This is a genomic window from Pseudomonas sp. IC_126 (assembly GCF_004331835.1).
In the GTDB taxonomy this organism is placed as follows: domain Bacteria; phylum Pseudomonadota; class Gammaproteobacteria; order Pseudomonadales; family Pseudomonadaceae; genus Stutzerimonas.
The window spans coordinates 742,751-858,093 of record NZ_SJSS01000001.1 but is presented as its reverse complement, the minus strand read 5'-3'; the positions used below and the strand labels follow the sequence as shown (position 1 = coordinate 858,093).

95 protein-coding genes and 1 pseudogene (2 of these 96 running past the window's edge) are annotated in these 115,343 nt (G+C 60.1%); 53 read left to right on the top strand and 43 right to left on the bottom strand.

What is annotated here, in order from left to right; all coding sequences use genetic code 11:
- The 5 genes in view from E0D86_RS03940 to fabI are tightly spaced (at most 2 nt apart) and all read left to right on the top strand, a layout consistent with a single transcriptional unit that may run on beyond the window.
- Positions 1 to 814 carry the 3' end of an extracellular solute-binding protein gene (locus tag E0D86_RS03940; protein ID WP_131648647.1) on the top strand. Its footprint begins 1,055 nt before the window's first position, so the window shows 814 of its 1,869 coding nt (coding positions 1,056-1,869); its start codon lies beyond the left edge, outside the window; the stop codon is at positions 812 to 814.
- 2 nt (positions 815 to 816) lie between these two features.
- Positions 817 to 1,890, top strand: a complete 1,074-nt coding sequence (locus E0D86_RS03935) for a microcin C ABC transporter permease YejB (protein WP_131648646.1) — start codon at positions 817 to 819, stop codon at positions 1,888 to 1,890.
- 1 nt (position 1,891) lies between these two features.
- Positions 1,892 to 2,911 (top strand): ABC transporter permease, encoded by a 1,020-nt coding sequence (locus tag E0D86_RS03930; protein WP_131648645.1) that lies wholly within the window; start codon positions 1,892 to 1,894, stop codon positions 2,909 to 2,911.
- Between the two features lies 1 nt (position 2,912).
- Complete coding sequence (locus E0D86_RS03925) at positions 2,913 to 4,559, top strand: ABC transporter ATP-binding protein (protein ID WP_131648644.1); 1,647 nt, start codon at positions 2,913 to 2,915, stop codon at positions 4,557 to 4,559.
- Entirely contained in the window at positions 4,540 to 5,334 is a 795-nt protein-coding gene (gene fabI / locus E0D86_RS03920; RefSeq protein ID WP_131648643.1) for an enoyl-ACP reductase FabI, read from the top strand. The genes E0D86_RS03925 and fabI overlap by 20 nt, the downstream gene beginning before the upstream one ends.
- Before the next feature lie 63 nt (positions 5,335 to 5,397).
- Here the strand turns inward: fabI and E0D86_RS03915 are convergent, their stop codons facing one another.
- The 6 genes from E0D86_RS03915 to tig all read right to left on the bottom strand — a co-directional run bounded on the left by E0D86_RS03915 (position 5,398) and on the right by tig (position 13,806).
- The gene (locus E0D86_RS03915) at positions 5,398 to 7,254 is read right to left on the bottom strand and encodes a SurA N-terminal domain-containing protein (protein ID WP_131648642.1); all 1,857 of its coding nucleotides are present in this window, start codon (positions 7,252 to 7,254) and stop codon (positions 5,398 to 5,400) included.
- A 207-nt stretch (positions 7,255 to 7,461) separates the two neighbouring features.
- The gene (gene hupB / locus E0D86_RS03910; protein ID WP_003282502.1) at positions 7,462 to 7,734 is read right to left on the bottom strand and encodes a nucleoid-associated protein HU-beta; all 273 of its coding nucleotides are present in this window, start codon (positions 7,732 to 7,734) and stop codon (positions 7,462 to 7,464) included.
- A gap of 134 nt (positions 7,735 to 7,868) precedes the next feature.
- Positions 7,869 to 10,265: an endopeptidase La gene (lon, locus tag E0D86_RS03905; protein WP_131648973.1), complete on the bottom strand. Its 2,397-nt coding sequence runs from the start codon at positions 10,263 to 10,265 to the stop codon at positions 7,869 to 7,871.
- Between the two features lie 127 nt (positions 10,266 to 10,392).
- Positions 10,393 to 11,673 (bottom strand): ATP-dependent Clp protease ATP-binding subunit ClpX, encoded by a 1,281-nt coding sequence (gene clpX, locus E0D86_RS03900; RefSeq protein ID WP_131648641.1) that lies wholly within the window; start codon positions 11,671 to 11,673, stop codon positions 10,393 to 10,395.
- Between the two features lie 98 nt (positions 11,674 to 11,771).
- Positions 11,772 to 12,410 (bottom strand): ATP-dependent Clp endopeptidase proteolytic subunit ClpP, encoded by a 639-nt coding sequence (gene clpP, locus E0D86_RS03895; protein ID WP_131648640.1) that lies wholly within the window; start codon positions 12,408 to 12,410, stop codon positions 11,772 to 11,774.
- An 85-nt stretch (positions 12,411 to 12,495) separates the two neighbouring features.
- The gene (gene tig, locus E0D86_RS03890; protein ID WP_131648639.1) at positions 12,496 to 13,806 is read right to left on the bottom strand and encodes a trigger factor; all 1,311 of its coding nucleotides are present in this window, start codon (positions 13,804 to 13,806) and stop codon (positions 12,496 to 12,498) included.
- 421 nt (positions 13,807 to 14,227) lie between these two features.
- Here tig and E0D86_RS03885 point away from each other — a divergent pair, with 421 nt between their 5' ends.
- The 11 genes from E0D86_RS03885 (at position 14,228) to E0D86_RS03835 (ending at position 26,580) form a co-directional block, all read left to right on the top strand.
- On the top strand, positions 14,228 to 14,626 hold the full coding sequence (locus E0D86_RS03885; RefSeq protein WP_131648638.1) for a DoxX family protein: 399 nt from the start codon (positions 14,228 to 14,230) through the stop codon (positions 14,624 to 14,626).
- Between the two features lie 43 nt (positions 14,627 to 14,669).
- Positions 14,670 to 15,071: a hypothetical protein gene (locus E0D86_RS03880; RefSeq protein WP_131648637.1), complete on the top strand. Its 402-nt coding sequence runs from the start codon at positions 14,670 to 14,672 to the stop codon at positions 15,069 to 15,071.
- A 287-nt stretch (positions 15,072 to 15,358) separates the two neighbouring features.
- On the top strand, positions 15,359 to 16,354 hold the full coding sequence (locus E0D86_RS03875) for a DctP family TRAP transporter solute-binding subunit (RefSeq protein WP_131648636.1): 996 nt from the start codon (positions 15,359 to 15,361) through the stop codon (positions 16,352 to 16,354).
- Between the two features lie 46 nt (positions 16,355 to 16,400).
- Positions 16,401 to 16,877 (top strand): TRAP transporter small permease, encoded by a 477-nt coding sequence (locus E0D86_RS03870; protein ID WP_131648635.1) that lies wholly within the window; start codon positions 16,401 to 16,403, stop codon positions 16,875 to 16,877.
- On the top strand, positions 16,867 to 18,162 hold the full coding sequence (locus tag E0D86_RS03865; RefSeq protein WP_131648634.1) for a TRAP transporter large permease: 1,296 nt from the start codon (positions 16,867 to 16,869) through the stop codon (positions 18,160 to 18,162). The genes E0D86_RS03870 and E0D86_RS03865 overlap by 11 nt, the downstream gene beginning before the upstream one ends.
- Positions 18,163 to 18,588: 426 nt before the next feature.
- Positions 18,589 to 20,100 (top strand): CoA-acylating methylmalonate-semialdehyde dehydrogenase, encoded by a 1,512-nt coding sequence (locus tag E0D86_RS03860; protein ID WP_131648633.1) that lies wholly within the window; start codon positions 18,589 to 18,591, stop codon positions 20,098 to 20,100.
- 80 nt (positions 20,101 to 20,180) lie between these two features.
- A complete protein-coding gene (gene mmsB, locus E0D86_RS03855; protein ID WP_131648632.1) occupies positions 20,181 to 21,071 on the top strand; it encodes a 3-hydroxyisobutyrate dehydrogenase in 891 nt (296 codons plus the stop codon).
- A 2-nt stretch (positions 21,072 to 21,073) separates the two neighbouring features.
- Positions 21,074 to 22,129, top strand: coding sequence for an enoyl-CoA hydratase/isomerase family protein (locus E0D86_RS03850; RefSeq protein ID WP_131648631.1), 1,056 nt, complete (start codon positions 21,074 to 21,076; stop codon positions 22,127 to 22,129).
- 9 nt (positions 22,130 to 22,138) lie between these two features.
- Positions 22,139 to 23,290, top strand: a complete 1,152-nt coding sequence (locus tag E0D86_RS03845; RefSeq protein WP_131648630.1) for an acyl-CoA dehydrogenase family protein — start codon at positions 22,139 to 22,141, stop codon at positions 23,288 to 23,290.
- Between the two features lie 195 nt (positions 23,291 to 23,485).
- Entirely contained in the window at positions 23,486 to 25,138 is a 1,653-nt protein-coding gene (locus E0D86_RS03840) for a long-chain fatty acid--CoA ligase (RefSeq protein ID WP_371924028.1), read from the top strand.
- A 362-nt stretch (positions 25,139 to 25,500) separates the two neighbouring features.
- Positions 25,501 to 26,580 (top strand): CaiB/BaiF CoA-transferase family protein, encoded by a 1,080-nt coding sequence (locus E0D86_RS03835; protein ID WP_131648629.1) that lies wholly within the window; start codon positions 25,501 to 25,503, stop codon positions 26,578 to 26,580.
- 357 nt (positions 26,581 to 26,937) lie between these two features.
- Here E0D86_RS03835 and E0D86_RS03830 read toward each other — a convergent pair whose 3' ends face one another.
- From E0D86_RS03830 to E0D86_RS03810, 5 genes are all read right to left on the bottom strand, one after another.
- Entirely contained in the window at positions 26,938 to 28,071 is a 1,134-nt protein-coding gene (locus tag E0D86_RS03830; RefSeq protein WP_131648628.1) for an acyl-CoA dehydrogenase, read from the bottom strand.
- Positions 28,072 to 28,080: 9 nt separating this feature from the next.
- Positions 28,081 to 29,268: an acetyl-CoA C-acyltransferase gene (locus E0D86_RS03825; RefSeq protein WP_131648627.1), complete on the bottom strand. Its 1,188-nt coding sequence runs from the start codon at positions 29,266 to 29,268 to the stop codon at positions 28,081 to 28,083.
- 14 nt (positions 29,269 to 29,282) lie between these two features.
- Positions 29,283 to 30,050, bottom strand: a complete 768-nt coding sequence (locus E0D86_RS03820) for an SDR family NAD(P)-dependent oxidoreductase (RefSeq protein ID WP_131648626.1) — start codon at positions 30,048 to 30,050, stop codon at positions 29,283 to 29,285.
- A 400-nt stretch (positions 30,051 to 30,450) separates the two neighbouring features.
- On the bottom strand, positions 30,451 to 31,476 hold the full coding sequence (locus E0D86_RS03815) for an AraC family transcriptional regulator (protein WP_131648625.1): 1,026 nt from the start codon (positions 31,474 to 31,476) through the stop codon (positions 30,451 to 30,453).
- Positions 31,473 to 32,363, bottom strand: a complete 891-nt coding sequence (locus tag E0D86_RS03810; RefSeq protein WP_131648624.1) for a LysR family transcriptional regulator — start codon at positions 32,361 to 32,363, stop codon at positions 31,473 to 31,475. The genes E0D86_RS03815 and E0D86_RS03810 overlap by 4 nt, the downstream gene beginning before the upstream one ends.
- Positions 32,364 to 32,518: 155 nt before the next feature.
- On the opposite strand from E0D86_RS03810, the gene E0D86_RS03805 reads away from it, so the two are divergent.
- On the top strand, positions 32,519 to 33,295 hold the full coding sequence (locus tag E0D86_RS03805; RefSeq protein ID WP_131648623.1) for an enoyl-CoA hydratase: 777 nt from the start codon (positions 32,519 to 32,521) through the stop codon (positions 33,293 to 33,295).
- A 178-nt stretch (positions 33,296 to 33,473) separates the two neighbouring features.
- Here E0D86_RS03805 and E0D86_RS03800 read toward each other — a convergent pair whose 3' ends face one another.
- From E0D86_RS03800 to E0D86_RS03765, 8 genes are all read right to left on the bottom strand, one after another.
- On the bottom strand, positions 33,474 to 34,484 hold the full coding sequence (locus tag E0D86_RS03800) for a branched-chain amino acid ABC transporter permease (RefSeq protein WP_131648622.1): 1,011 nt from the start codon (positions 34,482 to 34,484) through the stop codon (positions 33,474 to 33,476).
- Positions 34,485 to 34,486: 2 nt separating this feature from the next.
- Positions 34,487 to 35,374, bottom strand: coding sequence for a branched-chain amino acid ABC transporter permease (locus tag E0D86_RS03795; RefSeq protein ID WP_131648621.1), 888 nt, complete (start codon positions 35,372 to 35,374; stop codon positions 34,487 to 34,489).
- Positions 35,375 to 35,443: 69 nt separating this feature from the next.
- On the bottom strand, positions 35,444 to 36,658 hold the full coding sequence (locus E0D86_RS03790) for an ABC transporter substrate-binding protein (RefSeq protein ID WP_131648620.1): 1,215 nt from the start codon (positions 36,656 to 36,658) through the stop codon (positions 35,444 to 35,446).
- A gap of 97 nt (positions 36,659 to 36,755) precedes the next feature.
- Entirely contained in the window at positions 36,756 to 37,472 is a 717-nt protein-coding gene (locus E0D86_RS03785) for an ABC transporter ATP-binding protein (RefSeq protein ID WP_131648619.1), read from the bottom strand.
- Positions 37,469 to 38,242 (bottom strand): ABC transporter ATP-binding protein, encoded by a 774-nt coding sequence (locus E0D86_RS03780; protein WP_131648618.1) that lies wholly within the window; start codon positions 38,240 to 38,242, stop codon positions 37,469 to 37,471. The genes E0D86_RS03785 and E0D86_RS03780 overlap by 4 nt, the downstream gene beginning before the upstream one ends.
- A gap of 248 nt (positions 38,243 to 38,490) precedes the next feature.
- Positions 38,491 to 39,762, bottom strand: a complete 1,272-nt coding sequence (locus E0D86_RS03775; RefSeq protein WP_131648617.1) for an OprD family porin — start codon at positions 39,760 to 39,762, stop codon at positions 38,491 to 38,493.
- A gap of 102 nt (positions 39,763 to 39,864) precedes the next feature.
- Entirely contained in the window at positions 39,865 to 40,458 is a 594-nt protein-coding gene (locus E0D86_RS03770) for a peroxidase-related enzyme (RefSeq protein WP_131648616.1), read from the bottom strand.
- A 49-nt stretch (positions 40,459 to 40,507) separates the two neighbouring features.
- Positions 40,508 to 42,187, bottom strand: a complete 1,680-nt coding sequence (locus E0D86_RS03765; protein WP_131648615.1) for an AMP-binding protein — start codon at positions 42,185 to 42,187, stop codon at positions 40,508 to 40,510.
- A 242-nt stretch (positions 42,188 to 42,429) separates the two neighbouring features.
- Between E0D86_RS03765 and E0D86_RS03760 the strand changes: the two genes are divergently transcribed.
- The 12 genes from E0D86_RS03760 to E0D86_RS03705 all read left to right on the top strand — a co-directional run bounded on the left by E0D86_RS03760 (position 42,430) and on the right by E0D86_RS03705 (position 57,093).
- The gene (locus E0D86_RS03760; RefSeq protein WP_131648614.1) at positions 42,430 to 43,593 is read left to right on the top strand and encodes an isovaleryl-CoA dehydrogenase; all 1,164 of its coding nucleotides are present in this window, start codon (positions 42,430 to 42,432) and stop codon (positions 43,591 to 43,593) included.
- Between the two features lie 153 nt (positions 43,594 to 43,746).
- On the top strand, positions 43,747 to 45,354 hold the full coding sequence (locus E0D86_RS03755; RefSeq protein ID WP_131648613.1) for a carboxyl transferase domain-containing protein: 1,608 nt from the start codon (positions 43,747 to 43,749) through the stop codon (positions 45,352 to 45,354).
- A gap of 80 nt (positions 45,355 to 45,434) precedes the next feature.
- Positions 45,435 to 46,238, top strand: coding sequence for a gamma-carboxygeranoyl-CoA hydratase (locus E0D86_RS03750; protein WP_131648612.1), 804 nt, complete (start codon positions 45,435 to 45,437; stop codon positions 46,236 to 46,238).
- Between the two features lie 274 nt (positions 46,239 to 46,512).
- Positions 46,513 to 48,501: an acetyl/propionyl/methylcrotonyl-CoA carboxylase subunit alpha gene (locus E0D86_RS03745; RefSeq protein ID WP_131648611.1), complete on the top strand. Its 1,989-nt coding sequence runs from the start codon at positions 46,513 to 46,515 to the stop codon at positions 48,499 to 48,501.
- Positions 48,502 to 48,735: 234 nt separating this feature from the next.
- Positions 48,736 to 49,635 carry a hydroxymethylglutaryl-CoA lyase gene (locus E0D86_RS03740; protein WP_131648610.1) on the top strand — a complete coding sequence of 300 codons (900 nt, stop codon included), beginning with the start codon at positions 48,736 to 48,738 and terminating at the stop codon, positions 49,633 to 49,635.
- A gap of 154 nt (positions 49,636 to 49,789) precedes the next feature.
- A complete protein-coding gene (locus tag E0D86_RS03735; RefSeq protein WP_131648609.1) occupies positions 49,790 to 50,485 on the top strand; it encodes a CoA transferase subunit A in 696 nt (231 codons plus the stop codon).
- 2 nt (positions 50,486 to 50,487) lie between these two features.
- Positions 50,488 to 51,114 (top strand): CoA transferase subunit B, encoded by a 627-nt coding sequence (locus E0D86_RS03730; protein WP_131648608.1) that lies wholly within the window; start codon positions 50,488 to 50,490, stop codon positions 51,112 to 51,114.
- A gap of 121 nt (positions 51,115 to 51,235) precedes the next feature.
- Positions 51,236 to 51,631: a MerR family DNA-binding transcriptional regulator gene (locus E0D86_RS03725; protein ID WP_131648607.1), complete on the top strand. Its 396-nt coding sequence runs from the start codon at positions 51,236 to 51,238 to the stop codon at positions 51,629 to 51,631.
- 559 nt (positions 51,632 to 52,190) lie between these two features.
- Positions 52,191 to 53,276 carry a TRAP transporter substrate-binding protein gene (locus E0D86_RS03720; RefSeq protein WP_131648606.1) on the top strand — a complete coding sequence of 362 codons (1,086 nt, stop codon included), beginning with the start codon at positions 52,191 to 52,193 and terminating at the stop codon, positions 53,274 to 53,276.
- 108 nt (positions 53,277 to 53,384) lie between these two features.
- Positions 53,385 to 53,999, top strand: a complete 615-nt coding sequence (locus E0D86_RS03715) for a TRAP transporter small permease subunit (RefSeq protein ID WP_131648605.1) — start codon at positions 53,385 to 53,387, stop codon at positions 53,997 to 53,999.
- Positions 54,000 to 54,015: 16 nt separating this feature from the next.
- Positions 54,016 to 55,383 (top strand): TRAP transporter large permease subunit, encoded by a 1,368-nt coding sequence (locus tag E0D86_RS03710; RefSeq protein ID WP_131648604.1) that lies wholly within the window; start codon positions 54,016 to 54,018, stop codon positions 55,381 to 55,383.
- A 222-nt stretch (positions 55,384 to 55,605) separates the two neighbouring features.
- Positions 55,606 to 57,093, top strand: a complete 1,488-nt coding sequence (locus E0D86_RS03705) for a sigma-54-dependent Fis family transcriptional regulator (protein WP_131648603.1) — start codon at positions 55,606 to 55,608, stop codon at positions 57,091 to 57,093.
- A gap of 311 nt (positions 57,094 to 57,404) precedes the next feature.
- On the opposite strand, the gene E0D86_RS03700 is transcribed toward E0D86_RS03705, so the two are convergent.
- The 8 genes from E0D86_RS03700 to E0D86_RS03665 all read right to left on the bottom strand — a co-directional run bounded on the left by E0D86_RS03700 (position 57,405) and on the right by E0D86_RS03665 (position 67,658).
- Positions 57,405 to 58,910: a methyl-accepting chemotaxis protein gene (locus E0D86_RS03700; protein WP_371924042.1), complete on the bottom strand. Its 1,506-nt coding sequence runs from the start codon at positions 58,908 to 58,910 to the stop codon at positions 57,405 to 57,407.
- A gap of 268 nt (positions 58,911 to 59,178) precedes the next feature.
- Positions 59,179 to 59,949, bottom strand: a complete 771-nt coding sequence (locus E0D86_RS03695) for a 3-hydroxybutyrate dehydrogenase (RefSeq protein WP_131648601.1) — start codon at positions 59,947 to 59,949, stop codon at positions 59,179 to 59,181.
- 496 nt (positions 59,950 to 60,445) lie between these two features.
- Positions 60,446 to 62,110, bottom strand: coding sequence for a phosphoglucomutase (alpha-D-glucose-1,6-bisphosphate-dependent) (gene pgm / locus E0D86_RS03690; protein ID WP_131648600.1), 1,665 nt, complete (start codon positions 62,108 to 62,110; stop codon positions 60,446 to 60,448).
- Positions 62,111 to 62,378: 268 nt separating this feature from the next.
- Positions 62,379 to 62,972, bottom strand: coding sequence for a LysE family translocator (locus E0D86_RS03685; RefSeq protein ID WP_131648599.1), 594 nt, complete (start codon positions 62,970 to 62,972; stop codon positions 62,379 to 62,381).
- Between the two features lie 100 nt (positions 62,973 to 63,072).
- The gene (locus E0D86_RS03680; RefSeq protein ID WP_131648598.1) at positions 63,073 to 63,912 is read right to left on the bottom strand and encodes an AraC family transcriptional regulator; all 840 of its coding nucleotides are present in this window, start codon (positions 63,910 to 63,912) and stop codon (positions 63,073 to 63,075) included.
- Between the two features lie 221 nt (positions 63,913 to 64,133).
- Entirely contained in the window at positions 64,134 to 65,372 is a 1,239-nt protein-coding gene (locus E0D86_RS03675; RefSeq protein ID WP_131648597.1) for a nucleoside permease, read from the bottom strand.
- A 42-nt stretch (positions 65,373 to 65,414) separates the two neighbouring features.
- Entirely contained in the window at positions 65,415 to 66,488 is a 1,074-nt protein-coding gene (locus tag E0D86_RS03670; protein WP_131648596.1) for a sugar phosphate isomerase/epimerase, read from the bottom strand.
- 9 nt (positions 66,489 to 66,497) lie between these two features.
- Complete coding sequence (locus E0D86_RS03665; protein WP_131648595.1) at positions 66,498 to 67,658, bottom strand: Gfo/Idh/MocA family protein; 1,161 nt, start codon at positions 67,656 to 67,658, stop codon at positions 66,498 to 66,500.
- A 154-nt stretch (positions 67,659 to 67,812) separates the two neighbouring features.
- Here E0D86_RS03665 and E0D86_RS03660 point away from each other — a divergent pair, with 154 nt between their 5' ends.
- Positions 67,813 to 68,820, top strand: coding sequence for a LacI family DNA-binding transcriptional regulator (locus tag E0D86_RS03660; protein WP_131648594.1), 1,008 nt, complete (start codon positions 67,813 to 67,815; stop codon positions 68,818 to 68,820).
- A gap of 165 nt (positions 68,821 to 68,985) precedes the next feature.
- Here the strand turns inward: E0D86_RS03660 and E0D86_RS03655 are convergent, their stop codons facing one another.
- Positions 68,986 to 71,325: an AAA family ATPase gene (locus E0D86_RS03655; RefSeq protein ID WP_131648593.1), complete on the bottom strand. Its 2,340-nt coding sequence runs from the start codon at positions 71,323 to 71,325 to the stop codon at positions 68,986 to 68,988.
- A 528-nt stretch (positions 71,326 to 71,853) separates the two neighbouring features.
- Between E0D86_RS03655 and E0D86_RS03650 the strand changes: the two genes are divergently transcribed.
- On the top strand, positions 71,854 to 73,071 hold the full coding sequence (locus E0D86_RS03650; RefSeq protein ID WP_131648592.1) for an MFS transporter: 1,218 nt from the start codon (positions 71,854 to 71,856) through the stop codon (positions 73,069 to 73,071).
- Positions 73,072 to 73,137: 66 nt separating this feature from the next.
- On the opposite strand, the gene E0D86_RS03645 is transcribed toward E0D86_RS03650, so the two are convergent.
- Positions 73,138 to 74,022, bottom strand: coding sequence for a LysR family transcriptional regulator (locus E0D86_RS03645; protein ID WP_131648591.1), 885 nt, complete (start codon positions 74,020 to 74,022; stop codon positions 73,138 to 73,140).
- A gap of 114 nt (positions 74,023 to 74,136) precedes the next feature.
- On the opposite strand from E0D86_RS03645, the gene E0D86_RS03640 reads away from it, so the two are divergent.
- Positions 74,137 to 74,562: a VOC family protein gene (locus tag E0D86_RS03640; RefSeq protein ID WP_131648590.1), complete on the top strand. Its 426-nt coding sequence runs from the start codon at positions 74,137 to 74,139 to the stop codon at positions 74,560 to 74,562.
- Between the two features lie 73 nt (positions 74,563 to 74,635).
- Here E0D86_RS03640 and E0D86_RS03635 read toward each other — a convergent pair whose 3' ends face one another.
- Positions 74,636 to 74,968, bottom strand: coding sequence for a gamma-glutamylcyclotransferase family protein (locus E0D86_RS03635; RefSeq protein ID WP_131648589.1), 333 nt, complete (start codon positions 74,966 to 74,968; stop codon positions 74,636 to 74,638).
- Positions 74,969 to 75,271: 303 nt separating this feature from the next.
- On the opposite strand from E0D86_RS03635, the gene E0D86_RS03630 reads away from it, so the two are divergent.
- Entirely contained in the window at positions 75,272 to 75,688 is a 417-nt protein-coding gene (locus E0D86_RS03630; RefSeq protein ID WP_131648588.1) for a hypothetical protein, read from the top strand.
- 33 nt (positions 75,689 to 75,721) lie between these two features.
- Here E0D86_RS03630 and E0D86_RS03625 read toward each other — a convergent pair whose 3' ends face one another.
- Positions 75,722 to 77,362, bottom strand: a complete 1,641-nt coding sequence (locus E0D86_RS03625) for a Na+/H+ antiporter (RefSeq protein WP_131648587.1) — start codon at positions 77,360 to 77,362, stop codon at positions 75,722 to 75,724.
- A gap of 299 nt (positions 77,363 to 77,661) precedes the next feature.
- On the opposite strand from E0D86_RS03625, the gene E0D86_RS03620 reads away from it, so the two are divergent.
- Together E0D86_RS03620 and E0D86_RS03615 are read left to right on the top strand one after the other, a co-directional pair.
- Positions 77,662 to 78,003 (top strand): DMT family protein, encoded by a 342-nt coding sequence (locus E0D86_RS03620; protein ID WP_131648586.1) that lies wholly within the window; start codon positions 77,662 to 77,664, stop codon positions 78,001 to 78,003.
- A 113-nt stretch (positions 78,004 to 78,116) separates the two neighbouring features.
- Positions 78,117 to 78,398 (top strand): pyrimidine/purine nucleoside phosphorylase, encoded by a 282-nt coding sequence (locus E0D86_RS03615; RefSeq protein ID WP_131648971.1) that lies wholly within the window; start codon positions 78,117 to 78,119, stop codon positions 78,396 to 78,398.
- 85 nt (positions 78,399 to 78,483) lie between these two features.
- Here the strand turns inward: E0D86_RS03615 and fliS are convergent, their stop codons facing one another.
- From fliS to moaA, 8 genes are all read right to left on the bottom strand, one after another.
- Entirely contained in the window at positions 78,484 to 78,870 is a 387-nt protein-coding gene (gene fliS, locus E0D86_RS03610) for a flagellar export chaperone FliS (protein ID WP_131648585.1), read from the bottom strand.
- Positions 78,871 to 79,306: 436 nt separating this feature from the next.
- Positions 79,307 to 80,749: a flagellar filament capping protein FliD gene (gene fliD / locus E0D86_RS03605; RefSeq protein ID WP_131648584.1), complete on the bottom strand. Its 1,443-nt coding sequence runs from the start codon at positions 80,747 to 80,749 to the stop codon at positions 79,307 to 79,309.
- A 56-nt stretch (positions 80,750 to 80,805) separates the two neighbouring features.
- The gene (locus E0D86_RS03600) at positions 80,806 to 81,168 is read right to left on the bottom strand and encodes a flagellar protein FlaG (protein ID WP_177493023.1); all 363 of its coding nucleotides are present in this window, start codon (positions 81,166 to 81,168) and stop codon (positions 80,806 to 80,808) included.
- A 69-nt stretch (positions 81,169 to 81,237) separates the two neighbouring features.
- Positions 81,238 to 82,755, bottom strand: coding sequence for a flagellin (locus E0D86_RS03595; protein WP_131648583.1), 1,518 nt, complete (start codon positions 82,753 to 82,755; stop codon positions 81,238 to 81,240).
- Positions 82,756 to 83,295: 540 nt separating this feature from the next.
- Complete coding sequence (ligA, locus tag E0D86_RS03590; RefSeq protein ID WP_131648582.1) at positions 83,296 to 85,662, bottom strand: NAD-dependent DNA ligase LigA; 2,367 nt, start codon at positions 85,660 to 85,662, stop codon at positions 83,296 to 83,298.
- A gap of 303 nt (positions 85,663 to 85,965) precedes the next feature.
- Positions 85,966 to 86,784 carry a cell division protein ZipA gene (gene zipA, locus E0D86_RS03585; protein ID WP_131648581.1) on the bottom strand — a complete coding sequence of 273 codons (819 nt, stop codon included), beginning with the start codon at positions 86,782 to 86,784 and terminating at the stop codon, positions 85,966 to 85,968.
- A gap of 179 nt (positions 86,785 to 86,963) precedes the next feature.
- Positions 86,964 to 90,452, bottom strand: a complete 3,489-nt coding sequence (gene smc / locus E0D86_RS03580; protein ID WP_131648580.1) for a chromosome segregation protein SMC — start codon at positions 90,450 to 90,452, stop codon at positions 86,964 to 86,966.
- A gap of 471 nt (positions 90,453 to 90,923) precedes the next feature.
- Positions 90,924 to 91,919, bottom strand: a complete 996-nt coding sequence (moaA, locus tag E0D86_RS03575; protein ID WP_131648579.1) for a GTP 3',8-cyclase MoaA — start codon at positions 91,917 to 91,919, stop codon at positions 90,924 to 90,926.
- 249 nt (positions 91,920 to 92,168) lie between these two features.
- Here moaA and E0D86_RS03570 point away from each other — a divergent pair, with 249 nt between their 5' ends.
- Both E0D86_RS03570 and E0D86_RS03565 read left to right on the top strand, forming a co-directional pair.
- A complete protein-coding gene (locus E0D86_RS03570; protein WP_131648578.1) occupies positions 92,169 to 93,020 on the top strand; it encodes an ion transporter in 852 nt (283 codons plus the stop codon).
- A 126-nt stretch (positions 93,021 to 93,146) separates the two neighbouring features.
- The gene (locus tag E0D86_RS03565; protein WP_131648577.1) at positions 93,147 to 93,560 is read left to right on the top strand and encodes a CopD family protein; all 414 of its coding nucleotides are present in this window, start codon (positions 93,147 to 93,149) and stop codon (positions 93,558 to 93,560) included.
- 77 nt (positions 93,561 to 93,637) lie between these two features.
- Here E0D86_RS03565 and E0D86_RS03560 read toward each other — a convergent pair whose 3' ends face one another.
- Complete coding sequence (locus tag E0D86_RS03560; RefSeq protein WP_131648576.1) at positions 93,638 to 94,102, bottom strand: DUF2231 domain-containing protein; 465 nt, start codon at positions 94,100 to 94,102, stop codon at positions 93,638 to 93,640.
- 135 nt (positions 94,103 to 94,237) lie between these two features.
- Here E0D86_RS03560 and coxB point away from each other — a divergent pair, with 135 nt between their 5' ends.
- From coxB to E0D86_RS03545, 3 genes are read left to right on the top strand one after another with little or no spacing between them, the layout of a single operon-like run.
- A complete protein-coding gene (coxB, locus tag E0D86_RS03555; protein ID WP_131648969.1) occupies positions 94,238 to 95,131 on the top strand; it encodes a cytochrome c oxidase subunit II in 894 nt (297 codons plus the stop codon).
- Positions 95,128 to 97,659, top strand: a complete 2,532-nt coding sequence (gene ctaD, locus E0D86_RS03550) for a cytochrome c oxidase subunit I (protein WP_131648575.1) — start codon at positions 95,128 to 95,130, stop codon at positions 97,657 to 97,659. The genes coxB and ctaD overlap by 4 nt, the downstream gene beginning before the upstream one ends.
- Positions 97,659 to 98,018 carry a hypothetical protein gene (locus E0D86_RS03545; RefSeq protein WP_131648574.1) on the top strand — a complete coding sequence of 120 codons (360 nt, stop codon included), beginning with the start codon at positions 97,659 to 97,661 and terminating at the stop codon, positions 98,016 to 98,018. Before ctaD ends, E0D86_RS03545 begins: the two co-directional genes overlap by 1 nt.
- A gap of 12 nt (positions 98,019 to 98,030) precedes the next feature.
- Here E0D86_RS03545 and tusA read toward each other — a convergent pair whose 3' ends face one another.
- Positions 98,031 to 98,282: a sulfurtransferase TusA gene (tusA, locus tag E0D86_RS03540; RefSeq protein ID WP_131648573.1), complete on the bottom strand. Its 252-nt coding sequence runs from the start codon at positions 98,280 to 98,282 to the stop codon at positions 98,031 to 98,033.
- A gap of 66 nt (positions 98,283 to 98,348) precedes the next feature.
- Positions 98,349 to 99,398 carry a 23S rRNA (cytidine(2498)-2'-O)-methyltransferase RlmM gene (gene rlmM, locus E0D86_RS03535; RefSeq protein WP_131648572.1) on the bottom strand — a complete coding sequence of 350 codons (1,050 nt, stop codon included), beginning with the start codon at positions 99,396 to 99,398 and terminating at the stop codon, positions 98,349 to 98,351.
- Between the two features lie 296 nt (positions 99,399 to 99,694).
- Between rlmM and acnA the strand changes: the two genes are divergently transcribed.
- From acnA to E0D86_RS03525, 3 genes and pseudogenes are all read left to right on the top strand, one after another.
- Entirely contained in the window at positions 99,695 to 102,370 is a 2,676-nt protein-coding gene (acnA, locus tag E0D86_RS03530; RefSeq protein WP_131648571.1) for an aconitate hydratase AcnA, read from the top strand.
- Positions 102,371 to 102,562: 192 nt separating this feature from the next.
- Positions 102,563 to 102,892: pseudogene (locus E0D86_RS21825) on the top strand (PAS domain-containing protein); the annotation flags it as partial.
- On the top strand, positions 102,875 to 104,131 hold the full coding sequence (locus tag E0D86_RS03525; protein ID WP_371924041.1) for a methyl-accepting chemotaxis protein: 1,257 nt from the start codon (positions 102,875 to 102,877) through the stop codon (positions 104,129 to 104,131). The pseudogene E0D86_RS21825 and the gene E0D86_RS03525, both read left to right, overlap by 18 nt.
- 53 nt (positions 104,132 to 104,184) lie before the next feature.
- Here E0D86_RS03525 and E0D86_RS03520 read toward each other — a convergent pair whose 3' ends face one another.
- Complete coding sequence (locus E0D86_RS03520) at positions 104,185 to 104,868, bottom strand: alpha/beta family hydrolase (protein WP_131648569.1); 684 nt, start codon at positions 104,866 to 104,868, stop codon at positions 104,185 to 104,187.
- 81 nt (positions 104,869 to 104,949) lie between these two features.
- On the opposite strand from E0D86_RS03520, the gene ccoN (E0D86_RS03515) reads away from it, so the two are divergent.
- The 10 genes from ccoN (E0D86_RS03515) to E0D86_RS03470 form a co-directional block, all read left to right on the top strand.
- Positions 104,950 to 106,374 (top strand): cytochrome-c oxidase, cbb3-type subunit I, encoded by a 1,425-nt coding sequence (ccoN, locus tag E0D86_RS03515; RefSeq protein WP_131648568.1) that lies wholly within the window; start codon positions 104,950 to 104,952, stop codon positions 106,372 to 106,374.
- A gap of 14 nt (positions 106,375 to 106,388) precedes the next feature.
- Positions 106,389 to 107,000: a cytochrome-c oxidase, cbb3-type subunit II gene (ccoO, locus tag E0D86_RS03510; RefSeq protein WP_131648567.1), complete on the top strand. Its 612-nt coding sequence runs from the start codon at positions 106,389 to 106,391 to the stop codon at positions 106,998 to 107,000.
- Between the two features lie 87 nt (positions 107,001 to 107,087).
- Positions 107,088 to 108,023 carry a cytochrome-c oxidase, cbb3-type subunit III gene (gene ccoP, locus E0D86_RS03505; RefSeq protein WP_131648566.1) on the top strand — a complete coding sequence of 312 codons (936 nt, stop codon included), beginning with the start codon at positions 107,088 to 107,090 and terminating at the stop codon, positions 108,021 to 108,023.
- A gap of 353 nt (positions 108,024 to 108,376) precedes the next feature.
- Positions 108,377 to 109,804, top strand: coding sequence for a cytochrome-c oxidase, cbb3-type subunit I (gene ccoN, locus E0D86_RS03500; RefSeq protein ID WP_131648565.1), 1,428 nt, complete (start codon positions 108,377 to 108,379; stop codon positions 109,802 to 109,804).
- A 12-nt stretch (positions 109,805 to 109,816) separates the two neighbouring features.
- Positions 109,817 to 110,428: a cytochrome-c oxidase, cbb3-type subunit II gene (gene ccoO, locus E0D86_RS03495; protein WP_131648564.1), complete on the top strand. Its 612-nt coding sequence runs from the start codon at positions 109,817 to 109,819 to the stop codon at positions 110,426 to 110,428.
- 6 nt (positions 110,429 to 110,434) lie between these two features.
- Positions 110,435 to 110,617 (top strand): cbb3-type cytochrome c oxidase subunit 3, encoded by a 183-nt coding sequence (locus E0D86_RS03490; RefSeq protein WP_131648563.1) that lies wholly within the window; start codon positions 110,435 to 110,437, stop codon positions 110,615 to 110,617.
- Complete coding sequence (ccoP, locus tag E0D86_RS03485; RefSeq protein ID WP_131648562.1) at positions 110,618 to 111,535, top strand: cytochrome-c oxidase, cbb3-type subunit III; 918 nt, start codon at positions 110,618 to 110,620, stop codon at positions 111,533 to 111,535. It begins immediately after the preceding gene.
- A gap of 136 nt (positions 111,536 to 111,671) precedes the next feature.
- Positions 111,672 to 113,084, top strand: coding sequence for a cytochrome c oxidase accessory protein CcoG (gene ccoG / locus E0D86_RS03480; RefSeq protein ID WP_131648561.1), 1,413 nt, complete (start codon positions 111,672 to 111,674; stop codon positions 113,082 to 113,084).
- Between the two features lie 11 nt (positions 113,085 to 113,095).
- A complete protein-coding gene (locus E0D86_RS03475) occupies positions 113,096 to 113,602 on the top strand; it encodes a FixH family protein (protein WP_131648560.1) in 507 nt (168 codons plus the stop codon).
- Positions 113,603 to 113,609: 7 nt separating this feature from the next.
- A protein-coding gene (locus E0D86_RS03470) for a heavy metal translocating P-type ATPase (protein WP_131648559.1) crosses the window boundary here: on the top strand, positions 113,610 to 115,343 show its 5' portion. Its footprint extends 711 nt past the window's final position; 1,734 of the gene's 2,445 nt are visible here — the first part of the coding sequence; its start codon is at positions 113,610 to 113,612; its stop codon lies off the right edge, out of view.

Genomic DNA, 115,343 nt, shown 5'->3' with positions numbered 1-115,343 from the left:
CTATACCCGCACGACCAGCTACTTCGACAATTCGGAACTCGCCTCCTCGGGCATGCCGAGCGAGAACGAGTTGAGCATTCTCGAACCCCTGCGTGGCCAAATACCCGAAGAGGTGTTCGAAAAACCCTTCGAACTGCCGCAGACCAACGCCGACGGCATGATCCGAGAGCAGCAGCGCCGCGCTTACGAGCTACTCACCGACGCAGGCTGGAAGATTGAAAACGATCGCATGGTGGATGCCGAGGGCAAGCCGGTAAAACTGGAGTTTCTGCTGGTACAGGCCGACTTCGAACGGGTGCTCCTCCCGTACAAGCGCAACCTTGCCGGCCTGGGGATCGAGCTGGAGATCCGCCGGGTCGACGTATCTCAATACATCAACCGGTTGCGCTCGCGCGACTACGACATGATCGTTAGCGGTTTCGGCCAATCCAGCTCTCCGGGCAACGAACAGCGCGAGTACTGGCATTCAGCGAGTGCGGACAATCCCGGCAGCCGCAACTTCATTGGGCTGAAGGACCCAGCCATCGATACGCTGGTGGAAAAGCTGATCGCCGCCGACTCGCGTGAAGAGCTGATCACCCGCACCCGCGCATTGGATCGCGTACTGCTTTGGGGGCACTACGTGATTCCGAACTGGCACATCAAGACCTGGCGTGTGGCGTACTGGAATCATCTGGCTCACCCCGAAACGACACCTCGTTACGATATTGGCCTGATGACCTGGTGGCACAAGCCCAACGTCGACAGCCCCGATCCGCAAGAGCCAATCACAGAATCAGACGCCAGCCACTCCACCCGAGCAGCGGAGCGATAGGCATGCTGGCGTACATTTTCCGGCGTCTGCTGCTGATCGTTCCTACCCTGTTCGGCATCCTGCTGATCAACTTCATCATTATCCAGGCCGCGCCCGGGGGGCCGGTCGAGCAGGCGATCGCCAAACTCGAAGGGTTCGAAGGCGCGACGAGCCGCATTGCAGGTGGTGGCTCTGAAGTGGCTACCGGCAGCAACAGCTATCGGGGCGCGCAAGGGCTAGACCCGGACCTGATCGCCGAGATCGAACGTCTGTACGGCTTCGACAAACCGGCACCGGAACGTTTCTGGATCATGCTCAGCAACTATCTGCGCCTGGATTTCGGCGAAAGCTTCTTCCGTGACGCCAAGGTGACCGATCTGATCATCGAAAAGATGCCGGTGTCGATCTCGCTGGGGCTATGGAGCACGCTGATCATGTATCTGGCGTCGATACCGCTGGGTATCGCCAAGGCGACTCGTCATGGCAGCCCTTTCGATGTCTGGACCAGTTCGGCGATTATCATCGGCTATGCGATACCGGCATTTCTGTTCGCCATCCTGCTGATCGTGCTGTTTGCCGGTGGCAGCTACTGGAACTGGTTTCCGTTGCGAGGGCTGTCTTCGGGCAATTTCGATGAGCTGACGCTGGGCGGCAAGATTCTCGACTACTTCTGGCACTTGGCGCTTCCGGTCACGGCTCTGGTCATCGGCAACTTCGCGACCCTGACCCTGCTGACGAAAAATAGCTTTCTCGACGAAATCAACAAGCAGTACGTGATCACGGCACGGGCCAAGGGCCTGAGCAAGAATCGCGTTCTCTACGGCCATGTCTTTCGCAACGCAATGCTGATCATCATCGCGGGTTTTCCAGCAGCCTTCATCGGTATGTTCTTCACCGGTTCGCTGTTGATCGAAGTGATCTTCTCACTCGACGGCCTTGGCCTGCTCAGCTTTGAAGCCGCCATCAACCGCGACTACCCCGTCGTGTTCGGCACCCTCTTCCTGTTCACTCTACTCGGCTTGGTGGTCAAGCTGATCGGTGATCTGACCTACACACTGGTCGATCCGCGGATCGACTTCGAAAGCAGGGAGGCCTGAGATGCAGCTGTCGCCGCTGAATCAGCGCCGCTTCGCCCTGTTCAAAGCCCACAAACGCGGCTGGTGGTCGCTGTGGATATTTCTCACCCTGTTCGTGCTGAGTCTCGGGGCCGAGCTGATTGCCAACGACAAGCCGATCGTGGTGCGCTTCGACGGCGGCTGGTATTTCCCCGTATTCGAACGCTATCCGGAGACGGTGTTCGGCGGCGAATTCCCGCTGCAGGCCGATTACAAGGGGCCGTACATTCAGGAGCTGATCGAAAAGAAGGACGGCTGGATGATCTGGCCACCGATTCCATTCCATCACTCCAGCATCAATTACGACCTTCAGGTGCCTGCGCCCGCCCCGCCGTCATTGAGTAACTGGCTGGGTACTGATGATCAGGGCCGCGACGTGTTGGCCCGGATCATCTACGGTTTCCGCATCTCGGTATTGTTCGCGCTGACCCTGACGCTGATCAGTTCGGTGATAGGCGTCGTCGCCGGTGCGTTGCAGGGCTTCTACGGCGGCTGGGTGGATCTCGTCGGACAGCGGGTCCTGGAAATTTGGTCCGGATTGCCGGTGCTCTATCTGCTCATCATCCTTGCGAGCTTCGTGCAGCCGAATTTCTGGTGGTTGCTCGGCATCATGCTGCTGTTTTCCTGGATGAGCCTGGTCGATGTCGTGCGCGCCGAGTTCTTGCGTGGACGCAACCTCGAATACGTCCGCGCTGCACGGGCATTGGGCATGCGCAACGGCGCCATCATGTTCCGTCACATCCTGCCGAATGCGATGGTGTCGACCATGACCTTCATGCCGTTCATCCTGACCGGAGCAATCGGCACGCTAACCGCTTTGGACTTCCTTGGCTTCGGCCTGCCGCCTGGTGCCCCATCGCTGGGCGAACTGGTGGCGCAAGGCAAGGCGAATCTGCAGGCGCCGTGGCTTGGCATCAGTGCATTCATGGTGTTGGCCGTCATGCTGACTTTGCTGGTATTCATCGGGGAGGCCGCTCGCGATGCCTTCGATCCAAGGAAATAGCATGGCTGAGAATCTGATAGAGGTCCGCGATCTGGCCGTCGAGTTCGTCACCGGGGACCGGGTTCAGCGGGTCGTCGAAGGTGTTAGCTTCGATATCCGCAAGGGCGAGACCCTGGCACTGGTGGGAGAAAGCGGTTCCGGCAAGTCCGTCACGGCTCATTCGATCCTGCGCCTGCTGCCCTACCCGCTCGCCCAACATCCAGCCGGTGAAATCCGCTACGCCGGTGAAGACCTGCTCAAGGCAACCGAAAAACGCATGCGTGGCATACGTGGCGACCGCATCGCCATGGTGTTCCAGGAGCCGATGACATCGCTGAATCCGCTGCATACCGTTGGCAAACAGATCAATGAAGTGCTGCAGATTCACAAGGGCCTCAACGGCAAAGCCGCCACGGCACGCACCCTCGAGCTTCTCGAAATGGTCGGCATTCCAGAACCTGCTAAGCGTATTCGTGCCTATCCGCACGAACTGTCAGGCGGTCAGCGTCAACGTGTAGTGATCGCCATGGCGCTGGCGAACGAACCCGAACTGCTCATCGCCGACGAACCGACCACAGCGTTGGATGTAACGGTCCAGTTGAAAATCCTGGAACTGCTCAAGGATCTGCAGGCACGCCTGGGTATGGCGCTGTTGCTGATCAGCCATGATCTCAACCTCGTTCGCCGAATCGCTCATCGTGTATGTGTCATGCAGAGCGGTCGCGTCGTCGAACAAGCGCCTTGCGAAGAATTGTTTCGTTCGCCACAGCACCCCTATACCCGGGAGCTGCTTGCGGCGGAGCCGAGCGGCGGTCCGGTAACAGTTGAAGCACCATCGCCGACGCTGCTGGAAGTGAATGATCTGCGCGTCTGGTTCCCTATCAAGAAGGGGTTATTCAGGCACACCGTCGATCACATCAAAGCGGTTGATGGCGTCACCTTCAGCTTGCCGAAGGGCCAGACGCTGGGGATCGTCGGGGAAAGCGGCTCGGGGAAATCTACGTTGGGGCTTGCAATCCTGCGGCTGCTAGCCAGCAATGGCGAAATCCGGTTTCAGGGTCAAGCACTGGAGAAGATGTCGCAACGTTCGGTACGTCCGTTGCGGCGTCAAATGCAGGTCGTATTTCAAGATCCATTCGGTAGCCTCAGTCCCCGAATGTCGGTCGGCCAGATTGTTGGCGAAGGGCTTGGCATTCATGGAATGGGGAGTGCTGAGGAACAGGCGCAGGCGATTATCGATGCGCTGGTCGAGGTTGGGCTCGACCCGGAGAGCCGCCACCGCTACCCCCACGAATTCTCGGGGGGGCAGCGGCAGCGTATCGCGATAGCCAGGGCCCTTGTGCTCAAGCCGGAGCTGATCCTGCTCGATGAGCCAACCTCAGCGCTGGATAGAACCGTACAGCGGCAAGTCGTGGAGCTACTACGCTCGCTACAGGCCAAGTACAACCTGACTTACCTGTTCATCAGCCACGATCTGGCGGTGGTACGGGCGCTGAGCCACCAGATGATGGTCGTCAAGCAAGGCAAGGTCGTTGAACAGGGAGTGGCCGAGGCTATCTTCGCCACCCCCCAACATCCATATACACAGCAGTTGCTGGAATCCGCCTTCATGGTGCCAGCGCCTGAACAACCAGAAGAGGGACAAGCACATGGGTTTTCTTACCGGTAAGCGCGTACTGATCGTTGGCGTCGCCAGCAAATTGTCGATCGCCTCGGGTATCGCCGCCGCCATGCATCGCGAAGGCGCTGAGCTGGCTTTTACCTATCAGAACGAAAAGCTCAAGGGGCGCGTCGAAGAGTTCGCCGCCGGCTGGGGCTCAGGTCCGGAGCTGTGCTTCCCCTGCGACGTCGCCAATGACGATGAAATCGTCCAGGTCTTTGAAGAGCTAGGCAAGAAGTGGGACGGCCTGGACGGCATCGTTCACTCGGTCGGGTTTGCACCAGGCGATCAGCTCGACGGCGACTTCACCGATGTCACCACTCGCGATGGCTTCAAGATCGCTCACGACATCAGCGCCTATAGCCTGGTCGCCCTGGCCAAGGCCGGTCGCCCGATGATGAAGGGCCGTAACGGCGCCATCCTCACCCTCTCCTACCTGGGCGCCGAGCGCACCATGCCTAACTACAACGTCATGGGCATGGCCAAGGCCAGTCTTGAAGCAGGCGTTCGTTACCTAGCCGGTAGCCTCGGCCCAGAGGGCACCCGCGTCAACGCCGTATCCGCAGGCCCGATCCGCACATTGGCGGCATCTGGCATCAAAAGCTTCCGTAAGATGCTGGCAGCCAACGAGAAGCAGACACCACTGCGTCGCAACGTCACCATCGAAGAAGTCGGTAATGCCGGCGCGTTCCTCTGCTCGGATCTCGCTTCCGGTATCAGTGGTGAAATTCTCTACGTCGACGGTGGCTTCAATACCACGGCAATGGGTGCGATCGAAGACTGACCCAGCGCCCATAAAAAAACCCGCACCAAGTGCGGGTTTTTTTTTGCGCCTAAGTGAATCGAATTAGAAGGTTTCGATGTCAGCGTTGGCGTGCAGCATCTGCCGGTAGGCAGCAAAATCCTGCTGACCACTACGCGAAGCCAGGAAACGGCGATAGCTTTGCTTGTCTTCCTCCGACAGTTCAGCGTTCGGCTCGCTGACTCCGCTTAGACGAACGACTACAAAGTCCCCACCGGGAAGCCGGACGCTGCCGTAAGTCGGCGTTTCATTCGTCTCCGGCTTCGGCATCCGGAACACCTGCTGAAGCACTGCCGGATCAACGCCTTCCTGATTGCGCGAAGCAGCCTCTACCGGCTGCCATTGCTGCTCAGCCTGCACGCCTTCACGCAGACTGGCAACCAGCGACTCGCCTGCCTCACGCGCCTGTTCAGCCGCTTTGCTGCGCTGCAGTTGTGCGACGATGTCGCCTTTTACCTCATCGAAAGGCTGCACTTCCGGTTGTAGATGCTCTTTCACACGCACCGCAACAACGGTGTCCGGATCCAGTTCGATGACACCGCTGTTGGCGCCATCTATCAGAACCTCTTCGCTGAACGCCGCCTGGATAACCTGCCTATTGGCTGCAACACCACTGCCGCCGCCCTCACGTCCGAACGCCTCGGTCGTATGCACGGACAAGCCGAGCTCTTGAGCCGGCTGGGCGAGATCGGACGACTCGAACGCAGTATCTTCCAACAGCTTGGCTGCCTCGACGAAACGCTGCTCGACCTGCTGCACCTTGAGCTCACGAACCAGCTCCGGTTGCATGCTTTCCAGCGTAGGGACTTCAGGTGACTGCACACCCAACAGCTTGATCAGATGCCAGCCAAAGTCAGACCGGACCGGAGCTGATACCTGTCCTTCTTCGAGCGCATACAGCGCTTCCTCAAACGCGGGGTCATAGACCCCCTGACCGGCGAAGCCCAGATCACCCCCTTCAGTGGCCGAACCCGGGTCGTCGGAGATTTCCTTGGCCAATGCCGCGAAATCCTCACCAGCGGCCACGCGCTTGGCAATTTCGTCGATCTTCGCCTTGGCCTCAGCGTCGCTGGAGTTATCGGCCTCGATCAGAATATGCGCCGCACGGCGCTGCTCGGCAAGATTGGCGATGCGCTGCTGATAGAGATTCGCCACTTGCTCGTCCGAGACATCGACCTGATCGAAGAACGACTCCTTCTTCAGCTCGACGTACTGAAGAACGACCTGCTCAGGCGAGAGGAAACGATCCGTGTTCTGCTCGTAGTACTCGCGCGCCTCATCGTCACTGACTTCAATCACGGTCTTATCTGCCGGCACGGTAATGGTGGCGAAATCGCGAGTTTGCTGCTCCAGTCGAGCAAAGGCTTCGATCTGATCATCCGTGACGAAACCGGAACCAGAGATACCGGCACGCAGCTGCCCAATGAGCATTTCCTGCTTCAGCAGCTCGCGAAACTGGAATCGGGTATAGCCCATCTGCTGAATGACCTGATCGAACCGTGACGCATTGAAAATGCCGTCTACGAGAAACTCAGGTGTCTGCAGTATTAGCTGATCGAGCGCAGCCTCGGAGAAGGCGAAATCGGCTTCATGAGCGCCTTGTAGCAAAAGCGCACGATCAATCAGCGCTTGCAGAGATGATTCGCGGACTAACTTATCGTCCAGCAGCGAAGGGTCGAAGTTACCGCCCAACTGCTGGGTCAGCTGTCGGCGCTGCATGTTCATTGCCTGGTTGAGCTCATCCTGCGAGATTTCTTCGCCATTGACCTCGGCGGCCGTTCGGCTGTTGCCCGCGCTATTGAAGATGGCCTCGAAGCCTGTAAGCGCCAACAGCACAACGATGATGCCGATGATGGTTTTGGCAATCCAACCTTGTGAATTGTCCCTGATGTTCTGAAGCATGCGTCCCCCAGGAGTCAGCTGCGCAATGATCGTTGCAGCGCGGGTGGAATCCGAATAAAAGAAAGGCGCATCCAGGGATGCGCCTCTTGGAGCTTTGGAGCGGTTGGACCTTATCCCCCAGGCCCGAACGCAACAGGCCGTGCCTGTTCGATTAACCGCTCCAAGCCAGGGCCAGCGCTAACTGACAACTGGCCGGATCGAAAACGCTTAGTTGACAGCGTCTTTTAGAGCTTTGCCGGCTTTGAAACCTGGGATCTTGGCGGCGGCAATGTTGATTGGCTTGCCGGTCTGGGGGTTACGGCCAGTACGGGCGGCGCGTTCCTTGACAGCGAAAGTACCGAAACCAACCAGTACCACTGAATCACCAGCCTTCAGAGCACCAGTGACGGATTCAATCACTGCATCCAGCGCGCGGCCAGCAACAGCTTTCGGGATATCAGCAGATGCAGCGATGGCATCGATCAGTTCCGACTTGTTCACTCTAAGTCCCCTTATTTCTGTTGAGTCGTATCTTTAATTTTTTAGGTGTAAGCAAAGCGGTGTCGAAATAGCGACGACACAAGGGGCCGGCTTATATCAAGGCCGGCGAAAATGTGTCAACAAAGCCTTTCAGACTAATGCGTGCTGATTCGCTCCTTGGAATCAGACTCGCGCTTGTCGTCCTTTGCAACAATCTCGGGAGCCGCATCGGGCAAGGGCTCCGGCGCGTATTGCAGCGCAATTTGGAGGACTTCGTCAATCCACTTCACCGGTTTAATCTGCAGGTCCTGCTTAATATTCTCAGGAATCTCTTTCAGATCACGCTGATTTTCTTCGGGAATGATCACAGTCTTGATTCCACCCCGATGCGCGGCGAGCAGTTTCTCTTTCAGTCCACCGATAGCCAATACCTGACCACGCAATGTGATTTCTCCGGTCATCGCAACTTCGGCGCGAACCGGAATCTGCGTAAGCGCTGATACGAGCGCCGTGCACATTCCAATCCCCGCGCTCGGTCCATCCTTGGGCGTTGCGCCTTCCGGCACGTGAATATGGATATCCTGCTTCTCGTGAAAATCCACCGGGATACCCAGACTTTTAGCTCGGCTACGCACGACCGTAAGCGCCGCGGTGATCGACTCGCCCATTACATCACCGAGCGAACCCGTCTTGGTCAACCGGCCCTTGCCAGGCACCACGGCGGCCTCAATCGTCAGCAGCTCGCCGCCAACCTGGGTCCAGGCCAACCCCGTCACCTGGCCGACCTGATCCTGCTGTTCGGCAAGCCCGTAGCGGAACTTGCGAACGCCAAGGAAATGCTCGAGCGATTCGGCGGTAACCGTCACCTCGAAGCTCTTCTCCGCAGCATGTTCCTTGACCACTTTTCGGCAGACCTTCGCCACTTGGCGTTCCAGGCTGCGAACGCCCGCCTCGCGAGTGTAATAACGGATGATGTCGCGGATCGCCTCTTCCTCGAACAGCAGCTCGGTCTTTTTCAGTCCGTTGGCCTGTATCTGCTTCGGAACCAGGTAACGAATCGCGATGTTGATTTTCTCGTCTTCGGTGTACCCCGGAAGACGAATGATCTCCATACGATCCAGCAACGGAGCCGGGATATTCATGGAGTTCGCAGTACAAAGGAACATCACATCGGACAGGTCATAGTCGACCTCGAGGTAATGGTCGTTGAAATTATGGTTCTGCTCGGGGTCTAGCACTTCAAGCAACGCGGACGCCGGATCGCCACGCATGTCGTTGCCCATCTTGTCGATCTCATCGAGCAGGAATAGCGGATTGCGCACGCCGACCTTGCTCATCTTCTGGATCAACCGGCCAGGCATCGAACCGATATAGGTACGCCGATGGCCTCTGATCTCAGCCTCGTCCCGCACCCCACCCAGCGCCATCCGCACGAACTTGCGGTTAGTGGAACGCGCAATGGACTCCGCCAGCGAAGTCTTACCCACGCCCGGCGGGCCGACCAGGCAGAGCACCGGCCCCTTGAGCTTTTTCACGCGTTTCTGGACCGCAAGGTACTCAAGAATGCGATCTTTGACCTCCTCGAGACCGTAATGGTCTGCGTCGAGCACTTCCTCAGCCTTCGCTAAATCCAGACGCACCTTACTCGCGGCCTTCCACGGTACATTTACCAGCCAGTCGATATAAGTCCGCACGACAGTCGCTTCGGCCGACATCGGCGACATCTGCTTTAACTTATTCAGCTCGGTCGTCGCCTTGGCGTGGGCATCCTTGCTCAGGCCAGCATTCTCGATGCGCTTCTTCAGGTCATCGATTTCGTTATGACCTTCGTCGATATCGCCCAGCTCTTTCTGAATGGCCTTCATCTGCTCGTTCAGATAGTACTCACGCTGGCTTCGCTCCATCTGCTTCTTTACGCGCCCGCGAATTCGCTTTTCCACTTGAAGCAGATCGATTTCGGCATCAAGCAGCGCCAGTACGTGCTCGACCCGGGCCGGCAGATCGATGATTTCGAGAATCGCCTGTTTTTGCTCGATCTTAAGCGCCATATGCGCGGCCATGGTATCGACCAGACGCGCCGGCTCATCGATGCTGGCAAGCGATGAAAGCACCTCGGTAGGGACCTTCTTGCCAAGCTGAACGTACTGTTCGAACTGACTCAGCAGACTGCGAGTGAAAACTTCCGCTTCGCGCTCTTCGATGTCGGACTCATCGATCAACGACACCTCAGCGCGACAATGGTCGTCCACGTCGTAAAAGCGATCTATGACGCCACGCTGCTCGCCCTCAACGAGAACCTTGACGGTGCCGTCCGGAAGCTTGAGCAACTGCAGCACGGTCGCAACCGTGCCCACACGGTAAAGCCCGTCTTCAGCCGGATCGTCATCGGCCGGGTTCTTCTGGGCCAGCAGCAGTATCTGCTTGTCACCAGCCATGGCGGATTCGAGCGCCTCAATGGACTTTTCCCGGCCAACGAACAGCGGAATCACCATGTGCGGGTAAACCACGACGTCGCGCAGTGGCAAAAGGGGCAATTCGATGGTTGTCTTCATAAATTCAGCTCTACGACGGCCATACGGCGGTGAACGGGAAACACCCTGGCAATCAAGATGAGGGCGTGCAGGGCAAAAAACAAGGCGGCGGCAGAAAAGCAAAGGGGCCCGGAGGCCCCTTGTTATCTTACGCGTCCGGCGCAGCCTTCGCAGGCGGCTCACTGCTCTCGTAAATAAGCAGCGGCTGGGAAGTCCCTTCGATGACGCTTTCGTCGATGACCACCTTGCTGACATCCTTCTGCGAAGGAATTTCATACATGGTATCGAGCAGCACGCCTTCCAGGATCGAACGCAGACCACGCGCTCCGGTCTTGCGCTCCAAGGCACGACTAGCCACGGCCTTAAGTGCATCGGTACGGAACTCGAGATCTACGCCTTCGAGCTCGAACAACTTCCCATACTGTTTGGTCAGCGCGTTCTTGGGCTCGGTCAGGATCTGAATCAGCGCCGCCTCGTCCAGCTCATCGAGGGTCGCAATGACCGGCAGACGACCGACGAACTCTGGAATCAGGCCGAACTTGACCAGATCGTCAGGCTCCACGGCACGCAACGACTCACCGATCTTCTTGCCCGGATCCTTGCTGCGAACCTCGGCATTGAAGCCGATGCCGCCCTGGGTCGAGCGGCCCTGGATAACCTTCTCCAGACCAGCGAACGCACCGCCACAGATGAATAGGATATTGCGCGTATCGACCTGCAGGAACTCCTGCTGCGGATGCTTTCGACCACCCTGCGGCGGAACCGAAGCGACCGTACCTTCGATCAGTTTGAGCAATGCCTGCTGTACACCTTCGCCCGACACATCGCGGGTAATCGAAGGGTTGTCTGACTTGCGGGAAATCTTGTCGATCTCATCGATGTAGACAATGCCCATTTGAGCCTTCTCGACATCGTAATCGCATTTCTGCAACAGCTTCTGAATGATGTTTTCAACGTCCTCGCCTACGTAGCCCGCCTCGGTGAGGGTGGTGGCGTCGGCAATGGTGAACGGCACATTCAACAGCCGTGCGAGCGTCTCGGCGAGCAGCGTCTTACCCGAACCGGTCGGCCCGATCAGCAAAATGTTGCTCTTGCCCAGTTCGACTTCTTCCTTCTTGTCGCGCTGGTTGAGTCGCTTGTAATGGTTGTAAACAGCCACTGCCAAGATCTTCTTGGCGCGCTCCTGACCAATGACGTACTGGTCGAGAATGCCGCTGATCTCTTTGGGTGCAGGCAGTTTTTGCGCGCTGCTTTCAGCCTGTGCCTCTTGCACCTCCTCACGGATGATGTCATTGCACAGGTCGACGCACTCGTCGCAGATAAAGACCGAGGGTCCGGCAATCAACTTGCGTACTTCATGCTGGCTTTTGCCACAGAAAGAGCAATAGAGCAGCTTGCCGGAATCCTCGCCGTTGCGGGTGTCAGTCATTCGATCGATCCAATCGGGGAAGGCTTGAAACACAAGATGAAGGCAATCGTGGGCTTTTTCAAGCCCACGCTACAGCCGGATATCGCCGGGCGGTGTGATCAGACTGCCATCTGCCGCTGGGCCAAGACCTGGTCGATCAGGCCGTACTTGACAGCTTCTTCGCCACTCATGAAGTTGTCACGGTCGGTGTCGCGCGCAATCACTTCCATCGGCTGGCCAGTGTGTGCAGCCATTACCTTGTTCAGCCGCTCGCGAATCGTGAGAATTTCGCGAGCGTGAATTTCGATGTCAGACGCCTGCCCCTGGAAACCACCCAGCGGCTGGTGAATCATCATGCGCGAATGCGGCAAGCAGTAACGCTTGCCCGCTGCGCCGCCCGTCAGCAACAGGGCGCCCATGCTGCAGGCCTGACCGATGCAAATCGTGGAAACGTCGGGCTTGATGAACTGCATCGTGTCGTAAATCGACATGCCTGCAGTAACCGAACCACCGGGGGAATTGATGTACAGGTGAATGTCCTTCTCGGGGTTTTCCGCCTCGAGGAACAGCATCTGCGCAACGATCAGGTTGGCCATGTAATCTTCCACTTGGCCGACCATGAAGATCACCCGCTCCTTCAGGAGACGGGAATAGATGTCATACGCGCGCTCGCCACGAGCAGACTGCTCGATGACCATCGGCACCAGGCCGCCAGCCGCTTGGATATCTGGTGCTTGCATAAACGGATTGCCGGACATTTCCAACGAAACTCCCTATGTCATGCCGCAAAGACATAAGCCAGCACGAGGCTGGCTTATGAATGCATATAAACGGTGAAGAGACTCAGGCAGCTTGCGGAGCTTCCGCAGGCTTCACTGCTTCTTCGTAGGAGACCGATTTGTCGGTCACTTTAGCCTGCTGCAGGACAGTATCTACAACTTGCTCTTCGAGCACAACAGAACGGACTTCGTTCAATTGCTCGTCGTTCTTGTAGTACCAGGACACGACCTGCTCCGGCTCTTGGTAAGCGGAAGCCATTTCCTCGATCAGTTCGCGAACACGTGCGTCATCAGGCTTGAGCTCGTACTGCTTGACCACTTCGGCGACGATCAGGCCCAGCACGACACGGCGCTTGGCCTGCTCTTCGAACAGCTCCGCCGGCAGTTGGTCAGGTTTGATGTTGCCGCCGAACTGCTGAACGGCTTGAACGCGCAAACGGTTCACTTCGTTGTCGATCAGTGCTTTCGGGACTTCGATCGGATTGGCACTAACCAGCCCTTCCATGACCTGATTCTTGACCTTGGTCTTGATGGCTTGGCGCAGCTCGCGCTCCATGTTCTTTTTCACTTCGGCACGGAAACCTTCGAGACCACCTTCCTGTACGCCGAACTGAGCGAAGAACTCATCGTTTAGTTCCGGCAGCTGAGGGGCCTCGACACTGTTTACGGTAACGGTGAACTCGGCAGTTTTACCGGCGAGGTCGAGATTCTGGTAGTCCTCCGGGAAAGTCGGGGTGATGACCCGCTCTTCACCAGCCTTGGCGCCAACCAGCGCGGATTCGAAGCCTGGAATCATGCGACCGGACCCCAGCACGAGCTGGGTGCCTTGCGCCGAACCACCGGCGAAGGCTTCACCGTCGATCTTGCCGACGAAATCGATATTCAGCTGATCGCCGTCTTCGGCAGCACGGTCGGCCTTTTCAAAACGAGTGTTCTGCTTGCGCAAGATGTCGAGCATGTTGTCGACGTCGGCATCTGCCACTTCGGCCTGCAGGCGCTCGATCTCGACGCCTTCGAAGCTGGCAACCTTGAATTCGGGAAAAACTTCGAAAGTCGCGACGTATTCCAGATCCTTGCCCTTCTCGAACACTTTCGGCTCGACGGCAGGCGCGCCGGCGGGGTTCAGCTTCTCGGCTACCACGGCTTCGTAGAAGGTGGCCTGAATCAGATCGCCCAGCGCTTCCTGGCGTGCGGCAGCTTCATAACGCTGACGAATGACGCTCATCGGCACCTTGCCGGGGCGGAAACCTGGGATCTTTGCACGGCTGGCGGTCTGTTGCAGACGCTTGTTGACTTCGTTCTCGATGCGCTCGACCGGCACGCCAATGGTCATGCGGCGCTCAAGAGCGGAGGTGCTTTCAACAGAAACTTGCATGGATTTTCCTCGTTGCACAGACATAAGCCGGCGTTCCGGCCCCAGAATGGGCAAGCATTCTAGTGGCTCGAATCATAGAAGTCACCCCGCTCGTCAGGACACAATCAAACGGAGCTTTGCCACGAGTTAAAAGGCGATTTCGGCGGAAAAGTGCGACCAGATGCCCCAGCGCCAACTGGAGCCATCCGGCACAGGCATTACGACCAACTGAAGGTCGTAGGCGAAGCGACTGTCCCGTTTCCGGCTATTGGATGCAGTCACAATAAAGGGAAGCGTTCCGCCCGGCGGAATCCTTAACTTTGCTGCTCACGCATCGAACGATGCATGACGGGGAAATACAGTCGGTGCACATGCAGCAGTACCACGGCTGGTCTACTGTCTTAGATACCAGAGCATCGGTGCTCTACTGGATGGTTCGAACATGACTGAAGATATCGGGAAGCTGGTACTGAGAGTATCGGTTGGTGTGCTGATCTTGTTGCATGGAATATCGAAACTGCAGAACGGCATAGGCGGTATTGAGGGGATGCTGGAAAGCCATGGGCTGCCCACGCTCCTCGCTTATGGCGTCTACCTTGGGGAAGTGGTCGGGCCCGTGCTGGTGATCATCGGACTGTTCACACGTGTTGGGGCGGTACTTATGGTTGGCAATATGGCAGTAGCCTTTACCTTGGCACATATGCAGGAGCTTTTTTCGCTCGGCCAGATGGGTGGCTGGGCGCTCGAATTACAAGGCATGTTCCTCTTCGGTTCGATCGCTATCGCGCTACTCGGTGCCGGCAGGTACAGCGCTGGCGGAATCAACGGACGGTTCAATTAAGATCGATAGGCAACGCCGTGTGCCGTTTACTATGATCAGCGCCATGACAGCCTCGGTTCAGATCCGCCAACCCTGCCCACCCACCGCTTGCAACTGCGGCCGAGAGCAGTTGTTGGACAAGCCCAAAAGCGATGCGCGCATCCTTCGCTTGACCCTTCATGAAGAGAATCGGCTGCTGGAGCGGCTGGAGAACCTTACCAGCATGGGCGACCTCGAGCGCATGCAGCAGCGGATGCACCAGCAATTGGGCATTCGCGTGGAGATCGCGCCGGGACACAACGAAGTGCGCAGCATGCGCGGCATCCGCATTGAGATAGCCGAGCTGCCTGGGCTGTGTCGTAAAACGCGCCAGTCGATTCCCGCCGCGATTCGCCGGGCATTACAGAAGCGCCCGGAAATCGCCTTCAGTCTCCTCAACGCCCACGACTTGTTACGCGATGCCTGATGATCCGCCGTTGCGTCTAACCAGAACCGGCAATAGCGCTCCGTGACACCTTCTGCGATAGTTGTCCGACCTGTCGCGTTGCGGCTGGTACGCCGCTCGCTCACAAGGCATTCGGCGTTCGTGACGCCCTTCGATATTCGCTGCGCCCACCTCCTGCAGCTCGCCGCGTCCTTTCGCGCTACCCGCGCGTTCGATGGCCGACCCGCTATCGTTACACCCGTCGCTGCCCGCCAGCGGCCGGTCGTTCGCTAAATAAAACCAAGATCGGATCCGAACAAGGACGCCTCATGAAACTGACCCGTTGCTTTACCGCGCTGGCTGCCGCTGCGGCCCTATCTGCCACCTTCGCCGCTTCGGCCCGCGAATATTCCGTTTCCACCGTGCTGTCCGATGCCTTTCCGTGGGGCCAGGCGGCGCAAAAATGGGCCGATCTGGTCGAGGAACGCTCCGGAGGCGAAATCACCTTACGCGTTTACCCCAACGCGCAACTGGTCGCCGGGGATCAAACCAAGGAATTCTCCGCGATGCGTTCCGGGCTGATCGACATGGCGGTCGGCTCGACCATCAATTGGTCGCCTCAGGTGCCGGAGCTGAACCTGTTCTCCCTGCCCTTCCTGATGGACGATAGCGCCGATCTTGACGCCATCACCCAAGGCGACGCCGGCAAGCAGGCCTTCGCCGCCATCGAGAAGCGCGGCATCGTTCCACTGGCCTGGGGTGAGAACGGTTTTCGCGAAATATCCAACTCATCCAAGCCGGTGAAAACCCCGGCCGATCTTGCCGGCCTGAAGATTCGGGTAGTTGGTTCCCCGCTGTTCCAGGACACCTTCACCGCATTGGGCGCCAACCCTACCCAAATGAGCTGGGCCGATGCCAAGCCAGCGCTCACCACTGGCGCGGTGGATGGCCAGGAAAACCCGCTGGCGGTGTTCGACGTCGCGCGCGTTGATCAGGTTGGCCAGAAATACCTGACACTTTGGCACTACATGGCCGACCCGCTGATCTTCGCGGTCAATCAGCGCGTCTGGAAACAACTGCCCGAAGCCGATCGCGAACTGCTGCGTCAGGCTGCCATCGACGCAGGCAAATGGGAGATCGAATTGTCGCGCAGCAGCGAGGCCAAGCGCCTGGAAGACATCCGCGCCCGCGGCGTCGAGGTCACCGAATTGTCTGATGCCGAGCACCAAGCGTTCGTCGACGCGACTCGCAGCGTACATGAGAAGTGGACGCAGAAGATCGGCGCAGAGCTGATCGAGGCGGCGCGCGCGGCCATCGCTGAGTAAACCGTTCTACCCGGCGGCACCGTGCCGCCGGGATTCGAGGAAATCCATGAACAATCGAAAGGACGCGCGCCTGGAGCGCGTACTGGGCACGCTGGCGCTGATATTTATCAGCCTGATCAGCTTGGCCAACGTAGTGGTGCGTTATTTCACCGATGCCTCCTTTGCTTTCACTGAAGAGCTTTCTGTCTTTCTGCTGGTCATCCTGACCTTTGCCGGCGCCTCCGTGGCAATGCGCAGTAACCGCCACATTCGCATTGGCTTGATCGAGCGCCTCTTTCCGCGCTTGCGCACATCCCTGATCCTCCTCCAATGGCTCGCCAGCATACTGGTGCTGGGTCTGGTGGCCTGGTTCGGTGGCCAGTTCGCCCTGGAAGAGTATCAATGGGAATCGGAGTCACCCGGCCTTGGCCTGCCGAACTGGTGGTATGTGGTCTGGCTGCCATTGCTGGCTCTGTCGATGGCGGTGCGCCTTACTCAAATGACCGTCGATCGACTGCGCGGGAGGCTCTCTGATGAGCCCTGACTTCTGGATGCTCGCAAGCTTCCTGCTGTTGCTGCTGATCGGCGTGCCGGTGGCATTTTCTCTGGCGTTGTCGGGCGCGATCGGCATTCTTGCCGGGCTCTCGCCGGACATGTTGGCAACGCTCGGCACCAATACCTACAACGGCGTCGCCAAGTACCCGCTGATTGCCATTCCACTGTTCATACTCACCGGTCTGGTATTCGAGAAATCCGGCGTAGCACTGCGTCTGGTGCGCTTCGCCCAGGCGGTGATCGGCCCACGTCATGGCGGCCTGGCGATGGTTGCGATCCTGGTGTGCCTGATCATGGGCGGAATGAGCGGATCGGGGCCGGCCGATGCTGCGGCGGTCGCTATGGTGATGCTGCCGAGCATGACTCGCGCGGGCTATCCCAAGCCGTTCTCCGCCACGCTAATTGCCGCCTCGGCTTCCACCGCCATCCTGATTCCGCCGTCCATCGCGCTGATCCTTTATTCCATCGTCGTACCCGGCGTGGACCTGCGTGCGCTGTTTGCTGCGGGCCTGTTTCCGGGAATCATCGCCGGCTTGGTACTGATGCTGCCGGCCTGGCTGCTGGCCAGGCGTTATGGCTGGGAAAATCCGGAAGATGCCGAGCGACCTCCCTTGGGCGAAAGCTTCCGCCAGGCGTTGCCCGCACTGTTCGCGCCAGTGCTGATCCTCGGCGGCCTGCGCAGTGGCCTGTTCACGCCGACCGAAGCGGCCGTAGCCGGCGTGGCGTACGGCGTACTGATCGGCCTGTTCGTCACTCGCGAACTGGATTGGCGCAACCTCTGGCGGCTTTGCGGCGAGGCTGCGGTGATTTCTGGCGTGGTCATGCTGATCATCGCTCTGGCCGGCATCTTCGCCTGGTCCGGGACGATGCTCGGCACGTTCCGTCATCTGGCCGAATGGCTGATTTCGCTATCGGACAACGGCACGGTACTGCTCATTCTGGTGATGATCGCCGTGCTGCTGGCCGGCATGTTGCTGGACGCCATCTCCATCTACCTGATCCTGATGCCCATTCTGATTCCGGTAATGCAGCACTTCGGCTGGAATCCGGTATGGTTCGGCATCCTGCTGGCGATGAATATCGCCATCGGCCAATTCACGCCGCCAGTTGCAATCAACCTGATGGTCACGGCCGAAGTCGCCAAGATCCGTCTGGAGCAAACGGTCGGCTGGGCCATGCTGTTCGTACTGGTGATGGGAAGCGCACTGGTGCTGGTGGCGGTCTTCCCGGAAGTCGCGCTGTGGCTACCGCGCGTGCTGGGATACGCGGTCTAGCGGTACGTCACACTTGCCGTCTTGCTCGATAGCGCGTGCAATGGCCCAACACCCCTGCACTTCAGCGGGGGGCTTGCGCATCCGGTCTGCGCAAGCCCCCAATCTGGCTCCCATCCGCCTGGACGCCGACACGCCTGACCCGCGACTTGCACGCATCATCGCATCGAGCAGCCATGTCAGTAGCCATCACATCCGATAGCGCTTCATCGAAGTCCATCAGGCCTGTCGACTACCGCTTCGCCAGAATTATCCAGCCTCAACATCTATAGTCATTCAAGCAGCAGCGAATCAGTGTCCCGTCAACGTGCGCAAGCACGACGTGCATTTTTGCAGATGCACTATGCGGCAAGCCTCATTGATACTGAGAAATTTGCACTCTAGGATCAGGACAGACGTATCCAATAACAACAATCGCAGGACCCCGCCATGACCCCGTCAAGTGCCATCCCAACAGTCAAACTCCTGATCGGCGGTGAGCTGGTCGAGTCGTCCACTAGCGAGTGGCGCGACATCGTCAACCCGGCGACCCAGGAAGTCCTGGCGCGAGTCCCCTTCGCCACTGAAGCGGAGATGAACGCCGCCGTCGCCAGCGCCAAGGAAGCGTTCAAGACGTGGCGCAAGACGCCAATCGGCGTGCGCTCGCGGATCTTCCTCAAGTATCAGCAGCTGATTCGCGAAAACATGAAGGAGCTCGCGGCGATCCTCACCGCCGAACAGGGTAAGACCTTGCCCGACGCCGAGGGCGATGTGTTCCGCGGGCTGGAGGTCGTCGAGCACGCCGCTGGCATCGGCAACCTGCAGCTGGGCGAGCTGGCCAACAACGTCGCCACTGGCGTCGACACCTATACGCTGCTGCAACCGCTGGGCGTTTGTGCCGGCATCACGCCGTTCAACTTCCCGGCGATGATTCCGCTGTGGATGTTCCCGATGGCCATCGCCACGGGAAATACCTTCGTGCTCAAGCCATCCGAGCAGGACCCGATGGTGACCATGCGCCTGGCCGAACTGGCGATGGAAGCCGGTGTGCCGCCGGGCGTGCTCAACGTCATTCATGGTGGCGCCGATGCAGTGAACATGATCTGCGATCACCCGGACATCAAGGCCGTTTCCTTCGTTGGCTCGACCAAGGTCGGCACCCATGTCTACAACCGCGCCAGCCAGGCCGGCAAGCGTGTGCAATGCATGATGGGCGCCAAGAACCACGGCATCATCCTGCCCGATGCGCACAAGGAGCAGACGCTCAACAACCTGCTTGGCGCAGCGTTCGGCGCGGCGGGACAACGTTGTATGGCATTGTCGGTGCTGATTCTGGTCGGCGAGGCGCAGAACTGGTTGCCCGATCTGGTGGCCAAGGCCAAGACCCTGAAAGTCAACGCGGGTGCCGAAAACGATACCGATCTCGGTCCGGTTGTCTCTTGCGCAGCGCTTGATCGCATCAGCTCGCTGATCGAGCGCGGCGTTTCGGAAGGTGCCGAGTTGGTACTCGATGGGCGCAATCCACAGATCGCCGGTTACGACAAAGGCAACTTCGTTGCGCCGACCATTTTCTCCGGAGTGAAGCCTGAGATGAGCATCTACCGCGAAGAAATCTTCGGCCCGGTGCTCTGCGTGATGCAGGTCGACACCCTCGACGAGGCCATCGAACTGATCAACGCCAACCCCAACGGCAACGGCACCGCCCTCTTCACCCGCTCCGGCGCGGCGGCACGCCACTTCCAGGAAGAGATCGACGTCGGCCAGGTGGGCATCAACGTACCGATTCCGGTGCCGGTGCCAATGTTCTCCTTTACCGGCTCGCGTGCCTCGAAGCTTGGCGACCTCGGTCCGTACGGCAAACAGGTGGTGCAGTTCTACACTCAGACCAAGACTGTCATCCAGCGCTGGTTCGATGAAAACGAAGTTGGCGGGCCGGTGAATACCACCATCAACCTCAAGTAACGCAATCGGCGCCGCGCACCAGCGGCGCCGCCTTTTCTCCACCAACAACCAGTCGCCACTAACAAGAAGAAGGAACGGCCATGCATATCGGTTTTCTGGGACTCGGCAACATGGGCGGGCCCATGGCCCACAACCTGCTAAAAGCCGGCCATCAGGTTAGCGTTTTCGATCTATCCGCCGCGGCGGTTTCCGGGCTGGTGGAAGCCGGCGCGAAGGAAGCGACCTCGCCCGCTGCGGTCGCAACGGGGGGTGTTGAGGTCATCGTCACCATGCTGCCAGCGGCCGCGCATGTGCGTCAGGTCTATCTTGGTGACGATGGGCTGCTGGCCCACGTACCGGCCGGCGTATTACTGATCGACTCCTCAACCATCGACCCGATGAGTGCGCGTGAAGTCGCCGCAGCGGCAGCCAGCAATGGCAACCCCATGCTCGACGCGCCGGTTTCCGGCGGCACGGTCGGCGCCGCAGCCGGCACATTGACGTTCATGGTCGGCGGCAGTGACGCGGACTTTCAGAAAGCGCAGCCAATTCTCGCGACGATGGGCAAGAACATCGTCCACTGTGGCGGCAGCGGCAACGGCCAGGTGGCCAAGGTTGCCAATAACCTGTTGCTCGGCATCTCCATGATCGGCGCCGCCGAAGCCATGTCACTGGGCGTCGCGCTGGGAATGGATGCCAAGGTGCTGGCTGGTGTGATCAATTCCTCCAGCGGACGTTGCTGGAGCTCCGAAATCTACAATCCGTTCCCCGGCGTTGTGGAAAACAGCCCGGCCTCGCGCGACTACAGCGGCGGCTTCGGCACCGATTTGATGCTCAAGGACCTCGGCCTTGCCAGTGAAGCGGCGAAACAGGTCCGCCAGCCGGTTATCCTCGGTGGCCTCGCGCAGCAGCTGTACCAGGCCTTCAGCATGCAGGGCAACGGTGCGCTGGACTTTTCCGCGATCATCAAACTTTACCGCCAGGAGCATTGAGCATGACCCAGGCAGAAGCGCCGGTACTGATCGAAGTCCGCAATCGCGTCGGCTATCTCACACTAAATCGTCCAGCCGGCCTGAATGCCCTGACGCTGCCCATGGTGCGCACCCTCCATCGCCAGCTGCAGGATTGGGCCGACGACCAGGGCGTGGTCGCCGTGGTACTGCGCGGCGCTGGCGAGAAAGCCTTTTGCGCCGGCGGCGACATCCGCTCGCTGTATGACAGCTACCAGAACGGCGAAGACCTTCACCGCGTCTTCTTCGAGGAAGAGTACGCGCTGGATCAGTACATCCACGCCTACAGCAAGCCACTGCTGGCGCTGATGAACGGCTTCGTCCTCGGCGGCGGCATGGGCCTGGTCCAGGGCGCGTCGCTGCGAGTCATTTCCGAACGTACACGCATGGGTATGCCGGAAGTTGGCATCGGCTATTTCCCTGATGTCGGTGGCAGTTACTTCTTACCGCGTCTGCCCGGCAATCTCGGCATTTATATGGGCTTGACTGGCAACCACGTTGGTTCGGCCGATGCGCTCTACGCGGGGCTTGCCGATTACTGCGTGCCCTACGAGCGCTTCGCCGAACTGGAACAACGGCTGGACGAGCAGCGCTGGACCGCTCCAGCCGGCGAAGCACTTACCGCCCTGCTCGCCTCCATGGGCAGCAAGGAACTGCCAGACGCGCCGTTCAAGACCCTGTTCCCCGCCATCGAGAAGCACTTCGCCCATGACAGCGTTGCGGCCATCCGCGATTCCTTGGCGGACGAAAACCGACCCGAGTACCGCAACTGGGCGGCCGAAACGCTCAAGGTCATCGACAGCCGTTCGCCGCTATCGCTCAGCGTCACGCTGGAAATGCTTCGTCGTGGTCGCACGCTGTCGCTGGCCGAGTGCTTCGGCATGGAGCTTCATCTGGACCGCCAATGGTTCGACCAGGGCGACATCATCGAAGGCGTGCGCGCACTGATTGTCGACAAGGACAAGAACCCGCGCTGGAGCCCGCCTACGCTCAATGAAGTAACGCCGCAGCGTGTTGCCGATTTCTTCGCGGGTGCCTGAGGAGGATCAATGCAAGACATCGAACTGAGCGAAGAACAGCGGATGATCCGCGATATGGCGCGAGACTTCGCCCGCTCCGAGATCGCCCCCAAGGCTCAGGCCTGGGAACAGGCCGGCTGGATCGGCGACGAGACCGTGACCCAACTGGGCGACCTCGGTCTTCTCGGCATGATCGTCCCCGAACAATGGGGCGGAACCTATATCGATTACGTCGCCTACGCCCTGGCGGTCGAAGAAATATCGGCCGGCGACGGCGCCATTGGCGCACTGATGTCCATCCACAGCTCGGTCGGCTGTGGCCCCATCCTGAAATACGGCACACCTGAACAGCAGGACGAATGGCTGCCAGAGCTGGCTGCGGGCCGTGCCATCGGTTGCTTCGCCCTCACCGAGCCCCAGGCCGGTTCGGAAGCGCACAACTTGCGCACCCGTGCCGTGCTGAATAACGGCGAATGGGTAATCAACGGTGCCAAGCAGTTCGTCAGCAACGGCAAGCGCGCGAAGATCGCCATCGTCTTCGCAGTGACCGACCCGGATATGGGCAAGAAAGGCCTGTCGGCGTTTTTGGTGCCCACCGATAACCCCGGATTCATCGTCGATCGCATGGAAAGCAAGATGGGCATCCGTGCTTCGGATACCTGCGGCGTGACCCTGCGCGATTGCCGTATTCCCGAGGCCAACCTGCTCGGCCCGCGCGGCAAGGGCCTAGCCATTGCGCTGTCGAACCTCGAAGGTGGACGCATCGGCATCGGCGCCCAGGCGCTAGGTATCGCCCGCGCCGCTTTCGAAACGGCGCTAGGTTATGCCCGTGAGCGCATCCAGTTCGACAAGCCCATCATTGAGCACCAAAGCGTGGCGAACATGCTGGCCGACATGCATACGAGGCTGAATGCCGCGCGCCTGTTGATCCTGCATGCCGCCCGCCTGCGCAGCGCCAACCTGCCGTGCCTTTCGGAGGCGTCCCAGGCCAAGCTGTTCGCCTCGGAAATGGCCGAATACGTCTGTTCCAAAGCCATGCAAATACACGGTGGCTACGGCTACCTCGAGGACTATCCGGTCGAGCGCTACTACCGCGACGCGCGCATCACCCAGATTTACGAAGGCTCCAGCGAGATCCAGCGTTTGCTGATCGCGCGCGAACTGAACAACTACGGTTTGTGATCGAAACCAACGGAAGGGAGGAAGCAGATAACGAGCGAAGGACCCAGGGGAACGCGAGCGATTGCCAACGATCAGCGATCCAAAGATGGACGCACACCTGGCGGCCAACAGACGAAACACCTCGAAGCAGTAATCCGAGCGGCGGATGCCGGCAAGCGCGGCCGGTATCCAGACAACAATAAGAAGGATACGAAGATGCTCAAAGGTACGATGCAGCAGACCCCGCTGATGATCAGCGGCATTCTGACCCACGCGGCCCTGGCCCATGGCGACCGGGAAATCGTTTCGCGATTGGTGGACGAACCCCTATGGCGCTATGACTATTCAGGCCTGGCGAAGCGCGCCGGCCAAGCAGCCGCAATGCTGCGCAGCCTTGGCGTCAAACCCGGCGATCTGGTGTCTTCGATGGCCTGGAACACGCATCGTCACTTCGAACTATTCTTCGCCGTGCCTGGCATCGGCGCCGTGCTGCACACCGCCAACCCCCGTTTGTCGGACGAGCAGATCATCTATACGTTGAATCACGCCGGCAGTGGCGTGTTGCTGTTCGACCGCAGCTTCCTCGCTGTGGTCGAACGCGTACGACCACGGTTGGAACACATCCACACCTTCATCATGCTCTCCGATGCGCAACGCACCGAGCCGGGGGAAGTGGGTGCGCTCAGCTATGAAACGCTGCTCGCCAAGGAGCAACCGATTACCGACTGGCCGCAGTTCGACGAGAACGCAGGCGCCATGCTCTGCTACACCTCCGGGACCACCGGCAATCCGAAGGGCGTAGTCTACAGTCACCGTTCCGTCGTTCTGCACGCCATGGCGGCGGGTCTCACAGGCGCCTTCGGCTTCTCCGCGTTCGATTGCATCATGCCCTGCTCCTCGCTCTACCATGCCACCGCCTGGGGCGTGCCCTTTACCGCCGCCATCAACGGCTGCAAGTTCGTCCTGCCGTGCGACAAGATGGACGGCGCGAGTCTGCAGGAGCTGATCCAGACCGAGGGCGTCACCTTCTCCGGTGGCGTCCCGACCATCTGGACCATGTACCTCAACCACCTGGAGCGCACCGGCGAGAACACGGGCAAGCTCAAGTGCCTGGTGATTGCTGGATCGGCCGTGCCCAGAGCGCTGGCCGAGAAATTCGAAACCCGCTATGGCGTCAGCGTCCGTCAGCTCTGGGGCATGACCGAAACCAGCCCGCTCGGCGTGGTCGCCACCCCGACGCCCAAGCTCGCAGCCCTGGGCGAAGCCGCCACCAACGAGGCCATCTGGACCCGCCAGGGCCGTCTGCAATTTGGTATCGAATTGAAGATCGTCGACGAAGCGGGCAACGATCTGCCGCATGACGGGACCAGCTCCGGTGACCTGCTCGTGCGCGGTCCCTGGACCGTCGAGCGCTACTTCCGCAGCGAGACCAGCGCACTGGATGCTGACGGCTGGTTCGACACGGGCGACATCGCCACCCTCGACCCCAACGGCTACATGCGCATCACCGACCGCAGCAAGGATGTGATCAAGTCCGGCGGCGAATGGATCAGCTCCATCGATATCGAAAACGTTGCCGTGGGCTGCCCAGGCGTACGCATCGCCGCGGTGGTTGGTGTAGCGCATGAAAAATGGGAGGAACGCCCGCTGCTCATCATCGAACCGCATGACGATGCCGAACTGTCCACCGAAGCCGTACTCGCCTATCTCGAACCACAGATCGTCAAGTGGTGGGTGCCCGACGCGGTGATCTTCGACAGCGTGCCCCTTACCGCCACCGGCAAGATCGACAAGAAAACCCTGCGCGACCGCTATCGCTCGTACCTCGTAGACATGCCGGCGAGCGAAGCGAGCGCGGCGAGTATGTAGTCAACACTGCTGGCCGTAGGGCGGAGAGGTTGCGGAGCCAAGCCAGCTCGTTGGACTTCGCTCCCGTCAACCTGCACAGCCCGACGCAGCTCCGATCCAGCGCCCTGCGTTGCGGGGTGCAGCCTTCAGCGAGTCCCACCGCGACTGGAGCGTCCCATAAGGTGGATGACATGGTCATCCACCTCGGGAGCATCCCACGAGTTGCTTCCGCGTGGCCTGCCCCATCCTACGGAACAGTACGCATCACCGATCCATCAGGTGATACCCATCGGAAAGCCGGCCGCACGTCTGTGCTCGGAGCCGCCAACGGTTCCGGTTCAACACGCGCTACGCGCCTCGCCCGCTACGCTTAGGAGCCATCCATGCCAACCGAAAATACTCTACACCGCCAAGGCCCGCTGGTTGGGCTGCGCGTACTGGAATTTGCCAGCATCGGGCCCGGGCCGCATTGCGCGATGCTTTTGGCCGATCTGGGTGCCGAGGTCATCCGCATCGAGCGTGACGGCGGTAACGGCTGGCCCAACCCAGTGGTGGACCGCGGTCGCAAGCGGCTGACGCTGGATATCCGCAGCGATGCCGGTCGCGAGCGCTGCCTGACTTTGGCCGAAAACGCCGATGTGCTGATCGAAGGTTTTCGCCCCGGCGTGATGGAGCGTCTGGGTCTCGGCCCGGAACAGGTTCACGCCCGCAATCCGCGTCTAGTCTACGGCCGCGTGACTGGCTGGGGCCAGACCGGGCCGTTGGCTAAAAGCGCAGGACACGACATCAACTACCTGGCGATTACCGGCGCGCTGGCTGCCATCGGCGGTCGCGAGGGCCCGGCCATTCCGCCGCTCAATCTGGTCGGCGACTTCGGCGGCGGCTCGTTGTATCTGGCGTTCGGCATCATGGCCGCGCTATGGGAGCGAGAACGATCGGGCAAAGGTCAGGTGGTCGATGCAGCTATCGTTGATGGTGTGTCATCGATGATGAGCTTCTTTGCGGGACTCTTGCCCAGCGGGGCCATATCCCTTGAGCGCGACCGCAATCTGCTCTCTGGCGCCGCGCCGCATTACCGCTGCTACACCTGTGCCGATGGTTGCGATATCGCCGTCGGACCGCTGGAACCGCAATTCTTCGCCGAGTTGATGCAGCAAATCGACGCTTCAGAAAGCCTGCAACAAGGTTGTGCCGACCCGGACCGTTGGGAAGAGCAAAGCGAAGAGCTCGCCACACTCTTCGCTAGCCGAACCCAGGCTGACTGGTGCGCCCTGCTCGAAGGAACCGACGCCTGCTTCGCGCCAGTGCTCACTCTGGAAGAAGCCGCGCAGCACCCGCATATGCAGCAACGCGGCGTCTATCGCGACATCGACGGTGCCCTGCACGCCGCACCGGCTCCGCGTTTTTCAAGAACGCCGGGAGCGATCAGGGATTCGGAAGAGGATGCGGCAGGCTGGGATTGATGGGCACCAGGATCACTCGATTGCGGTGGGCTAAAGCCCACCCTACCTAAGCGCCGCGGATCATCCATGGCGCCCCGCACCCACGCAGGAACTGTAGGGTGGGCCGGGCGGCGCTCTGCTTCAGCCCACCAAAGACGGCAGTATCACTCCGTTGCGGTGGGCTAAAGCCCACCCTACGCGAGACCCGGAGCAGCCCGGACGCCGGCATGTCGACACAACCCCGTAGGGTGGGCTTCAGCCCACCAGGACCCCAGAACGCGCATAGTAGTGAGCTAAAGCGGAACGCCGCCCGGCCCGCCCTACGAGGAGCGGAACGGCCTGATGGCCCTCACGACGCCCGAACAGCTTCTCGGGCTCTCACTCTCCCAGGTTACGCGCAATCACCAAACGCTGAATGTCACTGGTCCCTTCATAAATCTGGCAGACCCGCACGTCGCGGTAGATGCGTTCCACAGGGAAGTCCTGCAGGTAGCCATATCCACCGAGCGTCTGGATCGCCGCCGAGCAGACCTTCTCGGCCATTTCGGAGGCGAACAGCTTGGCCATCGAAGCTTCGACCAGCGCGGGCTTGCCGGCTTCGCGCAGGGCGGCGGCGTGCAGCACCATCTGCCGGGCAACGGCGATTTGGGTCGCCATGTCGGCCAGGCGGAAGGCAACGGCCTGGTGTTCGGTAAGCGCCTTGCCGAACGCCTCGCGCTCGCGGGCGTAGTCGCGGGCTGCTTCGAAGGCAGCGCGGGCCATGCCGACGGCTTGGGCAGCGATGCCGATGCGGCCGCCTTCCAGGTTCGCCAAGGCGATGCGGTAGCCCTCGCCCTCCTCGCCCAAGCGCTGAGATTCATGCACGCGCATGTCCTCGAACGCCAGCTGGCAGGTGTCGGACGCATGCTGGCCGAGCTTGTCCTCGACGCGCACCACCTGATAGCCGGGCGTATCGGTGGGCACGATAAAGGCGCTGATGCCGCGCTTGCCGGCGTCCGGATCGGTCACGGCAAAGACGATCACCGTGCCGGCATGCTGGCCCGAGGTGATGAATTGCTTGGCGCCATTGATCACGTAGCCGTCGCCGTCACGCCGGGCGCGGGTGCGCAAGCTACTGGCATCGGAGCCCGCGTGCGGCTCGGTGAGGGCGAAGGCGCCGATCTGCGCGCCGCTGGCCAATGGCGTCAGGTAGCGCTGCTTCTGCTCGTCGGTCCCAAAGCGCAGGATCGGCACGCAACCCACCGAGTTGTGCACGCTCATGATGGTCGAGCAGGCACCGTCGCCAGCGGCGATCTCTTCCAGGGCCAGCGCATAGGCGATGTAGCCGGTGTCGCTGCCACCCCACTGTTCGGGACAAAGCATGCCGAAGAAGCCGAGTTCGGCCATTTCGCCAATCGCGTCGGCCGGGTAGCGATGTTCACGGTCCCAGTCGGCGGCGAAAGGTTTCAGCCGCTCCTGGGCGAATTGCCGGGCCATGTCGCGAATGCTGGTTTGATCGTCATTGAGCAGCATGGCAAATCCTCAGTCGAGCAGTTCGACGGCCATGGCGGTCGCTTCGCCACCGCCGATGCAGATGGCCGCAATACCCTTGCGCAAGCCGCGATCACGCAGTGCGGCGATCAATGTCACCAGAATGCGTGCACCGGACGCACCGATGGGATGGCCCAGTGCGCAGGCGCCGCCGTTGACGTTGACCTTGGCGTGATCCAGGCCGAGCTCGCGCATGGTGACCATGCTGACCACGGCGAACGCCTCGTTGATCTCGAACAGATCCACCTCATCGAGACGCCAGCCGGTACGCTCCAGCAGCTTGTGAATGGCGCCGATAGGCGCGGTCGGGAACAGGTTTGGCGCATCGGCGAACACCGCGTGGCCGTGGATCACCGCTTGAGGCTTCAGCCCCAGGCGCTCAGCTTCGGAACGGCGGGTCAGCACCAATGCGGCGGCACCATCGGAAATGGAACTGGAGTTAGCCGCGGTCACCGTGCCGCCTTCGCGGAACGCCGGTTTGAGCGATGGGATCTTCTCCGGCATCGCCTTGGGCGGCTGCTCATCGTCGCGAATCGTACGTTGCTCGCGGCCTTGGGTGACGTCGAGCGAGACGATCTCACTGGCGAAGCGGCCGCTAGTGATCGCATCGCGGGCGCGCTGCAGTGATGTCAGCGCGTAGGCATCCTGCTCTTCGCGACTGAAGCCATGGTTCTGCGCACAGTCTTCAGCGAAGGTGCCCATCAGCCGGCCCTTGTCGTACGCGTCCTCGAGGCCATCGAGGAACATATGGTCGAGCACCTTGCCGTGGCCCATGCGGTAACCGCTGCGGGCCTTTTCCAGCAGGTAGGGCGCGTTGGACATGCTCTCCATGCCGCCCGCGACGATCAGATTGACACTGCCCGCGCGCAACGCATCGTGCGCGAGGATGGCGGCCTGCATGCCAGAGCCGCACATTTTGTTCAGCGTGGTGGACGCGGTCGCCTTGCCTAACCCAGCGCCGAGCGCGGCCTGACGTGCCGGCGCTTGGCCGAGACCGGCCGGCAGCACGCAGCCTATCAATACTTCCTGCACTTGTTCGGCGGCAACGCCACTGCGCTCCACCGCCGCGCGAATCGCCGCCGCACCCAGCTCCGGCGCGCTGACGCTTTTAAGATCTCCCTGAAAGCCGCCCATGGGCGTACGGGCGCTGCCCAGAATCACGATTGGATCGTTGTTCATCATGTATCTCCCGATTATTTCGCGGCCATGCGCAGCGCGCCGTCGAGGCGGATCACTTCGCCGTTGAGCATGTCGTTTTCGATAATGTGGCGCACCAGCGCCGCGTACTCATTCGCTCGCCCCAGACGCGGCGGGAACGGCACACCGGCGGCCAACGAGTCGCGCACTTCCTGAGTCATGCCAGCCATCATTGGCGTCTCGAATACACCCGGGGCAATGGTCATCACGCGGATGCCGTGACGCGCGAGTTCACGCGCAACGGGCAATGTCATGGCGACCACGCCACCCTTGGACGCGGCGTAAGCGGCCTGACCGATCTGCCCGTCGTAGGCGGCGATGGACGCCGTGTTGATGATCACGCCGCGATTGCCTTGCGCATCCGGCTCACCGCGCGACATCGCTTCGGCAGCCAGGCGCAGCATGTTGAAACTGCCGATCAGGTTGAGGCCGATGACCCGGCTGAAACTGCCCAGCCCGTGCGGCCCCTGACGGCCGAGAACCTTTTCGCCGCTGGCGACACCGGCGCAATTGACCAGCCCATGCAGGCCGCCGAAATGTTCGACAGCCGCATTCACAGCCGCCTGCGCCGCCACCTCGTCACACACATTGGTGACCACACCGTGAGCGCTTGCGCCCAGCGCTTCGCTGCGCTCGTTCAGCAGCTCGGCGTTGATGTCCGCCAGCACGACCTTCGCGCCCGCGGCGATCAGCGCTTCGGCAGCTGCCGCACCCAGACCGGAAGCGCCGCCGGTGATCAGAAAAACCTTGTCTTGAATGTTCACAGCATGACCTCACGAAAATGTTAGGGATCGCTGCAGACGCGCTGCCGGATCTCGCTGGTTCCATCTTCATCAGACCGGTTTGCCCGGACAATGGTCGTTGCACGCAATCGCGATGACTGTTTTGGCCAAATCGCCTGCACGGCGCGGCGTAGCCGACATTCATAGCAAGGCGACGCTTCCGTGTTATCAGTTTGGCGCCGGTGGATAGCTCAGCCTTGTTCCCTTACCCCAGCCCACTCCCCAACGGGGCGAGGGAGCCGGTAGCCAGACGTATCAGGCGGGGTTTGACGACGAGACGGAGTAGTCAGCAGCAGCGCTGGTTGTCCCAAGACAAGGGTGGTTGGAGCACCATCAGATCTTGCAGCACGACGTTCATTGCTTCTACAGGAACACGCTTGGCCTATTCATCGGCGCGGAGGATCAACCCACGATACTGGCCTGGATTCGTACCGGTCCACTTGCGGAACGCCTTATAGAACGAGCTGACATCGGCGAAACCGAGGCGCTCGGCGATTTCGGCGTAGGTGATACCGGCGTCTGCCAACCACAGCGTGGCCATCTCCTGACGTACTAGATCCTTGATCGCCTGGTATGGCATTCCGGCTTCGGCCAATCGCCGACGCAACGTCGAAGGGGAAACGCACAGCGTCTGTGCGAGCAATTCGCTGGTCGGCCATCGATCTGCCGGCAGCTCGCGCAGCTGCGCCTTGATGCGGCTGGCGAGGCTGGTGGTGTCGCGGTATTTGACCAGGATGTTGGCCGGAGCATGAGCCAGAAAGTCATGCAGTTCCTGCTCGCTGCGTCGCACCGGCAGGTCCAGCATCTCGGCGGCAAATATGATCCGTGTACTTGGCCTGGCGAAACGCAGGTTGTCGGAGAACATCACTCGATAATCATCGGTATAGGTCGGTTCGTCGCAGCGCAGCTCCACAGCCAGCAGCGGGATGCGCCGCCCGATCAGCCAGCACGCCAGGCCGTGCACCAACATCCAGAACGTGAAGTACGTGAAAGCGCGGAGCGGCGTTGAATCCGTGCGTTCCAGCAGTACGACCTCGGCCAGACTCTCGCTACGGTGCAACGCACCGCGAAAATGCTCCAAGGTCAGGCCGAAAAAATCCAGCGCCAGCCGCAGCGCACCGTCGAGCGTCGGCTGTGCCATGGCCGCACGCGCAACGAAGGCAAAGCTGCCCGTACGCATCCGCCGTGAATCCATGCCGAAGAACTCGTCATCGAAGCGCCGCGCCAGACGACGCCACAGCTTGCTGTATTCGACCACGTCGACCCGCGCCGCCGAGTCATCAAGGTCGATCGGTGAAACATCCAGAGCGTGCAGCAGCACAGTGGCCGTCTGCGTTGGCGTCATGAAGGCCCTCAGCGCTTCTTCCACCAGCCGTACGGAAATGGTGCCCTTGTCCTCGCGCATCATGCTCGCCCCATCATCTGATCCTGGCTGCTGGCGGCGACCTCACGAAGGAAATCCCAGCACACGCGCATCCTAGCCAGGTCCTTGTTCTCAACCGGCATCAGCATCCAGAAGGTGCGGGTGAACTCGATCTCCTCGACCAGCACCTCCTTCAGCAAGGGCTCCTTGCGTGCGGCAAACACCGGCAGGATCGCCAGCCCAGCGCCGGCCGCAACGGCTTCCTGCTGCGCAAGAATGCTGGTGCTGCGCAGCGAGTGCTGGCGCGGCCGCATGATTTCATCGAGGAAGTTCAGCTCCTTACTGTAGAGCAGGTCCTCGATATAGCTGACGAATACGTGGTTGCTCAGATCGTCCCGACTGCGAATCGGCGGGTGCTGCGCGAGATAAGCCTCCGATGCGTAGAGCCGCAACACGTAATCGGTCAGTTTGGTGATCACATAGGGGCCTCGCTCCGGGCGCTCCAACGTGACGACGATATCGGCCTCATGCCGCGCCAGCCGCACCGAACGCGGGACCGCTAGCAAATCCACGCCAAGGTGCGGATAGTCGCGGGTGAGATTGGCCAACTGACCGGCCAACATCACAGTGCCGTAGCCTTCGGTCGCGCCGATGCGTACCTGGCCGGACAGCTTGTCGGCGCTCAGGCTCGGTTGTTCGATCGAGGTAATGGCGCTTTCCATTGCCTCGGCTTGCACCAACAATTCGCGACCGGCTTCGGACAGTCGATAGCCCGCCTTGGCTCGAATGAACAGTTGCCGGTCCAGGGTTTTCTCCAGTGCCTGCACGCGTCGCGCCACCGTCGTGTGATCGACGGCCAGGCGTCGCGCAGCGACGGTCAGCTTGCCCGCCCGGGAGAGTTCAAGAAAGAAACGCAGGTTGTCCCAATCCACTTCAGGCTCCATCCAGTTGGCTTGAGCGTGCCGACTTGTGCAAAAACACAGAATACCTCTGCATTTCGCACCATGGGTTTACTATTTTTACGCTGCTAGGCTCGTTCATCGAGCGCTGTATCGCCTACCGATCATTCCAACAAGAAGGAACCGACATGAGCCAGAAGATCCAGCTCGAAATGCGCGACCACACGGCCTTGCTAACCATTGCCAACCCACCAGCGAATACCTGGGATCGGGAATCGCTGGCCGCTCTAGAACAGATGATCGAGCGCCTCAACGATGATCCGAACGTGTACGCGCTGGTGATCACCGGCCAGGGCGAAAAGTTTTTCTCCGCCGGTGCCGACCTCAATCAATTTGCCGATGGAAACAAGCAGAGCGCTCAGGAAGTCGCCGCGTTGTTCGGTCGGGCCTTCGAGGCGCTGAGCCATTTCCGCGGTGTGTCCATCGCCGCCATCAATGGCTATGCCATGGGCGGCGGCCTGGAATGCGCGCTGGCGTGCGATATCCGTATCGCCGAAGAGCATGCGCAAATGGCGTTGCCTGAAGCCAAGGTAGGACTGCTGCCCTGTGCCGGCGGCACGCAGAACCTGCCCTGGCTGGTCGGCGAAGGCTGGGCCAAGCGGATGATCCTTTGTGGCGAACGCATTAATGCTCAGAAAGCGGAAAAGATCGGCCTGGTCGAAGAAGTAGTGCCGCGCGGGCAGTCGCTGGAGGTCGCGCTCCAACTCGCCGAAGGCGTCAGCGCACAAAGCCCCTCCTCAGTCAGCCGCTGCAAGCGTCTGGTGATGAACGCCCGGCAGGCGCCGCAATCCGCCGGCTGGGCCGCCGAACGCGAGCTGTTTGCCGAACTCTTCGATACGCAGGACCAGAAAGAAGGCGTCAACGCGTTCCTGGAGAAGCGCAGCGCCAAATGGCAGAACGCCTGAGCCGATCCGGCCCCGCGCATGCGGGGCTTTGGCTGTTTTCGTCGTTCCCTCGCTCCCCTCGACGCCCTGCATCTGGGGGAGCGAAGCGTCAGCCGGAATTTCCACCCAGAGCACGGGGATCACCAACCATCAGTCCCAACCGCGATGGGTTGCACCCAGGTCGGACTCCAGCCTCCAGCTATTTGAAGTTGCGCTTGATCAGCTTTTCCAACCAGCCAACGATGCCGGAGCGGAACAGCAGCACGCACAGTACGAAGATCACGCCGAGAATCACATGCACCCACTCGCCCAGCGGGCCGCTGGATAGCGAGCTTTGCAGCGTCACCACCACGGTCGCTCCGACTATCGGCCCGAGGAGCGTGCCAACGCCGCCCAGCAGCGTCATCAGGATCACTTCGCCAGACATGTGCCAGTGGGCATCGGTCAAGGAGGCGAGCTGGAACACCACCGTCTTGGTCGAGCCAGCCAGCCCGGTGAGCGCTGCGGAGATAACGAACGCGAGCAGTTTGTGCGCATCGACGTTGTAGCCCAGCGATACCGCCCGCGGCTCGTTCTCGCGGATCGCCTTGAGCACCTGCCCATAGGGCGAATGGATGGTGCGCTGGATGATCGCGAAGCCAAGCACGAACACCGCCAGCACGAAGTAATACAGGGACATGTTGTTCTGCATGTCGAACAGCCCAAACAGGTGTCCACGCGGAACCCCCTGCATGCCGTTTTCACCGCCGGTGAACGGCGCCTGGACGAAGACGAAGAAGACCATTTGTGCCAGGGCCAGGGTGATCATCGCGAAATAGATGCCCTGTCTGCGAATCGCCAGCAGCCCGAAAATCACGCCTAGTACCGTAGATGCCAGAGTTCCGACCAGGATGCCGAGTTCTGTGCTCAGTCCGCTGTAGGTGCTGAGCATGTAGCCGGTGATATAACCGCCGCAGGCGAAAAAAGCCGCATGTCCAAAGGACAACAACCCGGCATATCCCAGCAGCAGGTTGAACGCACAGGCAAACAGTGCGAAGCACAAGAATTTCATCAGAAACACGGGGTAGACCATCATCGGCGCGACCAGCGCCACACCCAGCAGGACCAGATAGAAGATGTTCTGGCGCCGCCGCGCAGCACGGCGGCGCTCACGCTCGGCATTTGCACGGATGGTCATCGGAGACGCTTGAACGCTTTCCTGAGTCGACATGTTCATGCCTCCTTACCGAACAGACCTGCCGGACGAACAAGCAGGACCAGAACCATGATCACAAAGATCACCGTGTTTGCCGCCTCTGGGTAGAACACTTTGGTCAAACCCTCGATCAGCCCCATGGCAAGGCCGGTAATGATTGCGCCCATGATCGAGCCCATGCCTCCGATCACCACCACCGCGAACACCACGATCAGCAGATTCGAGCCCATGCCGGGCGTTACCGCATAGATCGGCGCCGCCAGCACGCCGGCGAAGGCAGCCAGCGCCACACCGTAGCCATAGGTCAGGGTGATCAGCAGCGGCACGTTGATACCGAATGCCTGCATCAACTTAGGATTTTCCGTACCAGCGCGTAGATAAGAGCCCAGGCGGGTCCGCTCGATCATGTACCAGGTAGCGAAGCACACCGTCAGCGCGGCGACGATGACCCAGCCACGGTAGGTCGGCAGGAACATGAAGCCCAAGTTATGCCCGCCTTTGAGCATTTCAGGCATCGGATAGGACGAGCCCGATACGCCGAAGAGTTTGACGAAGCTGCCTTCAACGATCAGCGCCAGGCCGAACGTCAACAGCAGGCCATACAAGTGGTCTTCACCGGCGATGCGTCGCAGTAGGCCGCGTTCGATCCCCATCCCCAGCAAACCGATCAATAGCGGCGCCAGCAGCAGCGCTGCCCAGTAATTGATGCCCAGGTAGTTCAGCCCGAGAAAGGCTGCGAAGGCGCCCAGCATGTATTGCGCGCCATGGGCGAAATTGATGATACGCAGCAGGCCGAAGATGATCGCCAGACCAAGGCTCAGCAGCGCATAGAACGACCCGTTGATCAGACCGAGCAGCAACTGCCCGAACAACACACTCAGGGGGACGCCGAAAACGAGAGTCATGATTCACTACCCAGAAAAGTCCGTGACGCCCCGGCCATCGGCGACCGGGGATGGCTCGGGTCCGGCCGGTCAGTTCTTGGTAACCAGCTTGCACTGACTTTCGGAGAGTGGGCGGAACGCCACGTCGCCCGGGATGGTGCTGACGATTTTATAGAGGTCCCACTCGCCCTTGGATTCGGCCGGTGTCTTGACCTGTACCAGGTACATGTCGTGGACCATGCGGCCGTCCTCGCGGATGGTGCCGTTCTTGGCGAACATGTCATTGACCGGCGTCTTGGCCATCTGCGCGCGAACGGTTTCGGTGTCGTCGCTGCCGGTCTCTTTCACAGCGTTCAGGTAATGGGTGGTCGCCGAGTAGATGCCGGCATGAACCATGGTCGGCATGCTGCCCATGCGCTCTTCGTAGCGCTTAGCCCAGGCACGCGTTTCCTCGTTCATGTCCCAGTACCAGCCAGTCGTCAGCATCAGGCCCTGAGTCACTTCAAGCCCCATGGCGTGAATGTCGTTGAGGAACACCACCATGCCGGCCAGACGCTGCCCAGACTGAGTCACGCCGAATTCACTGGCGGTCTTCAGCGAGTTGACGGTGTCGGCGCCGGCGTTGGCCAGTGCGATCACATCGGCGCCAGAACCCTGTGCCTGCAGAATGTAGGACGAGAAATCGCTGCTCGGGAATGGATGGCGAACGGTGCCGACCACGCTGCCGCCCTCAGCCTCGACCACCTTCTTGATATCCGTCTCCATGGCATGGCCGAATGCGTAGTCAGCGGTGAGGATGAACCAGCTCTTGCCACCGTCCTTGAGCACGGCATTGGCGGTTCCGTTGGCCAGCGCGAAGGTGTCATACGTCCAGTGAATGTGGTTGGGCGAGCAGAACTCGTTGGTGATGCTCGATGCGGCGGCACCCGAGATCAAGGCAAGCTTGCCGCCCTGCTCCACCACCTTGCTGGCTGCCAGCACCACGGAGCTAGCCACCATGCCGGTGACCATGTCGACGTTGCGCTCATCGATCCACTGGCGCACGGTGTTGGCGCCCACGTCCGGCTTGTTCAAATCATCGGCGTTGAAGGTCACGATCTTCTTACCATCGACACTGCCGCCGAAATCCTCGATGGCCATTTTCAGCGCTTCGAGACCGCCCGGGCCGGACAGGTCACGGTAGGTGCCGGACATGTCGGCGAGATAGCCGATACGAATTTCGTCGTTGCTGATTTCCGCCTGGGCGGCGCCGGCGATCATGCTCGAAACCAGAACGGCAGCTGCAGTTTTCTTGATGATTTTCATAGTCACTCACTGTGATTGTTTTTGTTGTTTTGCCCTTTATTGATAAGCACGCCGGTGCGCACTTCAACCCGGCATGCCTTCCTGACAAAGAGGCCCGTCAGACCCCTAGACAGCTGTTCAAAAACTCCTTTTTCGAATCCAGTTCGGCGGCGCTTATTTCTTCGATGATCTGGCCATGCTCCATCACGTAGTGACGGTCCGCCAGGGGTGCCGCGAAGCGGAAGTTCTGCTCCACCAGAACGATGGTCAAGCCGCGCTTCTTCAACTTGATCAGCACCTCGCCAAGCTTCTGCACGATCACCGGTGCGAGGCCTTCGGTGATTTCATCGAGCAATAACAGATTGGCGCCGGTACGCAGGATGCGCGCCATGGCCAGCATCTGCTGTTCCCCGCCGGACAACCGCGTGCCTTGGCTGAAACGGCGCTCATAGAGGTTGGGGAACATTTCGTACAGCTCGTCCAGCCCCATGCCGCCGCTGCGAACCGTGGGTGGTAGCAGTAGGTTTTCCTCGACGCTCAGACTGGAAAAGATGCCCCGCTCTTCCGGGCAATAGCCGACGCCCAGCCGCGGAATCTGGTGGGCGGGTATGCCGATGGTTTCGTTGCCGTTGACCACGATCGAGCCGGTGCGGCGGCCGACCATGTTCATGATGGCGCGCAAGGTGGTGCTTCGTCCGGAGCCGTTACGCCCGAGCAACGTCACCAGCTCTCCCCGTCCGACTACCATGTCGACGCCATGAAGGATGTGGGACTCGCCATAGAACGCATGCAGGTCATCCAGCCGCAGCTGGTCGCGATCGGCCATGGGCGTCATGGATGCGCCTCCTCTACGGTGGCTTCGCTACCCATGTAAGCCTCGCGTACCTGTGGGTTGGCCGAAACGGTCTCGTAGTCGCCCTCGGCCAGCACGGCACCGCGAGCGAGCACCGTGATGCGGTCGCAGAGGCGGCTGACCACACTGAGGTTGTGCTCGACCATCAGCACCGTTCGGTTCGCCGCCGCTCGGCGGACCAGCGCAACGACCATATCGACATCCTCGCCGCCCATTCCCTGAGTGGGCTCATCGAGCAGCAGCACGACCGGGTCCAGGGCCAGCGTGGTTGCCAGTTCGAGGGCGCGCTTGCGACCGTAGGGCAGTTCGATGGCGAGCGTCTGGGCAAAGGATTGCAGGTCCACGTCAGCCAGCAGTTGCATGGCGCGCTCATCCAGATCGCGCAACGTTCGCTCGGATTTCCAGAAGTGGTACGAGTTGCCGAGCTTTTGCTGCAGCGCTACCCGCACGTTCTCCAGCACTGTCATATGGCCGAATACCGCTGAAATCTGAAACGAACGCACCAGTCCGAGCCGGGCGATTTCGTTGGCCTTCATGGCGGTGATGGATTTGCCGCGATAGAGAATGTCGCCGCGAGTGGGCTTCAGAAATTTGGTGAGGAGATTGAAGACGGTGGTCTTGCCGGCGCCGTTCGGGCCGATCAGCGCGTGGATGTGACCCTTCTGAACGCGAAGATCAACGGAATCCACTGCGGTGAAGCCGCGAAATTCCTTGGTTAAACCGCGCGTTTCCAGCACGAACTCTGGTGCCATGGAATGCCCTCTAACCCTGATTATTGTTGTTGGTTATGGCGCAGGTCGCTGGATGACCTTTACGTAAACGATAACAATCGTTTCGATCAGCAGGCAAGCTCCAATTTCAAACGATCGATTGATCGGAATGACCCGTTTTTTTGCCACGCCATGGGGCGAATCCCCATTGAAGGTAGCCGAAAAAAACCGGGCTACAACAGCCCGGTAAATCGATCAACGAGGAGGTATTTGAAACAAACGCTGCGCTGTTACCACAGCGCCATGGTGTAGCTCAGGATCAGCCGGGTTTCGTCTATATTGCTGCCGAAATTACTGCGTACGGTCGCGTTGCGCACTTTCAGGCCAAGGTTCTTCATCGGTCCGCTCTGAATCACATAGGCGATGTCAGTGTCGCGTTCCCATTCCTTGCCTTCGCTGGCACGGCCGACGACGTTGACGTTGTCACCGGTCACGTAGCGGGTCATCAGACTCAGACCGGGAATGCCCATGGCAGCGAAGTCATAGTCATAGCGAACCTGCCATGACTTCTCATCTTCGTTACCGAAGTCATTGATCTGCAGCAGATTGATCAGCGAGTTATCGCCGCCGCTGATGTAGGCGAAACCGGTATCGCCACTCATCTTCTGATAGCCGCCAGTGAAGCCATGGCCACCGATCTTGTAGGTGAAGAGCGCGCCGAAGGCGTTGTTGTCGACGTTGCTGCCGCCATCGTCGGTGGAGCGCACGTAGCGCAGATCGGTCTTGAAGCTCTGGTTATCACCGATCGGCAGCACGTGCACGACGTTGAAGTTGTGCTGGTCGTAGATGCCATCCAGCCCGCCGTAGTAGTAGCTGCCGGTCAGTTCTGGAGTGAACTGGTAACGGCCGCCAGCGAAGACGAATTCGTCGCTGGTCGCCGTGCTGCCCAATACGATATTTCTCGAACCGCCGTTGAACACCGCCATTTCTTCGTAATCCGAAGAGTCGCGGTAGCTGACGCGGTCGAGCATGCCCACGTCAACGGTCAGGCCTTCGAGTTCCTTGCTCTGCAACCAGGCGCCGCGGTAGATGTTGGGCAACAGGCGGCTGTCGTTGCGCATCACCACCGGAATGATCGGCTGCAGTGTCCCGACATGGACAGTCGTGTTGGACATCTTTGCTTTGGCTGTAAGGCCTGCCGTGCCGTAATCGTCCTGAGCGCGGTTAGGCGCCTCCCTGTCTCGCTGCAGAATTCCGGTACCCGTACGATCCGGGCTGGAGTCGAGTTTGACGCCAAGCAGACCGAGGGCATCGACACCAAAGCCGATCGGGCCTTCGGTGTAGCCGGACTCGAATTTCAGAATGAAGCCTTGGGCCCATTCCTCGGCCTTGGCCTGGGTGGACTCGCTGCCGCGAAAATCGCGGTTCATGTAAAAGTTGCGCAGCTCGATGGCCGCTTTGCTGTCGTCGAAAAACGCGGCTGATGCCGTCGTCGACATGCCCAACGCGGTGGCCGCCAGGCTACTGAAGACGAAGAAACGGCTTAGGGGTTTCAGTTGCATAGTCATCTCTCTTGTTATTGTCTTGGTTGATGCAGCTGTTACGACCGGCCTCGCTCCGACCGGTCGGGCTTTACCGCGTTGCGGTAAATCGATCGCTGCCGCTCAGCCTGCGGCAGCCCTGGGTACCCGACCCAGCAAATAGAATTCATCGTTAGGCGGCGTACGCGCCATCGACACCAGACGGTTGGAAAGGCCGAACAGCGCCGCAATCGAACCGATATCCCAGATGTCATCCAAAGTGAAGCCCAGTTCTTCCAGGCGCGCCTGCCAAATGTCGTCCAGCACGCCGCGCTGCGCAGCCAGATGCAGAGCAAAATCGAGCATCACCCGCTGACGCTCACTGATCGGCGCCGTGCGATAGTTGACCGCGATCTGGTCGGCGATCAGCGCGTCCTTGGCCAGAATGCGCAGGATCGCGCCATGGGCCACCACGCAATACAGGCAACCGTGATCGGCGCTCACGGCCACCACGATCATTTCCTTTTCCGCCTTGGTCAGGCTGTCGGACTCCCTTTCCATCAAAGCATCGTGATAGCTGAAGAACGCGCGTAATTCATCGGGGCGATGAGCCAACATCACGAAGACGTTGGGTACGAAGCCTGCTTTTTCCTGCACCGCCAGAATGCGCTCACGCACATCGGCAGGCAGCGCATCCAGGTCGTCGACCAGCGGAAAGCGACTGATTGCTTGAGTCATCGGCTAACTCCTTATCCGGACATGCAGCGGCTGGGCCTGCCAGCAATTCTTATTGTTCAGCGAGCCCGAGCTCGGCCACGCTTACTTCGCGCATGCGAAATTTCTGCACCTTGCCGCTGATGGTCATGGGGAAGTCATCGACGAACTTGAAGTGTCGTGGAGTCTTGAAATGCGCAATCTTGCCTTTGCAGAAATCACGCAGATCGTCGGAACTGGCTTCGTGCCCCGGATGCAGCTTGACCCAGGCGACGATCTCTTCGCCGTAGGTCTTGTCCGGCACCCCGATCACCTGAACGTCCGCGACGGCTGGATGAGTGAAGAGAAACTCCTCGACCTCGCGCGGATACACGTTCTCGCCGCCACGAATGATCATGTCCTTGTTGCGCCCGACGATCTTGAGATAGCCCTCGTCGTCCATGATTGCCAGGTCGCCGGTATGCATCCAACGCGCACCGTCGATGGCGCCAGCCGTCGCTTCGGGGTTGTTCCAGTAGCCCAGCATTACGCTGTAACCGCGGGTGCAAAGCTCGCCGATTTGTCCGCGCGGGACGATGCGGTTGTGCTCGTCTACCACCTTGCTCTCCAGGTGCGGCTGTGTGCGTCCGACGCTGGTGACACGGCGCTCCAGATCGTCGTCAGCAGCGGTCTGAGTCGATACCGGGCTGGTCTCGGTCATGCCGTAGGCGATCTGCATTTCATTGAGGTGCATATCGTCGATGACACGCTTCATCACTTCGATCGGGCAAGTGGAGCCGGCCATGATCCCGGTGCGCAGATGGCTCAGGTCCAGTGACTGACGCTCCGGATGGTCGAGCATGGCGATGAACATGGTCGGCACGCCATACATGCCCGTGGCTTTCTCTTCGGCGGCGGCTTGAAGGGCGGCGAGCGGTTCGAAGGCCGCGCTCGGGTAAATCATTGTGGTGCCGTGGGTCACGCAACCCAGGTTGCCCATCACCATGCCGAAGCAGTGATACAGCGGCACCGGGATCACCAGCCGGTCATGCTCGGTGAGTTTCAGGCTTTCACCGACCATGTAGCCGTTGTTGAGGATGTTGTAGTGGCTGAGCGTGGCACCCTTGGGGAAGCCCGTAGTGCCGGAAGTGTACTGGATGTTGATCGGATCGTCGAACTGCAGCTGCTCGCCGCATTGACGCAGCTGCTCGGGGCCGACGCCTTCGGCCATCTCCATCAGACCTTTCCACAGCAGCATGCCATCCACCGGTTTGTCGCACAGGCTGATCACGCCGCGCAGCTCCGGCAACATATGGCTTTGCAAGGCGCCCACCGCGGAGCGCTCGAGCTCCGGTAGAAGCTCATGGAGCATCGCGTGGTAGTCGGACGTCTTGAAAGCATCGGCGCAAATCAGCCAGCGGCAGCCGGATTGCTTGAGCGCGTATTCGAGTTCGTTGAGGCGATAGGCCGGGTTGATGTTCACCAGCACCACGCCCACTTTCGCCGTTGCGAACTGGGTGATGCACCACTGCGCGTTGTTCGGCGACCAGATGCCCAGCCGGTCCCCTGGCTGAAGGCCGAGCGCCAGCAAGCCGCGCGCACAGCGATCCACTTCTTCGGCCAACTGCGCCCAGGTGTAGCGCAGGTTCTGATGACGCACGACCAAGGCCTCACGGTCGGAGAACCGCTCGACTGTCCGGTCGAACGCCGCACCAATGGTCATTGCCAACAGGGGTTTGGTCTGCGGTCCGCAGGTATAGCTCGGAAGACTCATGTCGAAACTCCTCAGTCTTATGTTTGTTATGAGGCCTTGCATTCCCGGAGGCTGGAGTGTTGACAGTCATTCCGGGCATTGGTTACGTTAACGTAAAGGTAACAGCGTGACAACCCACCGCACCCTACCGCTAAAACAGGTGTCGGAATGCAGTAAGAGCGGGGCCGAACGTCGGGTGAATCCATTCCCCCCCGGCGCGCGGCACCATCGATCAGAACAATTACAAGACAGCAGGTGGCGACATGAATTATTCCGGACTCAACTTTGCCCTTGGTGAAACCGTCGACATGCTGCGCGATCAGGTACGCGGATTCGTTGCCGACGAAGTAGCGCCGCGCGCCGAGTCCATCGACCGTGACAACCTGTTCCCCAACGACATGTGGCGCAAGTTCGGCGACATGGGCTTGCTCGGTATCACCATAGACGAGGAATACGGCGGCGCTGGAATGGGTTATCTGGCGCACGTCATCGCGCTCGAGGAAATCAGCCGAGGTTCGGCCTCGGTGGGGCTGTCCTATGGCGCGCATTCCAACCTCTGCGTCAACCAGATCAACCGCAACGGCACCGCAGAGCAGAAGGCCCGATATCTGCCCAAGCTGGTCTCCGGCGAACACGTTGGCGCGCTGGCGATGAGCGAGCCAAACGCTGGGTCCGACGTGGTTTCGATGAAGCTGCGCGCCGATCGCAAAGGCGACCGCTTCGTGCTCAACGGCAGCAAGACCTGGATCACCAACGGCCCGGATGCCAACACCTACGTGATCTACGCCAAGACCGACCTGGAAAAGGGCCCGCACGGCATCACCGCCTTCATCGTCGAGCGCGACTGGAAGGGCTTTTCGCGCGGCAACAAGTTCGACAAGCTCGGCATGCGCGGCTCCAACACTTGCGAGCTGTTCTTCGACGACGTTGAAGTACCGGAAGAGAACGTACTGGGCGTCGAGAACGGCGGCGTCAAGGTGCTGATGAGCGGGCTGGACTACGAGCGTGTGGTACTCGCAGGTGGCCCGGTTGGGATCATGCAGGCCTGCCTCGACGTGGTGGTGCCCTACATCCACGACCGCAAGCAGTTTGGCCAGAGCATCGGCGAGTTCCAGTTCATCCAGGGCAAGGTCGCCGACATGTACACCCAGCTCAACGCCAGCCGCGCCTATCTATACACGGTGGCCCAGGCCTGCGACCGGGGCGAGACCACCCGCAAGGACGCCGCCGGCGTCATCCTCTACACCGCCGAAGCGGCGACGCAGATGGCCCTGCAGGCAATCCAGATTTTGGGCGGCAACGGCTACATCAACGAGTTCCCAACTGGCCGTTTGTTGCGCGACGCCAAGCTCTACGAGATCGGCGCCGGCACCAGCGAAATTCGCCGCATGCTGATTGGGCGCGAGCTGTTTAACGAAACCAAATAAGACAAAGCAGGTGAGGCGGAACGCGATATCGGTAGGGTGGGCTTCAGCCCACATTCCCCGGCACAGCGGTGGGCTGAAGCCCACCCTACGGGACTGAAGCCCACCCTACAGACTGCTTCCAGCTTCCGGCGTGTCAAGTATCGGAGACAATGAATGGCCGTCTTGCGTACCCAAATCAACACCCGCTCACCGGAGTTTGCGGCCAACAGCGCAGCCATGGCCGAGCAGGTGAACAACCTGCGCAGCCTGCTCATTCGCGTCAGCGAAGGCGGCGGCGAAAAGGCCCAGCAACGCCATGCCGCGCGCGGAAAACTGCTGGTGCGTGATCGCATCAACGCCCTCCTCGACCCAGGTTCGGCCTTTCTCGAGGTCGCGCCTTTGGCTGCTTATGAGGTGTACGGTGAAGACGTCGCCGCCGCTGGCGTGGTCGCCGGCATTGGCCGGGTCGAAGGCGTCGAATGCATGATCATTGCCAACGACGCGACAGTAAAAGGCGGCAGCTACTACCCGCTCACCGTAAAAAAGCACCTACGCGCCCAGACCATCGCCCAGCAGAATCGCCTGCCATGCATCTACCTGGTCGATTCCGGCGGTGCCAACCTGCCGCGTCAGGACGAGGTCTTCCCCGACCGAGAACACTTCGGCCGCATCTTCTTCAACCAAGCCAACATGAGCGCCATGGGCATCCCGCAGCTCGCGGTGGTGATGGGCTCCTGCACTGCAGGCGGCGCGTACGTGCCGGCAATGGCCGATGAAACCATCATGGTGCGCAACCAGGCGACCATCTTCTTGGCCGGCCCGCCGCTGGTGAAAGCCGCCACCGGCGAAGTGGTGACCGCCGAGGACCTGGGCGGCGCAGATGTGCACTGCAAGATCTCCGGCGTGGCCGACCATTACGCCGAAAGCGACGAGCACGCGCTGGCCATTGCGCGTCGCTGCGTGGCGAACCTCAACTGGCGGAAGCTCGGCACAGTCCAGCCCCATCAGCCGCGAGCGCCACTGTATGCCGCGGACGAGCTCTACGGTGTGATTCCAGCCCAAGCCAAGCAGCCCTACGATGTGCGCGAGGTGATCGCGCGACTTGTCGACGGCAGCGAATTCGATGAGTTCAAGGCACTGTTCGGCACCACGCTGGTCTGCGGCTTCGCCACGTTGCACGGCTACCCGATCGCGATCCTGGCGAACAACGGCATCCTCTTCGCCGAGGCCGCGCAGAAAGGTGCGCACTTCATCGAACTGGCCTGCCAGCGCGGCATTCCGCTGTTGTTCCTGCAGAACATCACCGGCTTTATGGTCGGGCAGAAGTACGAAACCGGTGGCATCGCCAAGCACGGCGCCAAGCTGGTCACTGCTGTGGCCTGCGCCCAAGTGCCGAAATTCACCGTCGTCATCGGCGGTAGCTTTGGCGCCGGCAACTACGGCATGTGCGGGCGCGCCTACGATCCGCGTTTCCTGTGGATGTGGCCCAACGCGCGCATCGGCGTGATGGGCGGCGAACAGGCTGCCGGCGTGCTGGTGCAGGTCAAGCGCGAGCAAGCCGAGCGCAGCGGGCAAACGTTCTCCGATGAGGAAGAAACGCAGCTCAAGCAGCCGATCCTCGAACAGTACGAGCGTCAGGGCCATCCCTACTATTCCAGTGCGCGGTTGTGGGATGACGGCGTCATCGATCCGGCGCAGACCCGCGACCTGTTGGGCCTGGCAATTTCGGCCAGTCTCAATGCACCGATCGAGCCGACCCGCTTTGGCGTGTTCCGCATGTAGAAAAAAGCTGATAACGACGCTGGAGGCGTGACGTCCCGCCTCCAGCAAAGGGCCGTAGGCCTTCGCTGCAGGAACCTGATATGAACACGTCCTCCTTTCAAACCATTGAACTCGAATACTCAGCCAAGGGTTTCGCCACCCTCTGGCTCGACCGCCCGGAAAAGAACAACGCCTTCAATGCCGAGATGATCCGCGAGCTGGTGCTGGCCATCGATCAGGTGCAGGCGAACAAGGACCTGCGCTTCCTGCTATTGCGTGGTCGCGGCAAGCACTTCTCGGCCGGCGCCGATCTCGCCTGGATGCAACAGTCGGCCAAACTGGATTTCGAGGCCAACCTCACCGACGCCCGCGAGCTGGCCGAACTGATGTACAGCCTCTACCACCTCAAACTGCCGACGCTGGCGGTGGTGCAAGGCGCAGCCTTTGGCGGCGCAGTCGGGTTGATCGCCTGCTGCGACATGGCCATCGGCGCTCACGACGCGCAGCTGTCGCTTTCGGAGGTGCGCATCGGCCTAGCACCAGCGGTGATCAGCCCCTTCGTGGTCAAGGCCATCGGCGAACGCGCCACGCGCCGTTATGCCATGACCGGAGAGCGTTTCAGCGGCGAACGCGCATGCGAGCTCGGTTTGTTGTCCGAAACCTATGCCACGGCCGAACTGGACGATGGTCTTGATAGCTGGATCGACAATCTGCTGCTCAATAGCCCACAGGCCATGCGCGCCAGCAAGGACCTGATGCGTGAAGCCAGCAGCGCTTCGTTGAGTCCGGCGCTGCGCCGTTACACCGAAAACGCCATTGCGCGCATCCGCGTAAGTCCCGAGGGCCAGGAAGGACTGAACGCCTTTCTGGAAAAGCGCAAACCGGCCTGGTTGGGGGACGCTTGATGTCGGTGCTCGTCTGGGACTCCGCCCCCTCTCCCCAAGGGGGCGAGGGGGTTGTTTCGCGTAGCGCTTGGACCGCGACGTCGGCCCAAGCTCAAGCTAGCAACGATGGCAGCGCTGCGCCGTCACACCGAGCCCGCCTTTGGCCATTAACCAGACGCGCGAACAGCTGTCACACCACACCATTGCTCCGCCTCACTCCGTCATCCCCTCGCCCCTTTGGGGAGAGGGCTAGGGTGAGGGGAAACATATTCAAGGCCACGCAGGAGCCACAACAATGATTACCACCCTCCTGGTCGCCAACCGCGGCGAGATCGCCTGCCGCGTGATGCGCACCGCCAAGGCCATGGGCCTGACCACCGTTGCCGTGCACAGCGCCATCGACCGTGACGCGCGGCATGCTCGCGAAGCCGACATCCGCATCGACCTCGGCGGCGCCAAGCCGGCGGAAAGCTACCTGCAGATCGAAAAACTGATCGCCGCCGCCAAGGCCAGCGGTGCCCAGGCGATTCACCCCGGCTATGGCTTCCTGTCCGAAAACGCCGATTTCGCCCGCGCCATCGAAGACGCTGGCTTGGTTTTCCTCGGCCCGCCCGCCTCCGCCATCGACGCCATGGGCAGCAAATCCGCCGCGAAGGCGCTGATGGAAAAAGCCGGTGTGCCGCTGGTGCCCGGCTATCACGGCGAAGCCCAAGATGTGGAAACCTTCCGTGTCGCTGCGCAGAAGATCGGTTATCCAGTCCTGCTCAAGGCCACCGCAGGCGGCGGCGGTAAAGGAATGAAGGTCGTCGAGCGTGAAGCGGATCTCGCCGAAGCGCTGCAATCGGCCCAGCGTGAAGCCCAGTCCTCGTTCGGCGATTCGCGGATGCTGGTCGAGAAATACGTGCTCAAGCCGCGCCATGTGGAGATCCAGGTATTCGCCGATCAGCACGGCAACTGCCTGTATCTCAACGAGCGCGACTGTTCGATCCAGCGCCGCCACCAGAAAGTCGTCGAGGAAGCGCCAGCACCGGGCCTGTCTCCAGAGCTGCGTCGAGCCATGGGCGAAGCGGCGGTCAAGGCTGCGCAGGCCATCGGCTATGTCGGTGCCGGCACGGTTGAGTTTCTGCTCGACGCCCGTGGCGAATTCTTCTTCATGGAGATGAATACCCGCCTACAGGTCGAACATCCTGTCACCGAAGCCATTACCGGTCTCGATCTGGTCGCCTGGCAAATCCGCGTCGCCCGTGGCGAACCGCTGCCGATCAGCCAGGATCAGGTACCGCTCAACGGCCACGCCATCGAAGTGCGACTGTATGCCGAAGACCCGGATAACGACTTCCTGCCCGCTACCGGGACGCTCAATCTGTACCGCGAATCTGCCGCCGGTCCGGGTCGTCGCGTCGACAGCGGCGTGGCCGAAGGCGATACGGTTTCACCGTTCTACGACCCAATGCTCGGCAAGCTGATCGCCTGGGGTGAAAACCGCGAAGAGGCTCGTCTGCGCCTGTTGGCCATGCTGAATGAGACCTACGTAGGCGGCGTGCGCACCAACCTCGCCTTCCTGCGTCGTGTCATCGGTCATCCCGCGTTCGCGGCGGCTGAGCTGGACACCGGCTTCATCCCTCGTCACGAAGCGGAGCTGATGCGCAAACCCGGTGAGTTACCCGATGAATTCTGGCGGCTGGCCGGTGAACGCTTCGTGCAGACCGAACCGGCTCGGGTCCGGAGCGACGACGCCCATTCGCCTTGGGCCAGCCGCGACGGCCTGCGCTTCGGTATGCCGACGCAAATTGGTGTGCACCTGATGTGCAACGGCGAAAGCCGGCTGGTAAAGGTAGACGCAGCCTCACGTAGGGGCGACGGGAAGGTCTCAGTCCTTGCTCGCGAATCCGAGCGCGCGGCATCCACCGGAGAAGGGTTCGCGAGCAAGCTCGCTCCTACACAAGCCCTGCGTCAGCCAAAAGCCATCCGCCAGGGCAGCACGCTCTATCTGGAATGGAACGGCGAACTGCAAGCCGTCACCGCCTTCGACCCCATTGCCGAAGCAGAGGCCAGCCACCAACATCACGGCGGCCTTACTGCGCCCATGAACGGCAGTATCGTGCGCGTGCTGGTCGAGCCCGGCCAGAACGTCGAGGCTGGCACCGCACTGATCGTGCTGGAAGCGATGAAAATGGAGCACAGCATCAGAAGCCAGCAGGCCGGTGTGGTCAAAAGCCTGTTCTGCGCCGAAGGCGATATGGTCAACGAAGGCGCGGTATTGCTGGAGATGGAGGAAGCCTGACGTGTTCGGATTGGTGGGCTGGACGGAACGCCGCCCGGCCCACCCTCATAGCGGTGACACGGCACGTATTGCCCGGCAATTGGTGGGCTAAAGCCCACCCTACGGAAAACAGCACCGTAGAGTGGTAACGAAAGTATTCCGCTTGGGTCCACCGGACGCGTAGGGTGGGCCGGGCGGCGTTCCGCTTCAGCCCACCAGAAACTAATAAGACGCTACGTCGCCACTGGAGCCTCTATGAACCTGCCCAAACACGTCCGCCTGGTCGAAGTCGGCCCGCGCGATGGGCTGCAGAACGAAAAGCAGCCGATCAGCGTCACCGACAAGGTGCGGCTGGTGGACGACCTCAGTGCCGCCGGCCTGAAATACATCGAGGTCGGCAGCTTCGTGTCGCCCAAGTGGGTACCGCAGATGGCCGGCTCGGCCGATGTCTTCGCGCAGATCAGGCAGAAGCCCGGCGTGACCTATGCGGCCCTGACGCCGAACCTTAAAGGCCTCGAAGCGGCCATCGAAGCCGGTGTCCGCGAAGTCGCGGTGTTCGGTGCCGCGTCCGAAGCGTTCTCGCAGAAGAACATCAACTGCTCCATCGAGGAAAGCCTGGCGCGCTTCGCTCCGCTGATGGAAGCGGCACGTGAGAATGGCATTCAGGTACGCGGCTATGTGTCCTGCGTGCTGGGTTGCCCCTACGAAGGCGAGATCGATCCGAAGCGCGTCGCCCACGTGGCGCGCGAATTGTTCGCCATGGGCTGCTACGAGGTTTCGCTGGGCGACACCATCGGCACCGGCACGCCGGGCAAAACCCGTCAGCTGATCGACGCCGTCAGCCGCGAAGTACCACGCGACAAGCTCGCCGGGCATTTCCACGATACCTACGGCCAGGCGCTGGCTAATATCTATGCCAGTCTGCTAGAGGGCGTTTGCGTGTTCGACAGCTCGGTCGCCGGGCTCGGCGGTTGCCCCTACGCCAAGGGCGCCAGCGGCAACGTGGCCAGCGAAGATGTGCTTTACATGCTCAATGGGCTGGGCATCGAGACGGGTATCGATCTGGACGCGCTGGTCGCTGCAGGGCAACGCATCAGCGATCTGTTAGAGCGGCCCAACGGCTCGCGGGTCGGGCGGGCTCGCAGCGGCGCCTGACGCCGCACTTTTTTTGTAGGAGGCGCGCCCTCGCGGCGATGCGGACCGCAGGTCCGCCTGAAGCAGAATAGCTTCGCCCCGAGGTCGGGCCTCCCACAAAAGCGGCACCTGTAACACCCGGCGCCACAGGTCAGCACAACAAGAGAGGCACGCTATGAACAAGCTCTACCCTAGCGCCCAGCAGGCCCTCGACGGCCTGATCGAGGACGGCATGACCCTCGCCGTGGGCGGCTTCGGGCTGTGTGGCATTCCCGAAGCGCTGATCGAAGCGCTGCGCGACACCGGCAAAAAAGACCTCACGGTGATCAGCAATAACGCCGGCGTGGACGGTTTCGGCCTCGGCGTACTGCTGGAAACGCGCCAGGTGCGCAAGATGATTTCCTCCTACGTGGGCGAGAACAAAGAGTTCGAGCGCCAGTACCTGGCGGGCGAACTGGAACTCGAATTCACCCCGCAGGGCACGCTGGCCGAGAAGTTGCGCGCCGGGGGCTCCGGCATTCCCGCGTTCTACACCCGCACCGGCTACGGCACGCTGATCGCCGAAGGCAAGGAAACGCGTCAGTTCAACGGCGAGTGGTACGTGATGGAAGAATCGCTGACCGCCGACATCGCGCTGGTCAAGGCATACAAAGCCGACAAGGCCGGCAATCTCGTCTTCAACAAGACCGCGCGCAACTTCAACCCGCTCGCAGCCATGGCCGGCAAGGTTTGCGTGGCAGAAGTCGACGAGCTAGTCGAGACCGGCGAACTGGATCCCGATCAGATCCACCTGCCGGGCATCTACGTACAGCGCATCATCCACAACCCGAACGCCGAGAAGCGCATCGAAAAACGCACGGTGAGGAGCTGATCATGGCCTGGACACGCGAACAGATGGCGCAGCGCGCCGCGCAGGAATTGCAGGACGGCTTCTACGTCAACCTCGGCATCGGCCTGCCAACCCTTGTCGCTAACTACATTCCGGACGGTATGGACGTCTGGCTGCAGAGCGAGAATGGCCTGCTCGGCATCGGCCCCTTCCCTACCGAGGAAGAAATCGATCCGGACCTGATCAACGCCGGCAAGCAGACCGTCACCGCCTTGCCCGGCAGCGCCTTTTTCGACAATGCCATGAGCTTCGGCATGATCCGCGGCGGTCATATCAATCTGGCAATTCTCGGCGCCATGCAGGTCTCGGAGAAGGGCGATCTGGCCAACTGGATGATTCCCGGCAAGATGGTCAAAGGCATGGGCGGCGCGATGGACCTGGTGGCCGGCGTCAAGCGCGTGGTGGTGCTGATGGAGCACACGGCCAAGAGCGCGCACAAGATCATCGAGCAGTGCGACTTGCCGCTGACCGGCGTTGGCGTGGTCGACCGGATCATTACCGACCTCGGCGTGCTGGACATCACCGAGCAAGGCCTGAAGCTCGTGGAGCTGGCCGATGGCGTGAGCTTCGAGCAGATGCGGGACGCGACCGGCTGCACGATCCATCGATGAGCCGAACGCGCGGTAGCCATGCGCCACTGTGCACGGTTTACGCCGGCGTGTAGCCTTGCCGGCACCTGAAGAACGATACGCCGGCTCATCTCGAGCCGATGACCCGCAAGATTGGACACCTATGGCAAAGCAGACCTACAGCATTTCCGACCTGGCCAACGAGCTGGATATCACCACTCGCGCCATTCGCTTCTACGAAGAACAGGGCATGCTCTCGCCCACTCGCCGTGGTCAGGAGCGTATCTACAGCCCCAAGGACCGTGTGGCCCTGAAGCTGATCCTGCGTGGCAAACGCATCGGCTTTTCTCTCGCTGAATGCAAGACCTTGATCGAACTCTACGATCCCAAGGCCGGCAACCAGAAACAGCTGAACATCATGCTCGGCATGATCACCGAACGCCGCCAGCAGCTCGAACAACAGCAGCTGGACATTCAACAGATGCAGCTGGAGCTCGATACGGCCGAGGAACGCTGCCTCAGCGCGCTGAAAGCCACCCTCGGTAAGGAAGCGATCTAACACGCACTGCCCAGGTCGGGTGAAAACGACTGCGCTCGGCCAGGCTGCGTTAAAAACAGGCTCAGTCGCGTCCGATCAAGGCTCATTTACAGCGGGAAACTCCGCTTTGTCGCCTGTTTTTGCCTTGCCTGAATCTTGCTCGCTAGGTTCTCACTCGACCTGTGCCGTCCGCATTTCGTGCTGCTCTCTGAGGTGAAATCGTCCCTCCGCTCCTACGATGCAGCGACGGACAGGCGCGTTCTTCAAACGCCTCGCCGCCCCGCCAGTCCAGCCAAGTGGACACTCGTCCAGCATCATGGACACTCAATGTCGCCCTCCCTCCAGCTGTCCAGCGAGCTGGACACCGGTTCGCTTACGCCTTAGGCTCGACCGCTCTAGAACGGTCTTTCCAGCGTTTTCTGAAAGTCAGGCACAGAACCTGCTAATACATCTGCGCTACACACCAGAACAGCTAGCGAACGGGTGATCGGCAGTCGCGCGCCCCGCTCCGGTTAAGCGGCAACCGCTGCCAGGCCACAGCCTTCTGGTTACGAAAACAACAAAAACAAGGAACCTGAACATGTCAGCAAAGAAAAAACTGTCCCGTCTCGCCTGTGCCATCGGTGCAACCACCCTTCTCAGCGCCAGCCTGCTCAGCGGCAACGCAATGGCCACCGAGAAAATTCGCTGGCAGGTACCGCTTGCGTTCCCATCTCATCTCATTGGCTTGACTACACCGGTCAAACACCTTTCCGAGTCGCTCAAAGCGATTTCGGGCGGCGACATCCAACTGCGCTACTACGAGCCCGGCGAGCTGGTACCGCCCTTCGAAATCATGGATGCGGTAAGCAACGGCAAGTATCCGGCCGGCTACACCTGGATCGGTTACGACCAGGGCACAATCCCAGCGCTGCCACTGTATTCCGGTGCTCCGTTCAACATGGAGCCGCCGGCCTACATTGCCTGGTACTACGAGGGCGACGGTAAGAAGCTGCTCGAGGAGATCTACGCTGAGCGCAACATCCACCCGATGCTGTGCAGCATCATCGGCCCGGAAGGCGCCGGCTGGTTCGCCAAGCCCATCGAGAAGCTGGAAGACATCGACGGGCTGCGCATCCGCTTCGCCGGCATCGGCGGCAAGGTGCTCGAAAAGCTCGGCGCCTCGGTGACCATGGTGCCGGGCGGTGAGATTTACCAGGCGTTGGAGCGCAAGACCATCGACGCTACCGAGTTTTCGCAGCCGGCGGTGGACAAGATGCTGGGCCTCGACCAGATCATCAAGAACTACATCATGCCGGGCTGGCACCAGACGCTGACCACGTCGCACCTGCTGGTGAACAAGGGCGTCTGGGACAAGCTCGAGCCGCAAAGCCGCGCACTGATCGAAATGGGCTGCGAATCCGCCACGCTCAAGGGCTTTGCCGAAAGCGAATGGGCTCAGCCGACCGCCCTGCGTGACTACGAGAAGCAAGGCGTGAAGGCGCAGGTACTGCCCGAAGAAGTGCTGCGTGAGCTCGAGCGCGTCACCAACGAGGTGCTCGACGAAATGGCTGCGGAGAACGAAATGTTCAAGCGCGTCCTGACCAGCCAGCGCGAATTCATGGAGCACCACTCCATCTGGCACGGCAAGGGCTACCTGCCGCGCGATTACTACAAGTACGAGTAACCGCACGAGTCGAGGGGCGCAGCGCAGCTGTGCCCCTTATTTCAAGCGGGCCGTTGCCGTACCGGTGTAGTTGCGTCGCGTGCCCGTGCTGGATTTGCCGAGGTCGTCATGTCCGTTCACCCCGTTTCCCCCAACGACGCGGCGCCCGCCTCTGCCAAGGCCGAGCTGCCGCATAACCGACTGTCTTACTGGCTGGACAGGGCCTTGGTCGCCATCGGCGAACTCAGCGCCTGGATCTGGGTGCTGTGCCTGCTGGTGGTGCTGACCAATGTGTTCAGCCGTTTCGTGCTGGCGCGTGGCTCCATTGCGCTGGAAGAGTTGTCCTGGCACCTGTTTGGTGCCGCTGTGTTGCTTTCGCTTGCGTACGCCGTGGTACGCGACGACCACGTGCGGGTCGATGTGCTGAGCGAGAAATTCACCCTGCGCAGCCGGGCCATCATCGAGTTGCTGGCCATCGCGTTCCTTGCGTTGCCTGTCGTTGTGCTGATGGTCGATGCGCTGATTCCCTTCGCCTACCAGGCGTTCATCTACAACGAGCGCTCGCAAGCGCCAAGCGGCCTGCCGCATCGCTTTATCTTCAAGAGCACATTGCCGCTGGGCTTGATGCTCCTGGCGCTGGCGCTGTTCTCCAAAGCCACGCGCTGCAGCACGCTGTTGTTCAAATTCCCACGGGCCATTACGGCCTCTCCGAATGACCGCGACCGCGGCCATCCGCAGCCCTGATGGAGTAGCCGTAATCATGGGTCTGGAACAAATACTCGTCATCGGCATGTTCGCCAGCTTCATGGTGCTCCTGCTGCTTGGTTTCCCTGTCGCCTGGTCGCTGGCCGGCATCGGGCTTCTGTTCGCCGTTCTCGGCTATGTCATGGTCGAGCATTTCGATGCCGATCTCTGGTTCACTTGGGAAGGCACCATCGGCGTGCTGGACGCCCGCATCTACGGCATCGTCGCCAATGAACTGATGGTCGCCCTGCCGCTGTTCATCTTCATGGGCATCATGCTCGACCGTTCCGGCATCGCCGAGCGCTTGATGCACAGCCTGGTCCGTGTGCTCGGGCCATTGCGCGGCGGCTACGCCGTGACGGTCGTGCTAGTGGGCATTCTGCTTGCCGCGTCCACCGGCATCGTCGGCGCTTCGGTGGCGCTGCTCGGCATGCTTTCGATCGGCCCAATGCTGCAGGCCAAATACAACAAGAGCCTGGCCGTCGGTACTGCCTGCTCGGTCGGCACGCTGGGCATCCTGATTCCGCCAAGCATCATGCTGGTGCTAATGGCTGATCGTCTTGGCACCTCCGAAGCTTCGGTGGGCAAACTGTTCATGGGCGCGCTGATCCCCGGCATGATGCTGGCTGCGATGTACATCCTCTACATCGTGATCGTTGCCTGGGTAAAAAAAGACTTCGCGCCTGCTCCGGCCAACCGTCCCAAGCTCGACGCGCGCGCGCTGCTCGACGTCTTCTTGGCCGTGGTGCCGCCCTTTGTGCTGATCCTGGCTGTGCTTGGTTCGATCTTCTTCGGCATCGCCACGACCACCGAAGCCTCCGCTGTCGGCGCATTCGGCGCGGTACTGATGGCCGCTTGCAGCCGCAGGCTGAATCTCACCGTGTTGAAGGAAGCGCTCTACCAAACCAGCCGCACCTCCGCTTTCATCTTCGGCATTTTCATCGGTGCCACGGTGTTCGCCGCAGTGCTGCGCGGCCTGGGCGGCGACGATGTGATTCGCGATGCACTCACCGGATTGCCGTTCGGCCAGACTGGCGTATTGCTCACGGTGCTATTCATCACCTTCCTGCTGGGGTTCTTCCTGGATTGGGTGGAGATCACCTTGATCGTTCTGCCGCTGGTAGCACCGGTACTGTTCTCGATGGGCGTCGATCCGCTGTGGTTCGCGATACTTTTCGCGCTGTGCCTGCAAACCTCGTTCCTGACACCACCGGTAGGCTTCGCCCTGTTCTACATCAAAGGCGTCTGTCCGCCAGAAGTGACCACCCGCGACGTCTATCTCGGTGTATTGCCGTACATCCTGATCCAGCTGCTCGGCCTGGCTCTAGTGTTCTTCTTCGAGCCGCTGGCGACGTGGTTGCCCAATGAGGTATATGCGCGCTAACAGGCTGTTGAAAAACTACCTGCGTTGGCAATACGGCGTTGAAAACGGCCTCAGAAGCTCATTTACAACACGTAAACTTCGCTTCCTCGGCCGTTTTCGCCTTGTCTTGCCTGCCTCGCCAGCGTTTTTCAACGGCCTGCATGCGTCCTCGCCCCGGCTGCCTTGCCCGAGGCAGCCGGGGCCTTCCATAATCGGTCGGAACCCAAACGGACATCCCTGCCCATGGCGATTGCGCGCAACGACCTCGATCACAATGGTTTGATAATCGGCGTCTCCCCGGAGCGCTTTCGCGCCGTGGCGATGCCCCTGCTGTTCGATCACCTCAACGCCCAGTGCGAAGGCACCATTGCGGTCAACCGCCAGGCGCGCATCGTCTGGATCAATGACAAGTACGCCGCAAAGGTTGGCATCAGCGACCCACGCAGCGTGCTTGGCAAGGAAATCGAAGAGGTGCTGCCAGCCAGCCGTCTACGCGAGGTCATGGAAAACGGGCTGCCCAGCATGCTCGACCTGATGGCGTTCGGCGATGAGCATTTCGTGGTGACTCGCATCCCGCTACGGGACGAGGACGGCACCTTGGTCGGCGCGCTGGGCTTCGTGCTGTTCGACCGGGCGCAGCACCTCAGACCGCTGATGTCCAAGTTCAACATTCTGCAGACGCAGCTGGTCGCGACCCAGAACGAGTTGGCCAAGGCCCGCCGCGCGCGTTACACCATTGCCGGCTTCATCGGTACCAGCCCAGCCGCCAGCGAGGTCAAGCGTCAGGCCCGCCGTGCGGCACAGCTTGACGCCACGGTGCTGATCCGCGGCGAGACCGGCACTGGTAAGGAATTGCTCGCCCAAGGCATTCACAACCTATCGCCACGGGCCAATGGCCCTTTCGTCGCGGTCAACGTCGCGGCCATCCCGGAAACCCTGGTGGAGGCCGAGCTGTTCGGGACCGCCCCAGGCGCGTTCACCGGTGCGGATCGCAAGGCGCGTATCGGCAAATTCGAAGTGGCTAACGGCGGCACGCTGTTCCTCGATGAAATCGGTGATCTGCCCATGCCGCTGCAGGCGAAACTGCTACGGGTGCTGCAGGAACAGGAAATCGAGCCCCTGGGCTCCAACCAGGTCAAACCGCTCAACGTGCGGGTGATCGCCGCGACCCACATCGACCTGGAAGCCAAGGTCGCCGCCGGGCAATTCCGAGACGATCTCTACTACCGCCTCAATGTCCTCGCGCTCAAGGTGCCATCGTTGCGCGAACGCGCCAGCGACATTCCTGCGCTGGTCGAACATCTGCTCGATGACATCGCCAATCGATCCGGCCATGCGCCGATGGAGCTCACGCCCGAAGCCGTAGCGCTGCTCTGCGGCCAACCCTGGCGCGGCAACGTTCGCGAATTGAGCAACCTGCTGGAGCGGGCCCAATTGAATGCCGATGGCCTGCCACTGGAATCGCGACATCTGCTCCCGTTGCTTGGCGAGCAGAGCAGCAGTGCCGCATCTGTGCCGCCAACAGTAATGCCGCTCCTCACCGAACCATCCGCCTTGGAAGAAGCGCCGCTTCAGCTGCTGGCCGAGAGCATTGCTCAGGCCGAACGCCGCGCGCTGCAACATGCACTGCGCACCTGCAAAGGCAACCGTCGCCGTGCCGCCGTCGAGCTGGGTATTTCGCGTGCGAGCCTATATTCGAAACTGCAGCTGCACGGGTTGAGCGAGCGTTAGCCTTTCGTGACACAAGACGCCATCGGCTCGGTGGCGTACAGCCTGCCTCGCAACCCTCGAAAGACGTGTCTCTTCCCGCAATGCTTTCTCTAGCGCTGAAGACGCTCTATGGCCTGCGGCCTTTTTCGCCGCGAGGTCGCGCCTCCCACAGAGTCAGGTGCATCTGCCTGCTTTCGTGGGAGGTGCTTAAGTGAACGCCCCGCCCACCACCCCCGAAATGCTCAGGCAGAACTGCTGATAATCTGGACGAATCACCATGATCGACCCAATGGCGCCGTCCAGGCTTGAACTGGACGGCGCACCGGGGCCTATCAGGCATTCAATCGTTCGATCTGACCACCAAGCTCTTGCGCCAATAGCCGCAGCTCGGTACTGGCGGCGCGAGTTCGGGTGACCGTCTGCCCGGCGGAACTGGCGGTGTCGCGGATGCCGTTGACGCTACGATTGATTTCCTCAGCCGTAGCGGTCTGTTCCTCTGCGGCCGTCGCGATCTGCAGGTTCATGTCGTTGATGGTCGAGACCGCCACGGTGATAGCGCCGAGCGATTCACCCGCGCGCGCGGCCTGTTCCATCGTCGATTGTGCCTTTTCCGCATTGCGAGCCATGCGCTCGACGGCCGTGGTTGCACCTGACTGGAGCCGCTCGATGATCGCGTGGATCTCTTGAGTCGAACGCTGGGTACGCTGCGCCAGCGAGCGTACCTCGTCGGCCACCACCGCAAAACCGCGACCATGCTCGCCCGCGCGGGCTGCCTCGATGGCAGCATTGAGCGCAAGCAGATTGGTCTGTTCGGCGACGCCATTGATCACGTCGAGCACCGTGCCGATGTCGTGGGAATCCTTCGCCAGTTTCTCCACTACCGAGCGCGCTTGCGACAGATCGCCGGTCAGGTCCGCGATTTCCTGCATGGTCTGCTCGACCATCCGCCGACCTTGCGCGGCCTCTGCTTCTGTCTGCTTGGTCGAATCAGCCGCGAGACTGGCGCTACGCGCCACTTCCTGCACTGTGGCGACCATTTCGTTCATCGCGGCGGCCAGGCTGATGGTTTCGCTTTCCTGCCGCTCGGCATCGCGCTGGGCGCCTGAGGTGATCTGAGACAAATCTTCGCTGGCGGTCATCAGCTTCAGGTTGGCCTGGGTCACCTGGCCAACCACGCCGCTGGCGGCCTCCATGAGCGTATTGAAGCTGCCTGCCATCTGCGCGAGTTCGTCGCGACCTTGTGTCGGTAGGCGTACGGTCAGGTCAGTGCGGCCCTCGGCAGCCTTTTCCAGGGTGGTTACCGTTTCACGCAGGGGCCCGGTGATGCTGCGTATCAACAGCATGCTGAATCCCGCGAGCGCCGCGAGAATAAGCGCGCCGACGAGCAATGCTGTCGTCACTTCTCGGTTCACGGCCGCATCGATATCGGCGGGGTGAATACCGCTGGACACCATCCAACTCCACGGTTTGAAGCCGCGTGCCTCGGTCAGCTTGAGCTCGGGCTCGGTGGCGCCCGGTCGCGGCCAAAGATATTCGAGCCGCATGGAGCCGTTGCTGCGCACACCGTCCACCAGCTGCTGCACGAATGGCTTGCCGGCCTTGTCCTTCAGATCACGCAGATCGCGACCGACCAGTTGCGGGCTGACCGGGTGCATTAGCCAGACGAAATCCATGTTGTTGATCCACAGATAGTGGTCGCCCAGATAACGGATGGTGCCGATCACTTCCATCGCGCCGGTTTGCGCCTCTGGCAGCGTGATTTCACCCGCGCGCGCTTTGCCCTCGTAATGCTCCATCACCCGTACGGCGGTGGTCAGTGCCGCATCCACGGCGGCCATTTTTTCTTCGGTCAGACTGCGTTGCAGACTGGCCACCATCCACCAGGTGAACAGAACTACGACCACACCGAAACCAAGGGTAAGCATCCAGACCCGCTGACCGATACGAAACTGACGAAAGAAGCTGTTCATCGAGACGTCATCCTTATGAAGGCAGCGCGCCAACCATTGGCGAACCGCAACTGCTCACCAGCGCATAGAGCTCAGGCGCCGTTCCTAAGTGCGTTAACGTGAAGACTTGCCGCAAAGGTCGATCAAGGCCGCAGCGTCACTGCGCCAGCCAGCCGCCATCGACATTCCAGGCCGCGCCGCGTACTTGCTTGGCGGCGTCGCTACAGAGAAACAGCGTCAGATCACCCAGCTCCTCGGGCGTGACGAAATCCAGCGAAGGCTGTTTCTCCATCAGCAGCTCCCGCGTCGCGCGGGCCGGGTCGCCATGGGTTTGCGTCTTGCTGTCGATCTGCTGCTGTACCAGCGGCGTCAGTACCCAGCCTGGGCAGAGCGCATTGCAGGTGACTGCGGTGGATGCGGTTTCCAGTGCGACCGTCTTGGTCAGCCCGATCACCCCATGCTTGGCGGCCACGTAAGCCGATTTCTGCGCCGAAGCCACCAAGCCATGTACCGAGGAGATGTTGACGATCCGCCCCCAGTTGCGCTCGCGCATGCCCGGCAGCGCCAAACGCATGGTGTGGAATACCGAGGACAGATTGATGGCGATGATGCTGTCCCAACGCTCGACCGGGAAACTTTCGACCGGAGCGACATGCTGAATGCCGGCATTGTTGACCAGCACATCGAGGGACCCGAAATCACGCTCGGTCTGGCTGACCATCTCGGCGATCTGTTCGGCGTCGGATACGTCGGCTGAGTGATGCAGCACACGGGTGCCATAGACGGACACTCGGGCGATAGCCGCCTCCACATCGCCGAAGCCATTGAGCATCACGTCGGCACCCGCCGCTGCAAGCTTGCAGGCTATGCCTAGACCGATCCCGCTGGTCGAGCCGGTGACCAGGGCTGCTTTGCCTTTCAGAATCATGGCTGTCTCCGATTGCTGCGGGTAACGATCAGGGCAGCGGTGCACATGGCACCCTGATGACAATCAGAGTAGCGGCTGTTACGAAGCATGCTGGGCGGGATAATGGTGAAGCGGGACGGTCGGGTGCCGGCGGCTGATCCGCCGAAAAGTGTGCGTAGGGCATTCATGTACGGTTTTCCTTATTGTTCTGATCGCGCCGGCCGCACCGTCGAAATGCATCGACGGTGCGGCACGGAAACAAGCGAGACCGGAAAACCAGAGCGAAAGCCATGCCAGAGCGGCGAGCGGCCGGGCAAAAAGGTCGAGACGCCCGCGATAGCGGGCGTTCGGAACGAGAAGATGGGTGTCCTTACCCTTCAGCCAGTTAGTGCAATGTCCAGCATTTTGTACATGCTCACAGAGCGACACATACCGGCGAGCCCCATGTCCGAGCCGCTGGACGGTAATGAAAACCGTGCTCGCAACAATCAATCCCTACTGGATTGCGCTTGTTGCCTCACCCTGCCAGCACGCCGTCGACCAGCGCCTTGGCTTCTTCCTGGATGCGCTTCAAGTGCGCCTCGCCTTCGAAGCTTTCGGCGTAGATCTTGTAGACGTCCTCGGTACCGGATGGCCGAGCGGCGAACCAGCCGTTGTCGGTGACGACTTTCAAACCGCCAATCGCAGCACCGTTGCCAGGGGCTTCGGTGAGGATCTGGGTGATCGGCTGGCCGGCCAGTTCGCCCGCCGTGACCTGAGAGGCCGACAGCTTGCCGAGCTTGGCTTTCTGTTCACGGTTGGCTGGGGCGTCGATGCGCTGGTACACCGGAGCGCCGAAACGATCGGTCAGCGCCTGGTAGCGTTCGCCTGGGTCCTTGCCGGTTACCGCTGTGATTTCCGCCGCCAGCAGGCCTAGGATCAGGCCATCCTTGTCGGTCGACCAGGCGCCACCGGCCTTGCGCAGGAAGGACGCGCCTGCGGACTCTTCGCCACCGAAGCCCAGACTGCCATTCATTAAGCCATCGACGAACCACTTGAAGCCCACCGGCACTTCCACCACCTGGCGGTCGATGCCCTTGGCGACGCGGTCGATCATTGAGGAAGAAACCAGCGTCTTGCCGATACCCGCCCCAGCGCTCCATTCGGGGCGGTGGGTGAACAGGTATTCGATGGCGACGGCCAGGTAGTGATTGGGGTTCAGCAGCCCAACCGAGCGCGCGACGATGCCATGGCGGTCATGGTCGGTATCGCAGGCGAAAGAAACGTCGAAGCGGTCCTTGTTCTCGATCAGTCCAGCCATGGCGTGTGGCGAGCTGCAGTCCATGCGGATCTTGCCGTCCCAATCCAGGCGCATGAAGCGGAAGGTTGGGTCGACTCGGGTGGAGAGCACTTCGAGCGGCAGACCATAGCGTTCAGCAATGCGCGTCCAGTAATGCACACCGGCGCCGCCGAGCGGATCGACGCCGAACTTCAGGCCAGAATTGCGGATCGCTTCGAGATCGACCACTTGATCCAGGCCGCCCACGTAGCTTTCGATGAAATCGAAGCGCTGGGTGGTCGGAGCCTTGAGCGCTTGCGCGTAATCCATTCGCTGCACGCCCTTGAGCCCGGCGACCAGCAGCGCGTTGGCGCGTTCCTGAATCCACTTGGTCACGCCCGTATCAGCCGGGCCGCCATTGGTGGGGTTGTACTTGAAGCCGCCATCGGCCGGCGGATTGTGCGATGGGGTGATGACAATGCCGTCAGCCAAGCCGCTGCTGCGGCCGACGTTGTATTCGAGGATGGCGTTCGATATCGCCGGCGTCGGGGTGTAGCCGGGCTCGCCATTGGTTTCGCTGCAGCCAGCGTCAATGCGCGTCTCGACGCCATTGGCTGCAAGCACTTCAAGAGCCGAAACGAACGCCGGTTCAGACAGCGCGTGGGTGTCCATACCGACGAAAATCGGACCGTCGATGCCCTGCTCTCGACGGTAGTCGCAGATTGCCTGCGTGGTAGCGAGGATGTGCCATTCGTTGAAACTGTTCTTCAGCGACGAACCACGATGGCCAGACGTCCCGAAGGAAACCTGCTGCGCTGGGTCCGACGGATCGGGGCGCTCGCTGTAGTAACGGGATACCAGGCGTGGAAGATTGACCAGGGAATTCTCGTGCGGGAGGCGTCCTGCGTTGACGTCAATGCTCATCTGTCGTTCCTTTGAAGGGGCTGGATAATGTCGCCTCGGGCATAACCGCAGGGGTCGCATAGGAGGCAATCGAAGCAATAAAGCGCGGTCCCGCGCCACTTATCTACGCGCTAAGACCACCACCCCTTGGGCTTTGGTTCCCCATGCGTGATAAAGACATGTTCGGGCTGATTCGGGTACGCATGATATTGCCGATTTCTTCGGTAGCGAAGGTCCGCTGCATTCACCTTGCATCGAGCAACGAGTAACCCATACGACTTCTTTGTGGTCAGCCCAACAGGCTCGTCCATGCCGAGACGAGCAGCAGCAGCGCCATGCTCTGATTGAAGCGCCGCATCCAGCGCGTCGACGTCAGAAACCGCGCGGCGCCCCGCCCCAGTACGGCCCAGGCAGTTAGGCAAGGCACGGCGACGAGAAAGAAAATCAGCGCATAGATGCCATAGCGGAACGAGCTGGCCCCCGCGCTGGTGAATACGCTAACGACAGCGAACGCCATCATCCAGGTCTTGGGATTCACCAATTGCAGCGCCGCTCCGCCCCAGGCCCCGATGCGCTTACTGCTGCCGTCCTTATCCACGCCGACGGGCTGAGTGCGGAACAGCTGCCACGCCAGCAGACTGATCCACGCCACACCGAGCCACGCCAGGCTTTGCTGCACCAACGGAAACCGCAGCAATGTCTCGCCCAGCCCCAACCCGACCACCAGCACGATGGCAGCCGCACCGGCGCAGGCGCCTAGCACGATGGGCAACGCGGCACGCAATCCATACAGCGCGCTGTTGCTGAGCACCAGAATGTTGGTCGGCCCAGGTGTGATCGATGCCACCAGGGCAAAGAGCACGAAAGGCAAAAACTGACTCATCGCCATGCACCGAGGCACGGCTGGCTACGACAGACTTCGAAGATTGAAAACATGGCGGAAACTCCAGTGGGCTGTTTCCGCCATGTTCCGGCTGAGCGCGTTAGCGGTCTGGAAGATTTGAGCAGCGCTTGCGATAGGCAGCGGGACTCAACCCGTACGCACGCCGAAACCAACGCCCAAGATGGCTCTGATCGGCAAATCCCAGCTCCACCGCAACGCTCGCCGGAGCCAATCCCTGGCGCAAAAGCTTGCGAGCCAGACTCAGGCGAAGTTGCACCAGATATGCGTGAGGTGCCAGTCCGAAGGCCGCCTTGAACGCGCGGGAAAGACGGAAGCGGTCTACATCGACCGCCAATGCCAAATCATCCAGACCGATATCCTGATCCAGATGAGCATGCAGAAAATCCCGCGCGTTAAGCACCACAGAAGGCAGCCGCGGACTCAGCTCCCCTTTCTGTCGCCAATGAACATGGCTGGACAGTTTTTCCAGCAACGCATCCAGCGCCGCGTGCCGGACGATGCGCAAATCTGCGCTGTGCAGCGCCTGGAACGCATAGGCAATGTGGTTCACCAGATCCGGCTCGCTCGCCAGCGTTTCGGCAAAGCTCGGCAGGCAATGCTCAGGCGCGTCCTCGAACAGTGCCCGCAGCTGGGCTTCAAGCCATTGCGGCTGCAGGTAGAGCATCGAATAGGTGAAGCCACCAGGCGCTGGGGCGTGGCCGTCATGTATTTCCCCAGGCTCCAGCAAAAACGCCTGCCCCGCCGTGCTGCTATGCAGCACTTTGCGGCAACGAAACTGCTGCACACCCTGCTCCGTGAAACCGACGAGGTAGCTGTCATGCCAATGCGGGTCGTAGGCATGGCCCTCGAAATGAGCACGAATGATCTCGATGCCCGTTTCGGCATCCAGCTTCAAATCGACCCAGCTGTTGGCACCCATGGTTGGCTCTTCAATGACGAATGACTACAGGCGAAGGCCTGCGAACCTGCATTCTGTAAGGAGATGAACAGCAGTCATAGAAGATTTGTGCAACTACCGCCCGCATCAGGATTGACGGTCGTCCTGGCAGGACGGGTTTGGGACCGGTAAATCGTCGTTGCGCAGGACCAGGCGTCACCGGTTCGGAGAGCGCCGGTCGTGAATGACCAGCGCCTGATCATTCAAGCCACTTTGGCAGTCGTCTCAAGCCCGGCTGGCCGTTGTTCGCGGAAGGCGAACAGGAAGGTCAGGAAGACGCCCAATGCGAATATCGCTGGGAATATCCAGATGCTCTGCCAGTCGTGGCCGTCCATGCTTGCGAAGTGATCGGTCACCTTTCCGGCCACCCAGAAACCGATAAGCATGCCGACGCCGTAAGTGGCGAGGGTGATCAGCCCTTGTGCCGAGCCCTTGTAGGTTTCGCCGGCCTTGGCGTCGGTATAGATCTGCCCGGAAACGAAGAAGAAGTCATAGCAGATCCCGTGCAAGGCAATACCTGCAACCAGCATGAAGAGCAGATCGCCGTTATTACCGTAGGCGAACAGCGCATAGCGCAACGTCCAGGCAAGCATTCCCAGCAGCAGGGTTTTCTTGATGCCGAAGCGCTGGATGAACAGCGGCAGCAGCAACATGAACAGCACTTCGGAGATCTGTCCCAGGGTCATCTTGCCGGTCGGGTTGTCCACGCCGATTTCCGCGAGGAATGGATTGGCGTTCTGGTAGTAGAAGGCCAGTGGAATGCAGATCAGCACCGAGGCGAGGAAGAAGATCGCGAAGCTGCGATCCTTCAGCAGCTTGAGTGCATCCAGACCCAGCGCTTCCTTGAGCCCGCCCTGCTCGCGCCGGGCCAGCGGCGGTGTACTTGGCAGACTGAAGCTGTACAACCCAAGCAACGCCGACGCGATGGCGCACATCAGGAAAGTATTGCGTAGCGCACCGGCTGCGATGGCTTGCTGGGAATCCCAGCCGAACAAAAAGCTGATCACCAGCCCGGCGATGATCCAGCCCACCGTGCCCCAGACCCGAATCTTCGAGAACTCCTGCGCCGGGTCACGCATCTGCCGGAAGGCCACGGCATTCACCAGGGCCAAGGTAGGCATGTAAACGATCATGTAGCCCAGCACGAATGGATAGAACGCACTGAAGTCGCTGGCTCGATAGAGCTGGAACAACAGCACCGCGCCGACCAGATGCAGGATGGCGAGCAAGCGCTCGGCGTTGAAGTAGCGATCGGCGATCAGGCCGATCACGAACGGCGCCAAAATCGCGCCCCAGGATTGGGTCGAGAACGCCATACCGATCTGGCCGCCGGTCGCGCTCAGGTTGTTAGCCAGAAAGGTACCGAGGGTGACGAACCAGCCGCCCCAGATGAAGAACTGCAGGAACATCATCAGGCTCAGCCGCGCATTGAGTGTGCTCATGGTCTTGTCCTTATTGTTGTGCACGTTTATCAGGAGAACGTCTTAATCGAGTCCCAGCAACCGGCGGTTTCGCGAGGTGCTGCTCGCAACACCGACGAAATCGTCGAAGGCCCGGGTGGCGCGGTTGATCAGCTGCTGCCGAATGAAACGGGCGCCCTCCTCGGCCCCCTGCGCGGCATCCTTGAGGCAGCACTCCCATTCGAGTACTGCCCAGCCCTCATAGCCGTACTGCGTCAGCTTGCTGAATATCTGTTTGAAATCGACCTGACCGTCGCCCAACGAGCGGAATCGCCCAGGGCGCTCGGTCCAGCTCTGATATCCGCCGTAGACACCGGAACGGGCGTCCGGGCGAAATTCGGCGTCCTTGACGTGAAACATGCCGATGCGCTCGTGATAGCGGTCGATGAAGCCGAGGTAATCCAGTTGCTGCAGCAGCAGATGGCTCGGGTCGTAGAGAATCTTCGCGCGGGGATGGTGATCGACCGCATCGAGGAAGCGCTCGAAGGAGGCGCCGTCGTGTAAATCCTCGCCAGGATGAATCTCGAAGCACAGGTCGACCCCAGCTTCCTCGAACGCATCAAGAATAGGCCGCCAGCGCCGCGCGAGTTCGGCGAAACCCTCCTCGACCAGACCGCTCGGTCGCTGTGGCCAGGGATACATGTACGGCCATAACAGCGCACCGGAAAACGTCGCATGGGCAGTGAGGCCCAAACGCCGACTGGCCTTGGCCGCGAGGTGCAACTGATCGATGGCCCACTCGGTACGGGCCTTTGGCTTGCCACGCAGCCCGGCCGGAGCGAAGTCGTCGAACAGGCCATCAAATGCCGGATGCACCGCCACCAGCTGGCCTTGCAGATGGGTCGACAGTTCGCTGATTTCGACGCCGGCCTCAGCGCATAGCCCCTTGAGCTCGTCGCAGTAGGTCTGGCTCTCGGCGGCTCGTTGAAGGTCCAGGCATTGCGTTCCGAGCGTTGGAAGCTGAACTCCGCAATAGCCGAGCGAAGCCGCCCAGCGCGCAAGGTTTGGAAGGTTGTCGAATGGCGCTTCCGGCCCGAGGAACTGCGCCAGGAAAATGGCCGGGCCGCGAATACCGCTGGATGTCATGGGTTGCTGCATCTTGAGTTCCTATCGTTTTGTAGCGGCGAATGGCGTCCACTTGGCATCGCTGTGATGGCTGGCGATGACCGTCTCGATGAAGGCCATGCCACGCAGGCCGGCATCGACACCCGGAACCTCGAGCGCGCGTCCCGAGCGGATGGATGTGGCGAAGTCGGTGTAGAGATTGGCCATCGCTTCGAGATAGCCCTCGGGATGCCCGGCAGGCAGGCGCAGGCGCCGAAGCGCGTCTTCGCACAGCCAGCGTTGATCGACCCCGGCGCGCAGCACGCGCAGCGCCTCGCCGAGCGGGCGATGAACCAGACTGTTTGGCTCCTCTTGGCGCCATTCAAGGCCGCCGCGCTCGCCATACAAGCGCAACGTCAGGGCGTTCTCTTCGCCCGTGCAGACCTGACTGGCGATAAGCACGCCGCTGGCGCCGCCATCGGTCTGGAACAGCACCGCACCGTCATCGTCGAGCTGCCTCCCCACGACATGCACGCCAAGGTCCGCACATAGCCGTTCGATGCGCTGGCCGCTGACGAACTCGGCAAGATTGAACGCGTGAATGCCAATGTCGCCCATGCAGCCGCTCGGCCCCGCCTGAGCTGGCTCACCGCGCCAGGCCGCCTGCTTGTTGCCCTGCCCTGCCTGGTCCTGGCTCAGCCAACCCTGCGGATACTCGACGAAGATTTTGCGCAATCGACCAAGCGCGCCAGCCTGCACCATATGCCGCGCCTGCCAGACCATCGGATATCCCTGGTAGGTATGCGCCAATCCGTAAAGTCGGCCGCTGTCGGCTTGGGCTTCGGCAAGCACCTGCATATCCGCCAGCGACAGCGCCGCCGGCTTCTCGGAAAACACATGGAAGCCGGCACGCAAGGCAGCCTCGGCAATGGGCGCATGTAAATGATTGGGCGTCACGATGGCCAACAGTTCCATGCGCTGATCCGCCGGCCGCTCCTGCTCGGCCGCCAGCAGCGTCTCCCAGGCGTCATAGCAACGCTGCGGGTCGAGATGCAGAGCCGCACCACTTCGCCTGTTGTTTTCGGGGTCGCGGCTGAAGGCACCACAGACCAGCTCGATATGGCCATCGAGGCGCATCGCCTGTCGGTGCACCTGGCCGATGAACGCCCCTTCACCGCCACCCACCATGCCCACCCGAACCTTAGATCGACCGGTTGAATCCATGCCTTTGCTCCAGCTTTCGAGGTTTGATCACTTGCAATGTAACCGGTTACATTGGTTCAGAAGTTAGCACCGAAAGCCTTGCTGTCAAGTCGCAAGTGCTGCGTTACGCTAGTCACCGCTAACCAACAGGGTCGGCGCCGATGATCGAGGAGTTATGCCAAACATTCGCAAGGTGGCCGAGTTGGCCGGGGTTTCCGTCGCCACCGTCTCGCGCACATTGAAGACGCCTGAAAAGGTATCGCCGCAGACCCGCGACCGCGTGAACGCTGCGGTCGAACAGGCGGGCTATCGCCCAAACCTGATGGCTGTGCAGTTCCGCTCGCGCAAGACGCGCAATCTCGTCGTACTGGTCCCGGCCATCGCCAACGTGTTTTTCGCTCGCGTCATCAGCGGTATTCAGGAAGCCGCGCAAGCCTTCGATTACCGCGTGCTGCTGTGCAATACCCTGGGCCGCGAAGACGTCGAAATCGCTTATGCCGAACTGGTTCACGCCCACCAGGCCGACGGCTTGATCCAGCTGCGCGCGTTCAACCCTTTCGCTGAAACCTGCCTCCACGGCGATGCGCTACCGCCGATGGTCAACGCCTGCGAAGTGCTCGATATTCCGCCCTGCCCGACCGTTCGACTGGATAACCGCGCCGCGGCTCGCGCAATGACCGAACATCTGCTCGCGCTGGGCCATCGCCGCATCGGCCTGATCAAGGGACCGCAAGGCAGCCCCCTGACCCGAGAGCGTATTGCCGGATACGAAGATGCGTTGAATGAAGCAGGCATCGCGCTCGATCCGGAGCTACTGTGCCGCGGCAATTTCACATTGCAGGCCGGTTACGACGCCGCCGGACAGCTGCTCGACAACCCGAATCGACCGACCGCAATCTTCTGTGAAAATGATGAGATGGCGATAGGCGCCATGCAGCGCATCCGCCAGTCCGGATTGCGCGTTCCGCAGGACGTATCGATCGCCGGCTTCGATGACATCCCCTTTGCCGCCTTTAGCGACCCACCGCTGACGACCATCGCCCAGCCCGCAGAGGCCTTCGGAAGGCACGCCGTCGAGATGCTCGTATCGCAGTTCGAACAGCGTGTCCTTGAGACGCCTCACCTGATATTGCCCTTCAACCTGATCGTGCGCGGCAGCACAGCGGCTGTTGCACGCACTTGACTGCCCAGTTGCATCCGTCCTAATTAATCAAGTGCAATCGACCACCGCTCGAACCCGACTTTCACCAGTACATACCGAAGGGTGACCGGCAGAGAACGGCCAGAAGCGGACGTTCATCAAGGCTCAATTTTGAGATTTGGAGGCGCCTACAAAGCCAGGGGCGATTCACAATGGCTCGGTCCCACCTTCATCACTAGCCGCCCCTGCAACAATGATAAATGCGTCTGCGGCGGCGTCGCCTGCTTCGCCCACCACTTCTTCATCTTCCGTCGCCACCTCAGCAGGATCTAAATCGACAAAGTCTCGGCCCATCATCATTTTATAATGAGGCATATGCTCCATGGCCTTAAAGACCTTGAAGAAGATCTTCATATAGCTATGCGTCATACCATCGCTTATTGCTACGTACAGATCATCTGGCGAATAGTGAGATCCGTCGTTAACCCAGCTAATCAATGATTGGCATTGAACTTTTTCCTGCCCTTCGAATTTATCGATGATGACCTGAGTATCTATGTTCCCTAGAATTTTGAAGTAATTTTCCAAAATTCTGCGCATGGTGTTTTGAATGGTAAGCGCCGGCAATGGCTTTTTCGTCAACTCAGCCCACAGCAGCTGATAGGACGTCTTAATAGGATTGTTTTCAAAGCCTTCAATTTTCGAGAAATGATCGGGCTTGCGTACTATCCAGAACGTTTCATCCTTGATAGAAGCATCTCCAGCCCTCTGGGGGTTGAAGGTGATTTCTTTATGAAAGTGTACGTTATGGGTTAAAACAAAGACCTGCTTTAGGTTATTCCCTTTCTGGCGAACCTCGTGGAAAAGCTTTTTGATCAAGCTGCTCACGATGAACAGAACATCGCTATCCAGGCTTGAAACCGGATCGTCAATGACGACAATTCGATCAGTACTGATACCCGAGGTCGTGATACTCCCCCTGAGCAAATGATAGAAGTACAGGAAAGTAACGAATGTCTTTTCGCCTTCGCTGAGCGTTGCTTTAGCATCAGTTCCATCACTTCTGATCAGGCGATATGAATTATCGGCACACGCAGGGTCCAAGGAAAAGCTTCGAAACCCAAAGTCTTTCAGGATTTTATTGATCGCAATAACAGTAGGTCTCACACTTGTCAGCGTAGTTTCAATCCTTGCAATTTCTGCGTCAGCCGTGGATATATCTACCGTTGCCCTGTCCATGCTTGCAGTGATGCCATCAATTGCTTTGCCGACACGGTCAACATCTTTAGTGTAAGCAGCAAGAGTGTCTTTAAGCTCAACATCAAGAAGATACCGCCACACTGCATCTGTTAACGTATTCTGCTCAACGGAGAACCCCGAAACAAGACGATTATGTTCAGATACCTTGAGGTTAGCTGAATTGATCAGCTCAGAAACTCTAAGCGGAATCTCTGCAAGGCCTTCCAGCGCAACGTCAATACTGGGACTAGCTACCTTGTGGTCGATGCGTTGCCGGTTCACCAAAATAATTGCATTCAGGGCCTGCAACTCAAGATCAAGCTTCTCTTTATCTAAGTGAAAACAATCCGTGGCCAAGATTTTTTGAGCCTGGGCTAACAGGTCATCTGATACCGAGTTATAAGCATCCTGAAACTGCGATAGGGCTCTAGTATCTGCCTCGAATGTTTCGTCAAAATAATCCTCCAGGCTTTTTTCGAATTCATGCGGTAGTTTCTGTTGACAGAAAGGACAGTCATCGTCGGTATGACCCAAGTACTTCATACCTTGCCTAACCCAGTCACTGTTTCCCAAGTGCTGGATCAGCGCAGATACATTGACATCCTCTTTACCAACCACTTTCTTGCTTAGGACGGAGTTTTGCTCAAGCTCGACCAAGCGAGACAGATCAAGGTCAGAGACAGCATTAATGGGTGATGGTGCGTCACCATAAAGTACGTCTGCGCGCTTACGCAGGTCTTCGATATCAACCAGCTGAGAGGTGTTACTTTTGCTCTCCTGTAAGACCCTATTCTTGAAGGCCTCCCGGTTATTTCTCAGGCCTTTAAAAGCCCCCTGAAACTCATCGTCGTACTTCTGCTTTTGTTCCCAACACCGTGCTACTAGCTTTGCTTCCAGAGCATTTCTTTCGGCGACCTTCCCGCTCTTACCGTCTGGGCCATTTAGGTTCTCTTGCGCTTTGGTTTTGAGCAGCGCGTGGCGCTCTCTTTCCTTCTTGAGCTCTTCCAGGCGATCAAGTTGCGCCTGCTCGGCCTGCCCCAGCGTGAACACACCTTTGAACTGCTTCGAGTCAGTGAAATTCGCAGCGATGAAGTCGTTGTTGTAGACCATTGCCGGAATCTGATTGCCCTTCGCCCACGTGACTTTGGAGGCAGCTGTTAGTGCTGGGTTGTTTATCAGCCTGCTAATCGTTGTCTTGCCTGCTCCGTTTGCACCGTAGAAGTAGTTCACGGCCTTCAGGTTTTGAATCGTTTCGGGGGTTACGGGGCTGTAGGTCGCTATGCCGGAAAGGGTGATCGATTCAATCATTTCTCGCATCCGTGGAGAGGGGAATTAGGGAGCAAGCCAAGAGGCGATCCTAGATATGACGCACGTCATCCTGGAATTCAGGGCAGGTGGTGCTTTCTGCCGCCGCAGCTCAGGCCACTACACCAGCTTATGAAGCCGGTAGCAATCAAGGGCTGCCACCGCGAACCCGGTTTTTCGTCGCTCTGCGGAGTAGCCAAGCTCGTCCTGCGCATCTCGGCTACAGCTAGCCGCTGTGCATCTCTTCAAGTTGCGCATCATTGAAAAAGGGGGGCAGATCTATTTTCTATCAATGTCCGCTTTTGGCCGTTTCCTGCCTGTTGCGGGCGGCAGCTTTGAGTCGATTTATGCCAATCGTATCGATGTAATGTCGACGAGAGTCGTCGGCTCATCGAGAACGTGAGAGCGATATTGATGATTGCCAGATGAAGGTCTTCCGCTGTTTCCTTAGCAGCCTAAGGGATGGTGCTACTGCACTGAAAAATGGCACATTGACGCACCTGCCGTTTGTACCCTCCGTGTGGAACTCTCATGACCATCAGCAATGCCCAGGCCGACATGACGTTGGCACCGGCGACACAACAAAGCAGCCCATTGGTCATGCGGATCATCGGTGCGGTCGCGCTGGCGCATTTGATCAATGACCTGATCCAGGCAGTGCTGCCGTCGATCTATCCAATGCTCAAGGCCAGCTATGGTCTGACGTTCACGCAGGTTGGTCTGATTACCCTGACTTTCCAGCTGACCGCCTCGCTGTTGCAACCCTGGGTGGGTTATTACACCGACCGCCATCCCAAACCCTGGTTATTGCCCGCCGGCACGGTCTGCACCTTGATCGGCATTGTGATGATGTCCATGGTCGGCAGCTTCCCGTTGATTCTGGTGGCGGCGGGATTGATCGGCATCGGTTCTTCGACCTTTCATCCTGAAGCTTCTCGCGTAGCACGACTCGCCTCGGGTGGGCGTTTCGGGCTGGCGCAATCAACTTTCCAGGTAGGCGGCAATGCGGGTTCGGCGTTCGGGCCGCTATTGGCTGCCGCGATCATCATTCCGTACGGTCAGGGCAATGTTGCTTTGTTCGGGCTGTTCGCCGTGTTTGCGCTGTTCGTGCTGTATCGAATCAGCCGCTGGTACGCCAATCACTTGAGCCTGTTCAAGCTCAAACAAGGTCAGGCCGCAACCCATGGCTTGTCGAAAGGTCGGGTGATGAGCGCGCTGGTCGTGCTCGGCTTGCTGGTGTTCTCCAAGTATTTCTACATGGCCAGCTTCACGAGCTATTTCACCTTCTACCTGATCGAGAAATTCGATCTATCGGTGGCCAGCTCCCAACTGCATTTGTTCCTGTTTCTAGGTGCGGTTGCAGCGGGAACCTTCTTCGGAGGGCCGATCGGCGACAAGATTGGCCGTAAGGCAGTGATATGGTTTTCGATCCTTGGCGTGGCGCCATTCACCCTGATTCTGCCTCACGTCGACCTGTTCTGGACCAGCGTCCTGAGCGTTGTCATCGGCTTCATCCTCGCCTCGGCGTTCTCGGCCATCGTCGTGTATGCCCAGGAATTGGTGCCGGGTAATGTCGGGATGATCGCCGGGGTGTTCTTCGGATTAATGTTCGGTTTCGGCGGGATTGGCGCGGCGTTGCTGGGGCATTTGGCGGACATTCACGGCATCGAATACGTGTACTTCCTGTGTTCGTTCCTGCCGTTGTTTGGTGTGTTGGCGATCTTCCTACCAAGAACCAAAAAAGCCTGAGGGATCCGAGGTCGTTGAACGAAGCAATCGGCGGCAAGCGACCTTCAGCCTGCTGTCGAAGCTACCTCATGAAACCGAGCTTCTCTCCTCTAACGCCTCCCACAAGCAGCGCCGAAACAGCTGATGCAACGGCAATCGCTGCGCGCTGTGGCGGCTGACGAGCATCAGCTCACGGTAGAAGGTGGCACTGCCGAGAGAAATGATGCGGACCGTTGGCGTGCGTTCGAGCCACAGCCCGGCCTTTGGCACCAGCGCCACGCCCAGACCGCTTTCAACCATCTTGACGATGGCATCCAGCTCGTCCAGTTCGAGCCCTGGGCGCACATACAGATGGTGTTTGCGCAGGAATTGACTCACCTGGCGACCACCGAAAGAATTGCGGTCGTAGCGCACTAAGGGGTGCTCTACGAGTAGCTTGAACGGGTCGTCGCCCTCGATCTTCAGCGGCGTGATCAGCACGAAGGGTTCCTTCTGAATCAGCTCGGCGTGCAGCTCCTTCGGAAGTGCGAACGGTGGGCGGATCATTACCGCCAGATCAATTTCGCCGGCATCGATCTGTGATAACAGGTTCAGCGAAACGCCCGGCGCCAGCTTGGGCTCTATGCCCGGCGCTTCGCGCAGCAAACGCAGCAGAACCGGCGGCAACAACCCGGTCTGTACCGTGCCGATGGCGCCAATGCGTAGTTCGCCACGGTAGTCGTCCACCGACTCCGGCTGACCCATAAGGGCGAAGGTTTCAATAATCTGCTCGGCCAGCGGCAGCGCCCGCAAACCCGCCGCGTTGAGATCGGCCGAACGCCCGGTTCTATCGAATAAACGAAGGCCCAACGCGTCCTCAAGGTTCTTGATCTGGGCGCTGACCGCCGACTGGGTCAGGCCGATCTTGTTGCCCGCAGCCGCAAAACTGCCGCACCGGGCTATCGTCAGGAAGGTTTTGAGTTCGCGAATCATGAGGACCTTTATTGATCGATTTTTTTGAGGCTCGGCTCAAAAGATATCCGCTGTTTGCCCATACGACAAACAGCAAGAATGACGTCACCGTGCCTACCCAAGAAGGAATCCCCGATGAGCCTCTCACCTTTCCACCTCGCGATCCCCGTTTACGATTTGCCAGCCGCCCGCCATTTCTACGGCGAGGTGTTCGGACTCGCTGAAGGGCGCTCTTCCGACCATTGGGTCGATTTCGATTTCTACGGACATCAGCTGGTGATCCATGAACATCCGAAAACCCAGTCTCAGGACGCCGCGCACACCAACGCGGTGGACGGCCATGACGTACCAGTACCGCACTTCGGCATCGTGCTGAGCTGGCCGGAGTGGGAAGCGCTGGCCGAACGCCTCCGCTCGCTGGGCACCCAGTTCGTCATCGAGCCTTACGTGCGTTTTCAGGGGCAGGTCGGCGAACAGGCCACGATGTTCCTCTTCGACCCCTGCGGCAATGCGCTGGAATTCAAGGCATTCAAGGACATGAGCCAGGTGTTCGCCAAGTGAGTTGGCGGGCATCTGATACGACGCGCTGCGGAGATGCGGCAAGCAATTCGCAGCGTCTTGATTAGTCTTTAGCTCAGCCTGCTCCGAGCGCGTAGATATACGCTTTTACAGTCTGACCGCTGCCGAGCCTGACGTCCGCCAGGATGCGTTTGTAGGCGTCGCCTTCGAACTCATCGAGCCTTGCCCAATGCGCCGCAAACGCCTCTGAGCTGAGCACGAAGCCTTCGATCGTCTCGCCGCGTTCATCCAGATCGAGACCGGGAAACCCCAGCGCAGCGCCCCAACCTTCTTCACGCAACCTGCCCGACACACTTGCGGGCTCCCAGGTACCGGGAATCGCCGCCAGGATGTGCTCGTTCGGCCGCCCAGGTGCGAGGGAGCCGTATACAAAAAGTCGCTCGATCATGAGTCGCTTTCCTCAATGCGTTCGGTTGCTTAAGCGAGATTTTGCCATGCGCTCAATGTGGCCAGCCATTCAGCCGGTCTACGAGACCACCCTGGCGCATAGCGGGCACGAGCGGCGCCAGACAGATTTTCGACACTTGGCGCTAAACAAAAGCGCTGATGGACCGATAAACCGACATGCCAAGCGAAGCGGACGCGGTTCGATCCGCCCCCTTCGAGGCGCCCTACACAGCCGGTCTCGTATCTGCTCGCATGCGGCAGACTCGAGATGCGGCATGGCCACTCTGCAAACGGAATCCTTACCGTGCAACTCATCGATAACAGAGCGCTGATCAACGAAGCCCTGAGTCAATCCGCGGCGCTGACTGGAGGTCGTTTCGATCATCGCTACTGGTTGAGCAAGGTGGCGGACGTAAAGCTGCTGATCATCTCCAAGCCGGAGGTGCTGTTCGATCTGTCCGTGAAGGTTTACATCCCCCTCGCACCCGGACAGAAGACACCGTTGACCTATGGCGACGGCTGGTTCAACTGGCATTTTCTGGGTAGCAAAAGTGCGATGGTGACCATCGCCCGCGAGATTCTGTCCATCGCGTTGCGCAACCAGAAAGGCAATTCGCCTGTGCTGCATGCTTGGTTAGCCGAGCTGGTGACGTTCAAACGCAGCAGCAATACCATCGCCGTGCTCGAACCTGAGCCGCATCAGGATCAAGCTGGCCGCTAGATCCATCCCGCTTCGCCGCGCAACGGACAAAGCCTAAACCGCGTCGCCCGTGCCGAGCGCCGCCTCTTCGTAATCGAGTTCGCGCAGCAGGATCTGCAGCATCTGCTCGTCGATCAGGTGGCGCTTTCTCATCCGGTACAGTTCCTTGCGCTGCACAGCGATGGCCTGCACGCGAATGTCGCGCTCCAGCACCTGCGTCTGGCGCGCCTGGTTCGCACGATCTTGGTGTTCCATCAAGGCTTCGATGTCGTGCCGATAGGACTCGGTAATCCGAGCGGTGACCTCGCTGCGCAGCAGCGCCTCGTCGGGATCGTCCACGGGGTTGGCCTGTTTCCAGTTTTCCAGCCAGGTGACCGCAGCCTGGGCGGCGATCCGACGGGCTTTCTTGAGTTCTTCCCTATGTTGTTCGACATCGTTGTTGGGCAGTTGCTTGAGGAAATAGGGGATGCCCAGCGCACCGACCAGCAACGACAAGATGATCACCGCGGCCGCCAGAAAAATCATCAGATCGCGCCCCGGAAATGGCGTGTCGCCAATCATCAGTGGAATCGACAGGACGCCGGCCAGGGTGATTGCCCCACGCACGCCCGCCACGGCGCTAAGCGCGGAAAACAGCCTAAGGGGTTTGGGCTGAACAGTCTTTCCAAGCAGCCGATGTACCCGCGCCTCGCTCCAGTGATAGGCGTAAACGAAGCCAAAGCGGATCACCAGCAGCAGCGCCATGATCGCCAATGCGCTGAAGATCAACATCGGCATGCTGTAGCTCTGCTGTCCAGCCGCTTCCCAAACCCTCGCCACGATCCGCGGGAATTGCAGCCCCAGCAGCAGAAACACCAGACCGTTGAAGCTGAAATCAAGCATTTCCCAAATGCTGCGGTTGAGGATGCGCGTGCTGGTCTTCACCGGCAGCATGTCGATGCGGCTCTGCACCATGCCCGCCGCCACCGCCGAAAGGATGCCGGACATGCCCGCATGCTCGGCCAGGAAGAACGCGGCAAAGGGCAGCAGCAAAATCATCAGCACATAGGCCGAGGGATCGAACAGGTTACGCGCGGTCATCCATTGCTTGGCCTTGCCCACCGCCCAGCTCAAGCCGGCGCCAATGAGCAGACCACCCAGAGCGATGACAAAAAACTCGCCGGTGACCGTCGTCAGCGAAAAGGTGCCGGTAATGGCGGCAGCCAGTGCGAACTTGAACGAGACCAGGCCAGTGGCATCGTTCATCATCGCCTCGCCTTCCAGCTGGTGCGCCATATGGCGCGGAAGTCGACCCTGGGCGATGGCGATTACGGCTAGCGCATCGGTCGGCGAGAGAATGGCCGCCAGTGCGAAGCTCGCCGCCAGCGGAATCGTCGGCAGCAACCAGTGAATGAAGTAACCGACCACTACCAGGATGACCAGCACGAGCACCAGCGCCATGGCCGTCATTTCGGCGCCATGCTCGGTGAACTCGCGTTTGGGAATCTTCCAACCGTCGTAGAACAGCAACGGCGGAATGAACAGCAGCATGAAGATCTCTGGCCGTAGCTCAACGCCCATTCCGAATGGCGGAAGCGCCAACATGCTGCCCATCAGAATCTGCAGGATTGGCAGTGGCACTGGCACGACATTGGCGAGTACCCGGCTCGCGCCCACCGCAAGCAACAGCAGAAAGATTAGATAAAGCGTTTCCATGGGGCCGGCGGGTCTCTGCGGAAATAGGTAAAGGCGTGCGGGAAGTGCGCGCATTGTGAAAAAAGTATAGCCAGGCGGTTTGATATAGCCGGTTCGTTCGTCAGGTCCGCCCCAACGACCATCAGCACTGCCGCGCGTGACGTAAGATATCGCGCCCCGATCCCCATCGCCCAACGCAGCTCAACCGAGCAACCTTGCCCCGATGCAGTGGTTACAGACGTCTGTCTGTAGGCGATTAGAGCGGCTTCATCGGGATCGGAGGAGTGAATGGCACCAGGCTACCAACCCGGAGATTTCCAATGCCCATCTGGCTTCAGACTGCTGCCCTGCTCTGCATCTCCAACTTGTTCATGACCTTTGCCTGGTATGGCCACCTCAAAACACTCAACGGCAAACCCTGGCTGATCGCTGCACTGATCAGCTGGGGTATCGCCTTGTTCGAGTATCTGATCATGGTGCCCGCCAACCGCATCGGCTACACCGAGCTGTCGATCGGCCAACTAAAGATCATGCAGGAGGTCATCACCCTCGCGATCTTCGTCCCCTTCAGCGTGCTCTATATGCAGCAGCCACTGAAGCTCGACTATCTCTGGGCCGGGATTTGCCTGTTAGGTGCGGTGTACTTCATTTTTCGCTCGTGAGCGTGCCGCTGCAAAGCCGCAACATGGCCTTCATTCGAAACATGAGCGGCCTGATGACGCCATCTTGCCGCTTCGGCATACTGGCCGCCCTTTTCCGCACCCTGGAGTTCCGAATGTTCAAGGTCAACGAGTACTTCGACGGCACCGTCAAATCCATCGCCTTCGACATGGCAGCAGGGCCTGCCACCATCGGCGTCATGGCGGCAGGCGATTACGAGTTCGGCACCAACCAGTTGGAAGTGATGCATGTGGTCGCCGGCAGCCTGGACGTCAAACTACCGGGAAGCGACAGCTACGAAACCTTTGGCACCGGCACTCAATTCACCGTACCGGCGAACAGCAAGTTTCAGCTGAAGGTCGCGTCGGATACCGCTTATCTGTGTGAGTACCGCTGAAAGCAAAACGCACTGACTGGCTCAGTTGCCAGACAGTGCGTCAGTGTTGCGTTGACAAATAGCATCTGTAGTACTGCGGCTTGAATCAAACCTTAGGCGCGATGCCGTCCCAGCCTTGCTTGATTTCGCCAAGCAGATTCGCCACTTCATCAAGCTTGTTTACGTCGTTATGCCGGCTGGCTTCGAACAGCCGCATCGTCATGAATTCGTACAGGCGATCCAGGTTTTCCGCCAGCTCGCCGCCGGCTTGCTTGTCCAGCACATCGCGCAGACCGCCAATGATGCTGACCGCCTTACCTATCAGTGTGCCCTTCTCCGCGTAGGCCTCACGCTCCATGGCGCCCTTGGCCTGAGCGATACGGTCCAGCCCACCCTGCATCAACATCTGAATCAAACGGTGCGGATCGGCCTCGGTCACCTGGGCCTTAACGCCGACTTGCTGGTACTGCCTCATTGCTGCCATAGCATTCATTTGGATGAGCCCCTTGCCACATCAATTTGCATGTACAGCTTATCGGTCGGGGTGGCTCAAGCTTGAGAGCAGTCAGCAAAATTAAAAGAAGAAACCGCCTCGGCGGCGGCTTGGGATCGATACGAATCTCACCCGTTTGGCGGGCTTGGCTTTCAGCGGATCGTTCTCGGCGCCCCAGCCTCGCAGCGATGCTGAGCACTTCAGAGCGCCTTTAACCCACATTTTGCCATGGGTCGCGCCTCCCACAAGAAAGCGGTGAGGCCAGGTGTGCTGCTTTTGTAGGAGGCCCGCCCTCGGGGCGAAGCTTTTTGGTCGTTCGAGACGAGTCGTGCGGCGCTCTGCTGGTGGGCTAAAGCCCACCCTACCGTGCTACACAAGCCTCTCACCCTATTCGTAGGGTGGGCTTCAGCCCACCAAAATTCGCGGGGCACAGCCTTTACTTCTTCGCATTACCCGCCGCCCAAGGCAGATTTTCCAGCGAGGCGAGAAGGCTGCTGGAAGTATTCGCCAACTGCCCCACCAACAAGTCCATCGCATTGAACTGCTTGTTGAGTCGTTCTTGCAAGGAGGTAATCCGGCGGTTCAAATCTTCCCTCTGATCATCGATCTTCGAGATGGTCTCGGTCATCACTTTGTTGCGCTGTTCGAGGATGCCGCCGGTTTCGGTATAGGGCTTGAGCTTCGCATCCAGACGGCTAGCAAGACCTGTATCGCCAGTAAACAACCCCGACAGCTCGGTAAAGCTGCCATCCATTGCCTTGCCCAGCTTGGCATCGTCGATCTTCAGCGTGCCGTCTTTCTGCGTGGTGATACCAATATCGGTCAGCGCACGCAGCGCGCCATCACCCTGCACATTCACCAATTCATTACGGATGGTATTGAGCAAGGTGCGGGCCGTGGCATCCCCTACCAGAGCGCCTGTGACAGGAGCCTTATCGTCACCCACTGACGTTACTTTGGTTTGCGCATTAATCACGCCGATCAGCTTGTTATAGCTATCGACGAAAGACTGAATCTGCTTTTTGACGCCTGCCTTGTCTTCCGCAACGTTGATAGTCAGCGGCCCGTTGTCACCCGTCTCGGCTTTAAGGTCGAGCGTGACGCCATCAATGGCACCTTCCACCTTGTTGGTTTCACTAACGATCTGCAAACCATCGATGGACAGCCTGGCGCTCTGGGCCGTGGCCAGCGCGCGTGCGCCCTCACCGGTACTCGAGGTACCGTCGAAAGCCAGTTTCGAGAGACTGACTTGACCACCTTGTACTGGCGCTGCATCAGATCCCGCCACAGTGATATCGCGCCCGTCACCGCTTTTGCTGCTGCCAAGCACGAGCCGCGAGCCGTGCTCGTCCGTCACGATGGTGGCACTGACGCCCATCTCCTTGCCGGCCGCGTTGATGGCATCACGCATACCGGCCATCGTGTTGTTGCTCTCATCGACCGTAACGGAAAATGATTCTTTTGAAGGAGGGGTGCCCGGCACACCGAGCGAAATCTCCAGCGTTCCGCTGGCAAAGCGCGCCGGTGCGTCGGCTGTGTTCTTAACCGCAGCGAGAGCTACTTTACTGCTGGTTGCCAGCTTCTCTACCTCGACCTTATAGCTACCGGCGCCGGCAGTGGTACTGGCAGTAACGCCAACCAGATCCGCCTTGCTGGATGTAGCCGAACGCGCCTGGAACAGCTCCGGCTTGTTCAGCCCGCCAAGCGCCGTCTGGAAGTCGCTGATGGCGCTTTTTAAAGCACCAACAGCAGTAATTTGGGTGGTGGTTTTCTTTTCGAGATTCGCGAGTTGCGTCTCTTTGGGCGCACGCTCAGCCGCGACCATGCTGGACACGATACTCCCGATGTTAATACCGGATCCAATACCTACGTCAGCCATAGTCATACCTCGTCAAAAAATTGTTAGCCGGAAAGCTCGATACAAAAATCGTACCGTCAAGCTTTGGCTTCGAATAACAAACTACGCATTTCATCCAGTCGCTCGGTAAGGCGAAGGATTTCCTCCGATGGTATCTGCCGAACGATTTTGCCTGACTCGCCATCGATCACACGAACAACCACGTCACCGGTGGAATCGTCGACGCTGAAGCTCAGATCCCGTTGGATATTCTGCATCTGCGACCGAAGCTTTTCGACCAAATCAGCGGTGCTCTCTTGCTCTTCCACTTTTTCTGGAGCGATTGATGGCTGAAGCTTATCGGACGCAGAAAACCCAGCCTCCTTTAGGAGGCTGGGTGGCGATCCAGCTGTCATCTGCGTTTGCGGTGCGGCTCCGCCAGATAGTTTTCCGACGTCCATTGATTCACCTCTAATGAATCAATGAGGGTAGAGCACAGCCCTACCCTCATCATTAACGCCTTCTGCCTATTACTGCAGCAAGCTCAGAACAGCCTGCGGAAGTTGCTTGGCTTGGGCGAGGATCGCGGTACCAGCCTGTTGCAGAATCTGGTTCTTGCTCAGGTTGGCGGTTTCAGCCGCGAAGTCGGTATCTTGGATACGACCGCGGGCGGCCGAGACGTTCTCAGAGATGCTCTGCAGGTTTGAAATAGTGTTGTCAAAGCGGTTCTGAACAGCACCTAGAGACGCTCGATTTTTATCAATACCTGCTATTGCCGCATCAATTACTGATATTGCGTTCTGCGCGCCAAGTGCGGAGCTGATATCAACATCCGAAACTTTGTCCAAGCTCGACACATACGCTGTCGTTGCTGCTGCAACGAGAGTAGCGGACTCAGCTCCTGTTCCCGAAACCTGGAAAGCGCCAGTGGAATGCAGCTGGACGTTCCCTTGGATACGTGCGGTGTCGTCCACAGCGCCTGATGTAATTCCGACCGCTGTGCCGTAAGTTTTTCCGTCATAACTGATAGCTTTGAGGTCGGCACCCTTGTCAGCGCCGGAGTTCGTGTAGCTTTTCATTACGATGTCGTCACCAGCCTCGCTCGACAACTCTAGCTTTGCATTATTTGCAGTGAGCGTTGCTGTGATGCCGGTCTTCGAGCTCTGGGCATTAATTGCGCTAGCCAAGGAAGAGAGGTCGTTCGGATCAGTAACGATCGCACTGACAGTCGCGTCATTACCAGTTCCAGTATTTCCCGTCAAAGTAAAGGAGACGTTTCCTGCTCCAACGCCGGAAAGCTCCACTGAAGTCCTAGCGTCTGCTGTTACACCAGTATCTTCTGATAGAAGATTGACGGCGTCCGCTGCAGACTTAGCAGAGCCTGCACCAATGTTTGCTGTAGTTTTCGTAACACCATTTGAGCCGGTGATCGAAAGGGTCGCAGCTGCCCCGCCTACAGCAGCTGCAAGTGGCGTTCCTGCCGCAGTAGACTCAAGAACCTTGCCCATCCCCGTACCGGCGAGGTTGAATTTATCAGCGCCGATATTCTTAGCACCGGAGGCGTTTACCGTTACACCAATGGTTTCGTTCGCGTTAGCGCCAACTTGGAACTTTTTAGTACCGAAACTACCATCAAGCAACTTCTGACCGCCAAACGTTGTAGTATCCGCGATACGATTTAATTCGTCTTTGAGTTGCTTAACCTCGTCGTTCAAAGCCTGACGCTCTGTCGTGGAGTTACTTCCGTTAGCCGATTGGAGGGAGAGATCGCGCATACGCTGTAGAATGTTGGTGGACTGCTGCAGTGCGCCTTCTGCGGTTTGAGCCAGGGAAATGCCGTCGTTGGCATTTCGAACCGCCACACCGAGACCATTAATCTGGCTGGTCAGACGGTTGGAAATCTGCAGGCCTGCAGCGTCATCCTTCGCGCTGTTAATGCGGCTACCAGTAGACAGGCGCTGCATGGAGGTGCTGAGGGCGTTGGACGAAGATTGCAGGTTACGCTGAGTGTTGAGCGATGCAATGTTTGTGTTGACTGTAAGAGCCATGATGTGCCTCCAAGGGCGCTAGTTACTTTGGTTGCCTGAGCTTGCGACTCCGGGCCGGCTTTTGCCCAGGCACCCATTGAGTTCGCATTCGATTAGCTTATCGGCGTCGTTTCGGTGAGCTTTAGGAGGCGGTTGAAAATATTTTTGCAAGCCCCGAGAACAACCTGTACGACACCGGCGAATCCGCAAACAAGCGAGCCCGCCTGCGAAGGTTGTCGGACGGGTGGTGGAAATCTTTAATGGATGAATAGAAGGTAGCGAGGTGGACGGCAGGCGCGTGCGGGAGTGTTTGGTTTTAGAGTGGGCTGGAAGCCCTTTTCGCCGCGAGGGCGCGCCTCCCACAGGACTGGAGTAAAGCCGCTGCTTTTGTAGGAGGGCCGCCCTCGGCGCGAAGCTTTTACTTGTTGTTCACTACCCTGCTGTTCGTCGCGGGGCGAGCCCTAGCGGGCACAAGCGGTCGCCGGATCCGGATGCCTGCTTGTTGGCGGATTGTACCCGCCCAACGCGGATGCGCAGTTCGCCAGGAACCGGCGTTGTAGGCTAGTTTTCGAGCGCCGCCAGTCGTTGCAGGAACGACTCTTCATCTTCCACCGCGACGCCGAGTTCGTTGGCCTTCGCCAGTTTCGATCCGGCGCCCGGCCCTGCAACCACTACGCTGGTTTTTGCCGAGACGGAACCCGAAACCTTCGCCCCCAACGCCTCCAGCCTCGCCTTGGCCTCGTCGCGGCTCATGCTTTCCAGCGTTCCGGTCAGTACCCAGGTTTGGCCCGCCAGCGGCATGCCTTGCGCCGCCTTACGCTCGCTTTGCCAGTGCATGCCGAACTCATGCAACTGGGCCTCGATTGCGTAGGCGCGCTCGGCGTTGGTCGCGACATCGAAATAGTCGCGCAATGCGCGAGCAGCCTTTTCGTTGAGCCGCTCTACTTGGCGTAGATCGAGCCAGTCGGCTTCGATGATGCCCTTGAGGCTACCGAAGCGGTCGGCGAGGCGCTGAGCGCCGGTGGCGGCGATAGACGGGATGTTGAGCTTGTCGAGCAGTCCGGCGAGCGTCGCGCAGGCGGCAAACTCAGGATGCACGTCGCCCTCCTCCTGCAGCTGCACGCCTCGCTCGCGCAGCTGTTCGATGACGAGCTGGTTATGCTCATCCTCAAAGAAGCTGTGAATTTCATGGGCTACTTCCAGGCCGATGTCCGGCAGGTAAACCAGCACATCCGGTAACGCCCGGCTGATGCGATCCAGGGAACCCAAGGCCCGCGCCAGGAGTTTGGCCGTGCCCTCGCCCACGTCGGGAATGCCCAGCGCATAGATGAAGCGCGCTAAGGACGGCGTGCGGCTGACGTCGATGGATTTGAGCAGGTTGCGAGTCGACACTTCGGCGAAGCCTTCCAGAGCCAATACCTGCTCGAAGGTCAAGCAGTAGAGATCGGCTGGCGAGCTGACCAGTCCGGTATCGACCAGCTGCTCGACGATCTTGTCACCGAGCCCGTCGATGTCCATGGCGCGACGCGAAACGAAATGAATGATCGCCTGCTTGAGCTGCGCCTGGCAGGCCAGCCGGCCCACGCAGCGGTAGATCGAACCTTCGCTGATCGACTCCCGGCCCTTGCTGCGTTTGATCAGCTGGGTGCGTTCAACGGCCGAGCCGCAGACTGGGCATTGTTCCGGTACGTGAACGACACGCGCGTTTTCAGGACGACGCTCCGGGATCACACCGAGAATTTGCGGAATCACATCGCCCGCGCGCCGCACGATGACCGTGTCGCCGGTCATCACGCCCAGGCGCGCCACCTCATCCATGTTGTGCAGCGTGGCGTTCGAGACCGTCACGCCAGCGACCTGCACGGGCTTCAGGCGTGCAACCGGTGTGATTGCGCCAGTACGGCCCACCTGGAATTCCACGTCCAGTAGTTCGGTCACTTCCTCGCGGGCCGGAAACTTATGCGCGATGGCCCAGCGTGGTTCGCGCGCACGGAAGCCCAGCTCGCGCTGTTGGGCGGTCGAGTTGACCTTGAACACTACGCCATCAATCTCGTATGGCAGCGCGTCGCGTTTTTCGCCGATCGACTGGTAATAGGCACGGCACTCAGCGACGCCCTTGGCCAGCCTCAGCTCACGGCTAATGGGCAAGCCCCAGCCCTTGAGCGCGTTGAGGATGCCGATGTGAGTATCCGGCAGCTCGCCATCGCTGCGGCCGACGCCATAGGCGCAAAGTTCCAGCGGGCGGCTGGCTGTTATCTTCGAGTCGAGCTGGCGCAGGCTTCCGGCTGCGGCGTTGCGTGGATTGGCGAAGGGCTTGCCGCCCGTTTCCAACTGGCGTGCATTCAACGCCTCGAAGCCGGCCTTGGGCATAAAAATTTCACCGCGCACTTCCAGTACCGACGGCCAGCCGCTGCCGTGAAGTTTCAGTGGGATATTGCGAATGGTGCGGACGTTGGTGCTGATGTCCTCCCCGGTGCTGCCATCGCCACGCGTGGCGCCGCGTACCAGCTGGCCGTTTTCGTAGAGCAGGCTGACGGCCAGGCCGTCGAGTTTCGGTTCGCAGCTGTATTCCAGCTCAGCGCCGTTGCCAAATAGATCACCCGAGGGCAAGTCCAGCCCGTCGCGGGCGCGTCGATCAAAGTCGAGCAGATCCTGCTCCTCGAAGGCATTGCCCAGGCTCAGCATCGGCACTTCGTGGCGGACCTGGCCGAATGCCGCTAAGGCCGCACCACCGACACGCTGAGTGGGTGAGTCGGGGGTGACCAGTTCCGGGTGTTCGGTTTCGAGCGCTTTGAGCTCCTTGAGCAGGCGGTCGTACTCGGCATCGGGAACGCTGGGCTCGTCGAGTACGTAGTAGCGATAGTTGTGAGCGTCGATTTCGCTGCGCAGTTCGGCGATGCGCTCGGCAGCAGTTTGGGCGGAAGGCATAGAACGGAGCCGTGGCAGTGGCAATGCTGGTCAGACAGTCTCAGCGCGCCTTTGGTTGATATGAGGCGCGGGATTTTAGCTGATTCAGAAAATGGTGGCTGGGGTGCGCGGGGGTTCGGTCTTTCGGAGGGGCTGGTAGGCCTGCGGCCTACTTCGCCGCGAGGGCGCGCCTCCTACAAGAGCGGAGCGGTTTTGAGTAGGTTGGGCTTCAGCCCACCACAGACCACGGTGGGCTCCTTCTTGGTGGGCTGAAGCCCACCCTACGGGCTGAAGCGGAGCGCCGCCCGGCCCACCCTACGCCAGTCAGCGTTGCTTGACGGTCATCTGCCGGCGCTCGTATTCGACGATGCGCTGGCGGTAGTGCTCGATGGTCTGCGCGGTCAATACGCTGCGCTGATCGTCTTTCAACTCGCCGTTCAATTCCGAGGACAGCTTGCGTGCGGCGGCGACCATCACGTCGAAGGCCTGCTTGGGATGACGCGGGCCGGGCAGGCCGAGGAAGAAGCTCACGGCCGGCGTGGTGAAATGGTCGATATCATCCAGATCGAATGTGCCGGGCTTGACGGCGTTGGCCATGGAAAACAGCACCTCGCCATTGCCTGCCATGCTTTCGTGGCGATGGAATATGTCCATTTCGCCGAAACGCAGGCCGCTTTCCAGAATGTTCTGCAGCAGCGCCGGGCCACGGAAGCCGTGCGGGTCGCGGGAAATCACGTTGATGACCAGCACTTCCTCGACCGGAGGCAGTTCATGCTCGGACTCGCTCGCCTCACCGTCATCGCCCGCCACAGGCTCGAGCAATGTCGGGACCGGCTCATCGCTGGTGAAGTGTAGATCGCCCTGCTGAGGTTCGTTGGTGCGACGTTTGACTGTCTCGCGCGCGCTCATTGACGGGAGATCCGTTTCGTCCAGCGATGGCTCGTTGTTGCGGCTAACGACTCGCGGCGGTCCCAACAACTCATTGGAGTCGCCTTCGTCAGGGAAACTGTTGGCGATATTGCGATCCAGCTTGAATTTCAACTTGCCTTTGCTGCCGCGCATCCGGCGCCAGCCATCGAAAAGAATGCCGGCGATAACAATGATGCCGATGAGGATCAGCCACTCGCGCAGACCGATATCCATTAATGCTTAAACCCCTGAAATCGATGATAAAGACGCAGATTCACAGCCGCTGAACAGGCTCATCTGCGCATCGCAAAAATTGCGCTCTAAACTAGCACGACGAACGGTAATGTGCACCGCCCGACGCGGCTCTTTTGTTAGTCTCCGTTTCCCTCAAAAACACCTCGAACTAGCGGGTCTCAAGCCTCCACAAGTGCTACCGCCTGCTCCACATCGACGGCCACCAGCCTTGAGCAACCCGGTTCATGCATAGTCACGCCCATCAGCTGATCGGCCATCTCCATCGCGATCTTGTTGTGCGTGATGTAGATGAACTGCACCTTTTCGGACATTTCCTTGACCAGCCGCGCATAGCGCCCGACGTTAGCGTCGTCCAAGGGTGCATCCACTTCATCGAGCATGCAGAACGGTGCCGGGTTGAGCTGGAAGATCGCAAACACGAGCGCCAGAGCGGTCAGTGCTTTTTCGCCGCCTGACAACAGGTGGATGGTGCTGTTCTTCTTGCCCGGCGGACGCGCCATGATCGCCACCCCGGTATCGAGTAAATCTTCCCCGGTAAGTTCCAGATAAGCGCTGCCGCCACCGAAAACCTTGGGAAAAAGCGCCTGCAGCCCGCCATTGATCTGGTCGAAGGTATCCTTGAAGCGATTGCGGGTTTCCTTGTCAATCTTGCGGATGACATTCTCCAGTGTATCCAGCGCCTCGGTGAGGTCGTCGTTCTGCGCATCGAGATAGCGCTTTCGTTCCGATTGCTGATGGTATTCGTCGATCGCCGCGAGGTTGATCGGACCGAGGCGCTGAATACGCGCAGCAAGGCGCTCGAGTTCAGCCTCCCACTCCGCCTCCGCTGCGCCAGCAGGCAGCGTCGCCAGCACGCCATGCAGATCGAAGCCATCTTCGTACAGCTGATCCTGCAACGCCTTGCGCCGAACGCTGAGCGCTTGCCACTCCATGCGCTGCTGTTCGAGCTGGCCGCGTAATAGTTGCGCCTGCTGTTCAGCCTGAGTACGGCGCTTTTCAACATCGCGCAATTCTCGGTCGGCGTCTTCGAGTGCCAGGCGCGCCAGCTTGAGCTCCTCCTCGACACCCATGCGTCGCTCAAGCAGCTCCTCGAGCTTCATTCGCAATTCATCGAGCGGGGCTTCACCCTCTTCCAGATTCAGACTGAGCTGCTCGCGACGCTCCATTGCTCGTTCGAATTGTTGTTCCAGGCGCTCCAATGCCTGGCGAGTCGAATCATGCTGTGCTTTCAGCGAGCCGACTCGCACAGCCAGCTGGTGCGCGTGATCCTTATGCTGGCGGGCCTCCTGGCGAACCCGATCGAGAGACTCGCGGATGCCATCGCGGCTCGCCAGCAATGTTTCGCGTTGTTCGGTATCCGCTGCCATCGCGTCGAGCGCATCCTGCAGATGCAAACGAGCCTCGCCGAGCTGTTCGGTTTCAAGCTCACGCTGTTCGGACAGTTCGGAAAGCTCTTCATCTAGTCGAACACGGCGCAAGCTGAGCTGCTCCAGCCTGGCCTGGCTGGCGGATAATCGTGCATTCAACTCGGCCTGCTGACGGGACAGCTCTTGATGCTGACGACGCTGCTGTTCGCGCCGATCTTCCGATTCACGTTGTGTTTCGCGAAGCTGGCCGAGCCGCTCGCCCTGCGATTCCAGACTTTGTTCGCGCTCATCGCGCTCAGCCTGCAACTGCTCCAGTTCCTGACCGCGCGCCAGCAGTCCGGACTCGGCCTCTCCGGCGCGTCGCACGCGCAAAAAATGTCGACCAACCCAGTAGCCGTCACGGCTGATCAGGCTTTCGCCCTCGACAAGCGAACCACGTGCAGCCAGCGCCTGATCAAGATCGTCCACCGGACGCACCCGCCCCAGCCACGGCGACAAATCGGCAGCTGACTCGACCTTATCCAGCAAGCTGTTGGTCATGCCCCCGCCGCCCTGCGCCGGGCTGACAAGCCGTAGATCGCCCTGCTCGAAGCCGCTCATATCGAGGCCGTCGAATTGGTCCAGTAAGACCGCCTGTAAATCCGCACCCAGCACGGTTTCGACCGCCAGCTCCCAGCCCGGCTCGACGCGCAGCCCTTCGGCGAGGCGCGGACGCTCATCGAGACTTTGCTCACGTAACCATTCGGAAACGCCTTTGCCTGGGTCCATCGCTGCCTGCTGCAGTGCTTCCAGCGAAGCGATGCGGCCGCTGAGCCGCTGCAGTTCACCCTGCGCCTGCTGCTCGGCCTGGCCGACCTGCTGCAGCTGCTCGCGTATGCGTTCGAGCTGCTGATCGGTCTGCTCTTGCGCGGCAATTAGCTCTTCCAAGCTCAACTCACCGACGGACAGCTGTTCGCTCAGCTCCGCTACCGCGGCATCCTCAGGGTCGCCCGCGAGCGAGGCGCGCTCGTCTTCCAAGCGACGCTGGCGCTCGCTCAGACGCTCCAGTGATTGTTCGAGCTGCTGGATACGCGACTGCTGCACCTCGGCCGCACGGCGTGGCTCGGCACTTTGCTGGTTGAAGCGCTCCCATTGCTCCTGCCATGCCTGCATGGCAGTTTCGGCCTCTTCGAGTTGCGCCGCGGTTTCCTCGGCTGCCGCGCCGGCGATGTCTTGCTCGGGCTCGAGCATTGCCAGCTCTTCGCCGAGGGTGGCGAGCAAGGTGCGGTCGTGACCCAGATGCGATTCGGTCTCCAATCGTGCTTGCTCGGCCTCGCGAAGATCGTCCTGCAGCTGCCGCAAACGCTGCTGGCCATGCTGGATGCTCTGCTCGACCCGTGCGATATCGCCTCCGACCGAGTAGAAGCGCCCTTGGACCAGATTGAATCGCTCGGACAGCTCGTGATGACCGTCACGCAGCCGCTCGATACCGGCGTCGGCGTTGCGCTGTTCGGCGACCAGCGCCTCGAAACCGACCTCCTGATCGCCGATCACTTGCTCGCGCTGGCCGACCTGTTCGTTCAACACCTGCCAACGCAACGCCGACAATTGCGCCTTGAGCTGACGCTCTTCGGCCTTGTACTCCTGATATTTCTCGGCGGACTGCGCCTGGCGGTGCAAGCGTTCCAGCTGGCGCTCGAGCTCTTCGCGCAGATCGGTCAGGCGCGCCAGGTTTTCATGGGTGCGGCGAATGCGGTTCTCGGTTTCACGGCGCCGCTCCTTGTACTTGGAGATGCCCGCCGCCTCTTCGATGAAGTTACGCAAATCCTCAGGCTTGGCCTCGATCAGCTTGGAGATCATGCCCTGCTCGATGATCGAATAACTGCGAGGCCCCAGGCCGGTACCCAGAAAGATGTCAGTAATGTCGCGACGGCGGCATTTCACGCCATTGAGGAAGTAGGTGTTCTGTGCGTCGCGGGTCACGCGGCGGCGGATGGAAATTTCGGCGAAGGCTGCGTATTCGCCAGTTAAGGTGCTGTCGGAGTTGTCGAAGATCAGCTCGATGCTGGCCTGGGTCACCGGTTTGCGCGTATTGGAGCCGTTGAAGATGACATCGGTCATCGACTCGCCACGCAGATTTTTCGCCGAACTTTCGCCCATCACCCAGCGCACGGCGTCGATGATGTTGGATTTGCCGCAGCCGTTCGGCCCGACCACGGCCGCCATGTTGCTGGGGAAGCTCACGGTGGTGGGATCAACGAAGGATTTGAAGCCGGCCAGCTTGATGCTTTTCAGACGCATGCGGGCCTATCCGTGGCAGTCAGCGTGAGGACGAACAAGAGAGTCGCCTTGAACATCGGGATTCCTGGCATCGAGTGGGTGCTGGCGAGAAAACGGCGGAGTTTATCACGCCGCTTTGTAGCCATCGCGGCGATAGATGCGTAGTGCTTCAAGCAATGGCGAGTCCCCCGCCACGCGCCCAGACGCTAGCTCCGTTTCGGCGTGACTTGGAGTTTCTTGCCTGGCGGGCTGAAGCGGAGCGCCGCTCGGCCCACACTACTGGGCTGACCCATGCGATCTTAATGTAGGGTGGGCTTCAGCCCACCAACGATGCCGCGAGCACTTCGTAGGCAGCAACAAACGACATGAATCGTAGCGTAGCCGTCAACTTGCGGAATGCTGGCTCTGTTTCGGTGTGACTTGGGACTGCGCCTGGTGGGCTGAAGCCCACCCTACGGCATTACTTCACCAGACCATCGCTTGCGGCTCGCTTCAACCGCCGGTCATGCTCATGAAGCGCACCACTTGCACTTGCTCGTCGGTACGGAATTCATGTCTTTCCGGCTTGAGCTGCAGCGCGTCAACCAACGCTTGACGCAGTCGCTCACTGTCGCCCGGATGGCTGCGCATCAGGGTCTTGAGGTCCAGTGCGCCTTCGTGGCCGAGGCACAGCACCAGCTTGCCTTCAGCCGTGACACGCACCCGGTTGCAACTACCACAGAAGTTGTTGCTGTGCGGCGAGATGAAGCCGACCTGGGTTTCGCTGCCAGCGACCTGCCAATAGCGTGACGGGCCGCCGGTGGTGTGGCTACTGCGTATCAGCTGGTGGCCGACCTCGATGCGTTCACGCACCTCTTCGCTGGAACAAAAGGTAATTTCACGCTCATGGCTGGAGATGTTGCCGAGCGGCATTTCCTCGATGAAGCTGATGTCCAGCCCGCGCTCCACGGCGAAATTCACCAAGTCCAGCACCTCGTCGTCGTTCCTGCCCTTCTGGATCACGCTGTTGAGCTTGATCCGGCGGAAACCTGCGCTACGCGCGGCATCGATGCCTTCGATGACTTGGTGAAGCATGTCACGGCGGGTCAGCTCGGCGAATCGCTCGCGCTTGAGCGAGTCGAGACTGACATTAAGACGTTTGACGCCCGCGTCGCGCAGTACTGTCGCGAGTACTGGCAGTTGCGAGCCGTTGGTGGTGATGGCCAGATCGTCCAGTTCTTCACGCGCGCCCAGACGACTCAGCAGGCTCGGCAAGCCCTTGCGCACCAGCGGCTCGCCACCGGTCACGCGGATACGTTTGACGCCAAGACTGATGAACGCATCAGCTACGGCATAAAGCTCTTCCAGCGTGAGAATCTGCGCACGCGGAGCGAAGACCATGTCTTCGCTCATGCAATAGGTGCAGCGAAAGTCGCAGCGGTCGGTGACCGACAGCCTCAGGTAGGTGATGCGTCGGCCGAATGGATCGACCAACTGGGAATCTGGCATGTCGCTCTCCAAACACTTGATGCGCGGGCTAAGACTATGCCGGAACGTGACGCGTGGCAAAGGTACGGAGCCAAATGGTCTATCGGAGCTTGGAGCGGCGTAATTCCACGAAGCCCCTCCTCTGACCGTGCATTCAAAAAAACGAAAAACCGTCCAGCTTTTTCTGACCGCCGTCCGCAACGATGTTTTGCCAGTGCGGTTCGAACGTTAGGATATTCGCCTTCTCCGTTTTGCCGGGAGCTTACGCACATGGACAACGACGCCCTCCGTTCGATGGGCTGGCGGGAGCGCCTCTACGTCATCATCTTCTTTACCAATACGCCGGCAGGTAAACGATTCGACACCTGGCTACTGGTATTCATTTTCGCCAGCCTCGTGGTTGTGATGCTCGACAGCATCGCGATCTACCGGTTGGAATACGGCACGTTCCTGGTCGGTCTCGAATGGTTTTTTACCGCCGTTTTCGCTATCGAATATCTCGTGCGGATTTATACCCACCCCGAGCCGCGCAAGTACATTTTCAGTTTCTATGGAGCCATCGACCTACTGTCGGTACTCCCAGCGTTCATCGCCTTGCTGTTACCGGATGCGCAGTACCTGCTGGTAGTGCGTGCGATCCGGATGTTGAGGGTGTTCCGCGTACTCAAGCTGACTCAGTATCTGAGCCAGGCCAACTTCTTAATGGTTGCCCTTCGCGGCAGCAAACAGAAGATTGTTGTCTTTCTGCTCAGCGTCACCACCATGGTGCTGGTGTTCGGCACCTTGATGTATGTGATCGAAGGGCCATCGAGGGGCTTCACCAGCATTCCGATGAGTATTTACTGGGCGATCGTCACGATCACAACCGTCGGTTTTGGTGACATCGTGCCGCAAACTCCACTAGGCAAGGCGGTGGCGAGCCTGGTGATGATCACGGGTTATTCAATCATCGCCGTCCCTACCGGCATTTTCACTGCCGAGCTGGCTACTGCCATGCGTGCTGACAGCTTGCAGCATCGTTGCCCCACATGCGAAAAGCTCAGCCACGAAGCCAACGCAGCGTTCTGCAGCCGGTGCGGTACTCAGCTCTTCAAGCGTCCTGAACCCGACCCCGAAAGCTGAGCCGCACGCACAAAGACGTTCACGCCCTGATTTCCTCGAATCAAGCGCCACTGCGCGCCATTCGAACCGCCTCGGTCGAGGGTTGTCACAACCTCTGACCTGCCGCGGGCCCGGATGGAGACGCGAATGCCCTTGCTCAAACTGCTGCACTTCGCAAGCCTGCTGTGCTGGTGCGGCACTCTCCTGTACCTGCCTGCGCTCATTGCCGCCGGCACCAAGCGTACTGATGCGCTTTTTTACCGGGACCATGCTCATCTCACGCGCATGGTGTTCAACCTTGTCGGTACGCCGGCTGCGCTTATCGCCATCGGTTCGGGGACGGCCCTGTTTCTGCGCGACGGCATCATGGCTGGCTGGTTGATTGTCAAACTCAGCACCGTCGCAGGCATGGTCTTGTGTCATGCCCTTTGCGGCGTACTTGTGCTGCATATCGAACGCACCCCGGAACAGAGCGTGACCACCCGTTGCCGCGTTCTTGGCGTGGCCATCGCGGCTTTCACTACCGCGACGCTCTGGCTGGTACTGGCCAAGCCGTTTTAGCCCATGACCCAACCGCCGGATCGAACCGAATAGCGCCCATGACCGAACGATTCAAGCCTCACCCACAGCAGCCCAGGTCAGACCTTGTCCAGATCGACCCCAACGGCATGCTCATAGACCAGTCGCCCCCCCAGATAGGCGGCCAGCGAGATCAATGCGGCCGTGATCGCGGACAGGTACAGCGCCCACAGATGAATGTTGTCCCCCTCGTTCTGGAAGCGCAGCAACCAATTGAGCGAAGCCAGCGAAAGCATCATCACCGCCAGGATCGCATGGCACCAGGCGGTGATCTTCTGACGAATCTCGCGCACCGTGAGCAGGTCGATCAGGCCGAAAATGCTCGCGACCCAGCCGCCCAACGCACCCACACCGGCGAGCCAGAGCCCGGCCCGCCACCAGAAGTCATCGAGCGTCCAGATATGGGCGAGATCGACCGGCAACAGGCCGATCAGCGCCGCCACCGGGAAATGGATCAGCATCGGATGCAGGGGGTGTCCGGCGATCGCGGCGCGACTGTGAATAGAACTTTGGTCATTGGCCATCCGGCACTCCAGCGGCATAAAGGGGAACGCGCCGAACGAGCCGGCAGCCTCTTGAAATGGACCACGCTGGCGCTGGCAGTTCCTTTATTGGCCGCGTGCGGTGGCCCACTGTCCGCGCTCCACCCGGCCAGCCCGATGGCAAGGCAGGTGGCGAATGTCTGGTGGGGCATGTTCGCCTTCGCCACCTTGGTGCTGGTGGTGGTCAGCGCGATCTGGATCTACGCGCTGGTACGCAAGCCACGCCAGACCAGCCAGGAACAGGCGATGCGAATCAATCGCTGGTGGATCATCGGTGGCGGCGTCGTGCTGCCAAGCGTGAGCATCATCGTGCTGCTGATATTCGGCATCCCCACTGGCCGCGGCATGATTCCGCTTCCCGTGGACGGCGAGCAGCCGCTGAAGGTGGAGGTCACCGGCCATCAATGGTGGTGGGAAGTGCACTACCCCGACAGCGGCGTTACCACGGCCAATCAGTTGATCATCCCAGCCGGCCGCCTGATAGACGTGCATGTCACCAGTGCGGACGTCATCCACTCGTTCTGGGTGCCTCGTCTTGGCGGAAAGATGGACATGCTGCCCGGCCGAACCAACGTCATTCGCATCGAAGCCGGGCATGCCGGGATCTTTCATGGGCAGTGCTCGGAGTTCTGCGGCCTTCAGCACACCCACATGAAACTCCATGTCGAAGCCCAGACCACCGCCGACTTCGACGCCTGGATCGCCGCGAGGGAAAACCTTAGCTTCACGCAGCGCGCACCCGGTGCGGCCGGTCAGGTCTTCGACGAACGCTGCGGCCAATGTCATCGCGTCGAGGGAATAACCGACGGCAATCGAGCACCGGACCTGACCGACCTCGCCAGCCGCCCGTCGCTGGGCGCCGGGGTGATCGAAAACGACCACGAAGGACTGCGCCGTTGGTTGCGCGAACACAAGTCGCTCAAATTCGGAAACGGCATGCCTGCCCATGATGACGTTCCGCCAGAAACCCTCGATCAGATTGCCGATTGGCTGGAGACGCTCGCTCCATGATTTCTTCGTTCAGGGGCAGCGCCCCTTCTACCGATCCGGATCAGCTTCACGATCAATTCAATGACGTCTGGGGCAACCCGCGCGGCTGGCGTGCGCTGACCATCGTCAACCACACCAGCATCGGCCTGCGCTTCATGGTCACTGGGGGCGTGTTCTTCTTGATCGGCGGGCTGATGGCGATGCTGATCCGCACGCAACTCGCCATGCCCGGCTACGTGTTGATGGAGCCGGACGTCTACAACCAGGTCTTCACCATGCACGGCTCGGTGATGATGTTCCTGTTCGCCGTGCCGATGATGGAAGGGCTGGCGGTCTATCTGATACCCAAGATGCTCGGCGCGCGGGATCTGGTCTTTCCCCGACTCTCGGCCCTCGGGTATTTCTGTTATTTGTTCGGCGGCATCATTCTGCTGTCCAGCGTATTTCTCGGCGTAGCGCCCAAGGCTGGCTGGTTCATGTACACGCCGCTGTCCAGCGCCTCGCACATGCCGGGCGTGAATTCGGACTTCTGGTTGCTGGGCATTACTTTTGTCGAAATTTCGGCGGTGAGCGCGGGCGTCGAGTTGGTGGTGTCGATCCTGCGCACCCGCACCAACGGCATGGCGCTGCACAAGATGCCGATTTACGCCTGGTACATCCTGGTGATGGCGATGATGATCGTCATCGGTTTCCCACCGCTGATCCTGGGCAGCATTCTCCTGGAGCTGGAGCGCGCCGCCGGCCTGCCTTTCTTCGACACGGCTAAGGGCGGTGACCCGGTACTCTGGCAGCACCTGTTCTGGCTGTTCGGCCACCCCGAGGTTTACATCATCTTTCTGCCCGGCGCTGGCATCGTCTCGACGTTGTTGCCAGTGTTCTGCCAGCGTCCGCTGGTGGGATATCGGTGGGTCGTGCTGGGCGTCCTGACCACGGGTTTTCTCAGCTTCGGGCTCTGGGTCCATCACATGTTTACGGTGGGCATCCCGGCGCTCGCACTGGGCTTCTTCTCGGCAGCGAGCATGCTGGTGGCCATCCCCACCGGGGTGCAGATTTTCGCCTGGATCGCGACCCTGTGGCTGGGCAAGCCGGTGTATCACGTCCCGATGCTTTGGCTGGTCGGGTTTCTGATCGTCTTCGTCTGCGGCGGCCTGACCGGCGTGATGGTGGCGCTGGTGCCCTTCGACTGGCAGGTACACGACACCCATTTCGTCGTCGCGCACATGCATTACGTGCTTGTCGGCGGCATGTTCTTTCCGTTGATGGCTGGGCTCTATTATTGGCTGCCGCATTTCTCCGGCCGCATGCCTTCCATACGCCTGGGACGCTGGGGGTTCTGGCTGGTATTCATCGGGTTCAATACCACCTTCCTGATCATGCACTGGACCGGCCTGATAGGCATGCCGCGCCGGGTCTATACCTACGACACCGGTCTGGGCTGGGACATACCCAATCTGATCTCATCGATCGGCAGCTTCATCATGGCCATCGGCATCGGCACCATACTGCTCGACATCGTGTTGCACTTCCGCTTCGGTCAGCCCGCCAAGACCAACCCCTGGAATGCCGACACGCTGGAATGGGCGACCAGCCTGCCACCGAGCCCGTACAACTTCGTCAGCCTGCCGGACATCACTGATCGTCATCCGCTGTGGAAGGATCCGGATCTGCCCCACAGCATCGCCCGCGCCGAACATGCGCTGACGACCATCGATCATGGACGACGGGAGACCTGGGGCTCGGACCCGCTGAGCGGCAAGGTACGTGAGGTCATTCATCTGCCGGGTAATAGCTGGTGGCCGTTCGTGGCCTCGGTATTTCTCGCCGCGCTCTGCCTGAGCCTGCTGAACAAGGTCTACTGGGGTGCACTGTTCGCGACGGTCGCAACCTTGATCGTGCTGTTCCGCTGGTCCTGGGAAAACGGCGCGCATCCATCCGCCGCACCGGATGCACGCACCCAGCCCGGCGAGCCTCCGCTGCATTCGCGCACCTTCGACGGCCCAGGGCTCTGGGGCATGGGCGTCACCTTACTGGCCAACGGCACGCTGTATCTGTCGCTGCTGTTCGGCTGGTTCTATCTGTGGACCGTCTCGCCGCAATGGCAGGTGCCGGAGCAGTCGCAACTGAACGGTTGGCTGATGCTCGCCAGCGCCGTTCTGCTGACCCTCGGTACGCTGTGGATGCGCGTCATACCGGCGCGGCTGCGCCGTGGCGATATCCGCGGCCTGATGGGCAATCTGGGTGTGGTAACAGCCATCGGTGTGGCGCAATTCGGCACCTTGTTATGGGTGTTGCTGAGCGCCAACTTGCAGGTAACCGAGACCGCCCACGACGCGGTGATCTTCGTGATCCTCGCCTACAGCCTGATCCATTGCGGCCTGGCAACCATCTGTACGTTGCTGCAGATGCTGCGGGTGCATCACGGTTATGTGGGTGAGATGGCGCCATACGAGCCAGTGGTCGTCGAGCAGCTCTGGTACTACAACGTTGGCGTGATCTGGAGCGCTTACGCGGCGATCGTTCTATTCCCGTCGGCCTGGGGAGGTGCCTGATGAGTTACCGCCGCACGTCAGTGTTTCATCCGATGCAGATCCCCTTCGGCCTGATCATCTGGAGCATCTGGTTCGCCACGATGTACGGCTCGCATGCGGTGGTCTGTTCGATCGCACCGCCTGATCCCAATCTGGGAATCTTCAATTGGCTGAACGCGAGTTTCGGCATATTCACCTTGGTAGTGGTTGCTCTGTTGCTTTGGCTGGGGTGGCGGTCCTGTAGACTCTCACGGCCACCACATGATCTCGACGAACGCCAAGTATTCGTCACCAAGGTCGCATCGGGGATTCATTTCATCGCGGCGTTGTCGACGGTGTTTGTCGGTCTGCAGCTGGCGTTTCTGCCGCCATGCGTGTGAGAACTCAGGAGCTCAATCGAGCTTCTTGCGAATCCAGTACAGGTAGGTTCCCTCTTCAGCCTGTTGACCGACCAGCTCATGACCGAGAAACACGCAGAATTTCGGTATATCGCGCTGGGTAGACGGATCGGTCGCGATGACCTTGAGCAACTCGCCCCCACCCAAGCCGCGCACCTTGTTGTGCAGCATCATCACCGGCTCGGGGCAGTTGAGGCCGCTGGCATCGAGCACCGCGTCGGCGGACAGTTCAACAGATTGAGACATCACAAACTCCCTAAAAACAGGTCGGCATTGTCGCCCAGACAGATCGCGCGGTCACTCGGCCAAGCGTCACAGCCGACGCAGATGGCAAGTCACTTCTTCGCGGTCATGGTAAAGCTGCTTGCAGCCGATGCTCGCTTTCACCCCTCGTTCGGCAAGCCCATCGGCAATGCGTTCCAGCAAACGTTTCACCTCGGCATAGCGTTGTTTCATCGGCAGCTTGAGGTTAACCACCGCTTCGCGACACAGGCCTTCGCCAATCCAGGTCTCCAGCAAAGCGGCATTTTTTGCGGGTTTCTCGACGATATCGCAGACCATCCAATCCACCGCACGCTTGGGGCGAAAGGCGAAGCCATCGGCCCGGTAATGGCCAACCAGCCCCGACTCGAGCAACGCTTCGTTCATCGGGCCGTTATCCACGGCCATCACCTCGATGTCACGGTTGACCAGCTGCCAGGTCCAACCACCCGGCGAAGCGCCCAGATCCACGGCAGTCATGCCCGCTGCCAGCCGCTCGTCCCACTGATCACGGGGAATGAAGTGATGCCAGGCCTCTTCCAGCTTCAACGTCGACCGGCTCGGCGCCTGCCGCGGGAATTTCAGACGCGGGATACCCATCGGCCACATCGCGCTGTTATCTGCCTCAGCGATACCAAGGAAAACTTCGCGACCACTTTTGAATGTCAGTAGCAAACGCGGGCCGTCACCGCCCACGCTCAATCGACCCGCTTTCGTCAGCGCCTTGCGCAACGGCGCCTCGAACTTGCGGCAGAAAGTCGACAGCTCCTTACCGTCATTGGTGTCCAGCACTTCCAGCCAGAGGCTTCCACAGACCGGATAGGATTTGAGACGGTCGAGCAGCACGCTGATCCGATCAGTTTCCGGCAGCGCCAGATAATCGCCTCGGGCCCATTGTCGGGGGAAGATCAGCCGCGCGAAGCGTGCGCCGCGCATTAGCCGCTCCGCACCATTTTCCTCGCTACAAATGAATTCAGCGCAGGCGCTGTCCGGTTTCGCCCTGGCGTAGCCCGTCACATCGAGGCGTGTGGCTTGATCACTGATTTCTGCACAGACTTCGTTCTCAAAGCCCGGTCGGCAATGCAGCAGCAGTGTTTTCATGGTACGTCCTGTAGTCAGCGCGAAGGCACATCGGCGCGCGAGCGCTCTGCGACCAAAGCCGCACATGATAGCCGAGAGGGGAACCCCAGGCTCTGTGCTCCGGTCCAGAACAGATAGCTGGGATCGATAAAGCCCGATCTACGGCCCTTCAGGCAGATGCAATGCCAAGCAAGATTCAACTGCCGCAGACACAGGTCTGCGGCCAGCTCCGTGGCGAAACATGCCGCCAGAAGCTAGCGTCAACATAACGCTTCCCATCCAGTAAGCCCGACCGTGCGGGCAAAAAGGAGAGACGAATGCGATCCCTGGACAGCTTGAACTGCCGCCGCAGCCTGGAGGTCAACGGCAAGACCTATCACTACTACAGCCTGCCCGAAGCCGCCAAACAGCTGGGCGACATCAGTCGTCTACCGACCTCGCTCAAGGTGTTGCTGGAGAACCTGTTGCGCTGGGAGGATGACGTCACGGTGCGTGCCGATGACTTCACCTCGCTGGCAGTATGGCTGAAGACCCACACCTCCGAGCGTGAGATCCAGTACCGTCCCGCGCGAGTGCTGATGCAGGATTTCACTGGCGTACCGGCCGTCGTCGACCTGACTGCCATGCGCGATGCCGTATCCCGAGCGGGCGGCGACCCTCAGCGCATCAACCCGCTTTCGCCGGTGGATCTGGTGATTGACCATTCGGTGATGGTGGACCGTTTTGGCAGCAATCAGGCGTTCGAGCAGAACGTCGAAATCGAAATGCAGCGCAACGGCGAACGCTATGAGTTCCTGCGCTGGGGCCAGCAGGCCTTCGATAATTTCCGCGTGGTACCGCCGGGCACCGGCATTTGCCACCAGGTCAACCTCGAATACCTGGGCCAGGTGGTGTGGACCAAGGAAGAAGATGGCGAAACCACCGCCTATCCGGACACGCTTGTCGGCACCGATTCGCATACCACCATGATCAACGGCCTCGGCGTGCTGGGCTGGGGCGTTGGCGGAATCGAGGCGGAGGCGGCCATGCTCGGCCAGCCCGTGTCGATGCTGATTCCGGAAGTGGTCGGCATGCGCCTGACCGGCAAGCTCAACGAAGGCGTGACCGCCACCGACCTGGTCCTTACCGTCACGCAGATGCTGCGCAAGCACGGCGTGGTGGGCAAGTTCGTCGAGTTCTTCGGTCCCGGTCTCGACAATCTTCCCCTCGCCGACCGCGCCACCATCGGCAACATGGCGCCGGAGTATGGCGCCACCTGCGGCTTCTTCCCGGTCGATCAGGTCACGATCGATTACCTGCGCCTGACCGGACGCGACGAGGACCGCATCGCGCTGGTCGAGGCCTACAGCAAGGCTCAGGGCATGTGGCGGGACAGCAATTCTCCGGACCCGGTATTCACCGCCACCCTCGAGCTCGACCTAAGCCAGGTCCGGCCTTCCCTCGCCGGCCCCAAGCGTCCGCAAGACCGGGTTTCGCTAGGGGATATCGGCGCCAACTTCGATCTTCTGCTGGAAACCAGTGGTAAAACCCAGCAAGCCAACAGCTCGGTGCCCGTAGCTGGCGAGGACTTCGGTCTCAAGCATGGCGCAGTCGTGATCGCGGCGATTACCTCCTGCACCAACACCTCCAACCCGAACGTGCTAATGGCCGCCGGCCTGGTGGCGAAGAAGGCACTCGAACGCGGCCTGAAGCGCGCGCCCTGGGTTAAATCATCCCTTGCGCCCGGCTCCAAGGTGGTCACCGATTATCTCGAACGCGCCGGCCTAACAACCTACCTGGATCAGCTCGGCTTCAACCTCGTCGGTTATGGCTGCACCACATGCATCGGTAACTCTGGACCACTGCCGGAAGCCATTGGCCAGACGATCACCGACAACGACCTGATCGTTTCCTCGGTGCTTTCCGGCAACCGCAACTTCGAGGGCCGCGTGCATCCGCTGGTCAAGGCCAACTGGCTGGCTTCGCCGCCGCTGGTCGTGGCTTTCGCGCTTGCCGGCACGACGCGAATCAACATGGACAAGGATCCGCTGGGCTACGACGAGCAGAACCAGCCTGTCTATCTCAAGGACATCTGGCCGAGCAGCACCGAGGTGAACGAAGCGGTCAGCAGGATCGACGGGCAGATGTTCCGCACCCGCTATTCGGACGTCTTCAGCGGCGACGAACACTGGCAGTCAATCGCGGTAACGGCGGGCGACACCTACGAGTGGAACAACAACTCCAGCTATGTGCAAAACCCGCCATTCTTTGAAGACATCGGCCAACCGCCGGCACCACCGAAGGATGTCGAAAACGCTCGCATCCTGGCGCTGTTTGGCGACTCGATCACCACCGACCACATCTCGCCAGCCGGTAACATCAAAGCCAGTTCACCGGCCGGCGTGTACCTGCAACAACTCGGCGTGCAGCCGGAAGATTTCAACTCTTACGGCTCGCGCCGTGGTAATCACGAAGTGATGATGCGCGGCACCTTTGCCAACATTCGTATCAAGAACGAAATGCTTGGCGGCGAAGAAGGCGGCAATACCCTGCATCAGCCGAGTGGCGAGCGGATGTCGATCTACGATGCGGCGATGCGCTATCAGACTGAAGGCGTGCCGCTGGTGGTGGTCGCAGGCAAGGAATACGGCACCGGCTCCAGCCGGGACTGGGCAGCCAAGGGCACCAACCTGCTCGGCGTCAAGGCAGTGATAGCCGAAAGCTTCGAGCGCATCCACCGCTCGAACCTGATCGGCATGGGCGTGCTGGCGCTGCAGTTCGTTGGCGAGCAGAACCGGCAGTCGCTGGGCCTGACCGGCAACGAGAAGCTCTCGATTCGCGGCCTTGGTGTCGACATCAAACCGCGCCAGTTGCTGACGGTGGATGTCGAGCGCGCAGACGGTTCCCGAGATAACTTCCAGGTGCTCTGCCGCATCGACACGCTCAATGAAGTCCAGTACTTCAAGGCCGGCGGCATTCTGCATTACGTGTTAAGGCAGTTGATCGAAGCCTGAGCGCTCGCCGCGCGGCCGCCGGAACGCCCGTTCGCAGTGACCTGCGGCGGGCGTTTTACTTTGCGGTGACCACTTATCCATCGCTTCTCAACTAATCGCTTTGCGTGCCGTTAAGACAAACAGCACGGTCAACCGACCCTAGAACAATCAGAAATCACGCAAGCCATTTTGAATTTGCCAGGCGTATTCCATATGCGAAACAACCAGCCCATCACCCAGCGCGAATATGCATTCCCCGACCAGCAACGGCTGATATCCACTACCGACCTGAAAGGCAAAATCAGCTACTGCAACGATATCTTTGCCGAAGTCAGCGGCTTCGATCGTGGCGAGTTGATCGGATCCCCGCACAACTTGATCCGTCATCCGGACGTGCCTTCCGCGGTATTCGCACATATGTGGACGACGCTCAAGGCAGGCAAGCCTTGGATGGGCATCGTCAAGAATCGACGCAAGGACGGCGACCATTACTGGGTCAACGCCTACGTGACGCCGGTGCTGGACATGCAGCGTAATGTGATCGGTTATGAATCGGTCCGTACCAAACCCACCCGCGAACAGATACAGCGAGCCGAAGCGCTCTATGCGCGGCTCAACGCTGGCAAAAGCGGCGTGCCACGCCGGGACAAGTGGCTGCCGCTGGTCGTCAACTGGCTCCCTTTCATCCTGACTAGCCAGATCGGTTTCATGGTCGGTTTCTGGCTCAACCACGCGTGGGGCTTCGCGCTGGCGGCGCTGCTATCTGTACCGCTGGGCCTGGCCGGACGCCATTGGCAGATGCGTGGCGTCAATCGCCTGGTGCGCCTGGCCGAGCAATCGATGAGCGATCCGATGATTGCCCGGATGTACACCGACAGTCAGGGCGTCGAAGCCCGGCTGGAGATGGCGATGCTCAGCGAGCATGCGCGGCTGAAAACCTGCCTGACTCGCCTGCAGGACAGCGCCGTGCAACTGCAGCAACAGGCCAAGCGGGCCGATGAACTGGCGCACAGTTGTTCGGACGGTCTGGCTCGTCAGCACCACGAAACCGAGCAGGTCGCCACAGCCATCAACCAGATGGCCGCAACGACCCAGGAAGTCGCCAGCAACGTCGCTCTAGCCGCCGGGGCTACGGAGCAGGCCAGCCAGCTGACGGCCCAGGGCCGTGAAATCGGTGCTCAGACCCGCAAGGCCATCGAACTGCTGGCCCATGCCGTGACGGAAACCGGCGATGCGGTTTCGGCACTGGCGCATAACAGTGAAGAAATCGGCACCGTGGTCGATGTGATCAAGAGCATCGCCGACCAGACCAACCTGCTGGCACTCAACGCGGCCATCGAAGCGGCGCGCGCCGGGGAAAGTGGCCGCGGTTTCGCGGTGGTCGCCGACGAGGTCCGTCAATTGGCCCAACGCACCGCTGCCGCCACCGGCCAGATCCATCAGCTGATTGAAAAACTGCAGGTGCAGGCACGGCATGCCGTCGAGACCACCGAGCAGGGACGCGTGCAGGCGAGCCGTGGCGTGGATCAGGTGGTCGACGCGGACAAGGCACTCGCCGGCATCAGCACGGCGATGGAAAGCATCATCGACATGACGTCGCAGATTGCCTCGGCAACCGAACAGCAGAGCGCGGTGGCAGACGAAATCAGCCACAACGTCAGCAATATTGCCCGCCTTGCGGTGCAGACGACAGGCGATGCACAGAGTTCGGCGCTGCTTTCCGAAGATCTGGCCAACACAGCCCGCTCGCAATACACCCTGGTGGAGCGTTTCAACCGCTGAGCGAGGCTCGTATCGCATGACGCCCGTGCTGCCACGGGCGTTTTGCTATCTGCTTACGGATTACACAGAAACGCTGCAACTTCGTCTGCAGCACTGTCCAGATGCTGTTCATGAGTCAGCCCTGATCGTTTCAGCGGCTTGAGATCATGATCCGCGGCCACGAGCCAGTGGAGACGAATCGCTGGTGATAGCGCGTAACCGCTAACCGTATCCCGGTCGCCCAAGGCATCGCGCTCGCCTTGGATGATCAGCGTTGACGTGCGCAATTCGGCAAGATGCGCCACGCGTGGCTTGTCCGGTTTGCCGGTGGCGTAGAACGGATAGCCCAGACACACCAGCGAATCAGCGTCCAATTCATCGGCCAGCAGACTGGCCATTCTTCCCCCCATCGACTTGCCCCCAATCGCCAACCGACCTGCGGTTTGCTGTCGCACCGAGCGATACACCGCACGCCACTCTTGCAGCAACTGCGCCTGTGGGTTGGGCGGCCGTTTGCGCCCGTTCGCGCGGCGCTCGGCCATGTAGGCGAACTCGAAACGAAAGACCGCAACCCCGCGTGCCAGAAGCCGTTCGGTCATCTGCTGCATGAACGGACTGTCCATCGGCGCGCCCGCACCGTGCGCCAGAATCAAGCTGCCGCACGCCTCGCCTTGCGGCTGATCGGCTCTGATGAATGGAATTTCATCGCCCTGCGAGTATTGATCGGCGTCAATACCGGCCATTTGCCCTTTGCCCATCCTTGCCCCCGCTTTTCAGTGAAAGAAACGTCTGCTCACGCAACGAAAAACATGCTCACTACCGTGGATGGAAGCCCATACATGAACACAGCAACCAGTACCGCCTATGACTATAAGGTGGTCCGCCAATTCGCCATCATGACGGTGGTGTGGGGAATCGTCGGGATGGGGCTCGGCGTTCTCATCGCAGCGCAGCTTGCCTGGCCCGCACTCAACTTCGATCTGCCCTGGACCAGCTTCGGGCGCTTGCGACCTCTGCACACCAACGCGGTGATTTTTGCCTTTGGTGGCTGCGCATTGTTCGCAACCTCCTACTATTCCGTCCAGCGCACCTGCCAGGCCACGCTGTTCGCACCCAAGCTGGCGGCCTTTACCTTCTGGGGTTGGCAACTGGTGATTCTGCTCGCGGCGATCAGCCTGCCGCTGGGCTTTACCAGCTCCAAGGAATACGCCGAGCTGGAATGGCCGATCGACATCCTGATCACCATCGTCTGGGTGTCCTACGCGATCGTGTTCTTCGGCACCCTGGCGACACGCAAGGTCAAGCACATCTACGTCGGCAACTGGTTCTTCGGCGGGTTCATCCTGACCGTGGCGATCCTGCATATGGTCAACAACCTGGAAATCCCGGTCACAGCGATGAAGTCCTATTCGCTGTATGCCGGCGCGACCGACGCCATGGTGCAGTGGTGGTACGGGCACAACGCCGTGGGCTTCTTCCTGACCGCTGGCTTCCTCGGGATCATGTACTACTTCGTTCCGAAGCAGGCCGAACGCCCGGTGTATTCCTATCGCCTGTCGATCGTTCACTTCTGGGCGCTGATCACCGTTTACATCTGGGCCGGCCCGCATCACCTGCACTACACCGCGCTGCCGGACTGGGCGCAGAGCCTCGGTATGGTGATGTCGCTGATTCTGCTGGCACCGAGCTGGGGCGGCATGATCAACGGCATGATGACCCTCTCGGGCGCCTGGCATAAGCTGCGCAGCGACCCGATCCTGCGCTTCTTGGTCGTGTCCCTGGCGTTCTACGGCATGTCGACCTTCGAAGGTCCGATGATGGCCATCAAGACCGTCAATGCCCTCTCCCACTACACCGACTGGACCATCGGCCACGTTCACGCCGGCGCCCTCGGCTGGGTTGCCATGGTGTCCATCGGCGCGCTGTACCACCTGATTCCCAAGGTATTCGGCCGGGCGCAAATGCACAGCATTGGCCTGATCAACGCTCACTTCTGGCTGGCCACCATCGGCACCGTGCTTTACATCGCTTCGATGTGGGTCAACGGCATCGCTCAAGGCCTGATGTGGCGTGCGATCAACGAAGACGGCACGCTCACCTACTCCTTCGTCGAAGCACTTGAAGCCAGCCATCCGGGCTTCGTCATTCGCCTGATCGGCGGTGCGGTCTTCTTCGCCGGCATGTTGCTGATGGCCTACAACACCTGGCGCACCGTGCGTGCCGCCAAACCGGCCGAATACGAAGCCGCCGCGCAGATCGCCTGAGGAGCCGAACCGAAATGAAACAACACGAGAAACTCGAGAAGAACGTCGGTCTGCTGACCCTGTTCATGATCCTCGCGGTGAGCATCGGCGGCCTGACTCAGATCGTTCCACTGTTCTTCCAGGACGTGGTCAACGAGCCGGTGGAAGGCATGAAGCCCTACACGGCGCTGCAGCTCGAAGGCCGCGACATCTATATCAAGGAAGGCTGCGTCGGTTGCCACTCGCAGATGATCCGGCCGTTCCGCGCCGAGACCGAGCGCTACGGCCATTACTCGGTCGCCGGTGAAAGTGTCTACGACCACCCATTCTTATGGGGCTCCAAGCGTACCGGTCCGGACCTGGCCCGTGTCGGCGGCCGCTACTCCGATGACTGGCACCGCGCGCATCTCTATAACCCGCGCAACGTGGTGCCGGAATCGAAGATGCCGTCCTATCCATGGCTGGTGGAAAACACCCTCGATGGCCGGGATACCGCTAAGAAGATGAAAGCCTTGCGCACCCTGGGTGTGCCATACACCGATGAAGACATAGCCAGCGCCAAGGACGGGGTCAAGGGCAAGACCGAAATGGATGCCATGGTGGCTTACCTGCAGGTTCTTGGCACGGCTCTGACTAACAAGCGCTGACCATCGAAAGCGGCGCGCTGCAAAGACAGCCGCCGGGGACTTCAATCGCGGACAGCCAAAGTGGCTCGGGCTGTCCAGGAGTAGCACATGAGCACTTTCTGGAGTGGATACATCGCCCTGCTGACGCTGGGCACCATCGTCGCGCTGTTCTGGCTGATCTTCGCCACCCGCAAGGGCGAGTCGGCCGGTACGACCGACAAGACCATGGGGCATTCCTTCGACGGCATCGAGGAGTACGACAATCCGCTGCCCAAGTGGTGGTTCTGGCTGTTCATCGGCACGCTGGTGTTCGGCATCCTCTATCTGATCATCTATCCGGGCCTGGGCAACTGGAAAGGCGTCTTCCCCGGCTACGAAGACGGTTGGACGCAGGAGAAGCAATGGCAGCGCGAAGTCGATCAGGCCGATGCCACGTTCGGTCCGATTTTCGCCAAATACTCGGCCATGGGTGTCGAGCAAGTCGCCCAGGACGAACGCGCCTTGAAGATCGGCGGCCGCCTCTTCGCCAACTACTGCTCGGTTTGCCACGGCTCGGACGCCAAGGGCGCGAACGGCTTCCCCAATCTCGCCGACAACGACTGGCGCTGGGGCGGCGATGCTGAAACCATCAAAGCGTCCATCCTCCATGGCCGTGTTGCGGCGATGCCGGCCTGGGGACAGGCCATCGGCGAAGAGGGTGTGAAGAACGTCGCGGCTTTTGTACGCAATGATCTGGCCGGTCTATCGCTGCCGGAAGGCACCGAAGCGGATGTCGCCGCCGGCGCTCAGGTGTACACCCAAACCTGTTCGGTCTGCCATGGTTCGAACGGTGAAGGGATGGCTGCATTGGGAGCGCCGAACCTGACCAACCCAGCCGGCTGGATTTATGGCTCCAGCCTGCCGCAACTGCAGCAGACCATCCGCCACGGCCGCAACGGCCAGATGCCGGCGCAGGAGCAATATCTGGGCAACGATAAGGTGCACTTGCTGGCCGCTTACGTTTACAGTCTTTCGCAACAGCCAGAACGCCTGGCGAAGCAATAATCATGACAGGCGGTATTGCGATACCGCCCTGTTCCAAATCAAGCCTCATTATAAAAAGTGCCAGTGCGACGCTCTGTCGCAGACCGCTCACCCCCTTCCCCGTTTGCCCTTCAGTGCAGCTGCTTTTATATTCCTCCCCACTCGCCGAACCCCCGCAGAACTACAAGGCGAAGCCCTCGATTCATCACATCGGCATGATGTGAAAACGACCCTGCAAAGAGCATGGAAAACGCTTGGAATCAGGGTCTGAACGGCACGAGATGGCCTGGGCGTTGATTGCATTGCCCCCCTCCTTTCTCCATACTTGCCGCCGTTTTTGCCCCCTGAAATGCCATTTAGCGTGGAAGCCTTGCATGAGCACAGCAATAAGTGAGACTGCATATAACTATAAGGTGATTCGCCAATTCGCCATCATGACGGTGGTGTGGGGAATCATTGGGATGGGTATGGGCGTCCTTATCGCCTCGCAGTTGGTGTGGCCCTCACTCAACTTCGACCTGCCCTGGGCCAGCTTTGGCCGCCTACGTCCGTTGCACACCAATCTGGTGATTTTCGCCTTCGGCGGCTGCGCCCTGATGGCAACTTCCCTATACGTGGCCCAGCGGACCTCGCAGACGCGTCTGTTTTCCGACGGCCTGGCCGCCTTCACCTTCTGGGGCTGGCAAGCGGTCATCGTTCTGGCCGTGATCACCCTGCCGATGGGTTTCACCAGCTCCAAGGAATACGCCGAGCTGGAATGGCCGATCGATATCCTGCTGGCCATCGTCTGGATCAGCTACGCGACGGTGTTCTTCGGCACCCTCATGAAGCGCAAGGCCAAGCACATCTACGTGGGTAATTGGTTCTTCGGTGCCTTTATCCTGGTTACGGCGATGCTGCACATCGTCAACAACCTGGAAATCCCGGTGTCCTGGTTCAAGTCCTACTCGATCTACGCGGGCGCGACCGACGCGATGGTTCAGTGGTGGTACGGTCACAACGCGGTTGGTTTCTTTCTGACCACCGGCTTCCTGGGCATGATGTATTACTTCGTTCCGAAGCAGGCTGGCCGCCCGGTCTACTCCTATCGTCTGTCCATCGTGCATTTCTGGGCATTGATTACCCTGTACATCTGGGCTGGTCCGCACCACCTGCACTACACCGCACTGCCAGACTGGGCACAGAGCCTGGGCATGGTGATGTCGATCATCCTGCTGGCGCCGAGCTGGGGCGGCATGATCAACGGCATGATGACCCTGTCGGGTGCCTGGCATAAGCTGCGCACCGATCCGATCCTGCGCTTCCTGGTGGTCTCGCTGGCGTTCTACGGCATGTCGACCTTCGAAGGTCCGATGATGGCCATCAAGACTGTCAACGCACTCTCCCACTACACCGATTGGACCATCGGCCACGTACATGCCGGCGCCCTCGGCTGGGTAGCCATGATCACCATCGGCTCCATATATCACCTGATTCCGAAGGTCTTCGCTCGCGAGCAGATGTACAGCATCGGCCTGATCAACGCCCACTTCTGGCTGGCCACTATTGGCACCGTGCTCTACATCGCTTCGATGTGGGTCAACGGCATCACCCAGGGCTTGATGTGGCGTGCGATCAACGAAGACGGCACCCTCACCTATTCCTTCGTCGAAGCGCTGGAAGCCAGCCATCCGGGCTTCATCGTTCGGGCGCTGGGCGGTGCATTCTTCCTCGCTGGCATGCTGCTGATGGCTTACAACACCTGGCGTACCGTGCGTGCCGCCAAGCCGGCTGAGCTCGAAGCCGCCGCGCAGATCGCCTGAGGGAATCGATAAATGAAGAATCACGAAATACTCGAAAAGAACATCGGTCTGCTGACCCTGTTCATGATCCTCGCAGTGAGCATCGGCGGCCTGACCCAGATCGTTCCGCTGTTCTTCCAGGACGTGGTGAACGAGCCAGTGGAAGGTATGAAGCCCTACACCGCGCTGCAGCTCGAAGGGCGTGACCTGTATATCCGCGAAGGCTGCGTCGGTTGCCATTCGCAAATGGTTCGTCCGTTCCGCGCCGAGACCGAGCGCTACGGCCACTACTCGGTTGCCGGCGAAAGCGTCTACGACCATCCGTTTCTCTGGGGCTCCAAGCGTACCGGCCCGGACCTGGCTCGCGTCGGCGGCCGCTACTCCGATGACTGGCACCGCGCGCACCTCTACAATCCGCGCAACGTCGTACCTGAATCGAAGATGCCTTCTTACCCCTGGTTGGTCGAGCACAGCCTCGATGGCAAACACACCGCCAAGAAGATGGAAGCCTTGCGCAGCGTAGGCGTGCCTTACACCGAAGAAGACATTGCCGGTGCGAAGGACGCGGTCAAGGGCAAGACAGAAATGGATGCCCTCGTAGCCTATCTGCAAGTACTTGGCACCGCACTCACCAACAAACGGTAACGCACCATGGATATCGGGACTCTTCGCGGTCTGGGCACCATTCTTGTTTTCGTCGCCTTTATCGGCATCGTGCTCTGGGCTTACAGCAGCAAACGCAAGAAAAGCTTCGATGAAGCCGCCAACCTGCCCTTCGCAGACGAGCCCGACGCCAAGAAGCGTGATGAAGAAGCTTCCAGGAGTAAGAAATAGATGACCTCGTTTTGGAGTTGGTACGTCACCCTGCTCAGCCTGGGGACCATTGCGGCACTGGTCTGGCTGCTGCTTGCGACTCGCAAGGGACAACGCCACGACAGCACCGAAGAAACCGTCGGCCATTCCTATGACGGCATCGAGGAGTATGACAACCCGCTCCCGCGCTGGTGGTTCATGCTGTTCGTCGCCACTGTGATCTTTGCCCTTGGCTATCTGGTTCTGTATCCAGGCCTGGGTAACTGGAAAGGCGTGATGCCCGGCTACGAAGGTGGCTGGACTCAGGTCAAGGAATGGCAGCGTGAAGTCGACAAGGCAAACGAACAGTACGGCCCGCTCTACGCTAAGTTCGCAGCGATGCCGGTCGAGCAAGTGGCTCAGGATCCGCAAGCCCTGAAAATGGGTGGCCGCCTGTTCGCTTCAAACTGCTCCGTCTGCCATGGCTCGGACGCCAAAGGTGCCTACGGCTTCCCCAACCTGACCGACCATGACTGGCTGTGGGGCGGCGCGCCCGAAACCATCAAGACCACCATCATGGGTGGACGTCAGGCCGTCATGCCGGCGTGGCGCGATGTGATCGGCGAAGAAGGCATTCGCAACGTGGCCGGTTACGTCCGTACTCTGTCCGGCCGGGAGATTCCTGAAGGCATCAACGCCGACATTGAGCAGGGTCAAAAGATCTTCGCTGCCAACTGCGTAGCCTGTCATGGAGCCGACGGTAAAGGCACCGAAGCCATGGGCGCACCGAACCTGACCGACAACGTCTGGCTTTACGGCTCGAGCTTCGGTCAGATTCAGCAAACCCTGCGCTATGGCCGAAACGGTCGCATGCCAGCCCAGGAACACATCCTTGGCAATGACAAGGTGCATTTGCTGGCGGCTTATGTGTACAGCCTCTCGCAGCAGCCGGAGAACTGATCCAATCCGCACAGGCGCGACTTACGGTCGCACCTGATGCCGGCTATCGAGGCGTACCATTTGCACCAGGTCAGCTAAGGATCCCGGTCGACACGTATTGACCGGGACACTCACCCTCCGCCGTGGTACGCATTCGATGTCTGAGCAAATTCCCGTTCATGATGTAACTCCTCCGGCCAAGGTCAACGCCTCATCCGACCTCTACGCCGCCCGCGAAAAAATCTACACTCGCTCCTTTACCGGCCTGTTCCGCAACCTGCGACTCGTCGGCGGTGCGCTGCTGTTCGCGCTCTATTTCGGCACTGTATGGCTTAACTGGAACGGTCGCCAGGCCGTCTGGTGGGACCTGCCCGAGCGCAAGTTCTATATTTTTGGCGCTACCTTCTGGCCTCAAGATTTCATTCTTCTTTCCGCGCTGCTGATCATCTGCGCGTTTGGACTGTTCTTCATCACTGTATTCGCTGGCCGCGTCTGGTGTGGCTACACCTGCCCCCAGAGCGTGTTCACCTGGGTATTCATGTGGGCGGAAAAGATCACCGAAGGCGATCGCAATCAGCGCATGAAGCTCGACAAAGCGCCAATGAGCGCCGGCAAATTCGGGCGCAGGCTGGCCAAACATGCCATCTGGCTGGGCGTATCCCTGGCCATCGGCATTACCTTCGTCGGCTATTTCACACCGATTCGTGAACTGGTGCCCGACCTGCTCACACTGGAAGTCGGCGGCTGGGCGCTGTTCTGGGTCGGCTTCTTCACCCTCGCCACCTATGGCAACGCCGGTTTCTTGCGCGAGCAGGTGTGCATTTACATGTGCCCCTATGCGCGCTTCCAGAGCGTGATGTTCGACAAGGACACCCTGATCGTTTCCTACGACCCGCGCCGTGGCGAGCGGCGTGGCCCGCGCAAGAAAGACGCCGACTACAAGGCGCTGGGCCTCGGTGACTGCATCGATTGCACCATGTGCGTACAGGTCTGCCCGACCGGCATCGACATTCGCGACGGCCTGCAAGTCGAGTGCATCGGCTGCGCGGCCTGCATCGATGCCTGCGACACCATCATGGACAAGATGAACTATCCACGAGGTCTGATCAGCTACACCACGGAGCACAACCTGTCGGGGCAGAAAACCCGGCTGGCTCGGCCTCGACTGATCGGCTATGCCATCGCATTGCTTGCGATGATGGGTGTGTTTGCCTATTCCGTCTCGGACCGCGCACTGGTCAAGCTCGACGTACTGAAAGACCGCGTGCTCTATCGCGAGAACGAGCAAGGCAGGATCGAGAACGTCTATACGCTGAAAGTGATGAACAAGGCTCAGAACGAGCAGACCTTCATCATCGAAGCCACTGGGCTGGACGGTCTGCAGTACGAAGGCCGCAACGAGGTCCACGCCGGTGCTGGGGAGCTGGTCACGGTCCCGGTGGAGCTTTCGGTGGCACCGGAACAACTGCCCTCGAGCACAAACGAAATCGTCTTCCACATCAGATCGGCAGACGACCCCGAAATCGAAGACGAAGCGGATAGCCGCTTCATCGGTCCTAGCATTCGCTGAACAGGTAGTACATGAGCGCACCTTCCGATACTGAAAATAGCCGTTGGTACAAGCAATTCTGGGCTTGGTTCGTCATCGGCATCCTGATGATGTCGGTGATCCTCGGCACCTCGATGCTGGTCATCGCGATCCGCAACTCCGACACCCTGGTATCGGACAACTACTACGATGCCGGCAAGGGCATCAATCAGTCGCTGGAGCGTGAAAAGCTTGCCGAGCGTCTGCAAGTGCAGGCGCAACTGACGCTCAACGACGATCGTGGGCTCGCCGAAGTGCAGCTGAGCGGCCATAGCGGTCCGCAGCAACTGGTACTCAACCTGCTCTCCCCCACGCAGCCCGAACGCGATCGCCGCATCGTTCTCCAGCCTCAGGGCAACGGCTTCTACCAGGGGCAGATGCAGGAGCCGGTCACCGGCCGGCGTTATGTCGAACTGCTCGGTCGCGAGGGCGATCAGGACTGGCGTCTGTTCGAAGAAAAGGACATCGTGAGCGGTCAGACGCTTGAACTAAGCTACTGACCGGTCGATGGCGAATCCAACCCCCTGCTTTCACTGCGGTCTGCCGGTTCCCGCCGGCAGCGCCTTTCACGCCCGCGTTCTCAATGAGCAGCGGGCGCTTTGCTGTCCGGGTTGTCAGGCGGTCGCGGAAGCCATCGTTCAAGGCGGTCTGGAAAGCTACTACCTGCATCGCAGCGATACCGCCATCAATCCCGGCGCTCTGCCGCAGGCGCTGAGCGAAGAGCTGGCACTCTACGACCGCAAGGATGTGCAACAGCCCTTCGTGCAGCACGAAGGCGAGCTGGCCGACACCTCGCTGATGATCGAGGGCATCAGTTGCGCGGCCTGTGGCTGGCTGATCGAAAAACATCTGCGCGGATTCGATGGGATCGCCGAGGCCAACCTCAACCTTTCCAATCATCGCTTGCGAGTGCGCTGGAACGATGCGGTCTTGCCACTCAGCGAACTGCTCGCCGAACTTCGGCGCATCGGCTATGCCGCTCACCCTTACCGGGCCGATCAGGCGGCAGAGCAACTCGCGCGGGAAAACCGCCGCAGCATGCGCCAACTGGGTGTGACCGGGTTGCTCTGGATGCAGGTGATGATGGCTACCATGGCTACATGGCCGGAATTCAATCTGGATCTTTCGGAAAGCTTCTTCGTCACCCTGCGCTGGACCGCGCTGGTGCTCACCACGCCTATCGTTTTCTATTGCTGCACCGACTTCTTCAAGGGCGCGTTGCGGGATTTGCGTACCCGCCACCTGAGCATGGATGTTTCGGTATCGCTGGCGATTGGCGGAGCCTATATCGCCGGCATCTGGTCGACGGTGACCGGTCAGGGCGAGCTGTATTTCGATGCCGTAGGCATGTTTGCGCTGTTCCTGCTCGCCGGACGCTTTCTCGAACGCCGCGCGCGCGAACGCACCGCCGCTGCGACTGCGCAGCTGGTCAATCTATTACCGGCGTCCTGCCTGAAGCTCGTCGAAGATGGCCAGACGGCGCGCATTCTGCTGAGCGAATTGCAGGTCGGCGACCATGTGCTGGTACACCCCGGCGCACTGATTCCGGCCGATGGTCGCATCGTCAGCGGGCAGTCGAGTGTCGATGAATCGGTCCTTACCGGCGAATATCTACCGCAGCCACGAAATGTCGGCGATGCGGTTACCGCCGGCACCCTCAACGTCGAAGGCGCCCTGACTCTCGAAGTCCAAGCGCTGGGTGACAACACCCGCCTCTCCGCCATCGTCGGTCTGCTGGAGCGTGCCCAGTCGGATAAACCACGCCTCGCCGAACTGGCTGATCGCGTCGCGCAGTGGTTCCTGCTGATCGTGCTGCTGACCGCTGCGGTAGTCGGTTTCGTCTGGTGGCAAATCGATCCTCAACGCGCGTTCTGGATCGTTCTCGCCTTGCTGGTCGCGACCTGCCCCTGCGCGCTGTCGCTGGCCACCCCGACCGCCTTGACCACCGCCACCGGGACATTGCACAAGCTCGGGCTGCTGCTCACTCGCGGGCATGTCCTGGAGGGGCTCAATCAGATCGACACGGTGATTTTCGACAAGACCGGCACCCTCACCGAAGGACGCCTGACGCTGAGCGAGGTCCGTCCCCTGGGCGAGCTGGATGCCAACGCATGCCTGGAGCTGGCCGCCGCGCTGGAAAACCGCTCCGAACACCCGATCGCCAGAGCGTTCGGCCGCGCGCCGCAAGCAGCCGATGCGGTGGACAGCACTCCCGGGCTGGGCCTGCAGGGATCTGTTGCT

What these genes read in the sequence shown, in the direction of transcription:
- E0D86_RS03865 (WP_131648634.1), top strand. Translation starts at nt 16,867, where the DNA reads ATGAGCCCTGACTTCTGGATGCTCGCAAGCTTCCTGCTGTTGCTGCTG.
- E0D86_RS03695 (WP_131648601.1), bottom strand. Translation starts at nt 59,949, where the DNA reads ATGATTCTGAAAGGCAAAGCAGCCCTGGTCACCGGCTCGACCAGCGGG.
- E0D86_RS03825 (WP_131648627.1), bottom strand. Translation starts at nt 29,268, where the DNA reads ATGAACAACGATCCAATCGTGATTCTGGGCAGCGCCCGTACGCCCATG.
- E0D86_RS03720 (WP_131648606.1), top strand. Translation starts at nt 52,191, where the DNA reads ATGTCAGCAAAGAAAAAACTGTCCCGTCTCGCCTGTGCCATCGGTGCA.
- E0D86_RS03780 (WP_131648618.1), bottom strand. Translation starts at nt 38,242, where the DNA reads ATGGCACCAGAGTTCGTGCTGGAAACGCGCGGTTTAACCAAGGAATTT.
- E0D86_RS03740 (WP_131648610.1), top strand. Translation starts at nt 48,736, where the DNA reads ATGAACCTGCCCAAACACGTCCGCCTGGTCGAAGTCGGCCCGCGCGAT.
- acnA (WP_131648571.1), top strand. Translation starts at nt 99,695, where the DNA reads ATGCGATCCCTGGACAGCTTGAACTGCCGCCGCAGCCTGGAGGTCAAC.
- E0D86_RS03660 (WP_131648594.1), top strand. Translation starts at nt 67,813, where the DNA reads ATGCCAAACATTCGCAAGGTGGCCGAGTTGGCCGGGGTTTCCGTCGCC.
- E0D86_RS03870 (WP_131648635.1), top strand. Translation starts at nt 16,401, where the DNA reads ATGAACAATCGAAAGGACGCGCGCCTGGAGCGCGTACTGGGCACGCTG.
- E0D86_RS03670 (WP_131648596.1), bottom strand. Translation starts at nt 66,488, where the DNA reads ATGCAGCAACCCATGACATCCAGCGGTATTCGCGGCCCGGCCATTTTC.
- coxB (WP_131648969.1), top strand. Translation starts at nt 94,238, where the DNA reads ATGGCAAGGCAGGTGGCGAATGTCTGGTGGGGCATGTTCGCCTTCGCC.
- E0D86_RS03570 (WP_131648578.1), top strand. Translation starts at nt 92,169, where the DNA reads ATGGACAACGACGCCCTCCGTTCGATGGGCTGGCGGGAGCGCCTCTAC.
- moaA (WP_131648579.1), bottom strand. Translation starts at nt 91,919, where the DNA reads ATGCCAGATTCCCAGTTGGTCGATCCATTCGGCCGACGCATCACCTAC.
- ccoO (WP_131648567.1), top strand. Translation starts at nt 106,389, where the DNA reads ATGAAACAACACGAGAAACTCGAGAAGAACGTCGGTCTGCTGACCCTG.
- ccoG (WP_131648561.1), top strand. Translation starts at nt 111,672, where the DNA reads ATGTCTGAGCAAATTCCCGTTCATGATGTAACTCCTCCGGCCAAGGTC.
- E0D86_RS03595 (WP_131648583.1), bottom strand. Translation starts at nt 82,755, where the DNA reads ATGGCTCTTACAGTCAACACAAACATTGCATCGCTCAACACTCAGCGT.
- E0D86_RS03755 (WP_131648613.1), top strand. Translation starts at nt 43,747, where the DNA reads ATGGCCGTCTTGCGTACCCAAATCAACACCCGCTCACCGGAGTTTGCG.
- E0D86_RS03620 (WP_131648586.1), top strand. Translation starts at nt 77,662, where the DNA reads ATGCCCATCTGGCTTCAGACTGCTGCCCTGCTCTGCATCTCCAACTTG.
- E0D86_RS03735 (WP_131648609.1), top strand. Translation starts at nt 49,790, where the DNA reads ATGAACAAGCTCTACCCTAGCGCCCAGCAGGCCCTCGACGGCCTGATC.
- E0D86_RS03525 (WP_371924041.1), top strand. Translation starts at nt 102,875, where the DNA reads ATGCAGCGTAATGTGATCGGTTATGAATCGGTCCGTACCAAACCCACC.
- E0D86_RS03625 (WP_131648587.1), bottom strand. Translation starts at nt 77,362, where the DNA reads ATGGAAACGCTTTATCTAATCTTTCTGCTGTTGCTTGCGGTGGGCGCG.
- E0D86_RS03705 (WP_131648603.1), top strand. Translation starts at nt 55,606, where the DNA reads ATGGCGATTGCGCGCAACGACCTCGATCACAATGGTTTGATAATCGGC.
- E0D86_RS03770 (WP_131648616.1), bottom strand. Translation starts at nt 40,458, where the DNA reads ATGACTCAAGCAATCAGTCGCTTTCCGCTGGTCGACGACCTGGATGCG.
- E0D86_RS03715 (WP_131648605.1), top strand. Translation starts at nt 53,385, where the DNA reads ATGTCCGTTCACCCCGTTTCCCCCAACGACGCGGCGCCCGCCTCTGCC.
- E0D86_RS03790 (WP_131648620.1), bottom strand. Translation starts at nt 36,658, where the DNA reads ATGAAAATCATCAAGAAAACTGCAGCTGCCGTTCTGGTTTCGAGCATG.
- clpP (WP_131648640.1), bottom strand. Translation starts at nt 12,410, where the DNA reads ATGTCCGGCAATCCGTTTATGCAAGCACCAGATATCCAAGCGGCTGGC.
- ccoP (WP_131648566.1), top strand. Translation starts at nt 107,088, where the DNA reads ATGAGCACTTTCTGGAGTGGATACATCGCCCTGCTGACGCTGGGCACC.
- clpX (WP_131648641.1), bottom strand. Translation starts at nt 11,673, where the DNA reads ATGACTGACACCCGCAACGGCGAGGATTCCGGCAAGCTGCTCTATTGC.
- E0D86_RS03765 (WP_131648615.1), bottom strand. Translation starts at nt 42,187, where the DNA reads ATGAGTCTTCCGAGCTATACCTGCGGACCGCAGACCAAACCCCTGTTG.
- E0D86_RS03760 (WP_131648614.1), top strand. Translation starts at nt 42,430, where the DNA reads ATGAATTATTCCGGACTCAACTTTGCCCTTGGTGAAACCGTCGACATG.
- E0D86_RS03545 (WP_131648574.1), top strand. Translation starts at nt 97,659, where the DNA reads ATGAGTTACCGCCGCACGTCAGTGTTTCATCCGATGCAGATCCCCTTC.
- pgm (WP_131648600.1), bottom strand. Translation starts at nt 62,110, where the DNA reads ATGAGCATTGACGTCAACGCAGGACGCCTCCCGCACGAGAATTCCCTG.
- E0D86_RS03750 (WP_131648612.1), top strand. Translation starts at nt 45,435, where the DNA reads ATGAACACGTCCTCCTTTCAAACCATTGAACTCGAATACTCAGCCAAG.
- ccoP (WP_131648562.1), top strand. Translation starts at nt 110,618, where the DNA reads ATGACCTCGTTTTGGAGTTGGTACGTCACCCTGCTCAGCCTGGGGACC.
- E0D86_RS03785 (WP_131648619.1), bottom strand. Translation starts at nt 37,472, where the DNA reads ATGACGCCCATGGCCGATCGCGACCAGCTGCGGCTGGATGACCTGCAT.
- E0D86_RS03730 (WP_131648608.1), top strand. Translation starts at nt 50,488, where the DNA reads ATGGCCTGGACACGCGAACAGATGGCGCAGCGCGCCGCGCAGGAATTG.
- E0D86_RS03560 (WP_131648576.1), bottom strand. Translation starts at nt 94,102, where the DNA reads ATGGCCAATGACCAAAGTTCTATTCACAGTCGCGCCGCGATCGCCGGA.
- E0D86_RS03835 (WP_131648629.1), top strand. Translation starts at nt 25,501, where the DNA reads ATGCCAACCGAAAATACTCTACACCGCCAAGGCCCGCTGGTTGGGCTG.
- fliS (WP_131648585.1), bottom strand. Translation starts at nt 78,870, where the DNA reads ATGAATGCTATGGCAGCAATGAGGCAGTACCAGCAAGTCGGCGTTAAG.
- smc (WP_131648580.1), bottom strand. Translation starts at nt 90,452, where the DNA reads ATGCGTCTGAAAAGCATCAAGCTGGCCGGCTTCAAATCCTTCGTTGAT.
- E0D86_RS03685 (WP_131648599.1), bottom strand. Translation starts at nt 62,972, where the DNA reads ATGAGTCAGTTTTTGCCTTTCGTGCTCTTTGCCCTGGTGGCATCGATC.
- E0D86_RS03745 (WP_131648611.1), top strand. Translation starts at nt 46,513, where the DNA reads ATGATTACCACCCTCCTGGTCGCCAACCGCGGCGAGATCGCCTGCCGC.
- E0D86_RS03875 (WP_131648636.1), top strand. Translation starts at nt 15,359, where the DNA reads ATGAAACTGACCCGTTGCTTTACCGCGCTGGCTGCCGCTGCGGCCCTA.
- ccoO (WP_131648564.1), top strand. Translation starts at nt 109,817, where the DNA reads ATGAAGAATCACGAAATACTCGAAAAGAACATCGGTCTGCTGACCCTG.
- E0D86_RS03565 (WP_131648577.1), top strand. Translation starts at nt 93,147, where the DNA reads ATGCCCTTGCTCAAACTGCTGCACTTCGCAAGCCTGCTGTGCTGGTGC.
- E0D86_RS03725 (WP_131648607.1), top strand. Translation starts at nt 51,236, where the DNA reads ATGGCAAAGCAGACCTACAGCATTTCCGACCTGGCCAACGAGCTGGAT.
- lon (WP_131648973.1), bottom strand. Translation starts at nt 10,265, where the DNA reads ATGAAGACAACCATCGAATTGCCCCTTTTGCCACTGCGCGACGTCGTG.
- zipA (WP_131648581.1), bottom strand. Translation starts at nt 86,784, where the DNA reads ATGGATATCGGTCTGCGCGAGTGGCTGATCCTCATCGGCATCATTGTT.
- E0D86_RS03645 (WP_131648591.1), bottom strand. Translation starts at nt 74,022, where the DNA reads ATGATTCGCGAACTCAAAACCTTCCTGACGATAGCCCGGTGCGGCAGT.
- E0D86_RS03600 (WP_177493023.1), bottom strand. Translation starts at nt 81,168, where the DNA reads ATGGACGTCGGAAAACTATCTGGCGGAGCCGCACCGCAAACGCAGATG.
- E0D86_RS03675 (WP_131648597.1), bottom strand. Translation starts at nt 65,372, where the DNA reads ATGAGCACACTCAATGCGCGGCTGAGCCTGATGATGTTCCTGCAGTTC.
- E0D86_RS03915 (WP_131648642.1), bottom strand. Translation starts at nt 7,254, where the DNA reads ATGCTTCAGAACATCAGGGACAATTCACAAGGTTGGATTGCCAAAACC.
- E0D86_RS03845 (WP_131648630.1), top strand. Translation starts at nt 22,139, where the DNA reads ATGCAAGACATCGAACTGAGCGAAGAACAGCGGATGATCCGCGATATG.
- E0D86_RS03815 (WP_131648625.1), bottom strand. Translation starts at nt 31,476, where the DNA reads ATGATGCGCGAGGACAAGGGCACCATTTCCGTACGGCTGGTGGAAGAA.
- rlmM (WP_131648572.1), bottom strand. Translation starts at nt 99,398, where the DNA reads ATGAAAACACTGCTGCTGCATTGCCGACCGGGCTTTGAGAACGAAGTC.
- ccoN (WP_131648565.1), top strand. Translation starts at nt 108,377, where the DNA reads ATGAGCACAGCAATAAGTGAGACTGCATATAACTATAAGGTGATTCGC.
- tig (WP_131648639.1), bottom strand. Translation starts at nt 13,806, where the DNA reads ATGCAAGTTTCTGTTGAAAGCACCTCCGCTCTTGAGCGCCGCATGACC.
- ligA (WP_131648582.1), bottom strand. Translation starts at nt 85,662, where the DNA reads ATGCCTTCCGCCCAAACTGCTGCCGAGCGCATCGCCGAACTGCGCAGC.
- mmsB (WP_131648632.1), top strand. Translation starts at nt 20,181, where the DNA reads ATGCATATCGGTTTTCTGGGACTCGGCAACATGGGCGGGCCCATGGCC.
- E0D86_RS03925 (WP_131648644.1), top strand. Translation starts at nt 2,913, where the DNA reads ATGGCTGAGAATCTGATAGAGGTCCGCGATCTGGCCGTCGAGTTCGTC.
- ctaD (WP_131648575.1), top strand. Translation starts at nt 95,128, where the DNA reads ATGATTTCTTCGTTCAGGGGCAGCGCCCCTTCTACCGATCCGGATCAG.
- E0D86_RS03805 (WP_131648623.1), top strand. Translation starts at nt 32,519, where the DNA reads ATGAGCCAGAAGATCCAGCTCGAAATGCGCGACCACACGGCCTTGCTA.
- E0D86_RS03640 (WP_131648590.1), top strand. Translation starts at nt 74,137, where the DNA reads ATGAGCCTCTCACCTTTCCACCTCGCGATCCCCGTTTACGATTTGCCA.
- fliD (WP_131648584.1), bottom strand. Translation starts at nt 80,749, where the DNA reads ATGGCTGACGTAGGTATTGGATCCGGTATTAACATCGGGAGTATCGTG.
- fabI (WP_131648643.1), top strand. Translation starts at nt 4,540, where the DNA reads ATGGGTTTTCTTACCGGTAAGCGCGTACTGATCGTTGGCGTCGCCAGC.
- E0D86_RS03830 (WP_131648628.1), bottom strand. Translation starts at nt 28,071, where the DNA reads ATGCTGCTCAATGACGATCAAACCAGCATTCGCGACATGGCCCGGCAA.
- E0D86_RS03840 (WP_371924028.1), top strand. Translation starts at nt 23,486, where the DNA reads ATGCTCAAAGGTACGATGCAGCAGACCCCGCTGATGATCAGCGGCATT.
- E0D86_RS03880 (WP_131648637.1), top strand. Translation starts at nt 14,670, where the DNA reads ATGACAGCCTCGGTTCAGATCCGCCAACCCTGCCCACCCACCGCTTGC.
- E0D86_RS03700 (WP_371924042.1), bottom strand. Translation starts at nt 58,910, where the DNA reads ATGGCCGCCGTGGATGCGGCACTGACCACCGCCGTACGGGTGATGGAG.
- E0D86_RS03860 (WP_131648633.1), top strand. Translation starts at nt 18,589, where the DNA reads ATGACCCCGTCAAGTGCCATCCCAACAGTCAAACTCCTGATCGGCGGT.
- E0D86_RS03490 (WP_131648563.1), top strand. Translation starts at nt 110,435, where the DNA reads ATGGATATCGGGACTCTTCGCGGTCTGGGCACCATTCTTGTTTTCGTC.
- E0D86_RS03655 (WP_131648593.1), bottom strand. Translation starts at nt 71,325, where the DNA reads ATGATTGAATCGATCACCCTTTCCGGCATAGCGACCTACAGCCCCGTA.
- E0D86_RS03930 (WP_131648645.1), top strand. Translation starts at nt 1,892, where the DNA reads ATGCAGCTGTCGCCGCTGAATCAGCGCCGCTTCGCCCTGTTCAAAGCC.
- E0D86_RS03520 (WP_131648569.1), bottom strand. Translation starts at nt 104,868, where the DNA reads ATGGGCAAAGGGCAAATGGCCGGTATTGACGCCGATCAATACTCGCAG.
- E0D86_RS03665 (WP_131648595.1), bottom strand. Translation starts at nt 67,658, where the DNA reads ATGGATTCAACCGGTCGATCTAAGGTTCGGGTGGGCATGGTGGGTGGC.
- E0D86_RS03635 (WP_131648589.1), bottom strand. Translation starts at nt 74,968, where the DNA reads ATGATCGAGCGACTTTTTGTATACGGCTCCCTCGCACCTGGGCGGCCG.
- E0D86_RS03800 (WP_131648622.1), bottom strand. Translation starts at nt 34,484, where the DNA reads ATGTCGACTCAGGAAAGCGTTCAAGCGTCTCCGATGACCATCCGTGCA.
- tusA (WP_131648573.1), bottom strand. Translation starts at nt 98,282, where the DNA reads ATGTCTCAATCTGTTGAACTGTCCGCCGACGCGGTGCTCGATGCCAGC.
- ccoN (WP_131648568.1), top strand. Translation starts at nt 104,950, where the DNA reads ATGAACACAGCAACCAGTACCGCCTATGACTATAAGGTGGTCCGCCAA.
- E0D86_RS03850 (WP_131648631.1), top strand. Translation starts at nt 21,074, where the DNA reads ATGACCCAGGCAGAAGCGCCGGTACTGATCGAAGTCCGCAATCGCGTC.
- E0D86_RS03885 (WP_131648638.1), top strand. Translation starts at nt 14,228, where the DNA reads ATGACTGAAGATATCGGGAAGCTGGTACTGAGAGTATCGGTTGGTGTG.
- E0D86_RS03795 (WP_131648621.1), bottom strand. Translation starts at nt 35,374, where the DNA reads ATGACTCTCGTTTTCGGCGTCCCCCTGAGTGTGTTGTTCGGGCAGTTG.
- E0D86_RS03475 (WP_131648560.1), top strand. Translation starts at nt 113,096, where the DNA reads ATGAGCGCACCTTCCGATACTGAAAATAGCCGTTGGTACAAGCAATTC.
- E0D86_RS03775 (WP_131648617.1), bottom strand. Translation starts at nt 39,762, where the DNA reads ATGCAACTGAAACCCCTAAGCCGTTTCTTCGTCTTCAGTAGCCTGGCG.
- E0D86_RS03935 (WP_131648646.1), top strand. Translation starts at nt 817, where the DNA reads ATGCTGGCGTACATTTTCCGGCGTCTGCTGCTGATCGTTCCTACCCTG.
- E0D86_RS03615 (WP_131648971.1), top strand. Translation starts at nt 78,117, where the DNA reads ATGTTCAAGGTCAACGAGTACTTCGACGGCACCGTCAAATCCATCGCC.
- E0D86_RS03680 (WP_131648598.1), bottom strand. Translation starts at nt 63,912, where the DNA reads ATGGGTGCCAACAGCTGGGTCGATTTGAAGCTGGATGCCGAAACGGGC.
- E0D86_RS03650 (WP_131648592.1), top strand. Translation starts at nt 71,854, where the DNA reads ATGACCATCAGCAATGCCCAGGCCGACATGACGTTGGCACCGGCGACA.
- E0D86_RS03710 (WP_131648604.1), top strand. Translation starts at nt 54,016, where the DNA reads ATGGGTCTGGAACAAATACTCGTCATCGGCATGTTCGCCAGCTTCATG.